Annotated in this window: 100 protein-coding genes and 3 pseudogenes (1 of these 103 running past the window's edge); 52 read left to right on the top strand and 51 right to left on the bottom strand. The window is 72.3% G+C overall.

Annotated features, from left to right (window positions below; all coding sequences use genetic code 11):
* A protein-coding gene (locus ABZ464_RS13335; protein ID WP_359275290.1) for an AMP-binding protein crosses the window boundary here: on the top strand, positions 1–1,401 show its 3' portion. The gene continues 183 nt to the left of window position 1, outside the view; the window shows 1,401 of its 1,584 coding nt (coding positions 184–1,584); its start codon lies beyond the left edge, outside the window; the stop codon is at positions 1,399–1,401.
* 31 nt (positions 1,402–1,432) lie between these two features.
* Entirely contained in the window at positions 1,433–1,732 is a 300-nt protein-coding gene (locus tag ABZ464_RS13330; RefSeq protein ID WP_359275288.1) for a hypothetical protein, read from the top strand.
* Positions 1,733–2,260: 528 nt separating this feature from the next.
* Here ABZ464_RS13330 and ABZ464_RS13325 read toward each other — a convergent pair.
* Positions 2,261–3,439 carry an acyl-CoA dehydrogenase family protein gene (locus ABZ464_RS13325; RefSeq protein WP_359275607.1) on the bottom strand — a complete coding sequence of 393 codons (1,179 nt, stop codon included), beginning with the start codon at positions 3,437–3,439 and terminating at the stop codon, positions 2,261–2,263.
* A gap of 114 nt (positions 3,440–3,553) precedes the next feature.
* Here ABZ464_RS13325 and ABZ464_RS13320 point away from each other — a divergent pair, with 114 nt between their 5' ends.
* On the top strand, positions 3,554–5,524 hold the full coding sequence (locus tag ABZ464_RS13320) for a PE-PGRS family protein (RefSeq protein ID WP_359275285.1): 1,971 nt from the start codon (positions 3,554–3,556) through the stop codon (positions 5,522–5,524).
* A 6-nt stretch (positions 5,525–5,530) separates the two neighbouring features.
* On the opposite strand, the gene ABZ464_RS13315 is transcribed toward ABZ464_RS13320, so the two are convergent.
* Entirely contained in the window at positions 5,531–5,920 is a 390-nt protein-coding gene (locus ABZ464_RS13315; RefSeq protein ID WP_359275282.1) for a ferredoxin, read from the bottom strand.
* 141 nt (positions 5,921–6,061) lie between these two features.
* On the opposite strand from ABZ464_RS13315, the gene ABZ464_RS13310 reads away from it, so the two are divergent.
* Complete coding sequence (locus ABZ464_RS13310) at positions 6,062–6,427, top strand: DUF6479 family protein (RefSeq protein WP_359275279.1); 366 nt, start codon at positions 6,062–6,064, stop codon at positions 6,425–6,427.
* A gap of 15 nt (positions 6,428–6,442) precedes the next feature.
* Here the strand turns inward: ABZ464_RS13310 and ABZ464_RS13305 are convergent, their stop codons facing one another.
* Positions 6,443–7,312 (bottom strand): fructosamine kinase family protein, encoded by an 870-nt coding sequence (locus ABZ464_RS13305; protein ID WP_359275276.1) that lies wholly within the window; start codon positions 7,310–7,312, stop codon positions 6,443–6,445.
* A gap of 178 nt (positions 7,313–7,490) precedes the next feature.
* Between ABZ464_RS13305 and ABZ464_RS13300 the strand changes: the two genes are divergently transcribed.
* Positions 7,491–9,446: a PAS domain S-box protein gene (locus ABZ464_RS13300; RefSeq protein ID WP_359275273.1), complete on the top strand. Its 1,956-nt coding sequence runs from the start codon at positions 7,491–7,493 to the stop codon at positions 9,444–9,446.
* Here the strand turns inward: ABZ464_RS13300 and ABZ464_RS13295 are convergent.
* From ABZ464_RS13295 to ABZ464_RS13275, 5 genes are all read right to left on the bottom strand, one after another.
* On the bottom strand, positions 9,430–10,407 hold the full coding sequence (locus tag ABZ464_RS13295; RefSeq protein WP_359275270.1) for an alpha-L-glutamate ligase: 978 nt from the start codon (positions 10,405–10,407) through the stop codon (positions 9,430–9,432). The two genes, ABZ464_RS13300 and ABZ464_RS13295, sit on opposite strands and share 17 nt — an antisense overlap.
* 338 nt (positions 10,408–10,745) lie before the next feature.
* A complete protein-coding gene (locus ABZ464_RS13290) occupies positions 10,746–13,130 on the bottom strand; it encodes a phosphoketolase family protein (protein WP_359275267.1) in 2,385 nt (794 codons plus the stop codon).
* 146 nt (positions 13,131–13,276) lie between these two features.
* Entirely contained in the window at positions 13,277–13,732 is a 456-nt protein-coding gene (locus ABZ464_RS13285) for an RpiB/LacA/LacB family sugar-phosphate isomerase (RefSeq protein WP_359275264.1), read from the bottom strand.
* A 10-nt stretch (positions 13,733–13,742) separates the two neighbouring features.
* Positions 13,743–14,057: a hypothetical protein gene (locus ABZ464_RS13280; RefSeq protein WP_359275262.1), complete on the bottom strand. Its 315-nt coding sequence runs from the start codon at positions 14,055–14,057 to the stop codon at positions 13,743–13,745.
* 344 nt (positions 14,058–14,401) lie between these two features.
* Positions 14,402–15,283 (bottom strand): hypothetical protein, encoded by an 882-nt coding sequence (locus ABZ464_RS13275; protein WP_359275259.1) that lies wholly within the window; start codon positions 15,281–15,283, stop codon positions 14,402–14,404.
* A gap of 112 nt (positions 15,284–15,395) precedes the next feature.
* On the opposite strand from ABZ464_RS13275, the gene ABZ464_RS13270 reads away from it, so the two are divergent.
* Positions 15,396–15,923, top strand: coding sequence for an SMI1/KNR4 family protein (locus ABZ464_RS13270; RefSeq protein WP_359275256.1), 528 nt, complete (start codon positions 15,396–15,398; stop codon positions 15,921–15,923).
* Here ABZ464_RS13270 and ABZ464_RS13265 read toward each other — a convergent pair.
* Positions 15,859–16,761, bottom strand: a complete 903-nt coding sequence (locus tag ABZ464_RS13265; protein ID WP_359275254.1) for an alpha/beta hydrolase — start codon at positions 16,759–16,761, stop codon at positions 15,859–15,861. The two genes, ABZ464_RS13270 and ABZ464_RS13265, sit on opposite strands and share 65 nt — an antisense overlap.
* A gap of 85 nt (positions 16,762–16,846) precedes the next feature.
* Between ABZ464_RS13265 and ABZ464_RS13260 the strand changes: the two genes are divergently transcribed.
* Positions 16,847–17,446 (top strand): sigma-70 family RNA polymerase sigma factor, encoded by a 600-nt coding sequence (locus tag ABZ464_RS13260; RefSeq protein ID WP_359275252.1) that lies wholly within the window; start codon positions 16,847–16,849, stop codon positions 17,444–17,446.
* Positions 17,447–17,696: 250 nt separating this feature from the next.
* Positions 17,697–20,615 (top strand): glycosyl hydrolase 115 family protein, encoded by a 2,919-nt coding sequence (locus ABZ464_RS13255; RefSeq protein WP_359275604.1) that lies wholly within the window; start codon positions 17,697–17,699, stop codon positions 20,613–20,615.
* Positions 20,616–20,703: 88 nt separating this feature from the next.
* Here the strand turns inward: ABZ464_RS13255 and ABZ464_RS13250 are convergent, their stop codons facing one another.
* Entirely contained in the window at positions 20,704–21,738 is a 1,035-nt protein-coding gene (locus ABZ464_RS13250) for a LuxR C-terminal-related transcriptional regulator (protein WP_359275250.1), read from the bottom strand.
* Positions 21,739–21,958: 220 nt separating this feature from the next.
* Here ABZ464_RS13250 and ABZ464_RS13245 point away from each other — a divergent pair, with 220 nt between their 5' ends.
* From ABZ464_RS13245 to ABZ464_RS13230, 4 genes are read left to right on the top strand one after another with little or no spacing between them, the layout of a single operon-like run.
* Positions 21,959–22,999: a substrate-binding domain-containing protein gene (locus ABZ464_RS13245; protein ID WP_359275248.1), complete on the top strand. Its 1,041-nt coding sequence runs from the start codon at positions 21,959–21,961 to the stop codon at positions 22,997–22,999.
* A gap of 9 nt (positions 23,000–23,008) precedes the next feature.
* The gene (locus tag ABZ464_RS13240) at positions 23,009–24,520 is read left to right on the top strand and encodes a sugar ABC transporter ATP-binding protein (RefSeq protein WP_359275246.1); all 1,512 of its coding nucleotides are present in this window, start codon (positions 23,009–23,011) and stop codon (positions 24,518–24,520) included.
* Positions 24,517–25,488: an ABC transporter permease gene (locus ABZ464_RS13235; protein WP_359275243.1), complete on the top strand. Its 972-nt coding sequence runs from the start codon at positions 24,517–24,519 to the stop codon at positions 25,486–25,488. The genes ABZ464_RS13240 and ABZ464_RS13235 overlap by 4 nt, the downstream gene beginning before the upstream one ends.
* Positions 25,489–25,526: 38 nt before the next feature.
* Entirely contained in the window at positions 25,527–27,224 is a 1,698-nt protein-coding gene (locus ABZ464_RS13230) for an amidohydrolase (RefSeq protein WP_359275240.1), read from the top strand.
* Positions 27,225–27,237: 13 nt separating this feature from the next.
* On the opposite strand, the gene ABZ464_RS13225 is transcribed toward ABZ464_RS13230, so the two are convergent.
* The gene (locus ABZ464_RS13225) at positions 27,238–28,218 is read right to left on the bottom strand and encodes a hypothetical protein (protein WP_359275237.1); all 981 of its coding nucleotides are present in this window, start codon (positions 28,216–28,218) and stop codon (positions 27,238–27,240) included.
* Positions 28,219–28,421: 203 nt separating this feature from the next.
* On the opposite strand from ABZ464_RS13225, the gene ABZ464_RS13220 reads away from it, so the two are divergent.
* Positions 28,422–28,667 carry a zinc-ribbon domain-containing protein gene (locus ABZ464_RS13220; RefSeq protein ID WP_359275234.1) on the top strand — a complete coding sequence of 82 codons (246 nt, stop codon included), beginning with the start codon at positions 28,422–28,424 and terminating at the stop codon, positions 28,665–28,667.
* Here ABZ464_RS13220 and ABZ464_RS13215 read toward each other — a convergent pair.
* Both ABZ464_RS13215 and ABZ464_RS13210 read right to left on the bottom strand, forming a co-directional pair.
* On the bottom strand, positions 28,657–29,739 hold the full coding sequence (locus tag ABZ464_RS13215; RefSeq protein WP_359275231.1) for a substrate-binding domain-containing protein: 1,083 nt from the start codon (positions 29,737–29,739) through the stop codon (positions 28,657–28,659). The two genes, ABZ464_RS13220 and ABZ464_RS13215, sit on opposite strands and share 11 nt — an antisense overlap.
* Entirely contained in the window at positions 29,736–32,162 is a 2,427-nt protein-coding gene (locus ABZ464_RS13210) for a SpoIIE family protein phosphatase (protein ID WP_359275228.1), read from the bottom strand. Before ABZ464_RS13210 ends, ABZ464_RS13215 begins: the two co-directional genes overlap by 4 nt.
* Before the next feature lie 142 nt (positions 32,163–32,304).
* On the opposite strand from ABZ464_RS13210, the gene ABZ464_RS13205 reads away from it, so the two are divergent.
* The 4 genes from ABZ464_RS13205 to ABZ464_RS13190 all read left to right on the top strand — a co-directional run bounded on the left by ABZ464_RS13205 (position 32,305) and on the right by ABZ464_RS13190 (position 37,158).
* Positions 32,305–33,393, top strand: coding sequence for a substrate-binding domain-containing protein (locus ABZ464_RS13205; protein WP_359275225.1), 1,089 nt, complete (start codon positions 32,305–32,307; stop codon positions 33,391–33,393).
* Positions 33,394–33,450: 57 nt separating this feature from the next.
* Entirely contained in the window at positions 33,451–34,224 is a 774-nt protein-coding gene (locus ABZ464_RS13200; RefSeq protein ID WP_359275222.1) for an ATP-binding cassette domain-containing protein, read from the top strand.
* A gap of 5 nt (positions 34,225–34,229) precedes the next feature.
* Positions 34,230–35,522, top strand: coding sequence for a sugar ABC transporter permease (locus ABZ464_RS13195; RefSeq protein ID WP_359275219.1), 1,293 nt, complete (start codon positions 34,230–34,232; stop codon positions 35,520–35,522).
* 112 nt (positions 35,523–35,634) lie between these two features.
* The gene (locus ABZ464_RS13190; RefSeq protein WP_359275217.1) at positions 35,635–37,158 is read left to right on the top strand and encodes a sigma-70 family RNA polymerase sigma factor; all 1,524 of its coding nucleotides are present in this window, start codon (positions 35,635–35,637) and stop codon (positions 37,156–37,158) included.
* A 264-nt stretch (positions 37,159–37,422) separates the two neighbouring features.
* On the opposite strand, the gene icmF is transcribed toward ABZ464_RS13190, so the two are convergent.
* On the bottom strand, positions 37,423–40,653 hold the full coding sequence (gene icmF, locus ABZ464_RS13185; protein WP_359275214.1) for a fused isobutyryl-CoA mutase/GTPase IcmF: 3,231 nt from the start codon (positions 40,651–40,653) through the stop codon (positions 37,423–37,425).
* A gap of 203 nt (positions 40,654–40,856) precedes the next feature.
* Between icmF and ABZ464_RS13180 the strand changes: the two genes are divergently transcribed.
* Positions 40,857–42,464 carry a bifunctional 3-(3-hydroxy-phenyl)propionate/3-hydroxycinnamic acid hydroxylase gene (locus ABZ464_RS13180; RefSeq protein ID WP_359275211.1) on the top strand — a complete coding sequence of 536 codons (1,608 nt, stop codon included), beginning with the start codon at positions 40,857–40,859 and terminating at the stop codon, positions 42,462–42,464.
* Between the two features lie 10 nt (positions 42,465–42,474).
* Here ABZ464_RS13180 and ABZ464_RS13175 read toward each other — a convergent pair whose 3' ends face one another.
* Positions 42,475–42,627 carry a hypothetical protein gene (locus ABZ464_RS13175; RefSeq protein ID WP_359275209.1) on the bottom strand — a complete coding sequence of 51 codons (153 nt, stop codon included), beginning with the start codon at positions 42,625–42,627 and terminating at the stop codon, positions 42,475–42,477.
* Here ABZ464_RS13175 and ABZ464_RS13170 point away from each other — a divergent pair.
* Positions 42,617–42,838: pseudogene (locus tag ABZ464_RS13170) on the top strand (helix-turn-helix domain-containing protein); the annotation flags it as partial. The gene ABZ464_RS13175 and the pseudogene ABZ464_RS13170 overlap by 11 nt on opposite strands.
* A 101-nt stretch (positions 42,839–42,939) precedes the next feature.
* Here the strand turns inward: ABZ464_RS13170 and ABZ464_RS13165 are convergent.
* Positions 42,940–44,232, bottom strand: coding sequence for an MFS transporter (locus ABZ464_RS13165; RefSeq protein WP_359275207.1), 1,293 nt, complete (start codon positions 44,230–44,232; stop codon positions 42,940–42,942).
* A 130-nt stretch (positions 44,233–44,362) separates the two neighbouring features.
* On the opposite strand from ABZ464_RS13165, the gene dhaK reads away from it, so the two are divergent.
* Genes dhaK through ABZ464_RS13150 form a run of 3 tightly spaced genes read left to right on the top strand, consistent with a single transcriptional unit; the run spans position 44,363 to position 46,428 of the window.
* Positions 44,363–45,355 (top strand): dihydroxyacetone kinase subunit DhaK, encoded by a 993-nt coding sequence (dhaK, locus tag ABZ464_RS13160; RefSeq protein WP_359275205.1) that lies wholly within the window; start codon positions 44,363–44,365, stop codon positions 45,353–45,355.
* 55 nt (positions 45,356–45,410) lie between these two features.
* Positions 45,411–46,010, top strand: coding sequence for a dihydroxyacetone kinase subunit DhaL (dhaL, locus tag ABZ464_RS13155; RefSeq protein WP_359275202.1), 600 nt, complete (start codon positions 45,411–45,413; stop codon positions 46,008–46,010).
* A 7-nt stretch (positions 46,011–46,017) separates the two neighbouring features.
* The gene (locus ABZ464_RS13150; RefSeq protein ID WP_359275200.1) at positions 46,018–46,428 is read left to right on the top strand and encodes a PTS fructose transporter subunit IIA; all 411 of its coding nucleotides are present in this window, start codon (positions 46,018–46,020) and stop codon (positions 46,426–46,428) included.
* A gap of 73 nt (positions 46,429–46,501) precedes the next feature.
* On the opposite strand, the gene ABZ464_RS13145 is transcribed toward ABZ464_RS13150, so the two are convergent.
* Positions 46,502–47,140 carry a TetR family transcriptional regulator gene (locus ABZ464_RS13145; RefSeq protein ID WP_359275197.1) on the bottom strand — a complete coding sequence of 213 codons (639 nt, stop codon included), beginning with the start codon at positions 47,138–47,140 and terminating at the stop codon, positions 46,502–46,504.
* Between the two features lie 150 nt (positions 47,141–47,290).
* On the opposite strand from ABZ464_RS13145, the gene ABZ464_RS13140 reads away from it, so the two are divergent.
* Positions 47,291–48,052 carry a glucose 1-dehydrogenase gene (locus ABZ464_RS13140; RefSeq protein WP_359275194.1) on the top strand — a complete coding sequence of 254 codons (762 nt, stop codon included), beginning with the start codon at positions 47,291–47,293 and terminating at the stop codon, positions 48,050–48,052.
* A gap of 470 nt (positions 48,053–48,522) precedes the next feature.
* Here the strand turns inward: ABZ464_RS13140 and ABZ464_RS13135 are convergent.
* Positions 48,523–49,218 (bottom strand): annotated as a pseudogene (locus tag ABZ464_RS13135) (glycoside hydrolase family 75 protein); the annotation flags it as partial.
* A gap of 407 nt (positions 49,219–49,625) precedes the next feature.
* Here ABZ464_RS13135 and ABZ464_RS13130 point away from each other — a divergent pair.
* Positions 49,626–50,573, top strand: coding sequence for a fibronectin type III domain-containing protein (locus tag ABZ464_RS13130; RefSeq protein WP_359275601.1), 948 nt, complete (start codon positions 49,626–49,628; stop codon positions 50,571–50,573).
* Positions 50,574–50,753: 180 nt separating this feature from the next.
* Complete coding sequence (locus tag ABZ464_RS13125) at positions 50,754–51,296, top strand: hypothetical protein (RefSeq protein ID WP_359275191.1); 543 nt, start codon at positions 50,754–50,756, stop codon at positions 51,294–51,296.
* 11 nt (positions 51,297–51,307) lie between these two features.
* Here the strand turns inward: ABZ464_RS13125 and ABZ464_RS13120 are convergent, their stop codons facing one another.
* From ABZ464_RS13120 to ABZ464_RS13110, 3 genes are all read right to left on the bottom strand, one after another.
* Positions 51,308–51,853, bottom strand: a complete 546-nt coding sequence (locus ABZ464_RS13120; RefSeq protein WP_359275190.1) for a PadR family transcriptional regulator — start codon at positions 51,851–51,853, stop codon at positions 51,308–51,310.
* Between the two features lie 21 nt (positions 51,854–51,874).
* The gene (locus ABZ464_RS13115; RefSeq protein ID WP_359275187.1) at positions 51,875–53,890 is read right to left on the bottom strand and encodes an NADPH-dependent 2,4-dienoyl-CoA reductase; all 2,016 of its coding nucleotides are present in this window, start codon (positions 53,888–53,890) and stop codon (positions 51,875–51,877) included.
* Between the two features lie 100 nt (positions 53,891–53,990).
* A complete protein-coding gene (locus ABZ464_RS13110; RefSeq protein ID WP_359275184.1) occupies positions 53,991–54,359 on the bottom strand; it encodes a hypothetical protein in 369 nt (122 codons plus the stop codon).
* Positions 54,360–54,642: 283 nt separating this feature from the next.
* Here ABZ464_RS13110 and ABZ464_RS13105 point away from each other — a divergent pair, with 283 nt between their 5' ends.
* Together ABZ464_RS13105 and ABZ464_RS13100 are read left to right on the top strand one after the other, a co-directional pair.
* Positions 54,643–56,706 (top strand): SpoIIE family protein phosphatase, encoded by a 2,064-nt coding sequence (locus ABZ464_RS13105; RefSeq protein ID WP_359275181.1) that lies wholly within the window; start codon positions 54,643–54,645, stop codon positions 56,704–56,706.
* Positions 56,707–56,833: 127 nt separating this feature from the next.
* A complete protein-coding gene (locus ABZ464_RS13100; RefSeq protein WP_359275178.1) occupies positions 56,834–57,535 on the top strand; it encodes a hypothetical protein in 702 nt (233 codons plus the stop codon).
* On the opposite strand, the gene ABZ464_RS13095 is transcribed toward ABZ464_RS13100, so the two are convergent.
* Positions 57,528–58,328, bottom strand: a complete 801-nt coding sequence (locus tag ABZ464_RS13095) for a putative protein N(5)-glutamine methyltransferase (RefSeq protein ID WP_359275175.1) — start codon at positions 58,326–58,328, stop codon at positions 57,528–57,530. The genes ABZ464_RS13100 and ABZ464_RS13095 overlap by 8 nt on opposite strands.
* A gap of 152 nt (positions 58,329–58,480) precedes the next feature.
* Between ABZ464_RS13095 and ABZ464_RS13090 the strand changes: the two genes are divergently transcribed.
* Together ABZ464_RS13090 and ABZ464_RS13085 are read left to right on the top strand one after the other, a co-directional pair.
* Positions 58,481–58,915 carry a MarR family winged helix-turn-helix transcriptional regulator gene (locus tag ABZ464_RS13090; protein ID WP_359275173.1) on the top strand — a complete coding sequence of 145 codons (435 nt, stop codon included), beginning with the start codon at positions 58,481–58,483 and terminating at the stop codon, positions 58,913–58,915.
* An 82-nt stretch (positions 58,916–58,997) separates the two neighbouring features.
* Entirely contained in the window at positions 58,998–59,843 is an 846-nt protein-coding gene (locus ABZ464_RS13085; protein ID WP_359275170.1) for a hypothetical protein, read from the top strand.
* Between the two features lie 95 nt (positions 59,844–59,938).
* On the opposite strand, the gene ABZ464_RS13080 is transcribed toward ABZ464_RS13085, so the two are convergent.
* Both ABZ464_RS13080 and ABZ464_RS13075 read right to left on the bottom strand, forming a co-directional pair.
* Positions 59,939–60,640: a GNAT family N-acetyltransferase gene (locus tag ABZ464_RS13080; protein ID WP_359275168.1), complete on the bottom strand. Its 702-nt coding sequence runs from the start codon at positions 60,638–60,640 to the stop codon at positions 59,939–59,941.
* On the bottom strand, positions 60,637–61,563 hold the full coding sequence (locus tag ABZ464_RS13075) for an NADP-dependent oxidoreductase (RefSeq protein WP_359275598.1): 927 nt from the start codon (positions 61,561–61,563) through the stop codon (positions 60,637–60,639). Before ABZ464_RS13075 ends, ABZ464_RS13080 begins: the two co-directional genes overlap by 4 nt.
* Positions 61,564–61,732: 169 nt before the next feature.
* Here ABZ464_RS13075 and ABZ464_RS13070 point away from each other — a divergent pair, with 169 nt between their 5' ends.
* The 5 genes from ABZ464_RS13070 to ABZ464_RS13050 all read left to right on the top strand — a co-directional run bounded on the left by ABZ464_RS13070 (position 61,733) and on the right by ABZ464_RS13050 (position 66,147).
* Positions 61,733–62,338 (top strand): sulfite oxidase-like oxidoreductase, encoded by a 606-nt coding sequence (locus ABZ464_RS13070; protein ID WP_359275166.1) that lies wholly within the window; start codon positions 61,733–61,735, stop codon positions 62,336–62,338.
* Positions 62,331–63,101, top strand: coding sequence for a ferredoxin reductase (locus ABZ464_RS13065; protein ID WP_359275163.1), 771 nt, complete (start codon positions 62,331–62,333; stop codon positions 63,099–63,101). The genes ABZ464_RS13070 and ABZ464_RS13065 overlap by 8 nt, the downstream gene beginning before the upstream one ends.
* Before the next feature lie 108 nt (positions 63,102–63,209).
* The gene (locus tag ABZ464_RS13060) at positions 63,210–63,797 is read left to right on the top strand and encodes a hypothetical protein (RefSeq protein WP_359275162.1); all 588 of its coding nucleotides are present in this window, start codon (positions 63,210–63,212) and stop codon (positions 63,795–63,797) included.
* A 112-nt stretch (positions 63,798–63,909) separates the two neighbouring features.
* Positions 63,910–64,878, top strand: a complete 969-nt coding sequence (locus ABZ464_RS13055) for an acetylxylan esterase (RefSeq protein WP_359275159.1) — start codon at positions 63,910–63,912, stop codon at positions 64,876–64,878.
* A 102-nt stretch (positions 64,879–64,980) separates the two neighbouring features.
* On the top strand, positions 64,981–66,147 hold the full coding sequence (locus ABZ464_RS13050; protein WP_359275156.1) for a serine hydrolase domain-containing protein: 1,167 nt from the start codon (positions 64,981–64,983) through the stop codon (positions 66,145–66,147).
* A 17-nt stretch (positions 66,148–66,164) separates the two neighbouring features.
* Here ABZ464_RS13050 and ABZ464_RS13045 read toward each other — a convergent pair whose 3' ends face one another.
* On the bottom strand, positions 66,165–66,890 hold the full coding sequence (locus tag ABZ464_RS13045; RefSeq protein ID WP_359275153.1) for a class I SAM-dependent methyltransferase: 726 nt from the start codon (positions 66,888–66,890) through the stop codon (positions 66,165–66,167).
* 5 nt (positions 66,891–66,895) lie between these two features.
* Complete coding sequence (locus ABZ464_RS13040) at positions 66,896–67,459, bottom strand: PadR family transcriptional regulator (RefSeq protein WP_359275150.1); 564 nt, start codon at positions 67,457–67,459, stop codon at positions 66,896–66,898.
* A gap of 76 nt (positions 67,460–67,535) precedes the next feature.
* Between ABZ464_RS13040 and ABZ464_RS13035 the strand changes: the two genes are divergently transcribed.
* Complete coding sequence (locus ABZ464_RS13035; protein ID WP_359275148.1) at positions 67,536–67,943, top strand: nuclear transport factor 2 family protein; 408 nt, start codon at positions 67,536–67,538, stop codon at positions 67,941–67,943.
* 18 nt (positions 67,944–67,961) lie between these two features.
* On the opposite strand, the gene ABZ464_RS13030 is transcribed toward ABZ464_RS13035, so the two are convergent.
* The 5 genes from ABZ464_RS13030 to ABZ464_RS13010 form a co-directional block, all read right to left on the bottom strand.
* The gene (locus tag ABZ464_RS13030; protein WP_359275145.1) at positions 67,962–69,863 is read right to left on the bottom strand and encodes a hypothetical protein; all 1,902 of its coding nucleotides are present in this window, start codon (positions 69,861–69,863) and stop codon (positions 67,962–67,964) included.
* Positions 69,864–70,129: 266 nt separating this feature from the next.
* Positions 70,130–70,900 (bottom strand): SDR family NAD(P)-dependent oxidoreductase, encoded by a 771-nt coding sequence (locus ABZ464_RS13025; RefSeq protein ID WP_359275142.1) that lies wholly within the window; start codon positions 70,898–70,900, stop codon positions 70,130–70,132.
* Entirely contained in the window at positions 70,897–72,198 is a 1,302-nt protein-coding gene (hisD, locus tag ABZ464_RS13020; protein ID WP_359275139.1) for a histidinol dehydrogenase, read from the bottom strand. The genes ABZ464_RS13025 and hisD overlap by 4 nt, the downstream gene beginning before the upstream one ends.
* A gap of 37 nt (positions 72,199–72,235) precedes the next feature.
* Complete coding sequence (locus tag ABZ464_RS13015; protein ID WP_359275137.1) at positions 72,236–73,171, bottom strand: VOC family protein; 936 nt, start codon at positions 73,169–73,171, stop codon at positions 72,236–72,238.
* Positions 73,168–74,142: a fumarylacetoacetate hydrolase family protein gene (locus tag ABZ464_RS13010; RefSeq protein WP_359275135.1), complete on the bottom strand. Its 975-nt coding sequence runs from the start codon at positions 74,140–74,142 to the stop codon at positions 73,168–73,170. Before ABZ464_RS13010 ends, ABZ464_RS13015 begins: the two co-directional genes overlap by 4 nt.
* A 229-nt stretch (positions 74,143–74,371) precedes the next feature.
* Here ABZ464_RS13010 and ABZ464_RS13005 point away from each other — a divergent pair, with 229 nt between their 5' ends.
* The 8 genes from ABZ464_RS13005 to ABZ464_RS12970 all read left to right on the top strand — a co-directional run bounded on the left by ABZ464_RS13005 (position 74,372) and on the right by ABZ464_RS12970 (position 82,111).
* Positions 74,372–74,677, top strand: a complete 306-nt coding sequence (locus tag ABZ464_RS13005; RefSeq protein ID WP_359275132.1) for an antibiotic biosynthesis monooxygenase — start codon at positions 74,372–74,374, stop codon at positions 74,675–74,677.
* 38 nt (positions 74,678–74,715) lie between these two features.
* The gene (locus tag ABZ464_RS13000; RefSeq protein ID WP_359275130.1) at positions 74,716–75,840 is read left to right on the top strand and encodes an FAD-dependent monooxygenase; all 1,125 of its coding nucleotides are present in this window, start codon (positions 74,716–74,718) and stop codon (positions 75,838–75,840) included.
* Complete coding sequence (locus ABZ464_RS12995; RefSeq protein ID WP_359275128.1) at positions 75,837–76,853, top strand: amidohydrolase family protein; 1,017 nt, start codon at positions 75,837–75,839, stop codon at positions 76,851–76,853. Before ABZ464_RS13000 ends, ABZ464_RS12995 begins: the two co-directional genes overlap by 4 nt.
* Complete coding sequence (locus ABZ464_RS12990) at positions 76,850–77,830, top strand: cyclase family protein (protein WP_359275125.1); 981 nt, start codon at positions 76,850–76,852, stop codon at positions 77,828–77,830. Before ABZ464_RS12995 ends, ABZ464_RS12990 begins: the two co-directional genes overlap by 4 nt.
* 8 nt (positions 77,831–77,838) lie before the next feature.
* Positions 77,839–79,203, top strand: coding sequence for an FAD-binding oxidoreductase (locus tag ABZ464_RS12985; protein ID WP_359275122.1), 1,365 nt, complete (start codon positions 77,839–77,841; stop codon positions 79,201–79,203).
* A gap of 3 nt (positions 79,204–79,206) precedes the next feature.
* Positions 79,207–80,163, top strand: a complete 957-nt coding sequence (locus tag ABZ464_RS12980; protein WP_359275121.1) for a fumarylacetoacetate hydrolase family protein — start codon at positions 79,207–79,209, stop codon at positions 80,161–80,163.
* 151 nt (positions 80,164–80,314) lie between these two features.
* Positions 80,315–81,289 (top strand): LysR family transcriptional regulator, encoded by a 975-nt coding sequence (locus ABZ464_RS12975; RefSeq protein ID WP_359275120.1) that lies wholly within the window; start codon positions 80,315–80,317, stop codon positions 81,287–81,289.
* 39 nt (positions 81,290–81,328) lie between these two features.
* Positions 81,329–82,111, top strand: coding sequence for an SDR family oxidoreductase (locus ABZ464_RS12970; RefSeq protein WP_359275117.1), 783 nt, complete (start codon positions 81,329–81,331; stop codon positions 82,109–82,111).
* Between the two features lie 48 nt (positions 82,112–82,159).
* On the opposite strand, the gene ABZ464_RS12965 is transcribed toward ABZ464_RS12970, so the two are convergent.
* The 5 genes from ABZ464_RS12965 to ABZ464_RS12945 form a co-directional block, all read right to left on the bottom strand.
* Positions 82,160–83,098, bottom strand: coding sequence for a hypothetical protein (locus ABZ464_RS12965; protein ID WP_359275114.1), 939 nt, complete (start codon positions 83,096–83,098; stop codon positions 82,160–82,162).
* A 136-nt stretch (positions 83,099–83,234) separates the two neighbouring features.
* Positions 83,235–84,752: an MFS transporter gene (locus tag ABZ464_RS12960; RefSeq protein WP_359275112.1), complete on the bottom strand. Its 1,518-nt coding sequence runs from the start codon at positions 84,750–84,752 to the stop codon at positions 83,235–83,237.
* Positions 84,749–85,165 carry a VOC family protein gene (locus tag ABZ464_RS12955; protein ID WP_359275109.1) on the bottom strand — a complete coding sequence of 139 codons (417 nt, stop codon included), beginning with the start codon at positions 85,163–85,165 and terminating at the stop codon, positions 84,749–84,751. Before ABZ464_RS12955 ends, ABZ464_RS12960 begins: the two co-directional genes overlap by 4 nt.
* Before the next feature lie 6 nt (positions 85,166–85,171).
* Complete coding sequence (locus tag ABZ464_RS12950; protein ID WP_359275106.1) at positions 85,172–85,942, bottom strand: SDR family oxidoreductase; 771 nt, start codon at positions 85,940–85,942, stop codon at positions 85,172–85,174.
* An 81-nt stretch (positions 85,943–86,023) separates the two neighbouring features.
* A complete protein-coding gene (locus ABZ464_RS12945; RefSeq protein WP_359275103.1) occupies positions 86,024–86,893 on the bottom strand; it encodes an alpha/beta hydrolase in 870 nt (289 codons plus the stop codon).
* Between the two features lie 116 nt (positions 86,894–87,009).
* Between ABZ464_RS12945 and ABZ464_RS12940 the strand changes: the two genes are divergently transcribed.
* From ABZ464_RS12940 to ABZ464_RS12930, 3 genes and pseudogenes are all read left to right on the top strand, one after another.
* On the top strand, positions 87,010–87,459 hold the full coding sequence (locus tag ABZ464_RS12940; RefSeq protein WP_359275100.1) for a helix-turn-helix domain-containing protein: 450 nt from the start codon (positions 87,010–87,012) through the stop codon (positions 87,457–87,459).
* A 274-nt stretch (positions 87,460–87,733) separates the two neighbouring features.
* Positions 87,734–88,876: a transcription termination factor Rho gene (rho, locus tag ABZ464_RS12935; protein WP_359275097.1), complete on the top strand. Its 1,143-nt coding sequence runs from the start codon at positions 87,734–87,736 to the stop codon at positions 88,874–88,876.
* Positions 88,877–88,958: 82 nt separating this feature from the next.
* Positions 88,959–89,816: pseudogene (locus ABZ464_RS12930) on the top strand (serine hydrolase); the annotation flags it as partial.
* A gap of 83 nt (positions 89,817–89,899) precedes the next feature.
* On the opposite strand, the gene ABZ464_RS12925 reads toward ABZ464_RS12930, so the two are convergent.
* The 15 genes from ABZ464_RS12925 to ABZ464_RS12855 all read right to left on the bottom strand — a co-directional run bounded on the left by ABZ464_RS12925 (position 89,900) and on the right by ABZ464_RS12855 (position 106,366).
* Entirely contained in the window at positions 89,900–91,285 is a 1,386-nt protein-coding gene (locus tag ABZ464_RS12925) for a glycosyltransferase 87 family protein (protein WP_359275095.1), read from the bottom strand.
* The gene (mptB, locus tag ABZ464_RS12920) at positions 91,282–92,679 is read right to left on the bottom strand and encodes a polyprenol phosphomannose-dependent alpha 1,6 mannosyltransferase MptB (RefSeq protein ID WP_359275092.1); all 1,398 of its coding nucleotides are present in this window, start codon (positions 92,677–92,679) and stop codon (positions 91,282–91,284) included. Before mptB ends, ABZ464_RS12925 begins: the two co-directional genes overlap by 4 nt.
* A gap of 172 nt (positions 92,680–92,851) precedes the next feature.
* Positions 92,852–93,790, bottom strand: coding sequence for a glutaminase (locus tag ABZ464_RS12915; RefSeq protein ID WP_359275089.1), 939 nt, complete (start codon positions 93,788–93,790; stop codon positions 92,852–92,854).
* A gap of 47 nt (positions 93,791–93,837) precedes the next feature.
* The gene (aspA, locus tag ABZ464_RS12910; RefSeq protein ID WP_359275086.1) at positions 93,838–95,250 is read right to left on the bottom strand and encodes an aspartate ammonia-lyase; all 1,413 of its coding nucleotides are present in this window, start codon (positions 95,248–95,250) and stop codon (positions 93,838–93,840) included.
* 326 nt (positions 95,251–95,576) lie between these two features.
* Positions 95,577–96,593, bottom strand: a complete 1,017-nt coding sequence (locus tag ABZ464_RS12905) for an asparaginase (protein WP_359275083.1) — start codon at positions 96,591–96,593, stop codon at positions 95,577–95,579.
* Positions 96,594–96,637: 44 nt separating this feature from the next.
* Positions 96,638–98,077 carry an amino acid permease gene (locus ABZ464_RS12900; RefSeq protein ID WP_359275080.1) on the bottom strand — a complete coding sequence of 480 codons (1,440 nt, stop codon included), beginning with the start codon at positions 98,075–98,077 and terminating at the stop codon, positions 96,638–96,640.
* On the bottom strand, positions 98,074–98,751 hold the full coding sequence (locus tag ABZ464_RS12895) for a FadR/GntR family transcriptional regulator (RefSeq protein ID WP_359275077.1): 678 nt from the start codon (positions 98,749–98,751) through the stop codon (positions 98,074–98,076). The genes ABZ464_RS12900 and ABZ464_RS12895 overlap by 4 nt, the downstream gene beginning before the upstream one ends.
* Positions 98,752–98,921: 170 nt before the next feature.
* Positions 98,922–99,758: an undecaprenyl-diphosphate phosphatase gene (locus ABZ464_RS12890; RefSeq protein WP_359275074.1), complete on the bottom strand. Its 837-nt coding sequence runs from the start codon at positions 99,756–99,758 to the stop codon at positions 98,922–98,924.
* A gap of 88 nt (positions 99,759–99,846) precedes the next feature.
* The gene (gene crcB / locus ABZ464_RS12885; protein ID WP_359275071.1) at positions 99,847–100,206 is read right to left on the bottom strand and encodes a fluoride efflux transporter CrcB; all 360 of its coding nucleotides are present in this window, start codon (positions 100,204–100,206) and stop codon (positions 99,847–99,849) included.
* Positions 100,203–100,583: a DUF190 domain-containing protein gene (locus ABZ464_RS12880; protein WP_359275068.1), complete on the bottom strand. Its 381-nt coding sequence runs from the start codon at positions 100,581–100,583 to the stop codon at positions 100,203–100,205. Before ABZ464_RS12880 ends, crcB begins: the two co-directional genes overlap by 4 nt.
* The gene (locus ABZ464_RS12875) at positions 100,580–101,035 is read right to left on the bottom strand and encodes a CrcB family protein (RefSeq protein WP_359275066.1); all 456 of its coding nucleotides are present in this window, start codon (positions 101,033–101,035) and stop codon (positions 100,580–100,582) included. Before ABZ464_RS12875 ends, ABZ464_RS12880 begins: the two co-directional genes overlap by 4 nt.
* A 44-nt stretch (positions 101,036–101,079) precedes the next feature.
* Positions 101,080–102,048: an SMP-30/gluconolactonase/LRE family protein gene (locus ABZ464_RS12870; protein ID WP_359275063.1), complete on the bottom strand. Its 969-nt coding sequence runs from the start codon at positions 102,046–102,048 to the stop codon at positions 101,080–101,082.
* A gap of 109 nt (positions 102,049–102,157) precedes the next feature.
* The gene (locus ABZ464_RS12865; protein WP_359275060.1) at positions 102,158–102,445 is read right to left on the bottom strand and encodes a helix-turn-helix domain-containing protein; all 288 of its coding nucleotides are present in this window, start codon (positions 102,443–102,445) and stop codon (positions 102,158–102,160) included.
* 228 nt (positions 102,446–102,673) lie between these two features.
* The gene (locus tag ABZ464_RS12860; protein WP_359275057.1) at positions 102,674–104,242 is read right to left on the bottom strand and encodes an arabinogalactan endo-1,4-beta-galactosidase; all 1,569 of its coding nucleotides are present in this window, start codon (positions 104,240–104,242) and stop codon (positions 102,674–102,676) included.
* A 102-nt stretch (positions 104,243–104,344) separates the two neighbouring features.
* Positions 104,345–106,366, bottom strand: coding sequence for a beta-galactosidase (locus tag ABZ464_RS12855; RefSeq protein WP_359275054.1), 2,022 nt, complete (start codon positions 106,364–106,366; stop codon positions 104,345–104,347).
* Between the two features lie 200 nt (positions 106,367–106,566).
* Here ABZ464_RS12855 and ABZ464_RS12850 point away from each other — a divergent pair, with 200 nt between their 5' ends.
* From ABZ464_RS12850 to ABZ464_RS12825, 6 genes are all read left to right on the top strand, one after another.
* Positions 106,567–107,886: an extracellular solute-binding protein gene (locus ABZ464_RS12850; RefSeq protein ID WP_359275051.1), complete on the top strand. Its 1,320-nt coding sequence runs from the start codon at positions 106,567–106,569 to the stop codon at positions 107,884–107,886.
* Positions 107,886–108,860, top strand: a complete 975-nt coding sequence (locus ABZ464_RS12845) for a sugar ABC transporter permease (RefSeq protein WP_359275049.1) — start codon at positions 107,886–107,888, stop codon at positions 108,858–108,860. The genes ABZ464_RS12850 and ABZ464_RS12845 overlap by 1 nt, the downstream gene beginning before the upstream one ends.
* On the top strand, positions 108,857–109,762 hold the full coding sequence (locus ABZ464_RS12840) for a carbohydrate ABC transporter permease (RefSeq protein ID WP_359275046.1): 906 nt from the start codon (positions 108,857–108,859) through the stop codon (positions 109,760–109,762). Before ABZ464_RS12845 ends, ABZ464_RS12840 begins: the two co-directional genes overlap by 4 nt.
* Complete coding sequence (locus tag ABZ464_RS12835) at positions 109,759–110,790, top strand: LacI family DNA-binding transcriptional regulator (protein ID WP_359275045.1); 1,032 nt, start codon at positions 109,759–109,761, stop codon at positions 110,788–110,790. Before ABZ464_RS12840 ends, ABZ464_RS12835 begins: the two co-directional genes overlap by 4 nt.
* Positions 110,791–110,940: 150 nt before the next feature.
* A complete protein-coding gene (locus ABZ464_RS12830; protein ID WP_359275042.1) occupies positions 110,941–111,291 on the top strand; it encodes a VOC family protein in 351 nt (116 codons plus the stop codon).
* 88 nt (positions 111,292–111,379) lie between these two features.
* Positions 111,380–111,772, top strand: coding sequence for a MarR family transcriptional regulator (locus tag ABZ464_RS12825; protein WP_359275038.1), 393 nt, complete (start codon positions 111,380–111,382; stop codon positions 111,770–111,772).
* The last annotated feature ends 163 nt before the right edge of the window (positions 111,773–111,935 follow it).

Below are 111,935 nucleotides of genomic sequence, written 5' to 3'. Positions count from 1 at the left end.
TGGGCGCCCAATTGTGCGGAGTGGACCCTCACGCAGTACGCCACCGCGAAAATCGGCGCCATCCTGGTCACGATCAACCCTGCCTACCGCTCCCACGAGCTGGAGTACGTACTGAACCAAGCCGGAATCCGGCTGGTCATCGCCGCGGAGACATTCAAGACCTCCCACTACGCCGCCATGATCGCCGAAGTGGAGCCGCGCTGCCCAGCTCTGGAGCACGTGATCCTGCTCGGCGACCGTGCCTGGAACTCCCTTCTGGCGGATGGACGGCGGGGCGACCCGGCAGTGCTGGCCGAGAGGCAGGCCACGCTGAGTCCGGACGACCCGATCAACGTCCAGTACACGTCGGGGACCACCGGCTTCCCCAAGGGGGCGACGCTGTCGCACCACAACATCCTCAACAACGGCTTCTTCGTGGGCGAGTTGTGCAACTACACCGAGAACGACCGCGTCTGCATCCCGGTGCCCTTCTACCACTGCTTCGGCATGGTGATGGGCAACCTCGCGTGTACCAGTCACGGCGCGGCCATGGTCATCCCGGCACCGTCGTTCGATCCCAAGTCCACCCTGGCCGCGGTCGCGGAGGAGTCGTGCACATCGCTGTACGGCGTACCGACGATGTTCATCGCGGAACTGGCCGACCTCGACTTCGACTCGTTCGACCTGTCCAGCCTGCGTACCGGCATCATGGCGGGCTCACCCTGCCCGATCGAGGTGATGAAGGAAGTCATCGAGCGGATGGGCATGGCCGAGGTGTCGATCTGCTACGGCATGACGGAGACCTCGCCGGTTTCGACCCAGACGCGCGCGGACGACTCGGTGGACCGCCGTGTCTCGACCGTCGGCACGGTCGGTCCGCACCTGGAGGTCAAGGTGGTGGACCCGTTGACGGGCCTGACCGTTCCGCGCGGCGAACCCGGAGAGCTGTGCACCCGCGGCTACTCGGTCATGCTCGGTTACTGGGGTGAGCCCGAGAAGACGGCCGAGGCCATCGACGCCGCACGATGGATGCACACCGGCGACCTCGCGGTCATGGACGACGACGGATACCTCAGCATCACCGGTCGTATCAAGGACATGGTGATCCGTGGCGGGGAGAACCTGTACCCGCGCGAAATCGAGGAATTCCTCCACACCCATCCGGACATCCTGGATGTCCAGGTTATCGGCGTCCCTGACCCGAAGTACGGCGAAGAGCTGATGGCCTGGGTCCGAATGCACGACGGCGCCGAACCGCTCACCACCGACGCCGTGCGCGAATTCTGCAGCGGCAGGCTGGCCCACTTCAAGATTCCCCGCTATGTGCACGTCGTCGAGGAATTCCCCATGACCGTCACCGGCAAGATCCGCAAAATCGAGATGCGGGAGAAGGCGGTGCGGATGCTGAACCCGCCTTCGTAGGGAATGATCGTGCCGAAGGAGGCGGTGGCTGATGCACGCAAGGCTCAGTACGTTCCAGGGCTCCGCGGAAGGAGTCGAGGACTCCGTGCGCAACGCCCACGAGACGGTACTCCCGGCGCTGCGGTCGGTCGACGGGTTCCGCGGTCTGATGGTGCTGGTGGACCGCGCGTCGGGCAGACAACTCGCCCTCACCCTGTGGGACAGCGAACAGGCCATGGAGTCCGGCGAGAGCGCGGCGAACCGGATCCGCGAGGACAGCGCCCGGCAGAGCGGGCTGTCCGTCGAGGATGTCCAGCACTACCAGGTCGCGCTCGACGCCCTCCACGGCTAAAATACGGGTGCTCCGCGAGGACAACAGATCCATGGCCGAGTACGTCGTCGCCCGGGCAGGGGTCTTCCACGGTCAGCTACACAGACCTCGTCGACTCTTGCGCCTCCGTCTCGATCGTCACGCCTCCTTGCTGTCCCAGGCTTGCGACCTGCAGAGACCTTTGGACATCGACATCGACGAGATCGCCGCCGCTCCCGCCCCATCGGTGTCTCAGGTGCCCCAGGGCCCGACGCCGCCCCCCCCTGAACCCGAACCCTCACCTCTCGTACAAGCGCGCAACAGGAAGCTCACCTCCGCCATTACCGCCCGCCTGCGACCAAGGCACGGAGCCTCCGCTCGACATGGCCGTCGCAGCCCCGGAGGCAACGGCCATCCGTGCCTCAACCACTGCAGCCTCGCCCCGACACAACAGCAGTTCAAAGCCCAGTCAGCAGCATCACTGAGGGATCTGCACGGCCACCGCCGAACGTTGAGCTCGGTGCCAACTATCCCGCTTTGGTGTCAACTAAAAAGCCTCGTCACAGCAGGCTAGCGCCGCACCCTCGGCATCCCCAGGCCGATCCAGGAGATGATCTCCCGCTGGATCTCGTTGTTGCCGCCGCCGAAGGTGAAGATCACGGCGGAGCGGTAGCCGCGTTCGAGTTCGCCGTGCAGCACGGCTCCCGCCGAGCCCTCCTGGAGGGCGCCGGGGGCCGCGACGATCTCCAGGAGCCAGGCGTAGGCGTCCCGGCGGGCCTCGGAGCCGTAGACCTTGACGGCGGAGGCGTCCTGCGGGGTGAGGGTGCCGTTCTGCAGGGCGCCCACCATCTGCCAGTTGAGGAGCTTGAGGGCGTCGAGCTTGACGTGGGTCTGGGCGAGGCGGCGGCGGACCCAGGGCAGGTCGACGACCCGGCGTCCGTCGGCGAGCTTGGTCTCGGTCGCCCAGCGCTGGACGTCGTGCAGGGCGCGGATCGCCATGGTGCCGTGCGCGGCGAGGGTGACGCGCTCGTGGTTGAGCTGGTTGGTGATGAGCCGCCAGCCCTGGTTCTCGGCGCCGACCCGGTGGGAGACGGGGACGCGGATGTTCTCGTAGTAGCTGGCGGTGGTGTCGTGCGAGGCCAGGGTGCGGATGACCGTGCAGGAGTAGCCGGGGTCGGTGGTCGGCACCAGGAGCATGGTGATGCCCTTGTGGGGTGGGGCCCCGGGGTCGGTGCGGGTCGCCAGCCAGACCCAGTCGGCGGTGTCGCCGTTGGTCGTCCAGATCTTCTGGCCGTTGACGACGTAGACGTCCCCGTCCCGGACCGCGCGCGTCTTGAGGGAGGCGAGGTCGGTGCCGGCGTCGGGCTCGCTGTAGCCGATGGCGAAGTCGATCTCGCCGGAGAGGATCTTCGGCAGGAAGTACGCCTTCTGCTCGTCGGTGCCGTACTGCATGATCGTCGGTCCGACGGTGTTCAGGGCCATCAGCGGCAGCGGCACCCCGGCCTGGGCGGCCTCGTCGAAGAACACGAACTGCTCGATCGGGGTCAGGCCGCGGCCGCCGTACTCCTTGGGCCAGCCGACGCCGAGCCAGCCGTCCGCGCCGAGGCGGCGGATGGTCTTGCGGTAGAAGCGTTTCGCGCCGACCGGGTCGGAGTGCCGGGCGTAGGCGTGGTCCGGCACCAACTCGGCGAAGTAGGCGCGCAGTTCGGTACGCAGTCGCTGCTGCTCTGGCGTGTGGTCGAGGTGCACGGCGCCTCCAGGCTTCCCCAGGCCGGTGTCCTGACGGCGCACACGGTAGAACGTGTTTCAGTAATTGGGAATGGCCGGGCGGGAAGAGGGGGCCTGCGGGGAGGATGTCGTCCCATGACGGTTGACGGAATGACGACGCGGCTGGAGCGGGCGGGACTCGAGCTGGCGGATCCCTGGTACTCCGCGGGGCCGCTGTCGTCCCGCGAGGCCTGGCGCCGGGTCACCTCCGGGGAGACGGCACCCCGGGTCACCCTGCCCGGAGACCGGCTCGCGGAGGTCGATGCGCAGTGGCACCGCCTCGCGGCGGAGAGCGGCTTCTTCGACGGGGACGACGGCCTGTTCCTCGTGGAGATCGAGGGCGCCCGCGCCGGCCGCGGGCCCCGGCACTGGGCGCGGGTGCGGCTGACGCCCGGGTGGGATCTCGCGGGCGGGCTGCGGCCGACGCCGGAAGGGCGGGCGGAGTTCGTCGCCATGGCGGTCGGCGGGGACACGGTGCTCGGGGTGACGGCCGATGCGGACGGCGTCCGGATCACGGTGGTGGACCGGATCGCGGAGCGCATCGAGGAGGAGGCGCGGGCGGCGGCCGAGGAGACCCCGCGCGTGCGGGAGGAGGCCTGGGAGTCGCTGCTCGCCGGGGCGTCGAGGAAGTTCTGGCTGCTGTGGGCGGAGAGCCTCGGCGGCAACCCCGCCGCCCCCGACGACCTGCGGATCGAGCTGCTGGCCCTGTCCGGCTACCTGCCGCACTACCGCCAGCCGGTCGCGGTGGTCGAGGCGGCGATGGCCCACGAGGACTGGGACGTCCGTTCGAGGTTCGCCGAGTACCAGCGGAACCTGACGTCGGAGCAGTACGGCCGCCTGGTCCTCGCCGAGACCGAACCCCGGCGCCGGGCGGGCCTCCTCTGGAATGCGCGGCACCAAGGGCTTTCACCCGCCGCCTACGAGCGGCTGGCCGCCGATCCCTCGGCCGCCGTCCGCGAGCAGCTGGCCCGGGCGCGGGGGCTGCCCGTCCCGGTACTGACGGCTTTGGCGGCCGACTCCCACGCCTGTGTGCGGGCCGCCGCCTGCGGGCCCGCCTGGCCGCATCTGGACGAGGGGGCGCGCGAGGGCCTCCTGACCGACGCCGACGGAAGCGTCCGCACCGCCGCCCTGCTGCGGCACCACGAGGACCACCCGATGCCCCGGTCCGTGTTCGACGCGGCCGAAGGACTCCGGGACCGGGCGGTGGAGAGCTGCCGGCTGGAGCGCGCGCTCGCCGAGGAGCTGGTCCGGGACGAGGACCCCGCCCTGCGCCGGCGCCTCGCCCGCAATCCGCGTCTCGACCCCGATCTGGTCCTCCTGCTGGGGAAGGACGGGGACGGCGACGTCCGGTTCGAGGCGTCGGTGCACCCCGGTATCGGCGAGGACGACCGCAGCCGTATCGACTTCCCGTTCGATCCGGGGACCCTGTGCCACACCCTCGGCTGGGTCACGGAGCTGCACGACGACCCCGACGCCATGCGCCGACTGGCCGCCTCCGCCCATCCCCTGCTGCGCAGGAGCGTCGCCCGGGCCCGGCGGCTTCCGGCAGACGTCGTCGAGCGGCTGGCCCGGGACGAGGACCGGGTCGTCCATCTCTTCCTCGCCGAGTCGTGCGAGGACACGCCCGCCGAGCTGCTGCTGTCGGTGTGGCGGTGGTGGACCGGCAGCTTCAGCCACCCGGACCGGCCGCACAGCCACCCGAACTTCCCGCGCCGCGATCTGCTCCGGTACGCCGACGACCCCAGCCCCCGGATGCGGCGGCTGGCGCTGGACGACCCGGACTCGACGCCCGAGCTGGTGGAGCGGTTCGGCCGGGACGCGAGCGAGGAGGTGCGGGCGCGGGCGGCGGCCGACCCCCGGCTGTCCGCCGCTTCGGCGGTACGGCTGCTCAGCGACCCGGACGACACGGTCCGCGCGACGGCGGCCCGGCACCCGGAGCTGCCCGCCCGCGCCCTGGTGGGGCTGCTGCGGGACCTCGACACCGCGGAGACGGCGGCCCTGCATCCGGCGCTGCCCGTGCCGGTCATGCGCCGGATCCTGGAGGAGGCGCGCGCGGCGCTCGCCTAGCGGCGCTCAGTGCAGCGTGGCCATGAAGTCCGTGCAGGCCCGGGCGCAGGCGCGGCAGACCTCGGCGGTCTCCGCGGCGCCCGGCGGTCCCGGTCGTTTCCGCTGCACGCCGAAGGCGTGCGCGGTCTCCAGGCAGACGGTCCGGCACCACTCCAGCTGGACGCGCAGGCCCGCCTCGTCCACGCGGGTGTCCTCGGCGAGCACCCGGCTGGTCGCGTCGCACACCTCCGCGCACATGATGGCCTTGCGGCGCAGGAGCCGCACCCGTTCCGAGCCGTCCGGATCCAGCAGGCTCGCCCGCAGCGCGCAGGCCCGCGCACAGTCGGCGGACGCCTGGGCGCAGGCGAAGCGGTCCTCCAGGAAGCGGACGAGTTCCCGCATGGTCGTCGAAGTCACGGATCGCGGGTAGCCGGTACGGGCCGCGCCAAACTCGGGCGGGCTCGCACACTCGAACGCCCTGTGTGGAGGTTTGCGAACGCCGAGTAATGGGTAGCGCGGCACGGGATTCGCACCCTGTTCCTGGGGTATTGGGGCGATATGAGTACTGCAAGCGAGCAGTTGGCCGCCGCGAGCGGTCTGATCAGCCTGGTGCTGTTCCTGGTCGCAGTCGTCGTCCTGGCGCTGCTGGCCGGGAGCTTCTGGTTGGGCGCGCGCATCAAGGCGAGCGAGTCGCCGAGGCCGCGCCCTGAGGAACAGCCGCACCTTCCGCCGGACGGAGCGGTGCACGAGATCCGCGAGAACCGTGAGTCCCAGGAGGTGCCGCACGTCGCCAAGGGCGAACGCCCCCTCACCCCCTATGAGCTGACCAACCTCCAGACCCGGTCGAGCACCGACAAGACCAGGCCCCGCTGGAGCAAGGGCAGCAGCGGCTCGTTCGGCGGGGGCGGACTGGGCGCCCACTGACATCACCGGGGGCGGTCACAGGGCGGTCCGGGCCACCGCCAGCGCCTGCTCGGCGTAGGGCCTCCCGAACAGCACGGCGTGCACCAGCAGCGGGAACAGCTGGTGCACGCCGACCCGTCCGGCCCACCCCTCGGCGAGCGGCGCGGCCTCCTCGTATCCCGCCAGGACGTGGCGCAGCCACGGGCAGCCGAACAGGGCGAGCATCGCGAGGTCGGTCTCGCGGTGTCCGCCGTGCGCGGCCGGGTCGACGATCCGGACCTCGCCGTCGGCGCCCCACAGGACGTTGCCGTTCCACAGGTCGCCGTGGAGCCGGGCGGGCGGCTCGGCGGGGCCGGCCAGCTCGGGCAGCCGCGCACAGAGGTGTTCCACATCGGCCGCCTCGGCGGGGCGCACGGTGCCGGCGTCGACGGCGGCGCGCAGATAGGGCAGCACCCGCTGCTCGGCGTACCAGCGCGGCCAGTCCTCGCCGACCGTGTTGCGCAGGGGCGCGAGCCCGATGTACGCGTCCTCGGGGCCGCCCGGCGGCGGCGCGCCGAACGCGGGGGCGCCCGAGGCGTGCAGCGCGGCGAGGTCACGGCCGAACCGCAGGGCCGCTCCGGCGCTCGGCGCCCCGGTCGCCACCCGCTCGGTCACCAGCCACCGCTCGTCCTCCCCCAGGACGTCGGGCACCCGCACGGCGCCCGCCGCGGCCAGCCAGCGCAGCCCGGCGGCCTCGGCGCGTACGGCGTCCCGCGCGTCGCCCCGTTTGACCATCACCGTGCGCCCGTCGTCGAGCCCGGCCTCCCAGAGCGTCCCGGACCGCGGGCGCACCCGGTGGACCGGCCTCCCGGTGAGCCCGGTGACGGCGGAGGCGGGGCCCGGATCGGGCCGGCGGGGCGAGGGCACGGGGACGAGCGTACGGCGGGTTGCGCCCGAGGCGCAGAATCGCGTTCGCCATCTCGCGGCCTTCCCGTGTCCTCACGTTCAGGTTCGGACAGTGAACGGACAGTAAACGACTTCCCGAAGCGGGGGCGGCCGAAAGGCGCTGTAGTGGCCTGAACCGTCGCGCAGGGTGAGGTGGAAGATGGCCGACGTGATGCAGGCAGGTCCCGTGCTGCGTTCGGGCAGGGCACAGCAGAAACGGTGCGTCTGTGGTGCGCCCATAACGGACGGGGCGCCGAGCGGGGCCGAAGAGCGGTTCCGCGGTCTACTGGAGGCCGCGCCGGACGCCATGGTCATCGTCGACGACCGGGGCGCCATCCGGCTGGTCAACGCCCAGACGGAGGCGCTGTTCGGCTACGGCCGCGAGGAACTCCTCGGCCATCCGGTCGAGTTGCTCATCCCGGACCGCTTCCGTGACCAGCACACCGGGCACCGGGGGGCCTACACGGCCAACCGTCAGGTGCGGCCGATGGGCGCCGGGCTGGAGCTGCACGGGCTGCGCAAGGACGGCACCGAGTTCCCCGTGGAGATCAGCCTCAGTCCGCTGGAGACGGCCGACGGGCTGCTGGTGTCGGCGGCCGTACGGGACGTCAGCGACCGCAAGGCAGCCGAGGCCCGCATCAACGAGCTCGCCGCACTCGTGGAGTCCTCGCAGGACGCGATCCTCGCCAAGACCCTCGACGGGTACATCACCTACTGGAACGCGGCCGCGCAACGGCTGTACGGCTACACGGCCGAGGAGGTGATAGGGCGTCATGTCTCGCTGCTGGCACCGCCGGAGCTGCGGGGCGAGGTCCGCTCGCTGCTGAAGCGGCTGCGGCACGGCGAGAAGGTCGAGCACTTCGAGACCCTGCGGCTGACCAGCGATGGCTCGCTGCTGGACGTGGACGTCACGCTGTGGCCGACGCGGGACACGCACGGCACGGTGGTCGGGGCGTGCGCGATCGTGCGGGACATCAGCGACCGCAAGCGGGCCGAGGCCGAACTCACCGCGCTGCTCGAGCAGCAGCGGCACATCGCGCTCACTCTGCAGCGCAGTCTGATGGGCACCCCGCCCGCCCTGCCGGGGCTGGACACCGCGAGCCGCTACCGGCCGGCCACCCAGGGCGCCGGGGTGGGCGGCGACTGGTTCGACCTGATCCCGCTGGGCGCCGACCGGGTGGGCGTGCTGATCGGCGACGTGATGGGCCGCGGGCTCGAAGCGGCCGCCGTGATGGGCCAGTTGCGGTCGGCCGCGCACGCGCTGGCGAAGACCGGTATGCAGCCGCGTCAGCTGATGCGGGCGCTGGACACCTGCGTCGCCGATCTCGACGTCCCCGATCAGCTCGTCACCTGCTGCTATCTCGTCATCGCCCCGGACGCGGGCACGGTCACCGTCTGCTCGGCGGGCCATCTGCCGGTGCTGGTGGCGGGGGTGGACGACGGCATCACCGCCCTGCCCTGCCCGGTGAACGCGCCGCTCGGGGTGGGCGACGTGCTCTACGAGCAGTCCAGCACCGAGATACCGCCGGGCGCCACGCTGGTGCTGTACACGGACGGTCTGGTGGAGACGCCCGGCAGCGACATCGAGTTCCGGATCGGCGAACTCACCGTGCTGCTGGACAAGTTGTTCGCCGGCACGCCGTCGCTGGAGGCCGCCGCCGACCAGGTGCTGGCCGGACTGCTGCCGGACGCCGACAGCCACAACGACGATGTGACCCTGCTGTTCGCCCGGCTGCCGGAGGCGCCGCTCGCGGCCGTCACCACGGATCTGCCGGCCGAACCGTCCTCCGTGCCGCAGGGGCGTGCCTTCCTGCGCCGGACGCTGGCCTCGTGGAACTGCGCGGCCCGCGCCGACGACGCCCTCCTGCTGCTGTCGGAGACGCTCACCAACGCCGTTCTGCACGCCGAGGGCCCGATCGGGCTGCATCTGCACCGCACGGCCACCGATCTCACCGTCGAGGTCAGCGACCGCAGCCCGCAGCTGCCCCAGCCACGGCTGGCGACCGAGGAGGAGGAGTCGGGGCGGGGGCTGATCCTGGTCCGGGCCCTCGCCGCCGGCTGGGGGGTGCGGCCGACGGACGAGGGCAAGACCACCTGGTTCACGCTGAGGCTGTGAGCCCCCGGGACGGGCCGCCGCGGGCCAGTTCGAAGGCGTCCAGATGGGCCTGGACGTACGGCACGGCCACCTTCTCCACCTCGACCCGTCCGTCGACGAACGCGGGCTGGACGTTGACCTCGAAGACGACCCCGCCGTTCTCGATCGCCAGGTCGACGCCGGCGAACGGCAGCCCGACCGAGGCCGTGGCGGCGACGGCGAGCTCGGCCAGGCGCGGCGGCAGGTCGGGCGGTTCGATGTGGACGGGGGTGGCGCCCCGGCAGGTGTTGCAGGGAGTGTCGGGTTCCGGCTGGAGGTGCTCGCGGGCGTGCACGACCTGCCCGCCGAGGACGAAGACCCGGAACTGGTGGCGCAGGCCGTCGGCGGTGACGTTGCCCGCGTCGCGGGAGAGCATCCAGTCGGTGCCGTGCTCGGCGTAGTAGGCGGTGGCGTACTCCAGCAGGTCGGGGGTGGTGACGTGGAAGGTGTCGTCGCCGCCGGTGCCGACGACGGGCCGGGCCCAGGTGTCGCCGCCGAGCCGGTCGAACACGTCGGCCGCCTCCCAGAGGGAGGGCCGGGACAGGACCACGGTCTCCATCTGGGCGACGCCGTCCCGGTGGAAGCGGGCGACGGTGAGGTTCTTCTCCGTCGCCGTCCGCCAGGCCTCGGCCCCGGTGCCCAGCGTCACCACGTCGTGGGTCTCCAGCAGTTCCTGGAACGCGGCGAGGTCCCGCCGGCGGTGCGGGGGGATCTCGTACAGCAGGACGACGTCGGGGACGAAGTCCAGCCGCTCCTCGGCGACCTGGAGCCGTAACCGGCCCCCGTCGCGGACGCCGCGGCCGGCGCCGCCGGTCGCGAAGTGCCGGGAGTCGACACGGACGGGCGGTGCGCCGGTGAGCAGTTCCACCGCGTCGGCGAGGTAGTCGCGGCAGCCTTCGGACGAGGTGGGATCGGCGATCAGGGCGATGCTCGGTCGGGACACAGCGGCCTCCAGTGATGTCGACGCGCGCTCGCGCCGCGGGTGCCCTCGGCGCGCGGTGCGAGCGGTGTCAGGGTTGGTGCCTGTCGCGCGGGTGGTCCTCGCACCCGTCGCCCTGGGAGCCGCGCCGGTGTGCGGGAGCCGAACGGGGGGCCGGGCGGGACGCCCGGCCGGGACCACGGGGATGTCGCCCCGCCGGATCCGCGTGCAGGGCTGGCCGACCACTGTAAGCACCGGGCGAGGCGCCGTGCCAGGGCGCACGCGCGCCGTCCTCCTGCCCCTCGCCCTGCGCCGTCCGCCCCCGTGTGTGCGCCCTGCCCGGCCGCCCGTGACCTGCCGTCTCAGCCGTCCCAGGACCACTCCGCGACCTCGGGAAGGTCGGTGCCGTGGACCCGGATCCAGTCATGGTGGCGCAGCCGCGCGTCCGCCATCCGCTGCCGTACGGCCGCCGCGCGCACCGCGAGCCCGGGGACGCGGTCGACGACGTCCATGACGAGGCGGTAGCGGTCGAGGTCGTTGCGGACGACCATGTCGAACGGTGTGGTGGTGGTGCCGATCTCCCGGTAGCCGCGCACATGCAGATGGCCGTGGCCGGCCCGGCTGTAGGCGAGGCGGTGGATCAGCCACGGGTAGCCGTGGTACGCGAAGATCACCGGCTTGTCGGCGGTGAACAGACCGTCGTACTCGAAGTCGCTCATGCCGTGCGGGTGTTCGTCGCTCGGCAGGAGCCGGGCGATGTCGACGACGTTGACGACACGGACCGCGAGTTCGGGCAGGTTGCGGCGGAGCAGCTGGGCGGCGGCGAGCACCTCCTGGGTCGGGACGTCCCCGGCGCAGGCGAGGACGACGTCGGGTTCGCGGCTGCCGTTCTCGGTGCCCGCCCAGTCCCAGATCCCGGCGCCGCGTGCGCAGTGGGCACGGGCGGCGTCCATGGACAGCCAGTCGAAGCAGGGCTGTTTCCCGGCCACGATCACATTGACGTAGTCGCGGCTGCGCAGGGCGTGGTCCGCGACCGACAGCAGGGTGTTGGCGTCCGGCGGCAGATACACCCGTACGGCCTCGGGGCTCTTGTTGAGGATGTGGTCGACGAAACCGGGGTCCTGGTGGGAGAAGCCGTTGTGGTCCTGGCGCCAGACGTGGGAGGTGAGCAGGTAGTTGAGGGAGGCGATGGAGGCGCGCCAGGGCAGCCGCCGGGTCACCCGCAGCCATTTGATGTGCTGGTTGACCATGGAGTCGACGATGTGCACGAACGCCTCGTAGCAGGAGAACAGTCCATGACGGCCCGTCAGGAGATACCCCTCCAGCCAGCCCTGGCAGGTGTGCTCCGACAGGATCTCCATCACCCGGCCGTGCCGGTCGAGGTGTTCGTCGATCTGGAGGGTCTGCGCCTGCCAGGCCTTGCCGCTCGCGTCGTAGACGGCCTGAAGGCGGTTGGAGGCGGTCTCGTCGGGGCCGACGAGCCGGAAGTCCCGGCGCCCGGCGGTGGACCGCATGACGTTTTCGAGCAACTGGCCCAGGACCCGGGTGGGTTCGTGCAGGGTCGTGCCGGGCTTGTCGACCGGGACGGCGTAGGAGTCGAGGCCGGGCAGGGGGAGTTCGCGCAGGAGGAGTCCGCCGTTGGCGTGCGGGTTGGCGCCGAGGCGGCGGGTGCCCTCGGGGACGCAGGCGAGGACGTCGAGGCGGGGTGCGCCGTGGGCGTCGAAGAGTTCCTCGGGCCGGTAGGAGCGCAGCCAGGCCTCCAGCTGGCGCAGGTGGTCGGGGTTGTCCCGGACGGCGGACAGCGGGACCTGGTGGGCGCGCCAGGTGCCCTCCACCGGCAGCCGGTCGACGTGGGCCGGGCCGGTCCAGCCCTTCGGGGTGCGCAGCACGATCACGGGCCAGCGCGGCCGCTCCCCGGCGCCCTCCACACGGGCGGCGCGCTGCAGGGCGGCGATGCGGTCCAGGGCGGTGTCCATGGCCTGCGCCATCGCGCGGTGGACGGCGTACGGCTCGTCGCCGGTGACGTGGATGGGGTCGTGGCCGTAGCCGCGCAGCAGCTCGTCGAGTTCCGGCTCGGGGATACGGGCCAGCACGGCCGGGTTGGCGATCTTGTAGCCATTGAGGTGGAGGATCGGCAGGACCGCGCCGTCGTGGACCGGGTCCAGGAACTTGTTGGAGTGCCAGGAGGCGGCGAGCGGTCCGGTCTCCGCCTCGCCGTCGCCGATCACACAGGCCACCAGCAGATCGGGGTTGTCGAGTGCGGCGCCGTAGGCGTGGGAGAGGGAGTAACCGAGCTCGCCGCCCTCGTGGATCGAGCCGGGCGTCTCCGGGGCGACATGGCTGGGGATGCCGCCGGGGAAGGAGAACTGCTTGAACAGCCGGGCCATGCCGGGCGCGTCCCGGGTGACGTCGGGGTAGGTCTCGGTGTACGACCCCTCCAGCCAGGAGTTGGCGACCACCGCCGGGCCGCCGTGCCCGGGCCCCCACACGCACAGGGCGTTCAGGTCGCGCCGCCGGATCACCCGGTTGAGGTGGGTGTACACGAGGTTGAGGCCCGGCGAGGTGCCCCAGTGCCCGAGCAGCCGCGGTTTGACGTGCTCGGGGCGCAGCGGCTCGGTGAGCAGCGGGTTGGCCATGAGGTGGATCTGGCCGACGGACAGGTAGTTCGCGGCGCGCCAGTGGGCGTGCAGTGTCCTGAGCTCGTCGTCGGAAAGCCGGGCGGAGGACTGCTGCGGTTCGACGGGCATCACGGGTTCCCTTCCGGATCGGGGTCGCTCGCAGGTGCGTGCCGGTCCCTACCTCCCCAATCTCCCCGGTCCACCGGGCACCCGACAGGGCCGACCGGCCCATACGGCCGAGCGGATGCGTCCTTAAGGGGCGGGGTGTCGTTTCGCTAGGGAGCGGTGCGGTCCGTGTCGAGGCCGGCCAGGTGCTCCACGTTGCGGCGGTCCTCGGCATCGGGACTGGCCTCGGCGCCGAACCAGGCGTCGAGGATCTCCTTGAGCAGCGGCTCGGAGGTCAGGCGCAGGCTGACGGCGAGGACGTTCGCGTCGTTCCAGCGGCGGGCGCCGTCGGCCGTGTAGGCGTCGGCGCACAGGGCGGCCCGCACGCCGGGCACCTTGTTGGCGGCGATCGACGCGCCGGTGCCGGTCCAGCAGCACACCACGGCCTGCTCCGAGATCCCCTCGGCCACGTCCCGCGCCGCCGCCTCCGAACACACCGCCCACTGCGGGTCGTCGCCGGGGCGCAGCGCACCGTGGGTCACGACGTCGTGGCCGCGGCCGCGCAGCTCCGAGACGAGGGCGCGGGCCACGGTTTCGTCCATGTCCGAGGAGACGGAGATCCGCATGCCCGCGAGCCTACTGAGCGGACACCGGTGCTGCCATCCCCAGGAGCCGGGTGACATGCGGGCATCCGGCGACGTCCTCGTGCCCGCACCCGAGCGCGCACTCGACGAGGGCGAGGGACGTCTGCGCGGCGGCGATCCGGGCCCGGAGTTCCCCGGCCCGGTCCCGCAGGACGTCTGCCCGCCCGACGGCGCCGCCCGGACCCGCTACCGGAGTCCGGACGACGTCCAGGGACGGACCTGCCTGCTTGGCGCGCAGCACGACGGCGGCGCGGACGACATCGCCCGCCCCGTGCCGCCGCCGACCGCCGTCATCACGGGCGGGCACGAGCAGCCCCATCGCCTTCCGGTGCCGGAGGACGTGGAGGGCCGCGGGACGTGGAGGGCCGCAGGACGTGGAGGGCCGCAGGACGTGGAGGGCCGCGGGACGTGGGGGCCAGACCGAAGCGGGCGATGCACCCTGCTCGGTCCCACAGACGCGAGTCGACGCCTGGCTCGCCGAACAGCGTGCGCGCGCCGTCGCCGACCGGCTCTTCCTGGCCCTGCCGATGTTCGTCGCCGCGGCGACCACGCCGCACCGGCCCGAGTGACCGCCCCGCGCCCCACCGGCCCCGTCGACCGCCCCCGCGGGCTCCCTCACGACGGCGTCCCACCGCGGCGCCCCGAGCGGGATCACCTCCCGGCGGTGCTCCAAGCGCCCGTGGTCAGGCCCACCGGGTTGGCGGGTGGGACGATTCCCGAGTCCAGGACGGTGCGGGCCAGGGGTTCGAGCAGATGGGCCAGGCGGTCGGCGGCCTCGGTGCCGAGCGCGTCCCAGGGCCGGGCGGCCGCGGCATCCGTGTCGGCCTCGATCTCCTCACGGGCGGCCACCCCCTCCTTGGTGAGGTGCCCTTCCTCGTCGAGCCAGCCGCGCGCGGCCAACCGCGCCCGCGCCGCCCGCCACGCTTCCACGTCCCAGTTGCGGGTCTGCCGCTGGAACTCCTCCTCCGACTCCCCCGCCGCGCACTTCAGCACCATCGCCTCGACCGGCCCCACCCCACGGCCGACGAGGACGGCGACATGGCCGTCGCCGCGGTGTTCGCGCAGGGTGGTCAGCGCCTGCCAGAGCCTGATGTGCGGCTCGGCCGGGCGGGCGAGCGCCTGGTTGGCGGCGCCGAGCACCCGCCCCGCCGTGTCCGCCGCCTCGGCCGCCGCCCAGGCCAGGTCGGCCGCCTCGGCCATCTCCGCGGAGGCGACGGCGTCCGGGCCGAAGAGGCCGGTCATGGCGGAACCGACCGCACGCGCGCGTGCCGCGAGCACGTCCGCCGGGTCGGCGTACCCCCACGCGTCCGGCAGGGCGCGAGCGACGCGGTCGGGGTGGAAGACGTAGAAGCAACTCGTGACCACCGAGGCGGGTGCGGGGCCGAGCGGGGCCGCGCGCAGGGCGAAGTAGCCCATCCAGAAGCCGCGCAGGCCCAGGCCGTCGGCGGCCCGGCGGACCTCGGGGGTGAAGTAGACCAGGCCATGGACCGGTTCGAACCGCTCCCAGAGGCTGCGTGCGACGGTGTCCCCCACGGTGTTCCTCCCCGTTCGTCGGTGGCGGTTGCCGGTGGGCAGCATCCACTATGACAGCGGTCATAACAACCCCCGCGGGGCGTTTGTCGGTGGCCGCGTCTAGCCTGCGTCCATGACCGAGACGATCAACGCCGACCGCCGCTTCCCGCCCGCCCTGGCCGAGGTGGCCACGGCGGACTTCCCCTACGACGACGGCGACGGCTTCGACTTCGAGCCGTACGACGCCTTCGACTCCGCCGAGGAGACCACCGAGTGGATCCGCGACTGGACCGGCAACCACGAACTCGACGGGGCCGCCTACCGGATCTTCGGCCAGGACGGTACGGGCGGGCTGGCCGCCCTGTGGTGCGTGCGCCCGGGGTTGCCGCTCACCGAGCAGCCGGTGGTGTTCCTCGGCTCGGAGGGCGAGGTCGGGGTGGTGGCGGGGAACCTGTCGGACTTCCTGTGGGTCCTCGCCGACGGCTATGGCCCGATGGAGGCCGCGACACAGCCGGACCGCGCCGTCCGCCCCCGGCCGGAACTCGCCGAGTTGGCCGCCCGGCACGCCACGACGCCGCGCCGGCCCGCCCGCGCCGTCATCGAGGAGGCGAAGGCCGAGTTCCCGACGTTCGAGGACGACCTGTTCGCGCTGTGCCGCTGAGCCCGGACGCGGGGGCCAGGAACGCCGAGAGCGTCTCGACGAACCGCGCGGAGTCGTCCAGCCAGGGGTAGTGCCCCGCTCCTGGCTGGACGACGAGGGCGGCGTCCGGGAACAGTTCCGCGAACTCCGCCACCGAACGGGGTGGACTGTTCACATCGAACTCACCGGCGAGCAGCAGGACGGGAGCCGGGAAGCCGGCGAGCGCCGCGCGGGTGGCCGCGGGAGTGAAGGCGCCCTCGGCCCCGAAGCGGGCGGCGATCCGCTCGTCGGCCGGGCGCGACCGCGCGTGGTGCCGCCGGGCGGCCTCGTCCCAACGGCCGTAGAAGAAGGGGGCGATCGCCTCCCGGTCCCCGCGCCCGCCGCCGGTGATCTCCTCCAGGGCGGCGTACGCCCGGGGGAACCACGGCGCGTCCTTCCTGAGCCGTGCCGGCTCGCGCCGTGTCTCGCCGGTGATCTCGACGCCGACGGCCCGGGTCCCGGGGGTGACGAGCGCGAGTCTCCCGACGTGCCGGGCGTGCCGGGCCGCGTACTGCGTCACGATGTTGGCGCCGGCGGAATGGCCGAGAAGGTCGATCCGGGACAGCCCGAGATGCGTGCGCAGCGCCTCCACGTCGTCGACGAGACGGTCGCAGCGGTAGGAGGAGGCGTCCTCGGGGATCGCGGACCGCCCGGTGCCGCGCAGGTCCAGGACGATCAGCCGGTGATCCGCGGACAGACCACCGAGATCCCCGAGGTAGGCGGAGTCCGTGGGGCCGCCGGGGACACAGACGAGTGGCGTTCCGGCGCCCGTCTCACGGTAGGCGAGCCGGGTGCCGTCAGGGGCGCTGAAGGTGGGCATGCCCTGGATCCTGGCACCCATAACCCGGTTATACAACCCGGTTATGGCGATCGAATACGCGCCGAACAGGGTGTATAACCGGGTTGTGGCAGGTGAGGAGAGCAGGGTCGGCGCCCCCGGGACGCTGACCGAGGAGCAGGCCGAGCGCATGCTGACCGAGATCAACGAGGTCATCCGCGCGGGCGAGGAGATGCGTGCGCTGCGCGCCGAGATGATCCAGGTGTTCGCCGGTCTCGGCTGGACGCAGGACACCATCGCCCGGCTCGCCGGGATGAGCCAGCCGGCCGTGTCCAAGCAGATGACGAAGCACCGGGAGGACCCGTCGGCCCCACCGGCGCTCACCCTCGACCAGCCCGACGCCCCATGGCTCGAAGGACGCCTGTGGGGCCTGGCCGAGGAGATCTCCGAACTCCTCGACGGTGCGGCCCACTGCACCCGGCACCTCGATGCCCTCGGCCGGGGCAGGAAGCGCTTCACCCCACAGACCGTCGACGCGCTGCGGCGTCTCGTCGAGGCCGACCTGAGAGCGAGCGCCACGGAGCTGCCCACCGGATTCCGGGCCGCGTACGACGTGATCAGCCGTGGACTCGATCTGCCTGCCCAGGGCGAACCTCCCGCCACCTCGGCTTCGGTGCGCCGCACCCTGGCGAGGCGGCTGCAGCGCGACCGGCTGCGGGGCGCCTGATCCACGCACGCTTGGGGCGACTGATCCACGCACGCTCGGCACGACTGATCCACGCGTGCTTATGGACGGGTCTCCGCGACTGACCTAGGGTTCCGCATGGCAAGCGCTTTCTAGGCATGCCCATGCCCACTCCCTGCACGACCCCACCGTCCGCCGCACCGCACGGAAGGGAAAGTGTCTCGTGCCGCACTCCGCCCCCAAGGACCTGCCGGATCCCCTGCCGTTGACCCGTAAGTCGTTCCTGCGCGGCATGACGGCCGCCGGGGTCGCCCCCTTGCTCCCCGCCGTGCTTCCGGCGTCCCGCGCCGTGGCCGCCTCGAGCCGCCCGGACTTCGCGCTCGTCCGGGACGGGATCGCCGTCGCCCTCCACGTGGACGCGGCCGACGACCCGGCCGTGCTCCGTGTCGCCGGCGACCTGCAGGCGGACGTGGAACGGGTGACCGGGGTCCGCCCCGAACTGCGGGACACCCTCCCGGACCGCGCCACCGCCCTCGTCCTGATCGGCACCCTCGGCGCCAGCCCGCTCATCGACCGGCTCGTGGCGCAGGGGCGGCTGGACGTCTCGCGGGTGCGGGGCCGCTGGGAGGCCTCCGTCACCCAGGTCGTCGACCGGCCGGCGCCCGGCGTGGCCCGCGCCCTGGTGATCGCGGGCAGCGACCGGCGCGGCACGGTCTACGGCGTGTACGACACCTCGGAACGCATCGGTGTGACGCCCTGGTACTGGTGGGCGGACGTCCCGATCGAGCAGCGGGAGACCGTGACCGTGCCCGCGGGGCCGATCGTGCGGTCGGAGCCGTCGGTCCGCTACCGGGGCGTCTTCATCAACGACGAGCAGAATCTGACCACGTGGTCGCACCGCACCCAGGAGCCGGACAAGAACATCGGCCCCGAGACCTACCGGCGGATCTTCGAGCTGCTGCTGCGCCTCAAGGCCAACTACCTGTGGCCGGCCATGCATCCGTACTCCGACTTCTTCAACAAGTACCGGGAGAACCCCGAACTCGCCGACCGTTACGGCATCGTGGTCGGTTCCAGCCATCCCGAGGCGCTGCTGCGCAACGGGGTCCACGAGTGGGCGCCCTGGGCGGAGGAGCACCGCGGCGCCGACGGGAGCCTGCCGGTCTACGACTACACGGTCAACCCCGCCGTGATCTCCGACTACTGGAGGGCACGGGCCCGGGAGAACGCGGCCTACGAGAGCAGTTGGACGATCGGGATGCGCGGGCTGCACGACAGCGCGCTGGAGACGAGGAACGCCACGACGATCCCGGAGAAGGTCGCGGTGATGAACGACATCCTCGCCGACCAGCGCCGGATCCTCGCGGAGGAGGTCGGCGCGGCGGCCGAGCCGCAGATCTTCATCCCGTACAAGGAGGTCCTGGACCTGTACAACGCCGGTGTCGAGGTCCCCGACGACGTGACGCTGATCTGGCCGGACGACAACCACGGCAACATGCGCCAGCTGCCGAACGACACGGAACGCGCCCGGGCCGGCGGCAACGGCATCTACTACCACCTCTCCTACTGGGGCCGGCCGCGCAGCTATCTGTGGCTGGACACCACCCAACTCGCCAAGGTCTGGCAGGAGTTGCGGCGGGTGTACGAGCACGGCGTGGACCGGATGTGGATCTTCAACGTCGGTGACCTCAAGTCGATCGAGACCGGGCTGTCGTTCTGCATGGACCTGGCCTGGGACGTGGACCGCTGGGGCGCCGGCGACGTCGAGGGCTTCCTGGTGGAGTGGTACGGACGGCAGTTCGGGCGGCGCCACGCTCGGGAGACGGCCACGATCCGCACCGAGTACTACCGGCTGGCGGCCGAGCGCAGACCGGAGTTCACCGACCGGAACGTCTTCTCGGTCGTCCATCACGGGGACGAGGCAGGACGCCGGATGGCCGCGTACGACCGGCTGCTGGAGCGGGTCCGGGCGGTCGGCGCCGAACTCCCGGACGCCTTCCTCGACGCCTACTACGAGCTGGTCGAATATCCGGTGCACGGCGCCTACTTGATGAATCTGAAGTACTACTGGGCGGACCGCAACGCGCTCGCGGTGCGCCAGGGCCGGGGCGCCGGGACCCATCGCTTCGCGGATCTCGCCGAGGCCGCGCACACGGCGGAGGCGGCACTCACCGCGCGGTACAACTCCCGGGTGGCGGGCGGGAAATGGGACGGCTACATCAATCCCTACCCCTCGCAGATCCCCAAGGCGCCGGGGCGTCCGGCGGTCACCCGGGTGCCCCGGCAGGAGACCTCAGGCCTCGGTGTGGCCAGCGAGGGGAACGAGACCGGCACGGACCGTCCGCTCTCCTTCTCCTCCGTCACCCGCGGCCGACGGTTCGTGGACGTCTTCAACACCGGTTTCCTGCCGCTGACCTGGGCCGCCGAGGCCGACCGCCCCTGGGTGAAGCTGAGTACGACCGGCGGCTCCCTCACCGAGCAGACCCGGTTGTGGGTCGAGGTCGACTGGTCGCAGGCTCCCGAGGGCACCCTCGACGCCACGGTCGTCCTCACCGGTGCCGACCGGCGGTTCGAAGTGCCGTTGCGGGTGGTCAACGCCGGGGAGCGGGCCCGGCGCAGGGCGCGTGGGTTCACGGAGGCCGACGGCTGTGTCTCGATCGACGCGGCGCACACCGACCGCCGGGTGGCCCGGGGCGGGGCCCGCTGGCGGACCGTGCGCGGTCTCGGACGTCGTACGGGCGCGGTGGAGGCGGTGCCGTCCACGGCGGCTGCGGTCACCGGGGAGTACGCCGTGCGGGCTCCGGAGCTGCGGTACCGGGTGCGCTTCACGAGCACGGGTGTTTTCCCGGTCACCGTGTTCCGGCTGCCCTCGCTGGACGAGCGGGGCGCGCGGCGGCTGGCGGTCGGCCTCGACGACCAGCCGGTGACCGTGCTGACGGGGCAGAACATCGCCACCGGCAACCGGGGGGACGCCTGGGCGCGCAATGTCGAGGAGGGCGTCGAGAAGCTGACCGCCACGGTGACGGTCGCCGAGCCCGGCGAGCATGTCCTGCGGATCTTCATGGTCGATCCGGGGATCGCCGTGGACCAGATCGTGATCGACACGGGCGGGGTGCCGGCCGCCGCCTATCTCGCGCCGCCGGAGAGCCACCACCCGGTGTTCAACCCCGAGCCGGACACCGGAGCCGGCCTGGCGGCGCCCGACCAGTAACGGTTCCGCGCGATCGGTCGGCGGGCAGGAGGACGTGCTCACCGACATCGCGCCGGACCTGGTGGCCCGGAACCGAGCCGGGGCCTGCTCAGTCGGCCGGCACCCGCTCGACGAAGTGGGCGAGGTGCTCGGGGGCCGGGCGCAGGACTCCGTCGCGGACCGCGAGGGCGGTGGCCTCGGCGCGGGAGGCGCAGCCGGTCTTGCGCAGCAGGTGCTCGATGTGGCTGTGCACGGTGCGCGGGGACAGATAGAGGGCCTGCGCGATCGCCTGGTTGGTCTGGCCCGTGGCGGCCCGGGTGAGCACCTCGAGCTCGCGGGGGCTGACGCCGTACGGCAGTTCGGCGGGCATCTCGGTCACCAGCACCGCCTCCCGCACGGGTCCGACGGTACGGCGGCGCAGCACGACCCGGCACCAGCCGGTGCCGACCGGCCACAGCACCCGCAGCCGCAGCCCTCCGGACGCCTCGAACGCCTCGGCGAGGCGCCGGAAGTCCGGGTCGTGCAGGACGTCGGCGCGCTCCCGGCCGGGCAGATCCACGGCCCCGTCGGCGGTGAGGAGTCCGGCCCGCACCCCGGTGGGCAGGTCGCGCAGGTCGGCCGGGTCGGCGAGGGCGCCCAGGGCCGGCAGCAGCGAGGCGAGCAGGCGGCGCGCCTCGATGTCGTAGACGTCCCGTCCCTCGGTGGACAGATGCACCAGGCCGACCAGGCGTCCGTCGTGCCGCAGCGCCCCGGTCAGCCCGTCGCGGAAGCCCGTGGGCCGGACCCGCTCGGCGTAGAACCAGCCCTGCCGGAAGCGCGGGCCGGGGGCGTCGTCGGCATCCTCGGAGATGGACATCGGCAGCTCGCGGCCCACGACGTTGCCGTACCAGGGCGTCGAGACGAACTCTGCGGCCAGGGCCTGGGAGGTCTCGGCGGTGTACCCGAGGCCCGCCACCTGGACATGGGTGCGGGAGACGGGGTCGATGCAGAGCAGGGTGACCGCGTCGAAGGGCAGGGCCCGGCCCAGTTCCGCCACGGCCTCGGCGCAGGCGCCGGCGGTGTCCCGTTCCCGGGTGAGCATGCCGATGCGGGCGGCGGCGGCAATCTGCCGGTGACCGAGCACGCGGGCCTCCGGGGGTTCCATGACGGGGAAGTGTCGACGGACAGGTGATGACAGGCAGGTGATGGCGGGCATTGTTATTTGAGCCCTAACGATAGGGGTGGCGGGCGAGGCCCACAAGGCGTTCACCCGCCCCGGCGGCGGTCGGTATTTCTACGGATGGCGGGGCGCGGCGGACGGGTCTTTCCTGTTCGGCACAGCCGGACGCCCGCCGTGCCGGGCCGCCTTCCCTGGGAGTTCCACCATGTCCAGATCCCCGTACACCCTCACTCCGACGGCTTCCCGCCGCCGCTTCCTCGCCTGGTCCGCCGGTGCCGTCGCGACCGGGGCGCTCGGCGCCACGGGCTGCTCGGCCCCCGGCGGCGCGAGCACGGCCGAGGCGGCAGGCACGCCCGCGGCGAGCGCCCGGGACCTGCGGCAGATCGGCCTCGACTACCCCTTCACCCAGCTCCCCCTCTACGCGACCCTGGTCAAGCTCTCGACCGCCGCCGCCAAGAAGCACGGCGTCTCGCTGCTGACCACGAGCGACGCGAGCAGCGCCGACACCCAGGCCGCCAATCTGACCACCTGGGTGTCCCGCAAGGTCCCGGCAATCGTGTCCTTCCCGATGGTCTTCGAGGCCACCGAGGCGCTCGCGCAGCGCGCGCTGGACGCGGGGCTGATCTGGGTGACGTACGGCGGAACGCTCGAACACCAGAGCGCGGACATCCAGTTCAGCTTCCTGGAGGGCGGCCGGCTCCTCGGCGAAGCCGCCGCGCGGTGGGCCAACGAGACCCTCGGCGGCAAGGGCAAGATCGCCTTCCTCACCGACAGCACCATCCAGTTGGGCCGTGAGCGCACCAAGGGCATGGTCGACGCGTTCACCGCGAAGGCCCCGGGCGTGGACGTCGTCGCCCAGGAGCAGGCCATCGACCCGGACACCGGGCTGTCGAAGACCCGGGCCGTCCTCGCCAAGCACCCCGACCTCAACCTCGTCCTCGGTGTCACGGACGCGGCGGCGTACGGCGGTTTCAAGGCGCTCCAGCAGACGGGCCGCAGGACGACCGACGCGAAGACGTTCGTCGGCGGACAGGACGGCGCCGCCCCCTCCCTCCTCGCGATCAAGCAGGGCACCTTCTACCGCGCCTCCGCCGCGCTCGCGCCCAAGGACATCGCCGACGCCGTCGTGGAGGTGCCGCTCGCGGTGGCCGCCGGAAAGGCGAACCCCGGCGCCCAGGTGCCGATCACCCTGGTCGGACCCGGCGACACCGCGCGCATCGACGCCCTGCTCGCCCAGAACTCCTAGGCGCAGGCGATGACCGAACCGAATCTGCGGATCCGGGGCCTGACCAAGTCCTTCGGCGGGGTCCGGGCCCTGGACGGCGTCGACCTCACCGTCCCGGGGGGCCGGGTGCACGCGCTGCTCGGCCACAACGGCGCCGGCAAGTCCACCCTGATCCGCTGCCTCGGCGGGGCCTTCCCGCCGGACGCGGGCACCATCGAGGTGGGCGGCACCTCCCACACCCGGCTGAGCCCGCGCGAGTCGATCGCCGCCGGGGTGGCGATCATCTTCCAGACGCTCAGCGTCGTCGACTCGCTGACCGTGGCCGAGAACATCTTCCTCGGCCAGGAGTGGACCCGGTACGGCCGGATCGACCGCCGGGCCCAGGAGGAGGTCGCCGCCGGTCTGCTCGAACGGGTCGCCGCCACCTGCTCCCCCCGCGACCGCGTGGGCGAACTCCCCATGGGGCAGCGCCAGTTGGTGGAGATCGCCAAGGCCCTCAGCCGCAGCGCCTCGGTCCTGGTCCTGGACGAACCGACGGCCGCCCTCTCCGGCACGGAGAGCGAGGCCCTGGCCGAACGGGTGGAGGACCTGCGCACCCAGGGCCTGGCGATCGTCTACGTCACCCATCTCCTGGGAGAGGTGGAACGCCTGGCGGACGAGGTGACGGTACTGAGAGATGGAAGAGTCGCATACCACGCCCACATGGCAGGCCACTCCCGCCGGGACTTGGTAACAGCGATCACCGGCCCAACCCAAAAGGGGCGCGGGGAACTGCGCGACCAGCCACGACGAAACCCGCACCCGCCCCCAACCCGACTCACCCTCGACGCACTGCAAGGCCCCCGCTTCGGCCCGATCGACCTCACGGTCGCCGAAGGCGAGATCGTCGCCCTCTACGGCCTGATCGGCTCCGGCCGCACCAGCCTCCTCGAAACGATCTACGGCAGACACCCCGCGACCGACGGCACCCTCCACGTCGGAACCCGCGCCGTCCGCCCCTCCTGCCCCTCCGACGCCCTGGCCGCCCGCATCGCCCTGGTCCCCGGCGACCGACGCGCCCAGGCACTCTTCCCCGTGCTCAGCGCCCAGGACAACGCGCTCCTGCCGTCCATCCGCCCACTCGCCCGGTTCGGCGTGCGCGGGCTCGCCGCCGAGCGCAGGATCTTCGGCGCCCTGTCCGCCGCGGTCGGCCTGCGCCCCCCGGCGCCAGGGCTCCCCGCCGCCTCCTTCTCCGGCGGCAACCAGCAGAAACTCGTCCTCGGCCGCTGGATCAACGAGGCACGCGAGGTCGACGTCCTGCTCCTCGACGAGCCCACCCAGGGCGTGGACATCGGCGCCCGCCAGGAGATCTACGGCGTCGTGCGCACCCTCGCCGCCGAGCGCGGCACCGCCGTGCTGTTCGCGTCCAACGACCCCGAGGAGATCGTCGCGCTCGCCCACCGCTGTCTGATCGTCTCGGCCGGCCGGGTCGTGGGCGAGCTGAGCGGACCCGAACTCACCGAGGCCGCGCTGCTGTCGGCCGTCCACGAAGGAGCAGCATGACCACCCTGACCGCCGCGCGTGCGATGTCGTACGGCAGACTCACCGCCGTACGCCGCCATCCCCTGCTCGCCGTCCTCGCCGTGATGGTGCTGGTCTTCCAGGTGACCACGGGCAGCTTCCTCGACGCGGCCAATCTGCGCGGGATCGCCACCGACGCGGCGACGCTCGCCCTCGTGGCCGTCCCGCTCGCGCTGCTGGTGATCAGCGGGTATCTCGATCTGTCGGTGGGTTCCACGCTCGCCCTGGGCGGGCTGGTGGCCGGCTGGCTCGCCGGGGAGCAGCACGCTTCGCCGGTGGTCGCGGTGCTCGGCGCGCTGGCGGTGGGCGCGGCCGTGGGCGCCGTGAACGGGGTGCTGTGCTGCTACCTGGGGCTGTCGGCGTTCATCGTGACGCTGGGCATGCTGACCGCCGTGCGCGGGCTGGCGCAGCAGCTGTTCCCGCTGCCGCTCAGCGGTTTCGGGTCGGGGTTCGCCTGGCTGGGCGGGTCGCGGATCGCCGGGGTGGACGCGCCGGTCGTGATCGCCGCGCTGGTGCTGGTGGCGGGCGCGCTGTTCCTGGCGGTCACTCCGGCGGGGCGGCATGTCTTCGCGATCGGCGTGAACCGGGAGGCGGCCCATCTGTCCGGCATCGCCGTGCGCCGGGCGCCGTTCGCGCTGTTCGTGGTGACGGGTGTGGCGGCGGCGCTGGCGGGGGCGATCAAGGCGTCGGTGCTGGACAGCGCGGTGGCGGGGACGTCCGGGGCGGGCTTCGAGCTGACCGTGCTGACGGCGGTGCTGCTCGGCGGGGTCGCGCTGAGCGGCGGCAGCGGCTCGGTCTTCGGGGTGCTCCTCGGCGTGCTCTTCCTCGGCTGTCTGCAGAACGGCCTCACCCTGTTGAACGTGCCCGCCTTCTGGCAGCAGATGGCCCAGGGCGTGGCCCTGGTGGCGGGCGCGGCCCTCGCCTTCCTCGGTCCCCGGACGAACCGGTGACCGCCTCCTCTCCCCCGAACCGCGCAGAAAGGCCTCGCGTGAACGACAGCACTCCCACCCTCGTCCTGACCGGCGGTCAGGTCCTGACTCTCGACGACGTGTTCACGGTCGCGGAAGCCGTGGCCGTGCGCGGCCGGGACATCGTGGCCGTCGGCTCGGACGCCGAGGTGCGGGCCCTGGCCGGGCCCGGTACCCGGGTCGTCGACCTCGGCGGGCGGACCGTCCTGCCCGGCATCAACGACTCCCATCTGCACGGGGCCGCGTACGGGATGACGAAGCCCCCGTTCGCCCTGGACGTCGGTCATCCGGCGGTACGGTCGATCGCCGACGTCGCCCGTGCGGTCGAGCGGGCCGTGGCCGCGGCCGGGCCCGGTGAGTGGATCGTGGGGCTGGGCTGGGACCCCGGCTATCTCGCGGAGTGCGTGAGCGATCCGCGGCGCTTCCCGCACCGCGGGGACCTGGACGCCGTGGCGCCGGACCATCCGGTGTGCCTCACGGACTTCTCCTCGCACATGGTGTGGGCGAACAGCGCTGCGCTGCGGGTGTGCGGCATCGACGCCGACAGCACGGCGCCGCCGGGCGGGGTCGTCGACCGCGACGCGGACGGCCGGCCCAGCGGCATCCTCCGGGAGGCCGCCCAGTCCCTGGTGCTGGCCGCACTGCCCTCCCCCACGGTCGACCGGCGCCGTGCGGCCATCCGGGCGGTCGTCGCGGAGCTGCACTCGCGGGGCATCACCAGTTACACCGAGCCCGGGCTCGGGCCGGGCGGCGCCACCACCTTCTTCGGTGGGCTGAGCACCGACAACCTGACCGCGTACGCCGGACTGGCGGCCGACGGCGAGCTCGACGCGCGCGTGAGCGTGCTGCTGCTGCCCGCGCCGATGGGCGGCTCGGCCGACGACCTGCGCAAGGGCCTGGCGGAGCTGGGCACGCCGGTCGCGGCCGATCCGCGCCTGCTGAACGTGCTGGGCGTGAAGATCTTCGCCGACGGGGTGCCGCCGAACCGTACGGCGTGGATGAGCGAGCCGTACGCCGGTGGCGGCCACGGCGCGCTGTGCGTGCACGGTGACACGCCCGCGCTGCGGACCGAGGAGCTGCGGGAGATGATCCGGGTCGCGCACGGGGCGGGCTTCCAGCTGGGGGTGCATGTCACCGGTGACCTGGCGATCGACGCGGTCGTGGACGCCTTCGTCGCGGCGAACGCGGACGCGCCCCGCCCGGACGCCCGGCACTACGTCATCCACGGCGACTTCGTCGGCCCCCGCAGTCTGGCGCGGCTGGCCGAGCACGGGTGGGGCGTCAACATGAACCCGGCCATCAAGTGGACCGTCTCGGACCTGATGGACGAGGTGGTGGGGCGGGAGCGGTCCGCCTACCAGTGGCCCGTGCGGTCCGCGCTGGACGCCGGGGTCGCGGTCTGCGCGAGCTCGGACGCGCCGATCACCAGGCCCGACTGGCGGCAGGGGGTGGCCGCGATGATGCTGCGGGAGTCGAAGGCGAGCGGTCGCGCCAGCGGTCCCGAGCAGTGCGTGGGCCTGGTCGACGCGCTGCGGGCGTACACCGTCCACCCCGCCCGGCAGGACTTCGCCGAGGAATGGAAGGGGACGGTGGAGGCCGGGAAGGTCGCGGACCTGTGCGTGCTGGACCGGCCGCTGCTGAGCCTGGACCCGCACGAGATCACCGAGGTGGAGGTGGACATGACGGTGTTCGACGGTCGGGTCGTGTACGAGCGCTGAGGTCGCCGGTGGGTCAGTCGCGGGCGCGCTGGTGGACCCGGGCGAGGAGGAGGTTCGGGTCGTCCTCGGTGAAGTAGGCGGCGCTGGTCACGTAGGCGCTTCTGCCGCGTACCGCCACGGCGGTCGGGTTGGACAGTCCGTCGGCGGCGGTGAGGACGACGGCGTGGCTGCCGTCCGGGCGGACCCGGACGACCTCGTCGCTGCTCAGCAGTGCGGCGAGGACGGTGTCGCCGTGGCGCTCGACGAAGCCGAAGTCGTCGACGCCGGTGAGCCCCGTCGCCCTGGTGCGGATGCGTCCGGCGGAGCCGTCCTCGCGGACGGGGATGCGCAGGAGGGTGGCGGCGTCGGTGTTGGACACCCACACGGCGTTGTGGTGGAACCTGAGCCCGTTGGAGCCGACGCCTGCGGCGTTCGCACCGGTCCCCGGGTCGAGTTCGGCTCCCGTGGCCCAGGCCGTGCGGGTGCCGTTCTCGAGGGAGACCCGCCAGACGGTGCCGAGCACGGAGTCGGCGGCGTACAGCACGCCCCGGCGCTCGTCGAGGGCGAGGCCGTTGGGGAAGCCGTCGGCGGGCAGCTCGGCGATCTGCCGCGGAGCGCCGCCGTCGCGGTCGAGACGCCAGATGCCGGTCTTGCGGGTGCCGGTGGCGTAGTTGACGTAGAGGGTGCCGTCGTAGGCGCGGGCGATGCCGGTGACGACGGCGGCTGTGACGACGGGGGTGTGGGGGTTCGGCACGGCGGGCAGGGTGGCGAGGGTCCGCGTGTCGCCGTCGCGGGTGACGTTGACGATCTTCCGGGCGAAGAAGAAGGTGAGGTCGGCGGAGCCGTCGGGTTCGAGGGCGAGGTTCTCGGGCGTCCCGCCCTGGGCGAAGTCGAAGTGGGCGACGATCCGCGGGTCGGAGACCGCCGGTTCGCCACCCATCGCGGGAGCCGTCGCGAGCAGGCCGACAGCGAGGGCCAGGGCGGTGGCGCCCGCCAGGCGGGGAAGTCGGGGCATGGGCCTCTCCTTGGGGGGAGAACGAAGTGGAGGGAGCTCGAAGGGCGCCGGTGTGCGGCGCCTGACGAACATGGCGGCGGGCCCGGGACGGCGGCGGCAGTCGCGGCCGGGGGATCCCCCGCGTGGCCCAGGGCATGAACCCGCCTGCCGCATGCAGGAGACTGGGCCGTGCACACGGGCACCGACCGGGAGGAAACAGCCGCGTGATCATCTTCGGCACCAAGGGCTATCTGTACCGGCTGGCGATCCTGACGCTGGTGTGCGGCCGGTGCGGCAACCCGGCCGCACACACGCTGACGAAGCGGGTCACCAAGTTCACGCTGTTCTTCGTGCCGTTGTTCCCGGTCTCGACGACGTACCTGACGCAGTGCACGTTCTGCGGCGCGGAGGAGAAGGTGACCGGGGAGCAGGCGGAGCGGCTGCGCACCCAGGGGTCCGTCACGGGGTGAGTCCGGCCCGCTCGCAGGCGGCGCGCAGCCGGGGGACGCAGATCTGCTCGACGGTGTAGACGCCGTCCTTGACCAGGGTCCGTTCGATGTCGGCGACCGTCACCGAGCGGGGGGTGAGCAGGACGGCCGGGATGTTCCGGGTGGTGGGGCTGTCGACCGTGGTCGGCGCGTGGTCGCGGGCGTCCTCGCCGCGGCCCAGGGCGACGGCCATGGCGGCGGCCTCGGCGGCCTCCTTGCGGAAGGGCTTGTAGACCGTCATGTACTGCTCGCCCTTGACGATACGGCGTACGGCGTCGAGGTCGGCGTCCTGACCGGTGACGGGCGGCAGCCGGGTCACGCCGGCGCTCTTGAGGGCGGAGATGACACCCGAGGCGATGTTGTCGTTGGCCGCCAGGACGCCGTCGATGCCGTAGGGGCCGAGTGCGGCGATGGCGGCGGACATGTTGGCGTGGGCGGCCTGGGTGCTCCAGTCCTGGGTCTCGTACGACCTGGCGATCCGCACCCGGTCCTGGATGACGGAGAGCGCGCCCCTGCGGTACCAGGCGGCGTTGGGGCTGGTCGGGTCGCCGTTCATCATCACGACCGTCCGGCCGTCGGCCCGCTTCTCCATGCCGTCCAGCAGGCCCTGGCCCTGCAGCCGGCCGACCTTGAGGGCGTCGAAGCCGACGAAGCCGGAGACCGGGCCCTCGGCGAGCCGGTCGTAGGCGACCACGGGGACGCCCGCCTTGCGCGCCTCCTGGATGGAGGAGCGCAGCGCACGGGTGTCGGCGGCGTCGAGGATCAGGACCCCGGCCCCCTTGGTGATCATGGAGATCATCTGTTGCTGCTGCCGGGTCGCGTCGTTCTCGGCGTTGGCGTACTCGAAGCTGCACCGGGGGCAGAGCCTCTTGATTTCGGCCTCGATCAGGGGCCGGTCGGAGTGCTCCCAGCGCGGGACGGACCGGCTGGGCAGGAGCAGGCCGACGGTGAAGGCGTCGGACCCGGTGCCGGAGTCCCCGCCGCAGCCGGCCGCGGGCAGCGCGAGGAGGACGGCGGCGAGCGCCGCGGTGACCGGCCGGCCGCGCAGCCTCATGGCACACCACCGGCTTCCGCCCCGGCGACCGGTTCACGGCCGGGCCGGCCGCCGTGTTCGCCGCCGGGATCGTCGTCCAGGTCTCCGTCCGGTACGACGATCTCGCTCCACACCTGTTTGCCGCCGGCCACCGGGACCGAGCCGGAGGACTCCGACATCGCCTCGACCAGCATCAGGCCCCGGCCGCCGGTGGACTCCCAGTCCACGATCACCGGCTTGGCGGGGGCGCGGGGCGAGGCGTCGCTGACGCCGACCCGGACCCGGTCCCCGCGCAGCACCAGGTCGAGCCGGACCGGGCCGGTGGTGTGCACCAGGGCGTTGGTGACGAGTTCGGAGACGACCAGCAGGACCGTGTCGCCGGCTTCCGCGACCTTCCACCGGCGCAGGGTGCGCGCGGTGAAGCGGCGGGCGTGCATGACGGCGTCGGGCAGCCGCCACACCATCCAGCCGGCCCGGATCGGGCGGGTCTCCATGCCGTCGTAGCGCAGGAGCAGCAGCGCCACGTCGTCCTCGCGGCGGCCCGCGTCGCCGAGCAGTTCGTCGGCCATCGCTCCGAGGTCGGTCGGGTCGGCCGCGGCGAGCGCGGTGCGGGTGCGGCGCATGCCCTCGTCGAGCGGCAGGTCGGCGGCCTCGACCAGGCCGTCGGTGACGAGGGCGAGGACGGTGCCGGGGGCCAGGGCGACCGAGGTCATGGGGAACTCCGCCTCGGCGAGGATGCCGAGCGGAGGCCCGCCCGCGACCTCGATCTCCTCGGTGCCGCCGTCGGGGTGGCGCACCAGCGGGGCGAGGTGCCCGGCGCGGACGAAGAGGGTGTTGCCCTCCTCCATGTCGAGTTCGGCGTAGCAGCAGGTGGCGAAGAGGTCGGTCTCCATTCCGACGAGGAGCCGGTTGGCGTGGGAGACGACGACGTCGGGCGGGTGGCCCTCCATGGCGTACGCCCTGACCGCGGTGCGCATCTGGCCCATGATCGTGGCGGCGCCGGCGCTGTGGCCCTGGACGTCGCCGATGACCAGGGCGACGCGGTCCTCGGACAGGGCGATGACGTCGTACCAGTCGCCGCCCACCTGAAGTCCCCGTCGGGCGGGCAGATAGCGGGCGACGGCGACCCCGCCGGGCAGTTCGGGCAGCCGGCGGGGCAGCAGGCTGCGCTGGAGCATGGTGGCGAGTTCCTGCTCCGCGTCGTGGGCGTGGGCGCGCTGCAGGGCCTGGCCGACGAGGGCCGCGGTGGCGGTGAGCAGGGAGCGTTCCTCGGGGACGAACTCGTGCGGGAGGTCCCAGCCGACCAGGCACACTCCGGCGACCCGGCCCTTGGCGGGCAGCGGCAGCACGGCGAGTCCGCCGGGGCCGATACCGGCGAGGCCGGGTTCCAGGGCGGTGCCGGCGGGCCACAGGTCCATACGGCCGTCGCTCAGGGCGGCCTGCAGGGTGGGCAGGGCGCGGACGGGCGCGTCGGGCCACTCGGTGCGCCATTCGGCCCGCCAGGCGTCCGGCCAGGCGGCGGGCTGCGGCGGGTCGAGGACGGTGACCATCAGCCGGTCGTCCTGGAGGGCGGCGAGGGCCACCCGGTCGGCGCCCAGCGGCTCGCGCAGGGCCGAGACCACCACGCGGCCGACGTCACGGACGGTCACGGCGTCGTCGAGGGCGGCGGTCAGCCACTGGATCCGGGAGACGTCGTCGGCGCTGCGGCGCAGCACCGGGGTGGCGGTCACCACGCCGACCACCTGTTCCGGGCGGTCGGCGGTGGCCGGTTCGGCCCGGCAGATCAGGCTGAGCCAGCGCATCTCGCCCGTGGGGCCGCGGACCCGGAACTCCAACTCGCGTCGGCCGGAGGCCTGGGGGGACGGCTCCAGGACCGACATCAGGGCGTGCATGTCCTCCGGGAGGGCGTGGGCGAGGAGGGTGTCGGCCTTGCCGTCGAAGTCGTCCGCGGAGATGCCGACCAGGTCGAGCAGGGTGTCGTCGGCCTCGATCAGACCGGTGTCCGGGACCAGGACGAAGGAGCCTACGCGCAGGCTGCGCATGGCGGGGTCCAGCAGCGAGGACGGCTCGGGCGGGCCGGTCACGGGCTGAAGGAGACCGGCGACGGCGTCGGCGTAACGCTCCAGGAAGCGGCGCTGGTCGGCCTCGAAGCCGTCGGCCGAGGCGCCGGTGACGACGAGACAGCCGAGCCGCCGGCCTTCCACGTCGAGGGGCAGCGCGCCGAGCGAGGAGTCCGTGGTCAGCCACAGGGGGCGGTCGGTGAGGAAGGCGCGTGCGGCGGGTGAGTCACCGGGCAGGGGGAGCCGGACCGGTGGCCCCGGCTCGGAAGGGGTGCCTCCCGCCGAATCCACCAGGCGAAGCTCTTCGTTCCCGGACCCGGGCGCGTAGACCGCCGCCTGTGTCGCTCCGGCCAAGATCAGGGCCCGGTCGAGGCATGTCCGCAACGTACCTCCCGTCCCCGCCGCGGGTGCCGACAGGTTGAGAACGGGGCACCCACCCACCAGAATCGCATATACGAACCAACCCGACACACCTGTCAGATCCTCCATCGTTCGTCACCCTTGTCGTCTACATCAGGTACCACTCATGAAGGCCTGCATACGGGACACGGCCGCCGCCGTGACCGCGGTCTCGGCGGCTGTCGCCCTCGCGGCCTGCGGGGCGGGCGCCGAAAGCGACCCCGACGGGGGGACCGCGCCGCGCATCGGTCTGCTGCTGCCGGACGCCACCACGGCGCGCTGGGAGGCGCAGGACCGGCCGCTGCTGGAGAAGAAGATCAAGGAACTGTGCGACACCTGCGTGGTCGAGCACGCCAACGCCAGGGGTGAGGTGGCCACCCAGCAGGAGCAGATGGACTCGATGATCACCAAGGGGGTGGACGCCATCGTGCTGGTGGCCGTGGACGGCAAGTCGCTCGCCTCGTCGGTCTCGGAGGCCCGCGCGGCGGGCATCCCCGTGATCGCCTACGACCGGCTCGCCCAGGGACCGATCTCCGGGTATGTCTCCTTCGACGGCAAGGAGGTCGGCCGGCTCCAGGGCCGGGCCCTGCTCAAGGCGATGGGCGAGGGCACGGCGCTACCGCAGATCGTCATGATGAACGGCGATCCCGCCGACCCGAACACCGCGCTGTTCAAGCAGGGCGCGCTGTCCGTGCTGCGCGGCAAGGTGAAGATCGGCAAGGCGTACGACACCCTGCAGTGGCGGGCGGAGACCGCGCACATGAACATGTCCGCGGCCATCGCGGCGCTCGGCGCCGAGGCCATCGACGGGGTCTACGCGGCCAACGACGGACTCGCCGGCGGAAGCGTCTCGGCGCTGAAGGCGAACAAGGTCGCCCCGCTGCCCCCGGTCACCGGCCAGGACGCCGAACTGGGCGCGCTGCGGCGGATCGTGGCCGGCGACCAGTACATGACCGTGTTCAAGCCCTTCGGCCCGGAGGCCTCCGCCGGCGGTGCGATGGCCGTGGCCGCGGCCCGCCGGGAGTCGCTGGACCGGGGCGCGACGAGCGAGGTGACGCCGCGCGGCGGCGAGCGGGTCCCGGCCGTGCTGCTCAGGCCGGTGTCCGTGACCGCCGACACCATCAAGGACACCGTGGTGAAGGAAGGCCTGCACACGGTCCAGCAGATCTGCACCCCCCAGCTCCGGGCCGCCTGCGAGGAGGCGGGGCTGATCTGACGGGACGCGTCGCGCGGACTCCGGCCCGGTCCGGGGCCAGGGAAGGAGTTGGTTGCCGTGCCCGATCCCCCCTTGCTGGCGCTGCGCGGGGTGTGCAAGCGCTTCGGCGTGGTCGACGTCCTGACGGACATCGAACTGGAGATCCACTCCGGTCAGGTCGTCGCCCTCCTGGGGGACAACGGGGCCGGCAAGTCCACCCTGGTGAAGGTGATCTCCGGGGTGGCGCCCGCCGAGAAGGGCGTCATCGAGTGGGAGGGCCGGTCGGTGCACATCAGACGCCCGCACGACGCGCGCGATCTCGGCATCGCCACCGTCTACCAGGACCTGGCGCTGTGCGGGAACCTCGACGTCGTGGGGAACCTCTTCCTGGGGCGGGAGATCCGCAGGTACGGGTTCCTCGACGAGATGGAGATGGAGCGCCGCACCCAGGAGCTGCTGGAGCGGCTGACCCGGCGGGTCCCCGATCTGCGCGGGCCCGTCGCCTCGCTCTCCAGCGGTCAGCGGCAGACGGTCGCCATCGCCCGCTCGCTCCTCGGCGAACCGCGCGTCCTGCTGCTGGACGAACCGACCGCGGCGCTCGGGTTCGAGCAGACCTCGGAGATCCTGGACCTCATCGACCGGCTGCGGGACCGGGGGCTGGGCGTCCTGCTGATCAGCCACAGCATGGGGGACGTGAAGGCCCTCGCGGACCGGGCCGCGGTGCTGCGGCTCGGCCGCAACAACGGCTTCTTCGATGTGAACACCGCCTCCCAGGAGCAGATCATCGCGTCCATCACCGGCGCCACGGAGAACGTGCCCCGCCGGCCGGCCCAACGGGATTCGGGGTGGTGAGAGGCATGCGCAAGGTGGCGGACGGCACCCCGGCCGAACCCGTCGCGGCCGGCGGCGAGGCCCGTCCTCCGCAGCGCGAGCGGCTCGCCTCCCGGGCCGTGGAGGGCGGGGTCCGTGCCCTGCGCGGCACGCTCGCGCTCCTGCAACGCAAGGTGCGGGCGGGTGAGCTGGGCTCGCTGCCCGTCGTCCTCGTGCTCGCGGTCGTCTGGATCACCTTCCAGTCCCTCAATCCGAACTATCTGTCCCCGCGCAACCTGTCCAACCTCAGCGTGGACATCGTGGGGACCGGCCTGATCGCGGTCGGCATCGTCTTCGTGCTGCTGCTCGGCGAACTCGATCTGTCCGTGGGCTCGATCAGCGGTCTGGCGGCGGCCGTGTTCGCCGTGCTGAACGTGAACAGCGGGGTCCCGGAGTGGCTCGCCCTCGTCGTCGGCGTGCTCACCGGCACGGTCACGGGCACCGTGCAGGGCTTCTCCATCGCCCGGACCCGGGTGCCGGCGTTCGTGGTCACACTCGCCGGACTGCTCACCTGGAACGGCCTGATGCTCGCCGTCCTCGGCGACAGCGGCACGGTCAATCTGGACGAGGACGGGCTCGTCTCCAAGCTGACCAGTTACTACTTCACCCAGGACGCCGTCGCCTACGGCGTGGCGGCGGCGGCCACCGGGGCGGTGTTCCTCGGGGCCGACCTGGACAGAAGGCGCCGGCGGGCCGTCGGCATGCGGCACCGCTCGTCGGCGGCCGTGGCGGTGCGCACCGTGGCCACGGCGGTGGTCGCGTTCGGGGTGGCCTACCTGCTCAACCGCTTCCAGGGGCTGCCGCTCGCCCTGCTGATCTTCCTCGTCCTGGTGGCCGGCCTGGACGTGCTGCTGCGCCGTACCCACTACGGGCGGCAGGTGTACGCCCTCGGCGGCAGCATCGAAGCGGCCCGGCGCGCCAGCCTCAGCGTGTTCCGGGTCCAGACCGCCGTGTTCGCCATCTCCGGCACGATGGCCGCGGTCGGCGGGCTGTTCCTCGCCTCGCGCATCACGTCGGTGAGCCAGAGTTCGGGCTCGGGCGTCCTGCTGGTGAACGCCATCGCGGCGGCCGTGATCGGCGGCACCAGCCTGTTCGGCGGGCGCGGTACGACGTGGTCGGCGGTGCTCGGCATGCTCGTCATCCAGTCGATCTCCTCGGGCATGGCGATCACGGACACTCCCCCGGCGGTGCAGTTCATAATCACCGGTGGGGTGCTGTTCGCGGCGGTGGTCATCGACGCGCTGTCCCGTCACTCACAGGAAGCACATGGGCGGGCCTGATGTGCGGGCGTGATGTGCGCCACATCACGCAACCATCGCAACTTTCATTGAAAGTTTTGTCATCTAGGCTGACAAACCCTTCGGCCCCCGCAGGCAACTGGAGCGTTCCTCCATGACCGACAGGTCCTCTGCCGTTCCCGCGCAAGCCTCCTCGACCGCCGCGTACGCCCGGATCTACGAGGAACAGCAACCGCGGCTCGTCGCGTACGCGCGCTCGCTCACCAGGAACGCCTGGACCGCCGAGGACCTCGTCGCCGAGGCGCACTTCCGGGTGTGGCGACGGCTGGCCGAGGGACACGAGATCGAGAACGTGCCGGCGTACCTGCGGACGACGGTGCGGCACCTCGCGATCGCCTCCGGGACCGCGGTACGCGAGACGCCCCGGGACCCTCAGGCCGACGAGCGGGCCGAGCGGGCCGAGCCGGGCGGGCACGAGGGCGACCCGGCCGAGCAGGTGTCCCAGGTCGATCTGGTGGTGCGGGTGCTGGGCCAGCTGCCCGAGCGCTGGGTCAAGGCGCTGTGGCTGGCCGAGGCGGAGGGACAGCCGCTGGCCGCGATCGGACCGCAGCTCGGCACCAAGGAGGGGGCCACGGCCGTCCTGCTGCACCGCGCCCGGGAGGGCATGCGGCAGGCGTTCCTGCGCACCCAGACCGGCGCCCCGGAGGACCCGGCGTGCCAGGTCCACTGGGCCCGGATGCCTGCCTACGTCCGGGGTGCCGCGACCCCGCGCCAGGGCGAACGGCTGCTCGGTCACGTGGACGCGTGCGACGACTGCCGCGCCCGGCTCGCCGCGTTGATGCGCGCCAACGACCGGCTGCCCGCGATCGTCGCGCCCGCGCTGCTGCTGTTCGCGCTGGGCGGCACGGGCAAGTTCCTCATGGCCTTCACCGCGGGGTCCGCCGGCGCGGCGGCCGCGGCGGGCGGGCACGGCGCCGGTCTGCTGCACGGCGTGCGCCATGCGGCGGTCGGCGGCTCGAAGGCGCAGGCCGCGGTGGCGGCGGGCGCGCTGGTGGCGGGGGCCGCCGCGTTCGTCCTGGTCATCGGCTCGGGCGAGTCCGCGCCGATACCCGCCCAGCGCACCCCCGTCGCCGACGCTCCGGTAAGCCGGATGCCCGTGGCGGAGACACCGGCGAACCCTCCCGCACAGGCCGCCGTGCCGGTGGAGGCCGCCGAGGACCGGTCGCCGTCCGTGCGGGTGGCCGACGCCGCCGGAGACATCCGCACGGACACCGTGCCCTCGACGGCCGAGGCGCCGTCGTCCTCCGGCACCGGGGTGCCGGGCCCGACCGGAGGCGGGAAGAGCACCGACGAGCCCTCGTCCACCGGAACCCCGCCGGAGGAGGAGCAGACGTCACCCCCGGCCGACGAGGGCACCGCGGACGACGGCTCGAAGGAGACCCCGCAGCCCACCACCCCCACCCCCGAGATCCCGCAGCCGGAGACCCCGCAGCCCGAGCCGCCGCAGACCTCGGACCCCGAGCCCAGACCCGGGGACGACGGCGCCGATCAGGGCACCGGGGACGACGACCCGGGCTGCCCGAGCGGCGGCGACCAGGAGGACACCGGGCACGGCAAGGCCCGGCACGGCGACCAAGGACACCACCGGGGCGGCCGCTCCGGGCACGACGCCGCCTGACAAGGCCTCGACCGCCTCTGTACCACGACGTCGTTCGCCCCGCCCGCCCGGGCCGGGTTCCAGGTGTACTTCGTGGAGCGCGAGCCGGACATGACGGCGATCGGCGGGCGCCTGCTGTCCGCACTGGCCGAGGCCTGTGGGCTGCCGGAGCCCTCCCCGGCCTGGTGGGTGAACTTCCGGGTCGTCGAGGAGGGCAGCTGGGGCTCCCGCGGCCAGGGCGATCCGCGCCGCGGTCACCGGCTGACGCGGGGTGCCCGGGGTGGATCAGACGTTGCGTCGGTACTGGCCGCCCACCTCGAAGAACGCGTCGGTGATCTGCTGGAGCGAGCAGACGCGGGCGGCGTCCATGAGGACGGCGAAGACGTTGTCGCCGCTGATGGCCGCGTCCTTGAGGGCGGCCAGGGCCTGGTGCGCCTGGTCGCGGTGTCCGGCCTGGTAGTCGCGGACCCGCTCCAGCTGGGAGTGCTTCTCCTGTTCGGTGGCGCGGGCGAGTTCGACGGTGGCGGGTTCGGCGGTGTCGGCGTGGGGGTTGCGGAAGGTGTTGACGCCGATGAGGGGCAGGGTGCCGTCGTGCTTGCGCTGTTCGTAGAGCATGGACTCGTCCTGGATGCGGCCGCGCTGGTAGCCGGTCTCCATCGCGCCGAGCACCCCGCCGCGTTCGTTGATCCGCTCGAACTCCTTCAGCACCGCCTCCTCCACCAGGTCGGTGAGCTCGTCGATGACGAACGAGCCCTGCAGCGGGTTCTCGTTCATCGCCAGGCCCCACTCACGGTTGATGATCAGCTGGATCGCCAGGGCGCGGCGGACGGAGTCCTCGGTGGGGGTGGTGACCGCCTCGTCGTAGGCGTTGGTGTGCAGGCTGTTGCAGTTGTCGTAGATCGCGATGAGCGCCTGCAGGGTGGTGCGGATGTCGTTGAAGTCCATCTCCTGGGCGTGCAGGGAGCGTCCGGAGGTCTGGACGTGGTACTTCAGCTTCTGGGAGCGCTCGGCCGCGCCGTACTTCTCCTTCATCGCCACCGCCCAGATCCGGCGGGCCACCCGGCCCAGCACCGCGTACTCGGGGTCCATGCCGTTGGAGAAGAAGAAGGACAGGTTGGGGGCGAAGTCGTCGATGTGCATGCCCCGGGCCAGATACGCCTCGACGTAGGTGAAGCCGTTGGCGAGGGTGAAGGCGAGCTGGCTGATCGGGTTCGCGCCCGCCTCGGCGATGTGGTAGCCGGAGATGGATACCGAGTAGAAGTTGCGGACCTTCTCCTGGATGAACCACTCCTGGATGTCCGCCATCATCCGCAGGGAGAACTCGGTGGAGAACAGGCAGGTGTTCTGCCCCTGGTCCTCCTTGAGGATGTCCGCCTGCACCGTACCGCGCACGTTCGCCAGGGCGCGGGCGCGCAGCTCGGCCGCCTCCTCGGCGTCCGGCTCACGGCCCTCGGCGGTTCGGAAGGCCTCCAGCTGCTGGTCGATCGCCGTGTTGAGGAAGAAGGCCAGGATGGTCGGTGCGGGGCCGTTGATCGTCATCGACACCGAGGTCGTGGGGGCGACCAGGTCGAAGCCGTTATAGAGGGCCTTCATGTCGTCGAGGGTGGCGATCGAGACGCCGGAGGTGCCGACCTTGCCGTAGATGTCGGGGCGCTCGTCGGGGTCACGGCCGTACAGGGTGACGGAGTCGAAGGCGGTGGACAGGCGGGTGGCGGGCTGGCCCTCGGAGAGCAGCTTGAAGCGCCGGTTGGTGCGGAACGGGTCGCCCTCGCCCGCGAACATCCGGGCCGGGTCCTCGCCGTCGCGCTTGAAGGGGAACACCCCCGCGGTGAAGGGGAAGGAGCCGGGCAGGTTCTCCGACCGCCAGAAGCGGACCAGCTCACCGTGGTCGGTGAACCGGGGCAGGGCCACGCGGGGGATCTTGTTGCCGGAGAGGGACTCACGGGTCAGCCTGGTCCGGAGCTCCTTGTCCCGGATCTTCACCACCTGCTCGTCGCCGGAGTACGAGGCCACCACCGCCGGCCAGTTCGCAAGCTGCTCGGTGATCTCGTGCGGGAGGTCGCGGCGGGCGCCGTCGAGCAGCGACTCGACGTTCGCGGCGTCGGAGCCGGCCCCGACGAGTTCGCCCCGTACGGCGTCGAGGCGCTGCACGCGCCGCGCGGCCTCCGCCAGTCGGCCGGTGGCGGTGTGGTAGGCGCGGACCGTTTCGGTGATCTCGGCGAGGTAGCGCACCCGCTCGGCCGGTACGACCTGGCGGATGCCGGAGGAGTGCCGTACGTCGACCGGCGCCAGCGCGCCCTGGACCAGCGGCAGCCCCTGCTCGCCCAGGCCGGCCCTGAGGTGCTGGTAGAGGGCGGTGACGCCGTCGTCGTTGAAGGTGGCCGCAGAGGTGCCGTACACCGGCATGTCCTCCGGCCGCTTGCCGAACGCCTCACGGTTGCGGACCAGCTGACGGCCCACGTCCCGCATCGCGTCCTTCGCGCCGCGCCGCTCGAACTTGTTGATCGCCACCACGTCGGCGAAGTCGAGCATGTCGATCTTCTCCAGCTGCGAGGCGGCACCGAACTCCGGCGTCATCACATACAGCGAGGTGTCGACGAACGGCACGATCGCCGCGTCCCCCTGACCGATGCCCGGTGTCTCCACGACCACCAGATCGAACCCGGCCGCCTTCACCACATCGATCACGTCCGCCAGATGCTCGGGCAGCTCACGACTGCCCCGGGTGGCCAGGCTGCGGAAGAACACCCGACTGCCGTCCAGGGAGTTCATCCGGATCCGGTCACCCAGCAGGGCGCCACCGCCCCGCCGCCGCGTCGGGTCGACCGCGATCACCGCGATCCGCAGCTTGTCCTGCTGGTCGACCCGGAACCGGCGCACCAGTTCGTCGGTCAGCGAGGACTTTCCGGAGCCGCCCGTGCCGGTGATGCCCAGCACCGGCACCGTCCGGCCCGCCGCCGCGGCCCGCACCTGGGCGAGGAAGTCCTCCGGCAGCTTGCCCAGCTCCGCGCCGGTGATCGCGCGGGCGATCGCGAACCGGTCGCCGGCCAGGACGGCCGGCACATCGGCCGGTTTGCCGTCCCACAGGTCGAAGTCGCAGTCCCTGACGACCGAGTTGACCATCCCCGCCAGGCCCATCCGCTGCCCGTCCTCCGGGGAGAAGATGGTCACCCCGCTGCCCCGCAGCCGGGCGATCTCCTCGGGCACGATGACACCGCCCCCGCCGCCCACCACGCGCACATGCTCCGCGCCCTGCGCACGCAGCGAGTCGACCAGGTACTCGAAGTACTCCACATGGCCGCCCTGGTAGGACGAGACCGCCACACCGTGCGCGTCCTCCTCCAGCGCCGCGTCCACGACCTCCTGCACCGACCGGTTGTGCCCGAGGTGGATCACTTCCGCGCCCTGGGACTGGAAGATCCGGCGCATGATGTTGATCGACGCGTCGTGCCCGTCGAACAGGGCCGAGGCGGTGATCAGTCGAATGGGGTGCACGGGCCGGTGCGCTTCGCTCATGGGGACCTTCCCGAACGGATCAGGGGTACGCCGACCCCAAGATAGTAGGACGTCCTACTAATTTACCGCAGGGTGGGGTCGATGCGCCAAGATTCGATCGACCCTTGACTGTCAAAGTTCATACAAATACGCTGCGGGCGATTCAGGACAGCGGTTCAGGACAGCGGTTCAAGACAGGCTCTGCGGTGAAGTGGGGGGCTCTCGTGACAGACGCATTCGACGCCGACCTGGCGATCGTCGGACTCGGACCGGTCGGCGCCACGGCGGCGAATCTGGCCCATGCCCACGGGCTGACCGCGGTGGCCTTCGACCGGGCCCCGGCCGTCGAGCCGCGGCCCCGCGCCATCGGGTTCGACCAGGAGGCCATGCGCACCTTCGGCGGCCTCGGCCTGGGCGACGCGCTCGCGCCCCATGTGATGCCGTATCGCCCGTCGGAGTACCGCAACCTCCACGGTCAGGTCATCAAACGGATCGACACCGCGCCACCGCCCCACCCGCTGGGCTGGGCCCCCAACTACGTCTTCCTCCAGCCGGAACTCGAGAAGGCCCTGCGCCACAATCTCACCGGGGCCGGCGGTGTCGACGTCCGGCTCGGCACCACGGTGACCGACGTGCGGGCCGACGGCGAGGGCGCGACCGTCGGGACGGTGGACGAGGCCGGCCGCCGGCGCACGGTCCGCGTACGGTATGTGCTGGCGTGCGACGGGGGCGCCAGCGGGATCCGGTCACGTGCGGGGCTGTCGCTGCGCGACCTGGAGTTCGACGAACCGTGGCTCGTGGTCGACGTCCTCCTGCACCCCGGGGCGGGCGAGGAACTGCCGCGGACCAACGTCCAGTACTGCGAGCCGGCCCGGCCCAGCACCTACGTGGTGGGGCCCGGCCGTCTCCGCCGCTGGGAAATGATGATCAACAAGGACGAGGATCCGAGCGGGATGACCGAGCCCCGGGTCGTCCGCGCGCTGCTGTCCCGCTGGCTGGATCCCGGCGACTACGACCTGTGGCGGGCGTCGGCCTACCGCTTCCACGCCCTCGTCCTCAGGCAATGGCGTGCCGGACGGCTGTTCTTCCTCGGGGATGCCGCCCATATGACACCGCCGTTCCTCGCACAGGGCATGTGCCAGGGAATCCGCGACGCCTCGAACCTCGTATGGAAGCTGGCCGCACACCGGCACGGGGGCGCCGGTGACGGGCTGCTCGACACCTATCAGCGGGAGCGCGAGCCGCATGTGCTGCAGGTGACGGCCACGGCGAAGGAGCTCGGGCGGATCATCTGCGAGCGGGACGAGGTGGCCGCGGCGGCCCGTGACGCGACCCTGCTGGCCGAACTGGCGGCCCAGCCCCGGGGCACCGTCCGCCAGTCCCTCATCCCCGGGATCCACGCGGGCTTTCTCGCGGCCGACGGCTCCCCCGCCCGGGGCGGCATCCTTCCCCAGCCGCGCGTGACCGACAGCCAGGGACGAAGCGGGCTGCTGGACGAGTTCACCGGCGACGCCTTCCGGCTGGTGCTCGGCGAGGACGCCGACCTCGCCGCCGCGGAGTCGGCGCTGCGTGCGCACGAGGCCGCGGGGGGTTTCCCGGTCCGGCTCGTACCTCTGCGACGGTTCGACGGCCCGGTGCACCGGGGCGCATACCGTGAGGAGGTGCCCGTCCTCGGCCCTTGGCTGCGGGCGCACGGGTGCGAGGCGGTGCTCGCCCGTCCCGACCACTATGTGTTCGGGGGAGCCCAACGGGCGGCGGAGATCAGCGAGTTGCTCGCCGCGGCACGGCGCCGGTGGTCGTCGCCGTCCTCGCCCGGCACGGTCGTGGAGTGACTCCGGCCGGTCAGCGGGCGGCCGCGGCGAGCAGCTCCTCCACCCTGCGCGCGGGGAGTTGAAGGCGCTGCTGTTGCACCAGCTCCGTGGAGGTGAACGCGCCCGTCTCCAGCGCGTCGAACCGGCCGTCGCGGTCCGGGTAGCAGTTCATCGTGTCGATCACCGCCTGCCGGCGAGGGCGCCCGCGGGCAGCTGCCGGTAGTCCTTCAGCGGGATCGTCGCGACCACCAGATCACCGGCCAGGGCTGCCTCCTCCGGCCCGGGGCGGCCCGGGCCAGGCCGCCCCGGGCCGTCATGCCTACGAGAACGTCACCCTGGACGATCTCGCGGCGGCGGCCGGTGTCTCCCGCAGCACGTTCCTGAGGTACTTCGTCAGCAAGCAAGCGGCCGTCCTCAGCGCCTTCGACACCCATGGGCGGCAGGTCGCCGACGCCTTGCAGCACGGCGCGTCGCTGAGGGCGCCGGCCTCGCTCCGTCAGGAGCGGGTGCGCTCCGGAGCCTCCTGGTGGGGGACGGCCGCGTCCGCGTCCCGGCGCGCGGAGGTGTCGACCGCCGGGGCCAGGAAGGCCGCGCACGCCACGCAGACCAGGACGACGAGCATGGCGGGGCGCAGACCGATGTGATCGCCGAGGAAGCCCAGGCCGGGCGGGCCGACGAGGAAGGCGACATAGCCGATGACGGCCACCAGGGCGACCCGGGCCGTCTCGTCGGGGCCGGACTCCCCGGCGGCGGAGAGCGCCAGGGGGAAGCCGAGTGAGGCGCCCAGTCCCCAGAACAGCACGGCGACGCCGGCGAGGACGGGACTGTCCGAGACGACGACGATCAGCAGGCCCAGTGCGCCGGACGCGGCACTGGCGCGGACGACGGTGATCCGGCCGTAGCGGTCGAGGACGTACGTGCCGCCGAAGCGGCCCACCGTCATCGCGGCGGCGAATCCGGCGTAGACGAGCGAGCCCGAAGCAGCGCTCATGCCGTGTCCGTCGACCATGAGCAGCGGCAGCCAGTCGTTGGCCGAGCCCTCGGCCAACGCCATGGCCAGCACGATCGCGCCGATGAGGAGGAGCCGGCCGTCCTTCCGGAGGGCAGGGTGCCGTGCAGCGCCGTCGCCCTTCCGCCGCTCCTCGCGGACGATACGGCCGGTGCCCGCCGGAAGGGCGCGCGCCGCGTGGAGGAGCAGCCCTGCGGCGAGCAGTACGACCGCCGCGAGATGCCACTGCACGGGCACCCCGGCCGCCGTCGCCGCCATGCCCGCACCGGCCCCGAACACCGTGCCCAGGCTGAAGCAGCCGTGCAACGCGGGCAGGGTGGTCGCCCCGCCGGTCCGCTCGACGTGCGTGCCGTCGACGTTCACGGCCACGTCTGCGGCGCCCATGCCGGCGCCGAAGAGACACAGGCCCGCGGTGACCCCGGCGACCGACGCCGCGAGAGCGCCCGCGCAGATCACGGCCATCCCGGCGATGAGCAGCCAGGTTCCCCAGACGATGACGGGCCGGGTCCCGAACCGGGACACCAGCCGCCCCGAACAGCTGATCCCCAGCATCGAGCCGAGGGACAGCCCGAACAGCACCAGCCCCAGCTGCGCGGTGGACACATCCAGCCGGTCCCTGATCGCGGGCGTGCGCGTCACCCACGAGGACATGGCTGTTCCGGCGAGCAGGAACACCAGGAACAGCGCCCGACGACGCCGGCGCACGGCCTTGTCCATGAGACTGCTCCTCCGGGGACGTACGGCGCCCGCTCGACCCGGAGAATGTACCTGCTTGTACACGACAACGGGGAAGCGCTTGCGGAACGGGCCCGGAACACCCCGCGCGCCGCCGCCCACGTGACCTTCGCCGCCACAAGGTCGATAATTCCCTCGGAGGAACCCAGCCTGCTCGTGTCAGTAGGAGGTACCCATGAAGATGTTGATCAACGTTCCGGAGACCGTGGTCGCGGACGCGCTGCGCGGGATGGCGGCCGCGCATCCCGAGCTGACCGTCGACGTGGAGAACCGGGTGGTCGTACGGCGCGACGCCCCGGTGGCCGGGAAGGTCGGACTGGTGTCCGGCGGCGGGTCGGGGCACGAGCCGTTGCACGGGGGGTTCGTCGGACCGGGGATGCTCTCCGCGGCCTGTCCCGGTGAGGTCTTCACCTCGCCGGTGCCCGACCAGATGCTGCGCGCGGCGGCCGCCGTGAACAGCGGCGCGGGTGTGCTGTTCATCGTCAAGAACTACACCGGTGACGTGCTCAACTTCGACATGGCGGCCGAGCTCGCCGAGGACGAGGGCATCCAGATCGCCAAGGTCCTGGTCAACGACGACGTGGCCGTCACCGACAGTCTGTACACGGCGGGGCGGCGCGGTACCGGCGCGACCCTGTTCGTGGAGAAGATCGCGGGCGCCGCCGCCGACGAGGGGCAGCCGCTGGAGCGGGTCCAGTCCATCGCCCGCCAGGTGAACGAGAACTCCCGCAGCTTCGGCATCGCGCTCAGCGCGTGCACCACGCCCGCCAAGGGCAGCCCGACCTTCGACCTGCCGGCCGGTGAGCTGGAGCTGGGCATCGGCATCCACGGCGAACCGGGCCGGGAGCGGCGGGCGATGATGACGTCCGGAGAGATCGCCGACTTCGCCGTGCAGGCCGTCCTGGACGACATGGCGCCACGCAATCCCGTCCTCGTCCTGGTCAACGGCATGGGCGCCACACCCCTGCTGGAGCTGTACGGCTTCAACGCCGAGGTCCAGCGGGTGCTGACCCAGCGCGGGGTGGCCGTCGCCCGGACGCTCGTCGGCAACTACGTGACCTCCCTCGACATGGCCGGCGCCTCGGTGACGGTCTGCCAGATCGACGAGGAACTGCTGCGGTTGTGGGACGCGCCGGTGAGCACACCGGGCCTGCGCTGGGGCATGTGAGCACAGCGGCGACAGGGCGGGCACCCGCACCGAAACGACCAGGCAAGGAGATCACGTGCTCGACGCCGACTTCTTCCGCCGTTGGATGACGGCGACCGCCGCGTCCGTCCACCGCGAGGCGGAACGGCTCACCGCCCTCGACTCCCCCATCGGGGACGCCGACCACGGCAGCAACCTCCAGCGCGGGTTCACCGCCGTGACCGCCGCGCTGGAGAAGGAGGAGACGGAGACACCGGGTGCGGTCCTCGTCCTCGCCGGGCGGCGGCTGATCTCCACCGTCGGGGGCGCCTCCGGCCCGCTGTACGGCACCCTGCTGCGCCGGACCGGCAAGGCGCTCGGGGACGCGGCCGAGGTGAGCGAGGCGGAGTTCGCCGAGGCGCTGCGGGCGGGCGTGGACGCCGTGATGCAGCTCGGGGGCGCCGCGCCGGGCGACAAGACGATGATCGACGCCCTGGTGCCGGCGGTGGCCGCGCTCGGTGACGGGTTCGGCGCCGCCGGCACCGCCGCCGAGCGCGGCGCCGAGGCGACGACACCACTGCAGGCCCGCAAGGGCCGGGCCAGCTACCTCGGGGAGCGCAGCATCGGGCACCAGGATCCGGGGGCCACCTCGTCGGCCCTGCTGATCGCCGCGCTCGTCGAGGCCGGCGGGAAGTGAGGCGAAGGTGAGCGACGAGAAGCTGGTCGGGATCGTGCTGGTCTCGCACAGCGCGGCCGTGGCGGACGCCGTGGCCGAGCTGGCGAAGGGGCTCGCGGGCGGCGGCGCGGCCGTACCGGTCGCGGCGGCCGGCGGTACCGAGGGCGGCGGGCTGGGCACGAGCGCGGAACTGGTGGCCGCCGCGGCCGCCTCCGTCGACCGGGGCGCCGGTGTCGCCCTCCTCACCGATCTGGGCAGCGCCGTCCTCACGGTCAAGGCGCTGCTCGCCGAGGGCGACGAACTCCCCGGGTCCGCCCGTCTGGTGGACGCCCCGTTCGTCGAGGGCGCGGTGGCCGCGGTGGTCACGGCGGCCACCGGAGCCGACCTCGACGCGGTGACGGCGGCGGCCTCCGAGGCGTACGCCTACCGCAAGGTGTGACGACCCGGGCTCGTCCCGGCCCGGCCCGCACCCGTTCGGAGACCGGTCCGGGGTGGGATGCCTCGACGACGGCTCACTTCAGGCCCTCCCCGACGACGGTGAGGGCCGTGCGGATGGCCCGGGCCAGCTCGGTGCGGGCCGTCGCCGGGTTCGTGACGGCGTCCGCGGCGTGCCAGGCGTGCTGCTCCACGGCGGCGCGCAGGGCCGCGTTGAACATCGCCGCCTGGATCGCCGGACGCGGATCGTCGGCGGGCAGTCCGGCGCGCTCGGCGAGGGCGCGGGCGAACGCCGGTTCGGCCTCGTCGTAGGTCTGGAGCCAGACGGCCCGCAGGCCCGGTTCGGTGCGGGTCAGCCGGACGAGCCCGCCCACGGTGGCGGGTTCGGGTCCGACGACGAGCCGCTCGTCGTCCTCCAGGATGCGGACGAGCGCGTCGCCCAGTCCGGTGCCGGGGTGCCATTCCCGCAGACAGGCCGCGAGGGAGTCGATGCCGGCCGTCAGCAGGGGCCGTACACACGCCTCCTTGCTGGGGAAGTACCGCCAGACCGTGCGCGCGGAGACGCCCACCGCCTGGGCGATCTGTTCGCCGGTGGTGGCCGCGACGCCCTGGGCCACGAAGAGGTCCACGGCGGCGTGCGCGATCTCCAGCCGGATCTCCGCCTTGCGCGCCTCGGTCAGGGGCGGCCGGCCCGTGCGTCCGCGGGATGTCGTCATCCGGTCGTCCTCCGGTCTCGGTCTGCGCCGCCATGAGCTTCCGTGCGTCCAGAATTCTCCACCACGAATTTATGTCACTCACAGACATTAAGTCGTAGGGTGTGCCCATCGGCGCGGACAGCGCGCGCACATCGCATCTAGGAGCACCACATGGCCACTGGACTGGAAGGCCGCAGCGTCGTCGTCACCGGAGCGGGCTCGGGGATCGGGCGCGCCACCGCCCTGGCCTTCGCCGCGGAGGGGGCGCGGGTCCTGGTGGCCGACCTCAACGCGGACGGGGCGCGGGCCGTCGTCAAGGAGATCGAGGCGGCGGGCGGTACGGCCGTCGCCGTCACCGGGGACCTCAGCGAGCAGTCCGTCGTCGACGAGGTGGCGAACACCGCGGTGGAGCGCTTCGGCGGGGTCGACGTGCTGGTCAACAACGCCGGGATCATGGACCGGATGTCGGCGCTGGCGGACGTCGACGACGCCGAGTGGGAGCGGGTCATCCGGGTCAATCTCACGGCGCCCTTCCTGCTCACCCGTGCGGTGCTGCCGCACATGCTGGCCGCCGGCAGGGGGGCGATCGTGAGCACCGCCTCGGAGGCGGGCCTGCGGGGCAGCGCGGCTGGCGCGGCCTACACGGCCTCTAAGCACGGCGTCGTGGGACTCACGAAGAGCCTCGCGGTGATGTACCGCGGCAAGGGCATCCGCGCCAACGCGATCGCGCCGGGCGGCACGAAGACCGCGATCACGGTCGACGCCGACCGTACGGCCCACGGTCCGGCGGCGCTCGGCCCGCACTTCGTCAACGTCGGCCGGGTCGCCGAGCCGGAGGAGCAGGCCGCCGCGATCGTGTTCCTCGCCTCGGACGCGGCGAGCAACATCAACGGCGTGGTCCTGCCGGTCGACGACGGCTGGTCGGCGGTCTGACCCCACCACCGCCCCCCGGTCGGACGGCAACTCGACCACCCACGTCGGCCGTCCGACCACGGGGGCCCTCCCGGACGGAACCTCACACACCCGCCGGACGGCAACGAACACCCTCCACCTACGCCGGCAACGCCCGACGCCCCGCAGGCCCCCGGCCTGCGGCTTCCCACCCGGCGCCCCTCAGGCGCCCCAACCCCCGGCAGCACCACCCGAGTCCTCCAGGCCCCGGGCCTCAACCCCCCGCCCGGTCACTCCTCCTCGTCCGTCGCGGCGCCGATCGACTCCTCGTCCTCCCCGACCTCCTCGACGTCCGCGGCCTCCTGCCCGTCCGGCGGCGTCTCCCCGGCGGCCGCTTCCCCGTCCTGCGGGGTCTCCTCCGGGTCGACCTCGGGCCGGTCCGGGGTCCGGGGCGGTGTGTCCGGGCCTCCGTCGGCCGCCGCCCCCGGTGCCGGTGCCGAGCGGCCGGGCGGCCGGATGAATGAGCGGGCCAGGCGTTCGCCCGTCTCCGCGGCGGACTCGTGGCTCTCGATCGGGGTGGCGCGGGAGTTCCTGAAGACGATGTAGGTGACGCCGGACGGTGCGCCGCCGCCGTGGGGGTCGGGGCGGATGCCGAGGGCCGCGGCGGTGGCGTAGGACGCCTCGCCGATGATGTCGTGCGGGCCCACGTCGCCGACGACCGCGTACTCGACCCGGTCGTGGTAGACGACCGCCGCCACCGAAGCCCCGCGCACCCCGTGGTCGCGGTGGTTCCAGAGGTCGCTCACCCCGGGCACCACGATGTACGGCAGGGTCTCGGCGCTGAGGTAGCGGCCGTCGGACTGGGTGAACGCCGTGGCGTCCGAGAACAGCGGGTCGGTCCGGCTGTTGCAGTGCGGACCGGGGCGGCCGTCGCAGTCGATGTCCATGTCGGCCGTCCAGAAGACCGCCTCGCCCGTACCGCAGACCGGGACGGTGGCGGGCATGCCGTCGTCCGTGCGGTAGCGGCCCCGCGACACGGGGACGCAGTCGCGTACCCGGGCCAGCAGGTCGGCGGCGCGGACGGTGCCCTCCTGCCGTATCCCAGGTGCCCCGGGGCTGCCGCGGTCGTGCCGGGCGGCGAGGGAGACGGTGGTCGGGGCCAGCAGGAGGAGGCCGGCCGCGGCCAGGGTCAGCGACTGGGCGCGCACGATACGGGACCCTCTCGTGGGACGGTGACGGACACTCAGCCCAATCTGGTGCGGGCGGCCTGCCGAGGCCATTCCGAGGGGGCCGTACGGTGCACGCTTCTGACGGACCGACAGGGGGCGGGGGGCCGGTGCCCGCTGGGCTCCGGCCCCCCGGCCCACTGCGCCGGCGCGGGATCAGCGACGACAGCGGTCCGCGCCACCGGCCTGAACTCGACCTCCCTCAAGGAGAGTTCGGGCCAGGAGGAGGTTCAGCATACGTAACTTTCCCGAGCAGTCACGCAACCCCCGGCCTCCCGCGGCCGTCTTTACCTGTTTGCCATCTTGCCGCGCCCGTACCGTCCGGCCATATTGGTCCGGACCAATAGGGCCGCGTGTCGGTCCGGGGAGGCGAAGCCGTGCGCCGTGTGATGCTCTGCGGGCTGGCCCTGGCCGTGTCGTGCGGGTGCTCGGCCGGTGCCGGGGACGAGGGGCGCGCGCCCGGCGCCCCGGCGGGGGTGACCGCGCGGGCCGGGAGCGCGACCAGCGTGCACGTCATGTGGAACGCGGTCGCCGCCGACCCGGCGGTCGAGGTCTACGAGGTCTACCGGGGCACGGCGAAGGTCGCCGACGTGCCCGGCTCCACGCGCATGCTGGACGTCGTCCGGCTCACGCCGGCCACCTCGTACGTCTTCACCGTGCGGGCCCGCGACGGGGCCTGCCGGCTCGGGCCGCCCAGCAGCCGGGTGCGGGCGACGACCCCGGCGGCGGCCCCGGCGGACACCACGGCGCCGACCCGCCCACGCCGGATCACCGGCCGGGCCGCCGGGAGCCGGGCGGTGCAGTTGTCCTGGTCGGCGTCGACGGACGACCGGAAGGTGATGTCGTACGACGTGTACCAGGGCGGTACCCGGATCCACAGCGTCGGCGGGGGCCAGACGGCGACGGTCGTCACGGGGCTGCGGCCGGGCACCGTGTACACGTTCACCGTCCGGGCCCGGGACGCCGCCGACCACCTCTCCCCGGCCGGCCCGGCCGTCCGCGTGACCACCCCGCCCGGCGCCGACGAGGGAGCCGACACGGCGCCCTCCGGTTTCCGTGCCACGGCCCACCGCGCGGCCGACGGTGCGTACTACCTCGACCTGTCCTGGGTGGCGCCCCGGGTGGACGGCGTGGTCACGGAGTACGGGATCCGGCTCGACGGGTCGACGGTCACCTCGCTGGTGTGGGGCGGGACGCCACCGCGCGGCAGAGCGACGTACAGCTTCTACCTGGGACGCGAGGAGGGGGCCGGCCACCGGGTGCGGTTGCGGGCGCGGCTGCCTGACGGGACGTGGGGGGCGTACTCGGCGGAGCGGACGGTGACCACCGGGACCTGACCGGCGGGGCGGCCGGGGCCCGGCGCCTGAGCCGTCCGAAGGAATCCGTCACCTGCCCGGATGCCGTCCGGGTGCGGGCCGGTCCGGCGGCACATTGGCTGCCCCTGAGGCAGCACGGGCGTACCCGACCCTCGGCGGCGCAAGGGATGTACCGCCAACCGTGCCGCCGGAGGGCATCCGATGCGCACTTACCGTCTTCTTCTCCGCTCAGGACCGGCCGTGGCAGCCGCCGCCGTGCTGCCGCTCGCCCTGACCGCACAGCCGGCGGCCGCGGTCTCCGGCATCTCCGTGAGCACGACCGGTTCCACGGTGTCGGTGGTGACCAGCGCCTGCACCCAGATCAACGGCAGCTGGGGCACCGCCGCGCTGCTGGGCAGCGGTCAGGCGAGCTTCTCCCAGGGGCGTCAGGTGGCGCTGTCGGGGACGACCGTCAGCCAGTCCGCCGCCTGGTCGGGCGTCTCCCCCGGCACGTACACCGTGGTCGTCATGTGCTCCAACGGGACCACCGCGGGCACTCAGTCCGTGATCGTGTCGGCCCCGTCCACCCCGACCATCTCCGCCACGGCGACCGCCTCGCCGTCGCGCGGTGTCATGGGCGGGCTGGGCGGCGCGGCCCGGGACGTCGGTCCGGTGACGATGGGGGTGGGCGGTGCGCTGGTGGGCGTCGGTGTGATCGCGGCGGCCTGGTTCCTGCGCCGCCGCGCGAAGCCGTATCGCCTGTAGAGCTCGCCCCTCTAGGGGGTGTCCTCCACGAGTGGCAGGCCCTCCAGTGCCTCGGTGAGCCACTGGATCCAGAAGGTCTCCAGTTCGATGCCCGCGCGCAGGACCAGGTGCTGCAGCCTGGCCTGCGCGCTGTCGTCACCGGGCGGGAAGTCGCGCTTCTCGATCTTCTCGTACTCGGCCAACTGCCGCCGGTGCAGCTCCCGATGACGGCGCAGGTCGGCCTCCAGGCCCGCGGTGCCGACGACGGCCGCGGCGCGCAGTCGGAGCAGCAGCGCGTCGCGGTGCGGCTTGGGGTCCTGGGACGCGGCCGTCCACCGCGCCAGTTCGGCGCGGCCCGCGGGCAGGACCTCGTAGGCCTTCTTCTGTCCACGGGCCGGCTGTGCGGCGGGCAGCGCGCGGATATGTCCCTCGGCCTCCAGTTTTCCCAGCTCGCGATAGATCTGCTGGTGCGTCGCCGACCAGAAGTACCCGATCGACCTGTCGAACCGGCGGGTCAGATCCAGCCCCGACGACGGCTTCTCGAGCAGGGCGGTGAGGATCGCGTGCGGGAGTGACATGGGGTCATCCTAGGGAGGGCGTCACAGGGCTGCCGCGACCTCGGTCCCCTGCTTGATCGCGCGCTTGGCGTCGAGTTCGGCGGCCACGTCGGCGCCGCCGATGAGGTGGGCCTTCGCGCCGGCGGCGAGCAGCGCCTCGTAGAGGTCGCGGCGCGGGTCCTGGCCGGTGCACAGCACGACGGTGTCGACCTCGAGGACCGTGCTCTCGTCACCGACGGTGAGGTGCAGGCCGGCGTCGTCGATACGGTCGTACCGCACGCCCGGGACCATGGTGACGCCCCGGTGCTTGAGTTCGGTGCGGTGGATCCAGCCGGTGGTCTTGCCGAGGCCCGCGCCGACCTTGGTGGTCTTGCGCTGGAGGAGGTGGACCGTGCGCGGCGGCGCGGGGCGCTCGGGGGCGGCGAGGCCGCCGGGGGCCGCGTAGTCCATGTCGACGCCCCACTGGCGGAAGTAGACCGCCGGGTCCTCGCTCGCCCCGTCGCCGCCGTCGGTGAGGAACTCGGCGACGTCGAAGCCGATGCCGCCCGCGCCGAGGATCGCCACCCGGTCGCCGACGGGCGCGCGGCCCTGCAGGACGTCGAGGTAGCCGACGACGCTCGGGTGGTCGACGCCCGGGATGTCGGGGGTGCGCGGGGTGACGCCGGTGGCGACGACGACCTCGTCGTAGCCCGCCAAGTCGTCTGCGGCGACGGGGGTGTTGAGGCGTACGTCCACGCCGTGCGCGTCGAGCTGGTGGCGGAAGTAGCGCAGCGTCTCGTCGAACTCCTGCTTGCCGGGGACCTTGCGGGCCACGTTGAGCTGGCCGCCGATCTCGCCCGCCGCGTCGAACAGCGTGACGTCATGGCCGCGTTCGGCCGCCGACACCGCGCAGGCGAGACCGGCGGGACCGGCGCCGACGACCGCGACGCGCTTGCGCAGCCGGGTCGGGGAGAGCACGAGTTCGGTCTCGTGGCAGGCGCGCGGGTTGACGAGGCAGGAGGTGATCCGGCCGCTGAACGTGTGGTCGAGGCAGGCCTGGTTGCAGCCGATGCAGGTGTTGATGGCCTCCGGCGTGCCGGCCGCGGCCTTGTTCACGAAGTCCGGGTCGGCGAGCATCGGGCGGGCCATGGAGACCATGTCGGCGCGGCCTTCGGCGAGCAACTGCTCGGCGAGTTCCGGGGTGTTGATGCGGTTGGTGGTGACGAGCGGGACGTTCACCGCGCCCATGAGCCGCTTCGTCACCCAGGTGTAGGCGCCGCGCGGCACCGAGGTCGCGATGGTGGGGATGCGGGCCTCGTGCCAGCCGATGCCGGTGTTGATGATCGTCGCGCCGGCCTCCTCGACGGCCCGGGCGAGGGTGACGACCTCGTCGAGGGTGGAGCCGCCGGGCACCAGGTCCAGCATGGACAGCCGGTAGACGACGATGAAGTCCTCGCCGACCGCCTCGCGCACGCGGCGCACGATCTCGACGGGGAAGCGCATGCGGTTCTCGTACGAGCCGCCCCAGCGATCGGTGCGCCGGTTGGTCGGGGCGGCGATGAACTCGTTGATGAGGTAGCCCTCGGAGCCCATGATCTCGACGCCGTCGTAGCCGGCCTGCCGGGCGAGGCGGGCGGTGCGGGCGTAGTCGTCGATGGTGCGCTCGACCTCGGCGTCGGTGAGTTCGCGGGGCGGGAAGGGGCTGATGGGGGCCTGGAGGGGGCTCGGGGCCACCAGGTCCCGGTGGTAGGCGTAGCGGCCGAAGTGCAGGATCTGCATCGCGATCCGGCCGCCCTCGCGGTGCACCGCCTCGGTGATCGTGCGGTGCTGCTCCGCCTCCTCCTCGGTGGTGAGCTTGGCGCCGAGCTCGTACGGGCGCCCCTCCTCGTTGGGGGCGATGCCGCCGGTGACGATCAGGCCCACTCCCCCGCGGGCCCGGGCGGCGTAGAACTCGGCCATGCGCTCGAAGCCGCGCTCGGCCTCCTCGAGGCCCACGTGCATCGAGCCCATCAGGACGCGGTTGGGCAGCGTGGTGAAGCCCAGGTCGAGCGGGCTCAGCAGATGGGGGTAACGGGTCATGGCGGCCTCCGTGCGCGGCGGTGTTCGCCTCCAGTTCTAGAGGACCGCGCACGGGTTATGCAACTAGTTGCAAAACATCTTCAGGGGTGATGTGCGGCACTCACCTGCTCTCCAGGAGGACGTGCAGTTCGCGTTCCTGGTCCCCGGAGGCCGAGGTGAGATCGCGTACCGTGAACATCGAGTCGAGCGTGGAGCGCAGCCGCTCGATCGCCCAGTAGCCACCCTGGGCATCGGCCTCGACGGAGGCGGAGAGCCGGGCGGGCGGCGGGCACTCGTGGGCCTCGGTGACCTCGAAGGTGCCCAGCCACACCATCGGGCGGGTCTCGTGGAGCTGTTGCGGCACCTCGTCGGGGCCCCGGTCGGACTCGAAGCAGGCGCAGAGGGTGTCGAAGACGATCCGCGCGTCCTCCTTGCTGCATCCGCTGATCTCGAGGGAGACGGGCTCCTCGTGCGGTCGTGCACGGTCCATCGTGATCGCTCCTCTCGTGCGGTGGCGCGGCACGCGGGTTCCCCGGGCACCACGCCACAACCCCAGAAAAGCACCACTTTCCGGGCGGGACCAGCGAGGCCCCGGGCCCTGGTGTCGGCGGCCCCGGTCCGGCCGCTTGAGGAGAACAGCGTCCGCCCACGTACTGGAGGAGCATGGAGAGGAACGTCCCGATCCGTGGGAGAAAGGGATTGAGCGTGGTGGAACAGGGGGAGTCGGCACGGGGGACAGCGTGCCGCGACGATGTGCGGAGGCGGTGCGGGGCATGAGTGCGGCAGCCGGATCGTCCGCGGCCGTGGGCGGAGCCCCGGCCCTGCCCAGTGGGCTGCTGGACGTACTGAACGTGGCCTCGGTGGTGCTCGACACCAAGGGGCGCATCGTGCTGTGGAGCCCGCAGGCCGAAGAGCTGTTCGGCTACACGGCGGACGAGGCGCTGGGGCAGTACGCGGCCCAGGTGATGATCCACGAACGCCATGTCGACCTGGTCGTCAAGCTGTTCGCCGACGTCATGGCGACCGGCCGGAGCTGGGCGGGGGCGTTCCCCGTCCGCCGCAAGGACGGCACCACCCGGATGGTGGAGTTCCGCAACATGCGGCTGGTCAACGACCAGGGCACCGTCTACGCCCTGGGACTCGCCGCGGACCAGTCGACGGTGCGCCGGCTGGAGCGGGACGTGGCGCTGTCCACACGCATGGTCGCGCAGTCCCCCATCGGCCTGGCCGTGGTCGACCCGGACCTGCGCTTCGTCTCGGTCAATCCGGCGCTGGCGCGGATGAACGGCCTGGCGCCCGAGGGCCATGTGGGCCGGCGGATCCGCGAGGTGCTGCCCTCGGTGGACGCGGACGCGCTGGAGTGGGCGGTGCGGGAGGTGCTGCGGACCGGGGAGCCGCTCGTCGACCGGTCCACGGTCGGGCGGACCCGGGCCGACCCGGACGAGGAGCTCGCGTGGTCGGTCTCGCTGTACCGGCTGGAGGACTCACGCGGCACGGTGCTGGGCGTGGCCGCCTCGGTCATCGACGTCACCGACCAGTACCGGGCGGGCCTGGAGGCGGAGGCGGCCCGGCGCAGGCTCGCCCTGATCGCCGACGCCTCGGCCCGGATCGGCACCACCCTGGATCTGGAGCGCACCGCCCGCGAACTGGCCGAGGTCGCGGTCCCGGAGCTGGCGGACATGGCCTCGGTGGACCTGCTCGACGACGTGGTGGCGGGCCGCCCCTACGGACTGCGCCCCACCGAGGCGGCCGCCATCCGCTCCCTGGCGGTCCGGGCCGTCGACGCGCCCGAGGCGCTGCGGGCCGCCGACCCGGCCGGAGAGGTGGTCCGCTACGCCCCCGACCAGCTGGTCACGGAGTGCGTCCGCTCCGGGCAGCCGGTCATGATCGCACGGGTCGGGGAGGCGGATCTGGCCCGGATCGCGCCCTCCGCCGAGGCGGCCGGGCTGCTGGCCCGGGCCGGCGTGCACTCCTGTCTGGCCGTCCCGCTCATCGCGCGCGGCGAGGTGCTCGGCGCGCTGGACCTCAAGCGGATCCACAACCCGCTGCCGTTCGGCCAGGACGATTTGCTGCTCGCCCGGGAACTGGCGGCCCGCGCGGCCGTGCAGATCGACAACGCCCGCTGGTACCAGAACGCCCGCACGACCGCGCTCACCCTCCAGCGCAGCCTGCTGCCCAGCCATCCGCCGGTCACCGGCGGCCTGGAGGTCGCCTCGCGCTACCAGCCGGCGGGCGCCACCACCGAGGTCGGCGGGGACTGGTTCGACGTCATCCCGCTCGAGGACGGGAAGACCGCGCTGGTCGTCGGCGACGTGATGGGCAGCGGCATCGACGCCGCCGCCACGATGGGCCGGCTGCGCACCGCGACGACCACCCTGGCCTCCCTGGACCTCGACCCGGCGGTGCTCCTGGAGCACCTCGACCGGATCACCCAGGGCCTGGACCACTCCATCGCCACCTGTGTGTACGCCGTCCACGACCCCCGGCTGGGCCGCTGCCGTATCGCCAACGCGGGCCATCTGCCGCCGGCCCGGGTGCGCCCGGGGGTGCCGCCGGAGCTGCTGGAGCTGCCCACGGGCGCGCCGCTGGGCGTGGGCGGGGTGGCCTTCTCGACGACCGACGTCGCGTTCACGCCCGGCGACCAGCTGGTGCTGTACACGGACGGGCTGGTGGAGACCCGGGTGCACTCCCTCGACGAGCGCCTGGACGCGCTGCTCGCGCTCCTGGGCGATCCGGGGCGTCCGCTGGAGGAGCTCTGCGACCATCTGCTGACCGAGCTGCACCACCCCGACAACCACGACGACGTGGCACTTCTCGTGGCGCGGGCCCGCGACTGAGGCCCGGCCGGACCGATTCACAGGGATTTATTACTGCTTCCTTATCGCGCTGATCCGACAATCACAGTGAGGAGTGCCAGCTGTCTCCAGCCGTGCCCGCCGGCCGGGCCGAGGAAGGTGAGCCGTGATGCAGGAGCATGAGCAGCCGGAAGAGGTCGAGGTGCTCGCGGGGCCGGGGGGCGAGGAGCGGGAGCCGGGATCCCTCGGCGCGCGCTGGCGGCGCCGGTCGGTGCGCGGGCGGGCGGTGATCGCGGCCACGACCGTCGCGGTGCTGGCCCTCGGCGGCACGGTCGCCTACGCGGCGACCTCGGGCGGCTCGTCCGACGGCTCGCCCTCGGCGTCCCCGTCGGCCTCGTCGCCGTCGCAGGGGCCCGGCGGCGGGCACGGGTGGCGCGGCGGGCCGTGGTTCGGGTTCGGCGGCGACGCGGCGCACGGCGAGGCGACCGTGAAGGACCAGGACACCGGCAAGTGGGTCGTACGGGTCTGGCAGCGCGGCACGGTCGAGAAGGTGGACGGCGACCGGGTCACGGTGAAGAGCGAGGACGGCACCTCGTGGACCTGGACGGTCGGTTCGGACGCCACCGTGCGCACCGACGGCGGTTCCGGCTCCGGGGCGTCCGCGCTGAAGAAGGGCGACACCGTGGTCGTCGTCGGCTCCCGCTCGGGCGACACATACACGGCGACCCGGGTCGTCTCCGGCGACTTCGCCGACTTCCGCGGCCGCGGCCCGGACAAGGACGGCCACCGCGGCGGCTTCCCGGGGCACGGCCCGTGGAACCGCGGGGACGAGGACTCCCCCGGCCCCACGGGCAGCGGCGCCGCTACCTGACCCTGGTGCCCACCACGACGTGGGCGTACCGCTCCTCGTCCTCTGCCGGACGGGCCGTCAGACCGGCGCGGGTGAAGGCCTCGACGGCGGCCGGGGCCTGCCGCTCACTGGTCTCGACGAGGAGGATCCCGCCGGGCGCCAGCCACTGGGGCGCCTCGGCGGCGACCCTGCGCAGCACGTCGAGGCCGTCGCCGCCGCCGTCGAGGGCGGTGCGCGGCTCGTGCTCGCGGGCCTCCGCGGGCAGCAGGGGCACCTCGTCGGTGGGGACGTACGGCACGTTGGCGGCCAGGATGTCGATCCGGCCCCGCAGTTCGCCGGGGAGCGCCTCGAACAGATCGCCCCGGTGGGCGTGTCCGCCGTGGGCGGCGACATTGGTACGGGCGCACCGCACCGCCACCGGGTCCATGTCGGCCGCGTGCAGCTCCGCCTCGCCGAGCGCCGCGGCGAGAGCGGCGCCGACCGCGCCCGAGCCACAGCACAGGTCCACGACCACGGAGGCGTGTGGGCGTTGCGCGAGGGCCTGTTCGACGAGGAACTCGGTGCGGCGCCGGGGTACGAAGACACCCGGTTCGACGGTGATCCGCAGACCGCGGAACTCGGCCCAGCCGACGACGAGTTCCAGCGGGTGACCGGCGACGCGGCGCGCCACCATGGCGTCGCGTTCGGCGGGGGTACGGGCGGTGGAGAGGATCAGCTCCGCCTCGTCCTCGGCGAAGACACAGCCGGCGGCGCGCAGCGCGGCGACGACGGCGTCACGGGAGGAGGACGGGGTGGACGGTGAGGAGACAGACATGGAAGGACGAGCACCTTTCGGGACAACGAACGGCGGTAATCGGTCTCACCTCCTCGCGTCGCACGGGCCGTGACGTCCACGGCCGGTCGATCACCCTAGCACCCCTCGATCGCCGAGTTGTACTATGCAACCAAGAACGTGAGGGAGCCCCCATGCAGGCAGCCGAGGCCGTGGAGACCATCCAGCGGGAGATGACGGTCTTCGCCCGGCGGGCCCGCGCCTCCGCCGGCCGGCTGCATCCCGAGCTGTCCCTGGTGTCGTACACCCTCCTCGGTCATCTCGAGGAGAGCGGCGGCTGCCGGGCCACGGACCTGGCCGCGCTCCACGCCCTGGACAAGTCGACGGTCAGCCGCCAGGTCGCCGCCCTGGAGCGGGCGGCCCTGATCGAGCGCCGCGTGGACCCCGAGGACCACCGCGTCCAGCTCCTCCATCTGACCGACGCCGGTCGCCGCATCCTCGCCCAGGTCACCGAGAGCCGCCGCGCGGCCTTCCGGGAGCGGCTCGCCGGGTGGCCGCAGGGGGACCTGGAGCGGTTCGCGGAGTATCTGGTCCGCTACAACACCTGGGGCACCCCGCCCGCCGGGTGACGGGCCGGGGCCGGATTGTCAGTGCCGTGCGGTTCACTTCTTCCTGTACGTCACTCTTGCACCGTATCCCGGGAGTTCGCCCATGTCCGACGCCCACCCGACCCCCGCCGAGACGTGGCGCGACACCCTCGCCCAGGCCCTCGGCGAGGTCGTCGGCCGTCCGCTCTCCTCGTTTCCCGACGTCCCCTACGGCGCCTACTACACGGGAAACTTCCTCGCCGAGAGCGAGTCGGACCGGGACCCCGCCTGGGTGGGGCGCGCGGCGCTGGCCGGTGAGGAGCCCGTGCGCCTGGACCATCTGCTGCTGACGCCGCCCGGCGACACCGACGAAACCGTCCTGGTCTTCGACGCGAGCCGGTCCCTGTTCACCGTGGACCCGGCCGTGTTCCCCGCCGGCCTCGCCGAGGAGTTGGCCGCGCTCACCCCGGTCCACGACGACGTGCTGTCCGGCGCCGAGTTGGGCCGGCTCGCCGACCGGCACCGCGTCGACCTCGCCTCCGCGGGCCTGCCCGGCAAGGCCTGGACGGTGTGGGAGGCCCGGATAGCCTCCGGCGACACCCTCCTCGACGCCCTGCGCGCCGCCACCGGACTCCACGCCGCGACCGGCCCCCACGAGGTGCCGGCCGGCCTCGGTGACGCCGCCGACGAGGTCGACGAGGAGGCGCACGAGCGGGTCGCCGCCGTCCGGGACGACGGTCTGCGCGACTACCTGGCCGCGTTCTGCGACCCGGAGTCGCACGACCTGGCCCTGTGTCTCTACGCCATGGAGGAAACCGAGGAGGAGGACGCGGAGGACGGCGGGGACGAGGGGGACGACGGGGACGAGGGGGACGACGGGGACTGGAAGGACACCGAGGGCACGATCGTCGTCCGCTGGGAGGGGGCGGTCGACCAGTACGAGGTCACCGTCCGCCCGGCTGACGGCTGACCGGCGGCGGCTTCGGCCGGGCGTAGGCCGAGCCGACCGCCTTACCGACCGAGCACAGCGCCGCCCGGCCCCCTCCCCCGACCGCCCCCGCTCCGCTACGGCACCAGCGCCCCCGGCCGCTCCGGGACCCGTGCCGCCAGGAACGCGGTTCTGCGACGCAGGCGGAAGCCCAGGGACTCGTAGAGGCGGATGGCGTTGGTGTTGCCCGCGCCGGTGTGCAGGAAGGGGGTCTCGCCGCGGGCGCGGATGCCGTGGGCGACGGCGAGGATCAGCCGGGTGGCGAGGCCCTCGCCGCGGTGGGCCGGGTCGGTGCAGACCGCGCTGATCTCGGTCCAGCCCGGCGGGTGCAGCCGCTCGCCGGCCATGGCGATCAGGGCGCCCTCGCGGCGGATGCCGAGATAGGCGCCGAGCTCGACGGTGCGCCGCTCGAACGGTCCGGGCTGGGTGCGGGCGACCAGGTCGAGCATCTCGGGGACGTCGGCGGGACCGAGGCGGACGGCCTCCGGCTCCGGGGCCGCCGCGAGGCCGTCGTCCACGAGCTGCACGCCCTCCATCCGGAAGGTGATCTCCCAGCCCTCGGGGAGCTCGCCCCGGAAGCCGAGCAGCGGCACCTCCGCGCCGGGTCCGGCGAGGGCCGCGAGATCCGCCCAGTCGTCGGCGTCCGGTTCCTCGGGCAGGGCCAGCCAGGGCGAGACGTCGACCGGGTAGCGCAGGACCCGGCCCCGGCGCTCGGCGAAGTGCGCGTGCGGTCCGGTGAGGGCGGCGAGCGCGGGGTTGTCCAGGATGTGCGCGCTCATCCGGCGACCTCGATCACTATCTTGCCCTGCGCGTGCCCGCTCTCGACCTCGCGCAACGCCTCACCGGCCCGCTCCAGCGGGAAGGTCCGGGTGATGTGCGGGTCCAGGTCGCCGTCGACGACCAGGTCCGCTACGGCCCGCAGGACGTCCGCGTCGCGGGCCCGGCGCACCCGGGCGCCGCCCAGCGCCTCGACCTCCTCGGCCGGCGCACCGGCGGTGATCAGTTTCGCGGGGTCCTTCACCAGGGTGGCCGCGGTGTGCAGCACCTCGCCGCCGACGAGGTCGTAGGCCCCGTCGACCCCGTCCGGGGCGGCGGCCCGGACGCGCTCGTCCCAGCCGGCGCCGGAGGGGACGTGGACCACGCCGAGCGATTCCAGGAGGGCCTTCTTGCCCTCGCCCGCGACACCGACGACCCGCACCCCGAGGGCGCGGGCGATCTGCACCGCCGCCACGCCCACGCCGCCGCCCGCGCCGGTGACCAGGAGCGTCGCCCCGGCGGGCAGGCCGAGCTGGTGGACGCCGTCGTAGGCGGTCGCGGCGGCCACGGGGAGGGTGGCCGCCGCGGCGAAGGACAGGCCGGCCGGGCGGTGCGCGGTGATGCCGGCCGCGAGCAGCGCGTACTCGGCGTAGCCGCCCGCGACGGCGGTGCCGAACACCTCGTCGCCGGGCGCGAACCCGGTGACGCCCTCGCCGGTCTCCTCGACCACGCCGGCCACCTCGCTGCCCAGCACGGAGGGGAACACCCGCTCGGTGCTGTCACCCGGGCGCCGGTAGCCCTGGCGGAGCTTCCAGTCGACGGGGTTCACCCCGGCGGCGCGCACCGCCACGAGCACCTCCCCGGGGCCGGGGCTCGGCCGGTCCACGTCCACGAACGCCTCGGTCTCCGGTCCGCCGTACCGCGTGAAGACGTACGCCTTGGGCATCTTCTTCCTCACTCTCCTCGCGCTGTGTCCGGAGCACCGGCCCCGGCACCGATCGCCAAGGAGCGGCGCCCGGCGACTATTCCCGGGGCCGCGCAGAGTTCATACGGCCGCAATGATGGGTGCGCTGACCTGGGGCGGAGCACCCGCGACGGCAGCGTACGGTTGACGCATGAACGTCACCCGAGGCTTCACCGGGCGTGCCCGTGTCGACAACCCCGGTCTTCCGCCGGGCCAGTACGACGCGGGCGACGACTGGCCCGTGCTCTCCGCCGAGGTCACCCCCGACCTCTCCCCCGCAGACTGGACCTTCCGGATCGACGGGCTGGTCGGGGAGCCCCGGACCTGGGACTGGGACGAGGCGCACGCGCTGCCGGAGTCGGCGTACGAGGGTGACATCCACTGTGTGACCAGCTGGTCGAAGTTCGGGGTGCGGTTCGGGGGCGTGTCCCTGGACGCCTTCCTCGACGTGGTGGGCGCGCACGCGTCGGCCACGCACGCCGTGGCCTACGCGCACACCGGGTACACCACGAACCTGCCGCTGGCCGACCTCACCGACGGGCGGGCCTGGATCGCCTGGGAGTACGACGGCAAGCCGCTCGCCGCGGAGCACGGGGGGCCGGCCCGGCTGCTGGTGCCGCATCTGTACTTCTGGAAGAGCGCCAAGTGGATCGCGGGCCTCAGGCTGCTCGACCACGACGAGCCGGGGTTCTGGGAGCAGAACGGCTATCACGAGCGGGGCAACCCCTGGGAGGAGCAGAGGTACTCCGGTGACTGAGACCATCCCCTCGCCCCCCTTCGTTCCGCCGACCCGGTTCGCGGTGCCCGGCCGCATCGCGGTGAGCAACCGGGCCGCCGCCGTCTGGCAGACGGCCACGCTCACCGAGATCCGCCGCGAGACCCCGTACGCGGCGACCTACCGGTTCGCGGTACCGGCCTGGGCGGGGCATCTGCCCGGCCAGCACCTGATGCTGCGGCTGACCGCCGGCGACGGCTACACCGCCCAGCGGCACTACTCCCTCGCCTCCCCGCCCGACGACGAGGGGCACGTCGAACTGACCCTGGACCATGTCGAGGGCGGCGAGGTCTCCGGCTGGTTCCACGCACGGGCGCGGCCGGGCGACCGGGTCGAGGTGCGCGGTCCGCTCAGCGGCTTCTTCGCCTGGCCCGGCGACCGGCCCGCGCTGCTGATCGGCGCGGGCTCCGGGGTCGTACCGCTGATGTCGATGGTCCGGCACCACCGGGCGCGCGCCCTGGACGTGCCGCTGCGGCTGCTGGTGTCCGCGCGCGGCCCGGAGGAGCTGATCTACGCGCACGAGTACGGCGCGGAGACCACGCCCGTCTTCACCCGGCGGGCGCCGGGGGGCGCGCCCGTGGGCCGGCTGGGCGCCGCGCATCTGCGGCCGGTGTTCGAGGAGCTTCCGGCCGGTGGCTGGGAGGCGTACGTGTGCGGGTCCAACGCCTTCGCCGAGCACGCCTCGCGGCTGCTGGTGGCCGCCGGGCAGCCGGTGGAGCGCATCCGGATCGAACGGTTCGGCTGAGCGGTCCACCGCCACGGGGGCACCGCGCATCCGGCTCCGGGTCGCGGATGCACTCCAATGGGGGTACCACTTTCATGTGGGCACTCGCGTGACGGCGAGGAGGTCGACATGCGAAGCCGGATGCGTGGCTGGCGGTGGCGGAAGAACCCGCTGCGGCGCCGGTCGGACGTGGTGGAGGCGTGGACGACGCTGGCCGTCGCCCTGCTGCTGCTGGTCGCCGTGCCGCTGGCCGGGGCGGTGGCCGGACTGTGGGCCCACGACAGGGCGCAGACCGTCGCGGTCCAGCAGCGGGCCGAGCGGCACCGGGTGCGGGCGGAGGTCGTCGGGCGGGTGCCCGACCATCTGCCCTCGGCGGACGGGGTGCGGGAGCGGACATACCGGGTGACCGTGCGCTGGACGCCGCCCGGCGAGCGCACCCGCACGACCGAGGCCCGGGTGCCCGAGGGCACGCACAAGGGGGACCTGGTGGACGTGTGGTTCGACGCGCGGGGCCATGCCGTCGCGCCGCCGTCGACCGGTACGGCGGTCTGGCAGCACACGCTCACCATGGGCGCCTGCGCGGCGGGCGGGACCGCCGCCCTGGTGCTGCTCGGGCACACCGTGACCCGCCGGGTGGCGATGCGGCACCGGCTCGACGAGTGGGACCGGGAGTGGGCGCGCACGGAACCGGAGTGGACACGCCGCCGGCCCGCCTGAGGCCGCCGAGGGGGTCTGGCGAGGCCTCCGGACGGGTACGTACGGTGTGATCATTCGTATGGTCTCTTAACAAATGGCCTCTCAAGGCCTCTTGACAAAAAGGCGGTCCTTCATGGCCCTGTTCGACCTGTCCGTCGAGGAACTCCACGAATACCGCAGCGAGTCCGCCGAGCCGCAGGACTTCGACGCCTTCTGGTCCAAGACGCTGCAGGAGGCCCGCGAGCACGACCTCGACGCCCGCTTCGAGCGGGTCGAGACGGGCCTGGCCACGGTCGACGTCCACGACGTGACGTTCGCGGGGTACGGCGGGCACCCGGTGAAGGGTTGGCTGAAGGTGCCGGCCGGCGCCGAGGGGCCGCTGCCGCTGGTCGTGGAGTTCATCGGCTACGGCGGCGGGCGGGGTCTGCCGCACGAGAACCTGCTGTGGGCGTCGACCGGCCGCGCCCACTTCGTGATGGACACCCGGGGCCAGGGCAGCGCCTGGGGCGGCGGCGGTGGCACCGCCGACCCGGTGGGCGGCGCGCCCTCGTACCCCGGTTTCATGACCCGGGGCATCGACGCGCCGGAGCACTACTACTACCGCCGGGTGTACACGGACGCGGTGCGCGCGGTGGAGGCGGCCCGCTCGCACCCGCTGACCGACGCGAGCCGGACCGTGGCACTGGGCTCGAGCCAGGGCGGCGGGATCACGATCGCGGTCGGCGGTCTCGTACCGGACCTGGTGGCGGTCGCGCCGGACGTGCCGTTCCTGTGCGACTTCCCGCGCGCGGCGACACTGACGGACCGTCACCCGTACCGGGAGATCGGCCTGTTCCTCAAGACGCACCGGGGGCGCAGCCAGGACGCGCTGCGCACCCTGTCCTACTTCGACGGCGTCCACTTCGCCGCCCGCGGCACCGCGCCCGCCCTGTTCTCGGCGGCGCTGGAGGACCAGACCTGCCCGCCGTCGACCGTGTTCGCCGCGTTCAACGCGTGGGCCCAGGAGGACAAGGCGATCGAGGTGTACGACTTCAACGACCACGAGGGCGGCGGCCCCTACCAGGAGGCGGCCAAGGTGCGGTGGCTGCGCTCGTACGCCTGAGGCCCCGGCACAGGCCTTCCCTCCAGTCCGACCAGTCGGTATGTTCAGGGAGCCCGGGCCGCGCTGTGGCGGTCCGGGGTTCCGGCGTACCACGGAGGGGCCATGTCCGAACACGTGCCACAGGTTCACGGCCATTGCGACGCGCGTTTCGCGGCGGTGCGCACGGCGTTCGAGGAGAACTTCCGCGACCGGGGCGAGCTGGGCGCCGCGGTGGCCGTCACGGTCGACGGGGAGCCGGTGGTGGACCTGTGGGGCGGCTGGGCCGACCCGGCGCGCACGCGCGCGTGGGAGCGGGACACGCTGGTCAACGTCTGGTCGACGACCAAGGGCCCCACCGCGCTGTGCGCACACATCCTGGCCGACCGGGGGCTGCTCGACCTGGACGCGCCGGTCGCCGCGTACTGGCCCGAGTTCGCGGCGGCGGGCAAGGAGAACGTGCTCGTACGGCATCTGCTCTCGCACCGCGCGGGGCTGTCCGGGCTGCGCGAGCCGCACACGCTGGAGCAGTTCTACGACTGGGAGACGACCACCGCCCGCCTCGCGGCGATGGAACCCTGGTGGGAGCCGGGCACCCGGTCCGGCTATCACGCGTTCACGTACGGCTTCCTGGTCGGGGAGGTCGTAGGGCGGGTGTCGGGGCTGCTGCCGGGGGCGTTCCTGGAGCGGGAGGTGACGGGGCCGCTCGGGATCGACTTCACCGTGGGGCTGCCGGAGAAGGAGGCCGGGCGGGTCGCCGAGCTGGTGCCTCCCCAGGCCGCGCCGGCCAGTGAACAGGCCGCGGTCTTCGCCCAGTTGGCGCCCGCGGCGATCGCCGCCCTGGCCAATCCGATGGTCGGCGCCGCGGAGGCCAACTCGCCCGCGTGGCGGGCCGCGGAGATCCCGGCGGCGAACGGTCACGGCACGGCCCGCGCGGTCGCCGCGCTGTACGCCGTCGTGGCCGGGCGCGGCTCCTACGCCGGTCGCCGGGTGCTCTCCCCCGAGGCGGCCGAGCGGGTGCGCGAGGGGCAGGGGGCCTGCCAGGACCTGGTGCTGGGCGTCGGCCTCGGGCACGACACGGAGATCGCGCTGGGGCTGTGGCTCAGCGGCGCGGACGGCTCCTACGGGCCCAATCCGCGCGCCGTCGGCCATGACGGCTTCGGCGGCTCCTGCGGTCTCGCCGATCCGGAGGCCGGGGTGTCGCTCGGTTACGTCATGAACCGCATGGGCCCGAGGATCGCGGACGACCCGCGCAAGATGGCCCTGGTCGACGCCCTGTACAGCGCCTTGTGACGGCCCCCGGCCCGGATTCAGTCCACCCGCCGGGCCTCGACCATACGGACCCGTGGACTTCCGTCGCCGCGCATGCCGAACTCGGGCAGCGTACGGAGGTCCACGCGGAACCCGGCGCGCTCCAGTTCCCTTCGCACCTCGCCGAGCCGGAAGGCGCGGTAGTACATCACGAACGGCGGCCGCCACACGGCGTTGCGCACCCGCATCACGGCGTCGAAGCCGAGCAGCATCCAGAACGCGGGGTCCGCGGGGCGGGGCGGGGCGAGCGCGGGGAACGCGAAGCAGCCTCCCGGTCGCAGCACCCTGTGCACCTGGGCGAACAGACCGGGCAGTTCGCGGGGCAGGAAGTGTCCGAACGCGCCGAAGCTGACGACGAGGTCGAAGGCGGCCGTGAAGGGCAGGGCGCGGACGTCCGCGCGCACCCAGGAGACCCGCGGCCCGGCCTGCGGTGTACGGGCGCGGGCCTCGGCGAGCATGCCCGCGCTGAAGTCGACACCGGTGGCGCTGCGCCCGCAGACCGTGGCGAGGACGTCCATCCCCGCGCCCGTGCCGCAGCACAGGTCGAGGCCGTCGTCGTAGGGGCCGGACGCCTTGAGGGCGGCGGTCACGGCGGACAGCACCGAGTCCGGGGTGCGGAAGGGGGTGTGGTCGAACTTGGGCGCGAGGAGGTCGTAGCCGTGCTCGACGGACGACAGGGCCTGGACGGCGAGTTCGCGCAGGCTGGGGCCTTCGGGACTGAACATCGTCCTCAGCCTACGGCGGCCCGGCGCCCGATGAGCACGGTCGCGCGCTCGCACCAGCGGATGTTCTCCTCCTCGAAACCGATCCCGGCCATCAGGGTGAGGTACGGCCCGATCCGGTCGGTCCCCGCCAGGTACTCGTCCTCGGTGCGTCCGGCGAGCAGCCGCTCCCGGACGCGCCGGTAGCGGGCCAGTTTGGCCCGGGCCCAGCCGAGGCGCTCCTCGATCAGCGCGAGACCCGCCCCGGGGTCGACGCCGTCCACCGCCTGGATCTTGATGAGGAGTTCGTCGCGGATCGCGGTGGGTCTGCGGGGCGCGGTGGCGGCGAAGGCGTCCAGATCCGTCCGGCCGGCCTCGGTGAGGGTGAACATCCGCTTGTTGGGGCGGCGCTCCTGCTGTACCACCCGCGCCTCGATCAGGCCGTCCTGCGCGAGCCGCTCCAGCTCCCGGTAGAGCTGCTGGGGGGTCGAGGACCAGAAGTTCGCGAAGGAGACGTCGAACAGCTTGGCCAGCTCGTAGCCCGAGGCCTCGCCTTCCAGGAGGGACGCCAGGACGGCGTACTTGAGGGACATCTGGACACGGTAGCAGCAGGTGATTATTCTCCTCCACACCTACTCAATAAATTGACTACCTGGATGAGGCGATCCGATGCGTGCGTTCCGCGAGGCGGTCGAGGCCGGCGATCTCGGGGCCGTCGAGGCGCTGCTGGCCGAGGACGTGGTGTTCACCAGCCCGGTCGTCTTCAAGCCGTACCCGGGCAGGGCGATCACCGCGGCGATCCTGCGCGCGGTGTCCCAGGTCTTCGAGGACTTCCGGTACGAGCGTGAGCTCGCCGGGGGCGAGGGGCGCGACCATGCGCTGGTGTTCACGGCCCGGGTGGGCGACAAACAGCTCACCGGCTGCGACTTCATCCATCTGGACGAGGACGGGCTGATCGACGAACTGACCGTCATGGTCCGGCCGTTGTCCGGTGCGCAGGCACTCGCGGCGGCGATGGGGGCGCGGTTCGACGACATCGTGAAGGAGGCGGAGGCCCGGTCGGCCTCCGCCTCCTGACGGGTCGGGCTCCGCGGGTCAGGCGACCGTGAGGGTGAGCGCGCCGGTGTAGGTGCCGCCCGGGGTGATCGCGGTGACCGTGCCGTCCACGGTCAGGGTCACCGCCTTGCCGCGCGGCGCCTTCACCGCCGCGTCGGCGGCGAGGGTGAGGGAGGTCAGGTACGAGGTGCCCGTGACCGTCCAGGTGGAGCCTCCGGCCAGGGTGACGATCGCGCCGTTGTTGACCGCGGCCTGGACGGTGTTGGTGACGATGCCGAGCTCGTAGAAGGTGGACGCGTCGATGGACGACACCCGGTGCTTGGTCCTCGTCGCCGAGATCACGCCTTCGAGGGTGGTGCCGTCGAAGGTGAGGACCATGTTCCTGCCCTTGCGCATGCCGTTGTAGAAGTCGCCCTTCAGCTTGATGTCCGTGAAGGTGGCGGCCCCGTCGGTGGAGTGCACGGCGGTGACGTCGAAGGAGGAGTCCTTCGTCGGATCGGTGGTCGGCTCGGTGTAGACGCCGACGTTCATCATCCTGCCGTTGACGTTGACCGGGCCCGGGTCGTCCAGTTCGATCATCTGCAGGATGATCCCGTCGGCCGGGTTGAGGCGGGCACCCTGGGAACCGTCGACCGTGATGGCGGTCTGCTGGCCCTTGTTGAGGAAGGTGGCGCGCTCGGAGTTGATGACCGTGCCGCCGTCGAGGGTGAGGGTTCCGGCGCCGAAGAACATGTAGCCGAAGTGGCCCGAGTTCACGACCGTGTTGCGCACCGGCAGGGCCTTCAGCTCGGCCGCGGACAGTCCGAGTGCGAGCTCGGTGTTGAGCGCGGCGACGGCGTCGCGGGTGCTGTCGCCGTAGTGCACGACGGCCGCGGGGCCCGCGATGATGGTGGCGTAGCTGCCGACGTCGAAGCGGGAGCCGAGGACGCGGACGGTGGCGTCGCCGATCGCGTAGGTGCCGTAGCCGTACGCCCCGGTGTTGCCGACATGGCTGTTGATCGCCGTCAGCTTCAGCCCGCTGCCGCCCTCCACCGACAGGGCGCCCCAGGTCTCCGAGAAGACCGTGGAGTCGAGGTAGGTGGCCCTGCTGTTCTTCCCGATGAGGTTGGTGGCGCGGACGTTGCCGTCCAGGCCCAGCATCCACGGCACGGACTGCATGTACGGGGTCTCGACGGTGGCCTGGTAGTCGGCGGGCAGGGTGCCGTTGCGGGTGCGCAGGGAGGAGTTCTTGACGACGACGTTGGCGCCGTCGTTGGAGATGACGGCGGTGCGCACCACACCCTCGGTGCTGATGCGGGCGCCCTCGACGACGAGGGTGGTGGCGGAGCCGTCGCCGACGACGGCCGCGCCGTACCCGGCGAAGTCGCACCGGCCGTTGCCCGTCAGGGAGATGGTGGGCCGCTGGAGGGTGTACGTGCCGTCCTGCACGAAGACCCCGTCGAAGCACTCGCCCGTCGAGGTGATCGACACATTGCGGGCGAGGGTGTCGGTGAGCTTCCCGCCGAGTACGGCCGCCAGCACCGACTTCTCCTTCACGACACCGTCGGCGTCGACGTACAGCGCCTGCCGGAAGGGGAAGGTGAGGGTCTCGTACGTGACGTCGTTCGCGACCGCCACGGTCAGCACGACGTCACCCCGGTAGGTGCCGGGCTCGACGACGGTGGCGGTGCCGCCGGTGGCGGTCAGCTGCTGGCCCGTCTCGACGCCGTCGACGGTCAGGGTGAGGCCGTATCCCTCGGGGGCGGTGAGCGTGCCGCCCTCGGCCAGGGTCAGCCGGTTCAGCCGGGTGGTCGCGGCGACCTCGTACGTCTCGCCGGAGCCCACCGTCAGCTGCCGCCCCGACGTCACCGGCGCGGCCTGCACGGCGCCGACGGGAACCAGCAGGGCTCCGGCCGTGGCGGTGCCGGCGATCAGGAGGGAGCGTCGGGTCATCAGCGTCATGACTTGCCTTTCCACGGATTCGAGTACACCGTCACGCGATGTGACGAACCGGCCGCCGGACAGGGGGCGGCAACGGTTCCGCGTGGGGCACCTGGGGTGCGTAGGAGGGAGTGAATCAGCCCTGGAAATAGGCGAATAGGCCTGGCGCACACACATTCCGGAACCCGATGCCTCGGATCGGGCGGATGGGTTGACAGGGATCACACAGCGTGGCGAAAGCACGAAAGGGGCGGTGCGACACCGCCCCCTTCAGCCGCTCGTCCTGTTCACGCCGGTGCGATCATCCCCGCCGACAGGTCGATGTCCGCGCCGCACAGCCCCGGCATCGCCAGCATGGCCACCAGAGCCCGGGCGACCTCGTCCTCCTCGACCAGCCGGCCGAGGGCGGCGCGGGAGGCGAAGTCGTGTTCGGCCTCCTCGACCGTGCAGCCGGTGAGCTCGGCGGTGAGGCGGAAGTTGCGGTCCATGCGCGGGCCCCGCACCGGTCCCGGGGAGAGGGAGTTGACGGCGACGCCCCGGGGGCCGACCTCGCCCGCGAGGGTGCGGGTCAGGCCGAGCAGGGCCATCTTCGAGGCCGTGTACGGGGTGCGGTTGAGCAGGGGACGTTTGCCGCTGACGGAGGCCACGTTGACGACGTCGCCGCGGCCGGCCGCCAGCATGGGCGGGAGGAAGGCCCGGCACATCAGATACACCCCGCGGACGTTGGCGGCGAACACGTCGTCCCACTCGTCGGGTTCGATGTCCGTCAACGGCTTCACCGGGCCCGCGACTCCGGCGTTGTTCACGAGCAACGACACGTCCTCGTCGGCGAGTTCGACCGCGAGCGCACGCACCGCGCCCGGGTCGGAGACGTCACAGACCGCCGTACGGGCGGTGCCGCCCTCCTTCTCCACCCGGGCCGCCGCCTCCGCGAGCGCCGGCACGCCCCGGCCGACGAGGATCAGCCGGGCCCCGGCCGCCGCCAGGGCCAGCGCGAAGGCCCGCCCCAGCGGACCCCCGCCCCCCGTGACCAGCGCCGTACGGCCGTCGAGGCTCATGCGGTGTTCCACGGCAGTTCGTCGCCGGCGGCCCTCGCGGCCCGTACGTCACCGGAGCGGGCGTGCCCCTCGAACAGCTCCACCCGGGCGGCCCGGCCGCACAGCCGGCCCAGGAGCGCCTGGGACCCGGTGTCGGTGACCTCCTGGTAGGTGACCGTCTTGAGGTACTTGCCCACCCACAGGCCGCCGGTGTAGCGGGCTGCGCCCCGGGTCGGCAGGACGTGGTTGGTGCCGATGACCTTGTCGCCGAAGGAGACGCAGGTGCCCTCGCCGAGGAACAGGGCGCCGTACTGGGTCATCCGTTCCAGGGCCAGGCGCGGCTCCCGGGTGAGGACCTCCACGTGCTCGAAGGCGAACTCGTCGGCGAGTGCGTACAGTTCGTCGATCGTGTCGACGACGTGCACCTGTCCGTGGTCGCGCCAGGCGGGTTCCGCGAAGTCCCGGGTCGGCATGCCGGGCAGCAGGCGTTCGACCTCGGCGATCGTCCTCTCGGCGATCTCCCGGGAGGTGGTGATCAGGACGGCGGGCGAGTCGGGGCCGTGCTCGGCCTGGGAGAGCAGGTCGACCGCGCAGACGAAGGGGTCCGCCGCGTCGTCGGCGAGGACGAGGATCTCGGTGGGGCCGGCGAACAGGTCGATGCCGATCTCGCCGAACAGTTGGCGCTTGGCCTCGGCGACGTAGGCGTTGCCTGGTCCGGCGATCAGGTTCACCGGGCTCATGGTGTCGGTGCCGACGGCCATCGCGGCCACCGCCTGGACCCCGCCCAGCAGCCAGATCTCGTCGGCGCCCGCGAGATGCATGGCGGCGACGGTCGCGGCCGGGATCTCCCCGCGGATGGGCGGGGTGCAGGCGACGACCCGCGGCACACCGGCGACCTTGGCGGTGACGATGGTCATGTGGGCGGAGGCGGTGAGCGGGTAGCGGCCGCCGGGGATGTAGGCGCCGGTGGCCTGCACGGGGATGTGCTTCTGGCCGAGCCGTACGCCCGGCAGCGTCTCGACCTCGAACGCGCCCAGGGAGTCGAGCTGATGGCGGGCGAAGGCGCGGACCTGGTCCTGGACGAAGCGGATGTCGTCGATGACCTGCTGCGGCACCGACGCGACGATCTTCTCGACCTCCTCCTCGCTCAGCCGGAAGGAGTCCGGGCTCCAGTCGTCGAACTTCTCGGAGTACTCGCGGACGGCTTCGTCGCCCCGTGCGCGGATGTCGGCGATGACGCCGGCGACGGTCGCCCGCACCTGCTCCAGCGAGGCGGTGACCTCGGCCTTGGGCACGGCGTTCTTCAGGATCTCTGCCACAACTGCGGCCTTTCTCGAGCTCGATGCGGGTGTCGGGTCAGACGGGCGGCGCTTCGAAGAGCACATCGGGGTCGTTGAACTGCTCCTTGGCGACCGACTCGCTCATCGGGTCGGCGGTCCCCCACTGGTCCTGGGTGATCGGGTCGTCCACGTCGTGGCGGCCGGGGTGCCACAGGTCCTCTTCGAGGACGGCGAGTTCGGTGGTGTACTCCACGGTGTTGCCGTGCGGGTCGTGGAAGTACGAGAAGGTGTTGTCGCCCGCGAGATGGCGGCCGGGGCCCCACGTCAGCCGGGTTCCGGCGCGCAGCGCCCGCCCGGTGCCGCGCATGTACTCCTCGACGCCCCGCATCTCGAACGAGGCGTGGTGCAGGGAGACATGGGGGCCGCGCGCGACGGCGAAGGAGTGGTGCAGCGGGCTGCACCGCAGGAAGTACATGAGGTCGCCCATGTGCGTGGAGTACAGGGTGTCGGTGAGCCGGAAGCCGAGGTGCTCGACGTAGAAGTCCCTGAGCCCTTCCGGGTCCCGGGAGTTGATCACGCAGTGCGACAGGCGCACCGGGATCGCCTCGCGTTCCTCGATCCTGCGGTGGGCGCGGGTGGCGACATCGGCCGACACCTCCACCACCCGGCCGTCGGGGTCGAAGAACCGGAGGCCGTACCCGCCGCCCGGGGTGTCCAACGCCCGTGGCTCGTGGACGAGTTGTATTCCTGCGCGGCCCAGCCGCAGCGCCAGTTCGTCGACGGCCGCCGCCGAGACCGCGCCGAACGCCACCAGGTCCATGCGCTTGCGCTCGTCCGCACGGATCCGGACGACGTACTGCTCGGGGCTGCCCTCGGCGGCGAAGAAGGCGAGGCCGCTGTCGTTCGCGATCTCGGTCAGGCCCCAGGTGCCGCCGTAGAAGGCGCGCTGCTTCTCGAAGTCGGGGACGGCCAGGTCGACATGGCGCAGATGGCTGATGGGGGAGAAGGTCACTTGGCGCTCCTGACGTTGTTGCGCTGGTGGCCCAGGCCCGTGATCTCCGCCTCCAGCACGTCACCGGGCTTCAGGAAGACGCCCCAGTGGGCGCCGTTCCCGGCCGGGGAGCCGGTGAGCAGCAGATCGCCGGGGTGCAGGGTGGTGGTCGTGGAGACGTATGCGATCAGGCGTGGGATGTCGAAGATCATGTCCTTCGTGGACTCGTCCTGCCGGACGACACCGTTGTGGCGGAGGGTGATCCGCAGGTCGTCGGGGTCGCCGACGAAGGCGGCCGGGACGAGGTAGGGGCCGGTCGGCAGGAACGTGTCGGCGTTCTTGGCGGTGAACCAGTCGGTGCCGATGGCCTTCAGGTCGGGTCGGTAGAGGCGGTCGCGGGTGGTGAGGTCGTTGCAGATCGTGTAAGCAGCGACGTACGTCATCGCCTCCTCGGCCGGGATGTCCTTGCCCCGCTTCCCGATGACGAGGGCGAGTTCGAGCTCCCAGTCGTGCTGGGCGCCGAGCGCGGGCAGGACGACGTCGTCGTAGGGGCCGCACATCGCGCGCGGGGAGCCCAGGAAGACGTACGGGACGCCGCTGCGGATCCGTTCGTCCATCATCTGCTCGGCGTCCGCGCGGGCCTCCTCGGGGGTGGCGCCGTGCACGCTCTCCTTCTCGGCGGCGACCAGATCGACCACGTGCTTGCGGTAGTTGGCGCCGCTCTGGAGGATCTGGCCGGGCTCGATGGGGGCGAGGACCTTCAGATCGGCCAGGTCGTGCCAGGTGCCGTCGGTGCCGTCGGTCGCGCCGGCCAGCTCCTCCAGGCGGGGCAGCCAGGTGTCCCAGTCCTCGACCAGGGCGCGTACCGACGGCGCCCGGTCGGAGAGGTCACGGACCCGAGCGCCCGTGACCAGGCCGGGGAAGGCGGCTGCGCCGCCGCTGAAGGTGCCGAGCGCGAAGGGGCCGGCTGGGGAGGGGGAAGGTTCGGGCACGGGCGGCTCTCCTCGTACGGATGGGGGCTCGCCCTCGACGCTAGGCACCTCGGGCGGACGGCGGAAATGGCCATCCGCGATGGCTGCCATCGCCCGGGCTGCCGCCCCCTCGGCCGGGGCTCCATCGCCGTCCGGGATGGATGACGTCCCCCTTGCCGATGACTCGATCCGTTGACCCTGCACGTACCGCCGATCAGGCTCGGAGCCACCCCGAACCGAGGAGTACGCCGTGATCGTCGAGCATGCCGAGCTGACCGTCGAGGAAGGCCGGGAAGCGGAGTTCGAGGAGGTCTTCGGCAAGGCCCGCGAGGTGCTCGCCGGGGCGGACGGGTTCCGCTGGGCGGAGCTGCTGCGCTGCGCGGAGCGGCCCCGGACCTTTCTGCTGCTGGTCGGCTGGGAGTCGGTCGAGGCGCACACGGTCGGGTTCCGGGAGTCGGAGCGGTTCGGCCGCTGGCGGGCGCTGGTCGGGCCGTTCTTCGCCGCCCCGCCGGCCGTCGAGCACTACCACGAGCTGGGCCCGCGCTTCACCGGCTGACCCCCACTGTCGTCTTTCTACTTTCGCAAGGATCGCCCATGCCCGTTCAGAAGGTGCTCGTCGTCGGCGGCGGCATCACCGGAAGCGTGCTGTGTCTCGCTCTCGCCCAGCGCGGGGTCGAGGTGGAGCTCGTCGAGATCTCGCCCCAGTGGTACGGGGTGGGCCATGGCATCACCGTCCAGGGCAACGCCCTGAAGGCGCTGCGCAGCGTGGGCGTGCTGGACCGGGTGCTGGCCCGGGCGGTGCCCTTCGACATCATGCGGCTGCGCCGGGCCGACGGCTCTCTGATCACCGAACTCGCCACCCCGCACACCGGCGGCCCCGACCTGCCCTCCACGGCGGGCGCGCTCCGCTCGGACCTGCAGAACGCCCTGTGCGACGCGGTGCGCGCGCACGGGGTGACCGTCCGTCTCGGTCTGGGCGTCGAGCGTCTCGACCAGGCCGCCGGCCATGTCGACGTGACCTTCGGCGACGGCACCGCCGGCCGCTACGACCTGCTCGTGGGCGCCGACGGCATCAACTCGGCCACCCGTGCCCTCATCGGTCTGCCCCAGCGGCCCCGCCCGGTCGGCATGTCGATCTTCCGGGTGGTCGCCGACCGGCCCGCCGAGATGGACTGCGCCGAGGTCTACTACGGCGGCCCCCGCTTCAAGGCCGGCTACAGCCCGATCTCGCCCGAGCAGTGCTACGCCTATCTCCTCGACGAGAACCTGGACGCCTCCCTGATCGGCCCGCGCGCCCCGCTGGCCCTGCTGCGCGAGCGCGGCGCCGGCTACGGCGGCACCTGGGGCGGCATCCTCGCCGCGCTGCCCGAGGACACGGCGGTCGACTACCGCTGGATCGAGGCGGTGCTGGTGGACGAGCCCTGGTACCGGGGCCGGGCGGCGGTCGTCGGCGACGCGGCGCACGCCTGTCCGCCGCTGATCGCCCAGGGCGCCGCGATGTGCATGGAGGACGCGGTGCTGCTGGCCGAGCTGGTCACCGGGGAGGAGCCGCTGGAGAGGGCGCTGGAGCGGTTCATGGCCCGGCGGCTGCCGCGGGTGCGGATGGTGCTGGAGAACTCCCTGCAGCTGGCCGACTGGGAGATCCACCCGGGCACGCCCGGCGCGGACCCGGCGCGGATCATGTCGGAGACGCTGCACTCGCTGACGGCGGCCGCGTGAGCGCGTCCGAGGGCGGCCCGGTCGTCGACTTCCACGGCCATCTCGCCGTCCCCGCGGCCGCCGAACTCGTCGCGGGCACCCCCGGGTTCGCCGCCGAGCTGGCCGCCGAGCAGCGCGCCCACTCCCTCGCCTCCCTGACCGTCAACCGGGCTCAACTGGAGCGTCTGCAAGCGAAGTTGACGGATGTCTCGGCGCGGCTGGCCGACCTGGACGCGATGGGCGTGGACGGGCAGGTGGTGGGGCCGATGCCGATGCACCACTACTGGACCGCCCGGGCGACGGCCGTACGTCTCACGCGTACCGTCAACGAGGCCGTCGCCGCGCACTGCGCCGAGGAGCCCCGGCGGCTGTACGGGCTCGGCACGATCCCGCTCCAGCATCCGGACCTGGCGGTGGCGGCGCTGGAGCGGGCAGTCACCGAGCTCGGTCTGCACGGCGTCAGCGTCTCCACGACCGTGCGCGGGCGGGAGCTGGCCGACCCGGTGCACGACCCGGTGTGGGAGGCGGCCGAGGAGCTGGGGGCGGTGGTGTTCGTGCACCCCTGGGGGTGCACGCTGGGCGAGCGGCTCGCCACGCGCTACCTGGGCAACACGGTCGGGCAGCCGGTGGAGACGACGGTGGCCCTGTCGCATCTGATCTTCACCGGGGTCCTGGACCGTTTCCCCCGGCTGAAGCTGGTGGCGGCGCACGGGGGCGGCTACCTGCCGACGTACATCGGGCGCTCCGATCACGCCTGGCGGGTGCGGGAAGACGCGCGCGGCTGCGCCGAACCGCCGAGCGCCTATCTGCGGCGGATGTGGTTCGACTCGCTCGTCTACACCCCGCGCGCGTTGCGCCATCTGGTGGAGGAGGTGGGTGCGGACCGGGTCGTGCTCGGTACGGATCACCCGTTCGACATGGGCGTCGACGACCCGCTGGCCCGGCTGGACGCCGCCGGTCTGCCCCCGGCCGACCGGGCCGCCGTCGCGGGCGGCAACGCTCTGGACCTGCTGCTGAAAGGACGTACCCGATGACCGTCGGCCGTATCCTCGGTCCCATCGAGGAGGAGCTCGCCAAGGCCCGTGCCGCCTACCGCAACTGGGGCCGCTGGGGCGAGGACGACGTGCTGGGCACGCTCAACTTCATCGACGACGCGATCCGCGCCCACGCGGCCGGCCTGGTCCGGCGGGGGCGTTCCTTCTCCCTCGCGCTGGAGTTCAACGAGTCGGGCCCGCAGCGCGGGTTCCGGGGCCGGATCAACCCGGTGCACTACATGAAGGACACCGGATCGGACGCGGCGGCGGGCACCCAGGGCTTCCCGCACGGGTTCGGCGGCGCCGACGACCATGTGGTGATGCCGTTGCAGGCCTCCACGCAGTGGGACGGGCTCGGCCACATCTACGACAACAAGCAGGCGTGGAACGGGCGTCCGTGCACGATCGTGGGCGGGGACGGCGACTCGGTCACCGGCATCGAGCACATGCGGGACGCGTTCACCGGGCGGGGTGTCCTGCTCGACGTGGGCCGTGCGGTCGGCGACGAGCACGGTGAGCTCCCGGACGGCTTCCCCGTCAAGGAGGAGCATCTGCGGGCCACGATCGAGGCGCAGGGCGCGACCTCGACCGTACGGCGCGGTGACCTCGTCCTCCTGCGGACCGGACAGCTGGGCCGGGTGCGGCGGCGGGGCGAGTGGGGCACGTACGCGGCGGGCGACGCGCCCGGTCTCTCCTTCACCTCGCTGGGCTGGCTGCACCGCACCGAGCTGGCCGCCATCGCCTCAGACACCTGGGGCCTGGAGGTACGACCGTACGAGTTCGCCGAGCCGGCGATGTCCCCGCTGCACCAGATCGCGATCCCCAACATGGGTCTGCCGCTGGGCGAGATGTGGGACCTGGAGGCCCTCGCGGAGGACTGCGCGGCCGACGGTGTGTACGAGTTCCTGCTGGTCGCGGCGCCGCTTCCGGTGACCGGCGCGGTCGGTGCCCCCGTCAACCCGATCGCGGTCAAGTGAGGACGCGCATGAACAGGTTCTCCGGCACTCTGCATCTGCCCGGTGACGACGGCTTCGAGGAGGCGGTCCTCGGCCGGGTCTTCAACGCGCGCCGCCCGTCGGACCGTATGCCCGCCGCCGTCCTGACGGCCGCCTCCGAGGAGGACGTCGTCGAGGGGGTACGGCTGGCCCTGGAGCGCGGCTGGCAGGTCGCCGTCCGCTCCGGCGGGCACAGCTGGGCCGCCTGGTCGGTGCGCGCGGACGCGCTGCTGATCGACCTCGGCGGTTTCCGGGAGCTGGCCTACGACCCCGCCACGGAGATCGTGACCGCCACCCCCAGCGTCAAGGGCGGCGACGAACTCAACCCGTATCTCGGGGAGTTCGGGAGGTTCTTCAACGGCGGGCACTGTCCCTCCGTCGGCATCGGCGGCTTCCTGCTGCAGGGCGGGCAGGGCTGGAACGCGCGCGGCTGGGGCTGGGCGGCGGAGAACATCGTGGCGATCGACGTCGTCACCGCCGAGGGCGAGCTGGTCCGCGCGGACGAGACGCGCAACAGTGACCTGTTCTGGGCGGCGCGCGGCGCGGGACCCGGCTTCTTCGGTGTCGTCACCCGCTTCCATCTGCGTACCCGCCCGCTCCCCCGGCACCTCGCCCACACGGTCCACGCCTACCCGCTGGACCTGTTCGACGAGGTCATGAGCTGGCTGCACGGCATGCACCACACGGTGTCCGACCTGGTGGAGATCGTCGCCCTCACCCAGACCCCGCCGGGCTCGGACACGCCCGTGCTGCTGGTCACGGGGGTGTCGATGACGGACACCCCGGCTGAGGCGGCCGAGGCGCTGGCCCCGCTGCACGCCAACCCCTTCGCGGACCGTGCCCTGTTCCGGGTGGAGGCCGAACCCACCACGCTCGCCGCGCAGTTGGAGAACCAGCGGACCGCGAACCCCGAGGGCCACCGCTATCTCGTCGACAACGCCTGGCTGACCGGCGCGGCACAGGAGGTGGTCCCCGCGATCCGCAAGGCGTTCACCGAGCACCCCACCCCGGGCACCTTCACCATCTGGTTCTCCATGGCCCCGTTGCGCCGACTGCCGGACATGGCCTTCTCGTTGCAGTCCGAGATCTACTGCGCGACCTACGTCGTCCACGACGATCCGGCGCGCGACGGCGAGCTGCGCGCGTGGCTGGACGAGGCGATGGAGGCGATGCGGCCGGTGACCGCCGGGCAGTACCTCGGCGACTCCGACTTCACCGTGCGGCAGCTCAGGTTCATGGGGGACGCGCAGTGGCGGCGGCTCCAGGGGATCCGGGCCGCCCGCGACCCCAAGGGCGTGTTCGCCGGCTACCTCAGCGCCGGGACCGTCACCAACACCAACCACTGGGAGCAGTGAGGCATGCGTTTCGCGACATACGCGTACCAGGGCGTGGAGCGCGCCGGGGTGGTGCGGGACGGCGTCGTGCACCCGCTGCCGGAGGGCGTCACGGTCCTGCGGCTCCTGGAGGACGGTGTCCTGCACGCCGCCGGGGCCGAAGCTCTCGCCTCGGAGAGTGAGTTGACGGTGGATCAGGTGCGGTTGCTGCCGCCGCTCCAGCCTCCCTCCATCCGTGACTTCGTGGGCTTCGAGGCGCACATCGAGGGGGTGTCGAAGTCGCTGGACGGCCTGGAGCACGTACCCGAGGAGTGGTACCGGGCGCCCAACTTCTACTTCACCAACCCGCACGCCGGCCATGGCGCCCACGACGACGTACGGGTCCCGGCTGGCTGCTCGGTGCTGGACTTCGAGCTGGAGGTCGGGGCGGTTATCGGGCGCGCGGGGCGGGACCTCACCCCGGAGCGGGCCCGCGAGCACATCGTCGGGTACCTGGTCTTCAACGACTGGTCGGCCCGTGATCTGCAGAAGCCGGAGAAGAACCTCGGGCTGGGCTTCTCCAAGGGCAAGGACTTCGCGAACACGCTGGGCCCCTGTCTGGTGACCGCGGACGAGGTGGAGGACCGGCGCGACCCGGACGGTTTCCTGGACCTGGAGATGACCGTCACCCTCAACGGGGAGCTGATCGGCCGCGACACCCTGGCGAACGTGTCGTGGACCTTCGAGGAGATGGTGGCCTACGCCTCCCGGGACGCCTGGGTGCGGCCCGGGGACGTCCTCGGCTCCGGCACCTGCGGCTGGGGCGCGCTGGCGGAGCACTGGGGCCGGCTCGGGGAGCGCGTCCCCCCGCCGCTCACTGCCGGTGACGTGGTGGAGCTGACCGTGGAGCGGCTGGGCACCCTGCGCAACCGGGTGGTGCCGGGCCGTACGGACGTCTATCTGCCGCGGGCCCGCAAGCGGGGCCGCACTCCTCGCCCGTAACGTTCTTGACCTGCGGGTATCCGGGGATCCGATGGCTGCTATCGGATCCCTGTGAGTTACGTCCCGGAGTCTTCCTCGCCGCCGCCCGCGCTGGCTACTCTCCGATGCAACCCGAGCTTCAAGGACGCGGCGCGGCCGGAAGGGGACATACGTGGGTCTGGGAGCGATCGACCTCAATCTTCTGGTGGCGCTGGAAGCCCTCCTGGAGGAGAAGAACGTCACGCACGCGGGGGTACGGCTGTCCACCAGCCAGTCCGCGATGAGCGGCTCGCTGGCCCGGCTGCGCCGGCACTTCAACGACGAGCTGCTGGTCCGGGTCGGCCGGGAGTACGAGCTGACGCCGCTCGCGGAACGGCTGCTGCCGGTCGTCCAGGCCTCGCTGCACAAGGCCGAGGAGGCGCTCTCGCTGACCCGGCACTTCGATCCGGCGCGCAGCCGCCAGCGGTTCTCCGTCGTCATGTCCGACTATGTGATGACGGTGTTCGTGGAGCCGCTGCTGCGGGTCATCGCGACCGAGGCGCCGGGGGTGCGGATCGACTTCCATCCGATCGTCGACGGCCAGCTGGAGACGGAGACGCATCTGCGCTGTCACGATCTGATGATCGTGCCGCTCGGCTACCAGCTGCCGGGGGTCAGCGAGGCGGTGATGCACGACCGGTTCGTGTGTCTGGTCGACCCGGGTAATCCGCGGCTCGTGGACGGGCGGCTGAGCCTGCGCGATCTCGCGGAGATGCCGCATGCCGCGTGCGCCATCGGCAAGAGTCACACTCCGGCCGAGCGGCAGCTGGAGACCCTCGGCATCACACCGAAGGTGCAGGTCAGCACGCCGGGCTTCAGTGTGCTGCCGTTCCTGGTGAGCGGCACGGACCTGGTGGCCCTGGTGCCGGAGCGGCTGGCCCGGCGCTACGAGGCGTTCGCGCGCTGTGCCGTGGCGGAGCCGCCGTTCCCGGACGTCCCGCTGGTGGAGGCCATGTACTGGCACCACAACCGGCACGCCGACCCCGCGCACCGCTGGCTGCGGGAGACCGTGCGCAGGGTCGGGGCCTCGCTGGACGAGCCGGTGATCGCCGGGGTGGATGCCAGCCATGGGGAACACGCGTTTCCGGAGCTGTCCGCGGCTTCCTAGCGTGGAGGGGAGGGATCCCGTACCCACTCTGGAGGAGCCGTGAGCCGTACCCGTCTGGCGGGACGCACCGTCGTCGTCACCGGAGCCGCGCAGGGGCAGGGGGCCGCGGAGGTCGCGGCGGCCGCCCGGGAGGGCGCGAGGGTGATCGCCACCGATGTCCTGGACGAGGCCGGCGAGAAGCTCGCGGCCGCCCTGCGCGCCGACGGTCTGGACGTGTCGTACCGGCGTCTGGACGTGTCCTCGCCGGACGACTGGGCCGCGCTCGCGGGCGGGCTCGACGTCGTGCACGGTCTGGTGAACAACGCGGGCATCCCGGTGCGGGCCCGCCTGGGCGAGGTCGAACTCGCCGACTGGGAGCGGGCGTTCGCGGTGAACACCACCGGCGCGATGCTCGGCATCCAGGCCCTCACCCCGTTGATGCCGGCCGGTTCGTCCATCGTCAACGTGGGTTCCGTGGCCGCGCTGACCGCCCATCACGCGGTGGCGTACACGGCGAGCAAATGGGCGCTGCGGGGGCTGTCGAAGGTGGCGGCGCTGGAGCTGGCGCCGCGCGGCATCCGGACGAACCTGGTGCACCCCGGCTATATCGAGACCCCGCTGATGGCCACCGCGAACCCGGTGTTCGTCGCGGCGCACCTGGCGATGACGCCCCAGGGCCGGGCGGGCTCGGTGGAGGAGGTCGCCCCGCTCGTGGTCTATCTGCTGTCGGACGAGGCGTCGTACGTCAACGGCGCGGAGATCACCGTGGACGGCGGGTACGCGGCGCACGGCGGGGTGAAGGCGATCACGAACGCGCTGGACGCGCCGGTGGCCGACCGCTGACGCGGTGCCGGCCACCGTTCCGCGGGAACACGGCGGCCCTGGCGGACCTCAGTCCTTGAGGTCCGCCAGGGTCGTCCTCGTGTCCGTCTTCAGCATGTCCGAGACCTCGTCGAGGGTCGGCGGGTCGGTGTCGGTGTCGTACGAGGAGTAGTAGGCGCTGTAACTCATCGTGTACGTCACCCAGCCGTCCCGGACCGCGAGCGTCGCGTAGAGCGAACCGCTGGAGGAGCCGGAGGTGGTGTCGTCGCTGACGAGGTAGGCCTCGTCGCCGATGCCGGTGACGGTCTCCACGTCGTAGCCGGTGTGGCTGTCGCCGTAGTTCTTCCAGGCGGCCGTGAACTCGGGCCCCGGATCGGTCTTCTTGTGCAGGTCGAGCTGGGCGTAGAGGTACGCGTCCGCGTAGGACGACGTGCTCTTCTTCAGGCTGATGCTGCACAGGCCCTCGTCGAGGGCGTCGTCCTCGAGCCGGTTGCGGGTCGGGGCGCCGTCGTTGTTCGGGTACTCCTCCTTGAAGGACGAGTAGTCGATGGAGTTGCACAGGTTCGACGGCGCCGTGTAGCCGGCCAGGTCCGCCTTGTCGCCGCGGGCGATCAGGAAGACGCCGGCCGCCCAGGCGGCGGAGGCCACCAGCGCGCCGACGGCGGCCCACAGGACGGCTCTCCCGGCTCCCCCGCCACCGGTGGGGGGCGGCGGGCCGACCACGGGGTAGGCGCCCTGCTGCACGTAGGGGTTCCCCGGCTGGGGCTGCGGCGGCTGACCGGGATGGCCGGGCTGGGCGGGCTGACCGGGCTGGGCGGGCACGCCGACCAGGGTCGGCTGGGCGTAGACGCTCTGCGGGACGCCCTGGCCCGCGGGCGCGGCGGGCGGGAATCCCAGCGGGCCGCCGGGCCCCGGCGTCTGCGGGCTCGGATAGGGGTACGCGCTCGGCTGGGCCGGAGCGTCGGACGGCTGATGGGGCTGCTGCGGAGGCTCAGGCGGCGTGGACATGACGTGAAGATAAGGGGTTGATGGCGGTCAAGTCCCTTGACGTCACGGATCGTTACGTTCTAGGGACATCTGCCGTAAACCTCGGAGAGGCCGGGTTTTCCCCGGCCTCTCGTGTGCGGTGCGGTGTCGTGACGGATCAGGCGGAGGCGGTCTGGACCGGCGCCGTCACCTCCGCGCGAGCGGTGTTCCGGCGCACCAGCAGCAGGGTGACCAGCGCGCCCAGCAGGGAGGCGCAGCCGCAGATCACCACGCCGAGGGACATGCCGTGGGCGAGGGCGCTCTGGGCGGCGGCCCTGGCGCTGTCGCTGCCGGCGTTGACGACGGCGAGCGGACCGGCCGCGGCCTCCATGCCGGCGTCGGCGCCGCTGAGCTTGCCGACCAGCGCGGAGGACGCGGCGCTCATCGCGACCGTGCTGATGACGGCGGGGCCGAGGCCCTGGCCGAACTCGCGGACCAGGCTGGTCGCCCCGCTCGCCATGCCGGTCATGTGGAGCGGTACGGCGTTCACGGCGGCGGAGGTGAGGGAGGAGACGACACAGATGAAGCCGATGCCGAGCAGCAGCACCGGGCCGATGAAGGCGGCGAGGGAGGTGGTGGTGATGGGCAGGGCGGCGATCCAGAACTGGCCGGCGGCCATGGGCAGCAGACCGCCCATGAGGAGCCAGCGGGGCTCGACCCGGGTGAGCATCCGGCTCAGGACCGGGGCGAGGAGCAGCGGGACGAGCTGGAGGATCACGAAGGGCATGCCGGCCCGCAGGGGGCTGAGGTGCATGACGGCGCCGAGGCGGATGGAGACGCAGTAGGCGGTGCCGATGAAGCCGAACATGCCGGCCAGCGCGACGACGGCGGCCGCGGCGAACGAGGGGATCTTCAGCAGGTCGAGGTTGAACATGGGCGACTCGGCGCGCTTCTCGGCGATCACGAAGGCGACCAGGGCCACGGCGGCGAGGCTGAGGGCGCCGACGATGGCCGGGCTGCTCCAGCCCCGCTCGCCGCCCTCGATGACACCCCAGAGCAGTGCGGTGAGACCGACGGCGACGGTGATCTGTCCGGGCCAGTCCAGGGCGCGGCCCTCGGGGGCCTTGGAGTCGGTGACGAGGAACTGGCTGGAGACGGCGACCACGAGGCCGAGGACGACCGGCGGCACGAACGCCCAGCGGAAGTCGGCGACCGTGGCGAGCAGACCGGAGGAGAGCGGACCGGCGGCCGAGGCGAGGGAGATGCTCAGCGCCCAGGTGGACACGGCCTTGGCCCGGTCCTTCTCGTCGGGCGTGGCGGCCGCGATCACGGCGAGGGAGCTGGGGAAGAGCGCCGCGGCGCCGACACCGGCCAGGGCCTGGCCGACCCAGAGCATGGTGACGTTCTGCGAGAGGGCGTTGAGGAGTTCGCCGAGCGCGAGGACGAGTCCGCCGAGCACCAGCAGCCGCTTGCGGCCGAACAGGTCGCCCACCACACCGAAATTCAGCTCGAGAATCGCGGTGGGAAGAATGAACGCCGAGGTGACCCAGGCGACCTGGGAACCGGAGGCGCCGAATGCGGCCTGGATTTCTCCGTTGATGGGAGAGGGGACGGTAATGCACAACTGTGCGGCGGCAACGGCCAGACAGCAGGCTATGAGAGTTCCCCTGTCGAGTCTTTTCAGCACGCTTGTCATTCCGTACTCCGTCGCTCTATGAGTTCGATGAGATTTCCCTCGGGGTCCGTGACCCAGGCCATGCGCACTCCGGGCTCGGGGGACGGTCCGGGGGCGAGTGCCTCGCCCGCCCCGTACGCCCGCAGGGCGTCGTAGACGGGGTCGAGTTCGGGGGTGGTGACCGCGAAGTGGCCGTATCCCTCGGTGAGGGCGGCGGTCACCGGATCGGGAGCCCTGAGGCCCGGTGCGGAACCGGTCCTGGCCAGCAGTTCGAGGCGCCAGCCGTGCGGATGTTCCAGGACGACGCCGCTGAGGCCGGGTCCGTCGAGCCGGAACTCGAAGACGGTGTCCAGCCCGAACGCGGCCTTGTACCAGTCGGTCTGGGCGGCGAGGTCGCGGACGTTGACGCCCACGTGGTCGAGGCGGGTGTCCATCCCGGCTCAGCCGGCCATGGCGCTGTCGCCGCCGTCGACCATCAGGTTGGCGCCGTTGACGAAGGCCGCCTCGTCGGAGCAGAGGAACGCCGCGGCCCGCGCGATGTCCTCGGGCTCGCCGACCCGCCCGACGGGGATCCGCGCCTCCAGCTGTGCCTTCGGCCCGTTCGGATCGTCGAGGAAGGGGGCGGTGGCGGAGGTGCGGGTCATGCCGGGGGCGACGGTGTTGACCCGGATGCGGTGCGGGGCGCCGGCCGCGCACAGGTGCTTGCTCATCGCGAGCACCCCGCCCTTGGCGGCACCGTGCGGCACCATCGGCATGAACGGGGCACCGCGTACGGCGGCCACGGAGGCGACGTTGAGGACTGCGCCGCCGCCCCGCGCGATCAGGTGCGGCCAGGCCGCCTGGGTGCAGAAGTACGGGATGTCCAGCTCGTTCCTGAGGGTGAAGTACCAGTCCTCGGCGGGCATGGACGCGAACGGGCCGTTGCGCAGTGCGGAGGCGTTGTTGTAGAGGATGTCGATCGCGCCGAAGGCCCCGATTCCGGCCTCGATCCACTCCCGTGCCCCGTCCTGGGTGGACAGATCGACGGGGGCGAGGGAGCGCATGACGCCTCCGGCCTTCTCGACGAGTTCCACGGTCTCGGCCGCGCTGTCCTCGTCGATGTCACAGCCGAATACCAGCGCGCCCTCAGCCGCGAATACCTGTGCCGCGGCCCGGCCGATTCCGGCTCCTGTTCCACTGATGAAGGCGATTTTCCCGGCCAGTCGACCCATGATGGCGAAGTCCCTTGTTCATGCCGCCCGAGTGCGGTGGTGGCAGCGTAGGGAGGGGATTTCGCCGGAACAAGAAATGTGTCAGCGCGGGGGCATCGGGGGTTCGTATGGCTGGTATGCGGCGGGCGCCCCCAGCGTCGCGCGGAGGGTCTGCGCGAAGCCCTTCGGGTGGGTGAGGTTGCCGTTGTGGCCGCCGGGGAAGTGGGTCAGGCCGGTGCCGAGTCCGGCGGCCAGCTCCTCGGCGCAGCGGTAGTCGAAGACGGTACGCGGGGTGGTGTGCCCGGCGGCGGGGACGATTCGGACGGGGCCCGCCTTGAGCGCGTCGAGCTCGGCGGGGGTCAGCTCGGCGTGGCGCATGGTGAGGGCGTCGTGGCGGACGAAGAAGGCGAAGTTGGCCTCGCGGGAGGCGTCGAGCGGGGCGAGCCGGGCGCCGGGCTCGGTCTCCTGCCGGGCGGGGTCGATGCCCAGCAGCTCGCCGATCCGCCGCACCCCGGCGATCCAGCCGTCCCGCTCGAACACGGCCCGCATGTCGTCCAGTTCGGCCCGGGTGCGCAGCCGTTCCGGCTCGGGCAGCAGGCCGGGGACGGCGGGCTCGTGCGCGACGAGGGTGCTCAGCCGCCCCGGATGCCGGGCGGCGAGCCGCAGTCCGATGACGGCGCCCATGCTGCAGCCGAGCATGAGCGCGGGCCGGTCGGTCAGTGCGGCGAGCAGCCGGTGCACGTCGTCGACATGCTCGTCGAGACTCGCGCCGGAGCCGGGCTCGTCCAGGACGCTGCGGGAGAGTCCGCGGCGGTCGTACGTCACCACGGTGTACGCGTCGACCAGGTGGTCGACCATCGCGTCGCTGCGGTTGGCGTCGCCCTCGCCACTCTGCGAGACGAGCAACAGGGGCCCGTCGCCGCGGACTTCGTAGTGCAGGGTGGCGCCGGGCACGGTCAGGGTGGACTGCATGGGGGCTCCTCGGTGGGTGTGCTGTGGGGCGACACCCTCAAGCTAATCCATCAGTTCTGATGCATCAAGGGTGATGAATCAAAACTGATGCATCTGATCGGATGTAATCTGTGCCCATGAACGGAGTCGAGCTGTTCCTGCTGGGCCGCACGCTGATGAAGATCGGCGAGGAGGCCATCCCCACGGAGGGGATCGGCCGTCAGTCCACCAGCACCCGCTCCATGCTGATCGCGCTGCTCGATGTGTACGCGCATCCCGACACCACGGTCGGCGAGATCGCCGCCCGCACGGGGCTCCCGCAGAGCGCGGTGTCCGGGTGCGTGGCCCGGCTGAAGGAGGTCGGTTCGGTGGTGACCGCCCCGGACCCCGCCGACCGCCGCCGCACCCTGCTCCGCCGCAGCCCCGAGGTCTCGGGCCGCCGCGCCGAGGTGGCCGCCACCCCCGTCGACTCCGCCCTCGCGGCCGCCCTCGGCACGGACGACCCCGACCGGATCGCCGGCACGATCACCCTGCTCGAACAGCTCGCCGAGCGCCTCTCCCCCGATGTGCTGGGACGACTGCGCTAGCCCGTCCGGGAACATCCTGTGCTACAGTGCGTTCAGTACCTTTGTAAGTCCCGATCCGGGCGCGGTACTGATTCTCCTTCAGTTCGCTGATCCGCCCGCCGTTTCGTCGGCCGGCGCAGTGGCTTTCCCGCATCACCTCGGCAGCGCGGATCTCCTCCGCCGTACCCGAGGTGCCGCTTCCCGCCGCCCGAGGTGCGCAGTGCGCCCTCCCCTCGCGGCCCACCCCCTTCCTTCGCATGCCTCATGCCTTCCGTCCGTGAAAGGACAGACCACCATGACCACCACACTCGAACACCTCCCGGTGCAGCAGCCCCCGACCCGGGTCGCCGCCGGTGTCCTCGACATCGACGCGAGCGGGAAGGGGCACCTGCGCGGCGCCGACTGCCTGCCCACGCCCGCCGACCTCCAGGTCCCGGCCGCCCTGATCCGCCGTCATGGACTGCGCAAGGGCGACCTCGTCGAAGGGGTGCGCGGCAGCCAGCGCGTCCTCACCGAGGTGGCGCACGTCAACGGCCGTACGCCCGAGGCCCTGAGCGGCCGCCGGCACTTCCGTGACCTGACGCCCCTCCACCCCCACCGGCGACTGCGCCTCGAACACCCGGCCGCCGGACTGGCCGGCCGGGTCACCGATCTGATCGCGCCCGTCGGCAAGGGCCAGCGCGGGCTGATCGTCGCGCCGCCCAAGACGGGCAAGACCGTGCTGCTCCAGCAGCTCGCCGCCGCCGTCACCGGCAATCACCCCGAGGTCCGGCTGATGGTGCTGCTGCTCGACGAACGCCCCGAGGAAGTCACCGACATGCGGCGCTCGGTGCGCGGCGAGGTGTACGCCTCCACCTTCGACCGGGCGCCCCGTCAGCACATCGCCCTCGCCGAACTCGTCGTCGAACGGGCCAAGCGGCTCGTCGAGGCGGGCGAGGACGTCGTGATCCTCCTCGACTCGCTGACCCGGCTGTGCCGGGCCCACAACAACGCGGCCGCCGCCGGGGGCCGTACCCTCAGCGGAGGCGTCGACGCCACCGCGCTGATCGGCCCCAAGCGGTTCTTCGGCGCCGCCCGGGCCTCCGAGGAGGGCGGCTCGCTCACCATCCTCGCCACCGCCCTGGTCGAAACGGGCTCCCGCGCGGACGACTTCTTCTTCGAGGAGCTGAAGAGCACCGGCAACATGGAGCTGCGCCTCGACCGCGAACCGGCCTCGCGCCGTGTCTTCCCGGCCGTCGACATCAACGGCTCCGGCACCCGCCGCGAGGAACTCCTCCTCTCCCCCGCCGAGTTGACGACGGCCCGCGGACTGCGCCGGGCGCTGCAGACCCGCGACGGCCAGGCGAACCTGGAGACCCTCCTGGAGCGGCTGCGGGAGACCCCCGACAACGCGACATTCCTGCGCCGGATCCAGCCGACGCTGCCCGCGGACCGCTGAACGTGCGGCATCCGGGTGCTCACGGACCCGCGTACGGCACGGGCAGCACGGGGAACGCCTCCCCCATTCCTACGTTGATCATATGAAGATCGGATTCCCTTCTCGGGTCGGACTGTCGGCCTGTGTCTTCTGTGCGGCAGGTGCCCTGGCCCTCGGGCCCACCGCGGCCGCCGCCCCTGCCGGACCCGGCCCCGGCGACGGCCCCGCGACGGTGCGGGCGCAGGCCCCCGCACGGACGCACACCCCGAAGCCGTCGCTCCTGTTCCGTCCCGGTACACAGGTCAGACCCCGGCGCGGGGCCCCCGAGGTCCCGGACCTCTCGGCGCTGTCGTGGCTGGTGGCCGACGCCGGGAGCGGCGAGGTGCTCGCCGCGTCGAACGCGCACCGCAGACTGCCGCCCGCCAGCACCCTGAAGACCCTGTTCGCCCTCACCGTGCTGCCGGTCCTGCCCGCGGGCGTCCGGCACGAGGTGTCCGAGGAGGAGCTCGCGGACATCGGGCCGGGCAGCAGTCTCGTCGGGGTCGCCGAGGGGCAGACGTACTCGGTCGCCGACCTGTGGCGCGGGGTGTTCCTGAACTCCGGCAACGACGCCGTGCACGTCCTGGCCGCCCTCAGCGGCGGCTGGCGGACGGCGGCGGCGCGGATGCAGGAGAAGGCGCGGGCGCTGGGCGCGCTGGACACGCACGTCCGCTCGCCCGACGGGTACGACACACCGGGGCAGGTGTCCTCGGCGTACGACCTGGCGGTGTTCGGCCGGGCGGGGCTCCGCCGGGCGGACTTCTCGCGGTACTGCGGCCTGGCGGAGGCGACCTTCCCGGGCCGGGCGGGAGGGTCGTACGGCATCGCCAACACCAACCGGCTGCTGACCGGGCACGACGGCGTCGAGCCGTATCCGGGGCTGATCGGCGTCAAGAACGGCTACACGAGCAACGCCGGCAACACCCTGGTCGCCGCCGCCCGGCGGGGCGGGCGCACCCTCCTCGTGACGGTGATGAACCCGCGGCAGGGCGGCGGGTACGCCGTCTACGAGGAGGCGCGCGAACTGCTCGACTGGGGGTTCGCGGCCGGCGGGCGGGTCGAGCCGGTGGGGTCGCTGGACGCGCTGCGCGCCCGGCCCAGACCCGCTGCCGGGCCCGTCGCGGACGCCGGGGCACGGTCGGTGGCGCACTCGGCGGCCGTGCCCGTCGCCGCCGTCGACGGACGTCCGGGCTGGTCGCAGGCGGCGGCGATCGCGGGGGCGGCCGTGCTGGGCGGGTCCGTCGTCGCGCTGGTGCTGTGGCTCGTGGGGCGGCGCTCGGCGCGCAGATGACCGACCGGCAGGAACAGCAGCAGGCCGAGCGTGACCCAGGTGTAGGTGTTGCTGCCGAGGAAGCCGTCGATGCCGGACGCGTCGTCGAACCAGAGCCACACCACGCTGGTGCACAGCACCGCGTACAGGGCACCCGCCACGCGCGCGTGCCCCGCGCGGACCAGGACGGCGAACGACGGCAGCAGCCACACCAGGTGGTGCACCCAGGTGACGGGGCTGACCAGACAGGCGGTGACGCCCGTGAGGGCGAACGCCGCCTGCCAGTCCCCCGCGCCCACCGCCTGCCGGGCCCGCCGCGCCCACACGCCGAGCACCACCACGACCAGCACCGCCCACACGGCCTTGCCGTCCACGCCCAGCCGGGCCAGGACGCCCTGGAGCGACTGGTTGGACACATAGCCGAGCCGGCCCACGCGGCTGGTGTCCCACAGCGCCTGCGTCCAGTAGAAGCGGGACGCGTCCGGGGCGACCAGGGCGGCGAACGCCGTCGCGGCGAGCGCGACGGCCGTCGCGACGGCGGCCGCGCGCCAGCGGCGGGCGACCAGCAGCAGACCGATGAAGACCGCGGGCGTGAGCTTCACGGCCGCCGCGAGCCCGATCCCGACCCCGGCCCGGCGGCCCCGGCCGCTCGCCAGCAACCAGCCGTCGGTCAGGACCAGCGCCAGCAGGAGCAGATTGACCTGGCCGAAGCTGAAGGTGTCCCGCAGCGGTTCGAACAGGGCGAGCACACAGGCCGCGAGGACGGCGCCGTACCAGCCGTGCCGCCGCCAGCCCGGCCCCGCCAGCACCCGTACGACGACGGCGAGCGCCGCCAGGTTGAGCAGCAGCGCGGTCGCGATCGCGGTCCGCAGCCCGACCAGCGCCATCGGCAGCATGGTGACGGCCGCGAACGGCGGATAGGTGAAGCCGTACGGCGTCCCCGGCACCCGGTAGTCGTAGACGCGGCCGCCGTGGTGGATCCAGGTGTTGACGGTGCCGTAGTAGACGCGCAGGTCGAACCAGTCGCGCAGCAGCGGGACCGTGGCGGTGAAGAGGGTGACGGCCGCGACGAGACAGCCCAGCAGCAGCAGACGGCCACGGTCGGTGGCGGGTGCTCTCATGCCGTACGTCCCAGCGCGGCGGGCGCCTGGGCCGCGAGGTGGGCCTGCCACAGGACGACCACGGCGAGCGCGCCGCCGCAGACGGCGAGGAGCAGTCGGCCGCCGTCGGCGGGCCCGCCGTCCGGCAGTACGGCGAGGGCGAGGACGCCGGCCACGGCCGCCATGCGGTGCCGCACCGAGGTGCTGGGGGCCGCGGCGGCTATGAGGAACAGGCCCCACAGCGCGTACCAGGGGCGGATCGCCGGGCCGAACGCGGCCACCGTGGCGAGGCTGAGCCCGAGCGCGTACACCGGTCGGGGGCGCAGCCGCCACCATATGGCGACCAGGGCGACGGCGGTGACCGCGAGGCCGAACGCGTGCCAGGCGGGGACGGCCAGCGGGGCGAGGTCGCTGCCGAGGTGTTCGAGGAGGGCACCGGTGGCGCGGCCGAGGAGGCTGGTGAGGGCCCAGTTCTGCGAGGAGACCGGAGTGTTGAGAGCGGCTATCCAGCCGTATCCGGTGCCCGCGAGGGCGGTCGCGGCGACCGTGGTGCCGGCGCAGGCGGCCAGGGTGGTCAGGACGGCCCGCACAGGATGCCGGCCCGCGCGCACGGCCAGCAGCACGACCGCGGCGAGACCGAGGATCGCGGGGGCCTTGACCAGGGCGGCGAGCGTGACGAGGACGGCCGCCGGAACCGGCCGCCGGGCGAGCGCGGCGACCAGTCCGATCCCTAGCAGGCCCAGCATGATGGCGTCGTTGTGGGCGCCCGCCACCAGATGCAGCAGCACCAGCGGATTGAGGACGCCCAGCCACAGTGCGGCGGCCGGGTCGGCGCCGCTGTGCCGGGCGATCCGGGGCAGCGCGACCGCCATCAGCGCCACGCCGCACAGCGCGACCAGACGCATGCCGATCAGCCCGGCGGGCAGTTCCCCGTGGGTCAGCCCGTACAGCGCGGCGGCGACGGCCATGAAGACCGGGCCGTACGGGGCTCCGGTGTGCTGCCACAACGGGGCGACCTCGGCCGCGAGCGGGCCGCCGAGCTGAGCCGGGCCGTGGGTGTACACGTCGATGTGCGCGTCCACCATCGCCCCTTGGGCGAGATAGCTGTAGACGTCCCGGCTGAACAGCGGCGGCCCGACCACCAGCGGCGCCGCCCAGACCGCGAGGACGAGCACGAGGGCGCGCGGCGTCGGCGGGTCCGCGCTGCGGACGAGCCGGCCGAGGAGCACCCAGGCGGCGGTGAGCAGCACCAGCCCGAAGTACACGCCGACCAGCCCGAGGACGGCGTGCACGGAGGACGGGGCCAGAAGTTCCCGCGCGGGCAGCGCGCCGGCGCTCTCGCCGCCCAGCGCGAGACAGGCCGTACCGGCCAGGCCGATGACCTGGCAGCGACGGAGATCGACGGGGAAACCCATGGCCAACACTCGGTCAGGGTGTCAACGCGGGGTGGCCGGAAGCTGACATGCCGCCCTCTGCCCGGGGACCTGCGCGTGACCGGTGCGTTTCCCGGCCGGGCGCACGGCCACCGTCCCGGGTACCTGGACCGGTGCGGACCGGCGTCGGCCCCGCCCCCGTAACCGCCCGGGCTCAGAACACCGACAGCCCCGTCAGGGTCGTGAAGCGGTCCAGGGCCGCCACGCCCGCCACCGAGTTGCCGCGTTCGTCGAGACCGGGGCTCCATACGCACAGGGTGCAGCGGCCGGGGACGACCGCGATGATGCCGCCGCCGACCCCGCTCTTGCCGGGCAGACCGACGCGGTAGGCGAAGTCCCCGGCCGCGTCGTAGGTGCCGCAGGTCAGCATCACCGCGTTGACCTGCTTGGCCTGGCTGCGCGTCAGCAGCCGGGTGCCGTCGGCGCGGATGCCGTGCCGGGCGAGGAAGGTGGTGGCGAGGGCCAGGTCGGCACAGGACGCGGTGAGCGAGCACTGGCGGAAGTACTGGTCGAGGAGGGCCGGCACCGGGTTGTCGATGTTGCCGTAGGACGCCATGAAATGGGCGAGGGCGGCGTTGCGGTCGCCGTGCGCGGACTCGGAGGCGGCGACCTCCTCGTCGAAGTCGAGCGCCGGGTTGCCGCTCTCGGCGCGCAGGAAGGCGAGGAGTTCCCCGGACGCGTCCGCGGTACGGGTCTGGAGGCGGTCGGTGACGACGAGGGCGCCCGCGTTGATGAACGGGTTGCGCGGGATGCCCTGCTCGTACTCCAGCTGGACCAGGGAGTTGAAGGGGTTGCCGGAGGGTTCGCGGCCCACGTGTTCCCAGAGCTCGTCGCCCTCGCGGGCCAGGTCGAGGGCGAGGGTGAAGACCTTGGTGATGGACTGAGTGGAGAACGGCTCGCGCCAGTCCCCCACGCCGTACACCGTGCCGTCGAGCTCGGCGACGGCCATGCCGAAGCTGCGGGGATCGCGGGCCGCGAGCGCCGGGATGTAGTCGGCGGGCCGGCCGCGGCCCGGGGTGTGCTCCATCTCCTCGGCGATGCGCTCCAGGACCGGCTGGAAGGCGAGGGACGACGTCGTTGTCATGATCACCATTGTGCCTCCGGGCCGGTCCTGGTGCGTCACCGCAGGTCAGGAAGGGGTCACAGCTGGGGTGCTCCGCTGCCGGCCAGGACCTCGGGGCGCAGCAGGCCGGCGAGCCGCTCGGCGGGCAGCAGGCCCTTCTCCAGGACGAGTTCGGCGACGCCCCGGCCGGTGACGAGGGCCTCCTTGGCGATGTCGGTGGCCGCGGTGTACCCGATGTGCGGGTTGAGGGCGGTGACCAGGCCGATGGAGTTCTCTACGGTCGCGCGCAGGGTCTCGGTGTTGGCGGTGATGCCGTCGACGCAGCGCTCGGCCAGGGTGAGGCAGGCGGCCCGCAGATGCGTGATGCTCTCCGACAGGGAGTGCAGGATGATCGGCTCGAAGGCGTTGAGCTGGAGCTGTCCGGCCTCGGCGGCCATCGTGATGGTGACGTCGTTGCCGATCACCTCGAAGGCGACCTGGTTGACGACCTCGGGGATCACCGGGTTGACCTTGCCGGGCATGATGGACGATCCGGCCTGTACGGGCGGGAGGTTGATCTCGCCGAGGCCCGCGCGCGGACCGGAGGACAGCAGGCGCAGGTCGTTGCAGCTCTTGCTCAGCTTGACCGCGATCCGCTTCAGCACGCCGGACATCTGGACGAACGCGCCGCAGTCCTGGGTGGCCTCGACCAGGTTGGCGGCGGTGACCAGGGGCAGGCCGGTGATCTCGGCGAGGTGGCGGCGGGCGGACTCGGCGTAGCCGGCGGGGGCGTTGAGGCCGGTGCCGATGGCCGTGGCGCCGAGGTTGATCTCATGGATCAGCTGGACGGCCTCGTCAAGACGGTTGCGGTCCTCGTCGATCATGACGGCATACGCGGAGAACTCTTGACCGAGCGTCATGGGGACCGCGTCCTGCAACTGTGTACGGCCCATCTTGAGCACATTGCGGAACTCGACGGCCTTGCGGCCGAAGGAGTCCTGCAGTACAGCCATCGCCTTGAGCAGTCCACGCACCGCGAAGACCGTCGCGATCTTGACGGCGGTCGGGTAGACGTCATTGGTGGACTGGCCGAGGTTGACGTCCTCGTTGGGGTGCAGGTACTGGTACTGCCCCTTCTCGTGGCCCATGAGCTCCAGGGCCCGGTTCGCCACGACCTCGTTGGCGTTCATGTTGGTGGACGTGCCGGCGCCGCCCTGGATGACGTCCACGACGAACTGGTCGTGCAGCCTGCCCTCGCGGATCTCGCGGCAGGCGGCGACGATCGCGGCGGCCTTCTCGGGCGCCAGCAGGCCGAGTTCCTCGTTGGCGAGGGCGGCGGCCTCCTTGACGGCGGCGAGCGCGTTCACGAGGTGCGGGTAGGCGGAGATGGTGGCGCCGGTGATGGGGAAGTTCTCGGTGGCGCGCAGGGTGTGGACGCCCCAGTACGCGTCTGCGGGGACGTCCCGGTCTCCGAGCAGGTCGTGTTCGCTGCGGGTGGCTGCGGCGGTCATCGGGTGCGGGTCCTCTTTCTGAGGGTGGTGAGGGTGAGGGGGGAGCCTGCGACGGCGGGTGGGGCGGGGGCCGGCTCGGACGGAACGGGGTGGGTCCGCCCGAGCCGGCCGGAACACCGGCCCGGTGGTGACCGGACCGGCGGTTCGGGGGCCGGCGGCATGGATGCGTCCGCCGGAGCGACGACCGGCCTCGCGGGGCCGTCCGTCGCGCGGGTCGGCGGCCGGCCGCGTGGACCCGGCGTCGCACGACCGCGGCAGGCTGTCGCAGGACCGGGTCCGGCCGTCCGCCGGTGGCCACCGCGCACACTCGGTGGCCACCGGAGTCGTCAGGCGCAGGCGCGGGCGGTCACCGGGTCCAGCGCCCGTACCGGGCGGACCGCGCCGACCGGTTCGCCGCCGCCGAGCAGTGCCTCGCCCGCGAACTCCGTGAGGAGGGCGGGGTCGACGCCCGCGCGGGCGAGGGCGGCCGCGGCGACCGGGATCCGGGCCCGGTTCGCGCCGTCGGAGATCTTGACGGCGACGGCCCGGCCGTCCGGGAGGGCGGCGACCTCGACGCCTTCGAAGCCGTCCTTGGCGAGCAGGCCGGGGACGGCCCGCATGAGGGCGGCCACGTCCCGGCCGGTGCCGGAGGCCATCTCGGCGTGGTCGCGCATGGCGTCCGCGACCCGGGCCTCGGGGGTGCCGGGCACCGCGGTGGTGATGCGGGCGGCGGCCCGGGCGAGGCCGTGCAGGGAGACGGAGAAGAGCGGGGCGCCGCACCCGTCGACGGTGACCCGTGCGATCCGCTGTCCGGTGAGGTCCTCGACGATCTCCGCGATCGCCTGCTGGAGCGGGTGCTCCGGATCGAGGTATCCGTCGAGGGACCAGCCGTTGAGCTTGCAGGTGTACAGCATGGCCGCGTGCTTGCCGGAACAGTTCTGCGCGAGACGGGAGGGCGCGCGGCCCTCGCGTATCCAGGTGTCGCGGACCGCCGGGTCGTACGGCATGTCCGTGACGTTGCGCAGGTCGTCCTCCGTGACGCCGGCCAGCTCGAGGATCCGCCGGGTCCCGGCGAGGTGGCGTTCCTCGCCGGAGTGACTGGCGGCGGCGAGCGAGAGCAGCTCGCCGTCGAGCGGCAGTCCGGCCCGCAGCATCGCGACCGCCTGGACGGGCTTGAGCGAGGAGCGCGGGTAGAAGGCGGCCTCGATGTCGCCGAGCTGGAAGTCGACGTCACCGTTCGCGCCGAGGACGACGACCGAGCCGTAGTGGACGCCCTCGGTCATTCCGCCTCTGACGAGGTGGGCGACGGGCGCGTGGAGGGGTTCGCGGATCACGGGGGCGTCCGCGAGGGAACTGCTGTTCATCACTGCCTGGATCACTTGGGGGTTGTCGTGGGCCGGCGCCGGGTTCATGCGTCGGCCTTGGCCGAGGTGCGCGCGAGGTTGCGGCGGATGGCGTACCAGCCGGCGACGAGCGCTCCGACGATCAGCGGCAGGCACAGCACGGTGGTGCGTCCGGCGCCGCCGTCGGCGTACATGAGGACCAGGACCGAGGCGAGGAAGAACAGGGTCACGAGTTCGGTCCAGGGGGAGCCCGGGAGCTGGTAGTCCGGGCGGGTCAGCTCGCCCTTCTGGGTCTTCTGCCAGAAGAGGAGGTGACAGATCATGATCATGCCCCAGGTGGAGAGGATGCCGATCGCCGCGAAGTTCAGGACGATCTCGAAGGCGTCCGCCGGGACCACGAAGTTGAGGCCGACGCCCAGGACACAGATACCGCTGGTGAGCAGGATGCCGCCGTACGGGACCTGGGTGCGGCTCATCTTCGCGGTGAACTTCGGGGCGGAGCCGTTGACGGCCATGGAGCGCAGGATGCGGCCGGTGGAGTAGAGACCGGAGTTCAGGGAGGACATGGCCGCCGTGAGGACGACCAGGTTCATCACACCGCCGGCCGCGGGGACGCCGATGTTGGACAGCACGGTGACGAAGGGGCTCTCGCCGGCCGTGTACTTGTTCCACGGGAGCAGCATCGACAGCAGGACGACAGAGCCGACGTAGAACAGGCCCACGCGCCACATGATCGAGTTGATCGCCTTGGGCATGATCTTCTCGGGGTTCTCGGTCTCACCGGCGGCGACGCCGACCAGCTCGACGGAGGCGTAGGCGAAGACGACGCCCTGGATGATCAGCAGCATGGGCAGCAGGCCGTTGGGGAAGACGCCGCCGTTGTCCGTGATCAGGGAGGGTCCGGGGGTGGTGCCGTCCACCGGGTGCTGGGTGACCAGCAGGAAGATGCCGATGCACATGAAGATCACCAGGGCGCTGACCTTGACGATGGCGAACCAGAACTCCAGTTCGCCGAAGATCTTCACCGAGATGAGGTTCACGGCGAGGACCACGGCCAGGGCGATCAGGGCGATCACCCACTGGGGGATGTCGGAGAACATGCCCCAGTAGTGGGTGTAGGTGGCCACCGCGGTGATGTCGGCGATGCCGGTGGTGGCCCAGTTCAGGAAGTACATCCAGCCGGCCGTGTACGCGCCCTTCTCGCCGAGGAACTCCCGGGCGTACGACACGAAGGCGCCGGAGGACGGGCGGTACAGGACGAGTTCGCCGAGCGCGCGCACGACGAGGAACGCGAAGACGCCGCAGACGGCGTACGCGACGAAGAGGGAGGGCCCGGCGTCGGCGAGCCGGCCGCCCGCGCCGAGGAAGAGTCCGGTGCCGATGGCACCGCCGATGGCGATCATGTTGACGTGCCGGTGCTTCAGCGACTTGCTGTAGCCGTGGTCTCCGGCGTCGATGTGACCGGACGAGGGGCGCGTCTCGTCTTTGAGGTGCTGTTCGCTCACGCCTCGGGTCCGCCTTCCAGGGGAGTGCTCGTGCCAGGGGAGCGCACGATGTCGGTGAGGGTCGTCTCGACGCGGTCGAGGTGATGGCTCATGGCCTGAACCGCGTCGTGCTCGGAACCGTCGATCAGCGCCTCGACGATGGCCCGGTGCTCGCGGTTGGACTGCTCGCGCCGGCCGCCCAGCTCGTTGAGGAAGGCCGACTGACGCGCCAGTGCGTCCCGGATCTCCTCGATGACCCGGCGGAAGACCGGGTTCTGGGCGGCCTCGGCGACGGCCAGGTGGAAGAGGGTGTCCATCGCGACCCACGCGGTGGTGTCCGTCTCCCGTTCCATGCGGTCGAGCAGATGGGCCAGGTGGTCCAGGTTCTCCGGGGTGCGGCGCTGTGCCGCGTACCCGGCGACCGGGATCTCGACGTGGCGGCGCACCTCCAGCAGGTCGCTGGCCGCGTAGTCGCCGAAGGTGGGGTCCTCGACGGTGTTCGCGATCACGAAGGTGCCCTTGCCGGTCTTGGCGACCGTCAGGCCCATCGTCTGCAGGGCGCGCAGCGCCTCCCGCAGTACGGGCCGGGACACCTCGAGGGTGCGGCAGAGCTCCGCCTCGGAGGGGAGCTTGTCGCCGATGGCGTACTCGCCGCGCTCGATGGCGCCACGGAGGTGGCCGAGAACCGCTTCCATGGCGCTGACGCGCCGCGGTGCCGAACCACCTGTCTGGCTGTCTGACAGGTTCACGGGAGAGATGTTCCGGTTTACGTACGGGTGATGTCAAGGGCCCTGAAATGAAAAATGCAGCGGGCGGGGAGTCTGAATTGAGACTTCCCGCCCGCCGGTGATCGACCGCCCGGAGATCAACTGCTGAGTACGCCGGTGCCCAGCAGGCCGAACAGCAGGACGCCGACGACGATCCGGTAGATCACGAAGGCGTTGAAGGAGTGCTTGGCGACGAACTTCAGCAGCCAGGCGATGGAGGCGTACGCCACCACGAAGGAGACGGCCGTGCCGACGGCCAGCGGGGCGGCGCCCGCGCCGGTGCCGAGCGCGTCCTTCAGCTCGTACAGGCCCGCGCCGGTCAGGGCGGGGATGCCGAGGAAGAAGGAGAGCCGGGTGGCGGCGACGCGGTCCAGGTCGAGCATGAGCGCGGTGGACATGGTGGCGCCGGAGCGGGAGAAGCCGGGGAAGAGCAGCGCGAGGATCTGGGAGCTGCCGACCAGCATCGCGTCCTTGAACGAGGTGTCGTCCTCGCCCCGCTTGTGCCGGCCCATCTGGTCGGCCGCCCACATCACACCACTGCCGGCGATCAGCGAACCCGCGACGACCCAGAGGGAGGCCAGCGGGCCCTCGATGAGCGGCTTGGCGGCGAGGCCGACGACGACGATCGGGATCGTCGCGTAGATCACCCACCAGGCGAACCTGTAGTCGTGGTGGACGCGCTCCTCACGGTGGCGCAGCCCCCGGAACCAGGCCGACACGATCCGCACGATGTCCTTGCGGAAGTACACCAGCACGGCGGCGATCGCCCCGACCTGGATCACCGCGGAGAACCCGACGACCGCGTCGTCGTCGACCGGGATGTGCATCAGGCCCTCGGTGATCTTCAGATGACCGGTGGAGGAGACGGGGAGGAACTCGGTCACTCCCTCGACGGCTCCGAGGACGACGGCTTGGCCGATGGAGATGGCGCTCATGGAATCCAGTTCTGGGTGGGTCGACAACGGCGAGGGACAGTCCTACCAGGGGATCACTGGCAGCCGGGGCACGGCGGACCGGCCGGGGTCACACCGCCTGGCCTATCGCGACCCCGGCGAACGCGGCCCCGAGGCCCGCCACCAGACTCCCGAGGATGTTGGCGGCAGCGTAGAGTCCCGCGCCGCTCTCCGTCAGCCGCAGCGTCTCGTACGAGAACGTCGAGTACGTCGTCAGCGCCCCGCAGAAGCCCGTGCCCAGGAACAACCGCAGGTCGGGGCCGAGGGAGGCGGCGCCGGTCAGGGTGCCGAGGATCAGACAGCCGGTCACGTTGACGACGAAGGTGCCCCAGGGGAACACCGAGTCGTGCCGGGACTGCACCGCGCGGTCGGTGAGATAGCGCGCGGGCGCGCCGATCATGCCGCCCACGACGACCACCAGCCAGTTCACAACGAGTTCTTACCCTTCGCGTCCGGTTCGTCCTGCTTCCGGTCGCGGTCCGCGAACCGGACGACATGGCACTCGTCCAGGACGACCAGTCCGTCCGTGACCAGCTCTTCGAGGTGCGGCAGGAAGGCGTGGACGCGCTCCTCGGTGTCCACGATCACGACCGCGACCGGGAGGTCCTCGCTGAGCGAGAGCAGCCGGGAGGTGTGGATCATGGAGGAGGCGCCGAAGCCCTCGATGCCGTGGAAGACGCTGGCGCCGGCGAGACCGGCCGTGTGGGCGCGGTGGACGATCTCCGTGTAGAGCGGTCTGCGGTGCCAGGTGTCGTTCTCGCCGACGAGGACGGTCAGGCGCAGGGCGTTGCCGGTGAGACGGGTCATCGCGGCCTCCGGCCGAGGAGACGACGTGTCGTGGTGGCCGCGGCCCACACCGCGCCGAGCGCGGCGGCCAGGGTCGCGGCGAGGTAGGCGAACGCGGCGCCGGGGCGGCCCGCGTCGACCAGCCGCTGGATGTCGACGGCGTAGGTGGAGAAGGTGGTGAAGCCGCCGAGGACGCCGGTGCCGAAGAAGGGGCGCACCAGCCGGTGCACGGTCAGCACCTCGGTGACCAGCACCAGGAAGACGCCGATCACCGCGCAGCCGACGACGTTCACCCAGAAGGTGGTCCAGGGGAAACCGCCGGTGGCCGTGGGCCACCACAGCGCGGCCGCGTAACGGACGGTGGCGCCGATGCCGCCGCCGACCGCGACCACGGCGACCACCGGGAGCTGACCGGTCCCGGTGGTCCCGCGCGGGGTGCTGGTGCGGAGGCTCTCGGCCTCGGGGGCTGACATGTCGCACCAGCGTATCGCCGTCCCCCTGGCTCGAGGACGCCGTCCTACTTCGTCGGCGGCGCCTCGCAGACGGCGATGCCGGGCTCCCGGAGGCTGCCGAGGACCAGTCGGCCGCCCGTCTCGCAGACGCTGGTGACCATGCGGTAGCCGGAGCGGCGGCGGCTGAGGTGTTCGAGGATGCGGCCGTCGTCGTCCACCGCGAGGACGCCGACCGTGCCCGAGGGGCGGTACGGCGCGCGCAGGGCCGCGCGGGCGGCGCGGCGGCGTACGGCGGGGCGGGCGCGGTGGAGGAGGTCGAGCGGGGGGACGCGCGGACCGGCCAGGGCGACCCGGATCGGGCCGTCGGGGGCGCCGCGCCACAGGTTGTCGGGGTAGCCGGGCAGGTTCTCGACGAAGGGTTCGGCCTGTCCGGCGCGGGGGCCGGTGAGGTGGAAGCGGGTGAGGCGGCGGGCGCCGGTCTCGGCGACGACGAGGAACGAGTCGTCGGCACTGCGGGCGATCCCGTTGGCGAACTGCAGCCCCTCCAGGACGATCTCGGCGTCGTCGGCGCCCGGTTCGAGGCGCAGCAGCCGTCCGGTGCCGGTGTGTTCGACGAGGTCGCCCATCCAGTCGCGCAGCGGGTGGACGCGGTTGGAGACGGTGAAGTAGACCGTGCCGTCGGGCAGGGCGACCACGTTGCTGCAGAAGCGCAGCCGCTCCCCCGCAGCCGTCTCGGTGAGGACGCGGACGTTGCCGGGGCCGCGCTCGGGGTCGACGCGCAGCAGGGCGCCCTCGGCGTCGCACACCAGCAGGTCGCCGTCGGGGAGGAGTTCGAGGCCGAGCGGGCGGCCGCCGATCTCGGCGACGCATTCGACGCGGGCCGTGGACGGGTCGTCCAGCCCGTCGATCCGCAGGATCCGTCCGTCGGCCACCCCGGTCAGCACCCGTCCTCGGGGGTCGGCCACGACGTCTTCGGGGCCGTGCCCGGGGAGCGTGACGTACCTGATCGGAACGAGGGCCGTCCGACGGTCCATGGGGGTCCGCCCTTCCTGGAGGAGGCGGCCATCCTCGCAGGCGGGGAGGGCGTCGGCAGGCCGCAGCCGGGTACCTTTGCCGGGGTTTTCCGGAAACGGTTCTCCGCCCTCACCATCCCTTCTCGAACATGCGCGCCACCTCGGCGATGCGCATCTCGTCGCGCCGGTAGTAGAGGCGCCGCCTGATGCGTGTGGCGCGCAGCAGGCCGATGCGGGTGAGCAGGGCGAGGTGGGTTTCGGCGGTCTGGCGGGGCACGCCGAGTCTCGCCGCGATCGCGTCCGCGGTGACGCCGTCCTCGACGAGGTCGCCGTGTCGCTGGGGCGGGAAGTGCCGGGCCGGCTCCTTCAGCCATTCCAGGATGTCCAGTCGCCGCTCGCCGACGGAAGTCCTCAGCATCGTCGTCCCCCTCCGTCCGGGCCTCCTCGTGCCGTGTCGTCCACTCTTCCGCAGTCGGGGCTGCCGTGTCCCGGACTCGGCGAGCCTTGGCCGGGATCGAACAGCCTTGCTCTGCAGGGGCGTTCGGACGGGGAGGGCCGTCGGCGACGCGCGAGGGCCCGGCCGCGGGGTGCGGCCGGGCCCCTGCCCCTGGTTCACCGGGTCATGGGGTCGCGCGAGTCACGGGGGTCAGCGGTGGCTGAACCACGCCGTCGAGGACAGCGCCTTGTCGTCGTAGCCGAACAGGGCCTGGTTCTCCCAGCCGTTGCCGGAGGTGGCGTCGGTCGGGTCCCAGCCGTTGCCGGTGACGGCGGTCCAGGTCGCCTCCCAGTAGAAGACGCCGAGTCCGCGTCCGTTCGGGACGGCCTCCACGATGTTCGCGACGGCGTTCATCCAGGCGAGCTGGCCGGCCGCGGTGGCCGGGTAGCCGGTGACCAGCTCACCGGTGGTGTCGATCTGGTTGGTGAGCGAGTCGTCGCTGTCGAGACGGAAGGGGTAGGCCGTCTCGGCGATGAACACCGGCTTGGAGTAGCGCGAGGCCACGTCGTCCAGAGTGGTCTGGGCGGCGGCGAGGGAGCCGTGCCAGTAGCCGTAGTACGACAGACCGATCACGTCGTAGTTGATGCCGTACGTCTTGGCGTTGTCGAACCACCAGCGGACGGTGGCGTCGTCACCGGCGTTGGCGAGGTGCAGGGCGACCTGGGTGCCGGAGGAGACCGCCTTGACCGCGCTGTAGCCGGAGTTGATCAGCCCGGCGAGCTGCGACCAGTTGTCCGTGGAACCCTCGGACCACAGCATGCCGCCGTTGATCTCGTTGCCGACCTGGACCATGTCGGCCGTGGTGCCCTGGGCCTTCAGCGCGTTGAGCACGTCGTACGTGTGGTTGTAGACGTCCGTCTTCAGCTGGCTGTAGGAGTGGCCGGACCAGGCGGCGGGCTTGGTCTGCTTGCCGGGGTCGGCCCAGGTGTCCGAGTAGTGGAAGTCGACCAGCAGCTTCATGCCGGCGGCCTTGATCCGCTTGGCCATGGCCAGGACGCGCGTCTTGTTGTTGTAGCCGTCGGCGGGGTTCACCCAGACCTTCAGGCGCGCGTAGTTCATGCCGGCGTTCTTCAGGATGGTGACCGCGTCGCCGGTGGTGCCGGAGCTGGTCTTGTAGACACCGCCGAGGGCCTCGCTCTTGGCGAGGGAGGAGATGTCCGAACCCTTGATGGACAGTCCGGTCGATCCCGACGTGAAGGTCAGGTCGTCAACATTGATCCAGTTGCCCGCGTTCGCGTCACTGTTGACGCTGATGGTGCACTGGCTGTTCGTCACATTGATCGACGTGACGATCCGCACCCAGCTGCTCGTCGACACCGGCAGATCGGTGCGCTGTTCCGAACTGCCGCAGTTCTTCAGCGCGATGTAGGCGGAGTTCTGGCCGCCGCCGGAGCGGACCCAGGCGGTGAGGGTGTAGTTCCCGTTGGTCAGCCCGGACAGGTATTGGTACGTCTCCACCTTGTAGGCGGTGGACGCCCAGTGGGTGAGGCGGTAGCTGCCGGCGTGGCCGCCGGACTCGGTGAAGGAGGCGGCGCTCTGCCCCGCCGCCGAATAGGTGGACCAGCCCGTGGGGGTGGCGGTGCCGGTGCCGTCGGACTCGAAGCCGCCGTTGGTGAGCGTGCTCGCGGCCTGGGCGGTCTGCGCGGGCAGGGCGGTGAGGGCGAGCCCCGCGACCAGCGGCAGGAGCAGGGCTCTGAGGGTGCGTCTGGGATGGAACATCGTCGTCCGTCGTCCCTTCGACGTTGGGGTGGGATCCCTCGGATGAGGGAGAGACCCCCTCCGCCCGCGGCTCGCGGCTCCACGGGCGGAGGGGGAGTCGGCTCAGCCGTCGAGTCGGACGACCCGTACGGCCCCCGCCGGGACCGCGAGGCGGCCGGCGGCGCGTTCGCCCGTGAGCAGCTCGGTGCCGGACGTCTCCAGCGGCACCTTGGCGTCGGTGGCGGTGTGGTTGATCGCGAAGAGGTAGCTGCCGGTCTCCCCGGAGCGGCGCACGACCTCGACGTCGTGGGGCAGGTCGGCGCGCGGGGCGAGGCGCGCGTCCTCGGCGGCCCAGCCGAGCAGGGCGTCGAGTCCCTCGTGGCCGAGGCGGGTGGAGACGTACCAGGCGGTGCCCTCGCCGAGGCCGTGCCGGGTGACGGCCGGGTGGCCGGCGGTGAGGCCGTCGGCGTACGTCCAGACGGTCTCGGCGCCGCGCGGGACGACGAACTCGGTCCACACGTCCCCGCCGAGCTCGGAGCCGTCGGGACCGGTCAGCCGTACGCTCTGGTCCGCGAGCAGCGGGGAGAACTCCTCGACGGTCAGGCCGAGGACGTCGCGCAGCACGCCCGGGTAGGCGCCCTCGTGGACGGAGTCGTGCTCGTCGACGATGCCGGAGAAGTACGACACGACGAGGGTGCCGCCGTTCTCGACGTACTCCTTGAGGTTGTTCCCGGCCGCCTGAGTCATCAGGTAGAGCGCGGGCACCACGACCAGGGGGTATGGCGACAGGTCGGCCTCGGGGTGGGCGAAGTCGACGGTGAGGTGGCGGTCGTAGAGCGCCTCGTAGAAGGCGTCGGCGCGCTCCCGGGCGTCGTGGTCCTCGCTGGGGCGCCAGGCGAGGTTCTGCGCCCACCAGGAGTGCCAGTCCCACAGCACCGCCACGTCGGCCTCGGTGCGGGTGCCCCGGATCGTGGCCAGGGAGTCGAGCGAGGCGCCGAGCTCGACCACCTCGCGCCACACGCGCGTGTCGGTGCCGCCGTGCGGGACCATCGACGAGTGGAACTTCTCGGCGCCGCGCCGGGACTGCCGCCACTGGAAGAACATCGCGCCCTCGGAGCCGCGGGCGACATGGCCGAGGGAGTTGCGGGCCATCTGGCCGGGGGCCTTGGCGGGGTTGCGGGGCTGCCAGTTGATGCCCGAGGTGGAGTGTTCGAGCAGGATCCAGGGGGCGCCGCCCGCGACGGAGCGGGTGAGGTCGGCGGCCATCGCCAGGTTGACGTGGGTGCGGCGGCCGTCGGTGATGAGGTAGTGGTCGTTGGTGACGATGTCGACCTCGCGGCCCCAGGCCCAGTAGTCGACGGAGTCGCACTGGCTGAGGGCCGTCATGAAGTTGGTGGTGACCGGGACGCCGGGTGCCAGACGGTGCAGGATGTCCCGCTCCGCCACGAAGTTCTCACGCATGGTGGCGTCGGCGAACCGCTTGTAGTCGAGGGCCTGGCCCGGGTTGCCGACCGTGGGGGTGGCGCGCGGCGGGTTGATGTCCTCGAGGCTCGCGTAGCGCTGGCCCCAGAAGGCGGTGCCCCAGGCCGCGTTCACCGCCTCGACGGTGCCGTACGTGGTCGCGAGCCAGCGGCGGAAGTGGGCGGCGCAGGAGTCGCAGTAGCAGGCCGAGACGGGGACGCCGTACTCGTTGTGCACGTGCCACATCTCGAGGGCCGGGTGGTCGCCGTAGCGCTCGGCCAGCTTGGTGGTGATGCTCGCGGCGGCCGCGCGGTAGTCGGCGTTGCTGTGACAGATGGCGCCGCGGGACCCGAACTCCAGGCGTACGCCCTCGGGCGTCACGGGCAGGGCGTCGGGGTGGGCGCGGTAGAACCACACGGGCGGCACGACGGTGGGGGTGCCCAGGTCGACGCGGATGCCGTTGTCGTGGAGCAGGCCGATGATCCGGTCCAGCCAGCCGAAGTCGTACTCCCCGGGTGAGGGCTCGAGCAGGGCCCAGGAGAAGATCCCGACGCTCACCATGGTGACGCCGGCCTCGCGCATCAGGCGGACGTCCTCCTGCCAGACGCTTTCCGGCCACTGCTCGGGGTTGTAGTCCCCACCGAAGGCGAGCCTGGTGAGGCCCTTGGGGGTGGTCTCCGGCATGGATGTCTCCCGTTTAATCGATCATTTGGGAACGTGCACACACGGTGGCGCCGTTCGGAGCCCAACATAACCGCACAGCAACAACCATTGACAAGTGTCCAGGATGTTTCTCTACTGTGAACGCTCACAGAGCACACAGCACACCGCGCATGGCCGGTTTGCTTCCAATGCCTTCAGGCCCTTGTCAGGGGAGAACACCCATGCAGTTCACGATGCGCCGCCGCCTCGTGGCCACGTCCGTCGCCGTCGCCCTCGGTGCCACCACTCTCGCCGCCTGCAGCTCCGACTCCGACGGCAAGGACTCGGCCGACTCCGGCCCGGTCTCCCTCACCTACTGGGCCTGGGCGCCGGGCATGGACAAGGTGGCCGCGATCTGGAACAAGGAGCACCCCGAGATCCAGGTCACCGTGAAGAAGCAGGCCTCCGGCGATGAACTGGTCACCAAGATCATCACGGCTGCCAAGGCCAAGAAGGCCCCCGACCTGGTGCAGGCGGAGTACCAGGCGCTCCCCACCCTGGTCAGCAATGACGTCCTCGCCGACATCTCGGACGAGGCGAAGGACGCCAAGGACAAGTTCGCCTCCGGCGTGTGGCAGATGGTCACCCTCGGCACCGACAGCGCCTACGCGATCCCCCAGGACTCCGGGCCGCTGATGTTCTACTACCGCGAGGACCTCTTCAAGAAGTACAAGCTGACCGTCCCCACCACCTGGGACGAGTTCGCGGAGACCGCCCGCAAGCTCAGGAAGGCGGACTCCTCCAAGGCCCTGACCACGTTCTCCGCCAACGACTCCGGTCTCTTCGCGGGCCTCGCCCAGCAGGCCGGCGCGAAGTGGTGGACCACCGAGGGCCAGAAGTGGAAGGTCGCCATCGACGACAGCGCCACCAAGAAGGTCGCCGACTTCTGGGGCGGTCTGGTCGAGGAGGGCGCCATCGACAACCAGCCGATGTACACCCCGGCCTGGAACAAGGCGCTCAACACCGGCCGGCAGATCGCCTGGGTCAGCGCCGTCTGGGCCCCCGGCGTGCTGACCACCGCCGCCCCCGACACCGCGGGCAAGTGGGCGATGGCGCCGCTGCCGCAGTGGAGCGCGGGCGAGAGCGCCACCGGCAGCTGGGGCGGCTCGTCCACCGGCATCACCAACGACTCGAAGCACAAGGAAGCCGCGGCCAAGTTCGCCACCTGGCTGAACACCGACGAGGAGGCCCTCGCCGCGATGGTGAAGGAGGGCGGCATCTACCCGGCCGCCACCGCCGCCCAGACCGGTGGCGCGCTGGCCGAGGCCCCCGCCTTCTTCTCGAACCAGCCGGACTTCTACACCAAGGCCGCCGAGATCGCGAAGACCACCGCGCCGTCCGCCTGGGGCCCCAACGTCAACGTGGCCTACACCACCTTCAAGGACGCCTTCGGCAAGGCCGCCAAGGCCAAGAGCAAGGCCGACTTCGAGTCGGCGCTGACCGCCATGCAGGACGACACCGTCGCCGACATGAAGAAGCAGGGCTTCGAGGTCTCCCAGTGATGTCCGGTACCACCCAGAACACCGGCAAGGCGGCGCACGGCTCCGGCCGTGCGCCCCGCGCCCGCGCCACCAGCGGCCGCGTACGGCGTGCCCCGTACGCCTTCCTCTTCCCCGCCGTCGTCCTGTTCCTGCTGTTCTTCGTCGCGCCCATCGGCTACGCGGTCTACCTCAGCCTCCGCAAGGTCGAGGTCAAGGGCCTGGGCCTCGGGTCAGGCGCCCGCCACGAGGCGTGGACGGGCCTGTCCAACTACACGGCGGCGCTCTCCGACTCGGAGCTTCTCCACGGTGCCCTGCGCGTCCTCGGCTACGGCGCGATCGTCGTCCCCGTGATGCTCGGCTCCGCGCTGCTCTTCGCGCTGATGCTGGACACCGACCGGGTGCGGCTCACCCCCTTCACCCGGCTGGCGATCTTCCTGCCGTACGCCATCCCCGGCGTGATCGCGGCCCTGCTCTGGGGCTTCCTGTACCTGCCGAGCGTCAGTCCGTTCTACTTCCTGCTCGACAAGGCGGGCCTGCCCGAGCCGAACCTGCTGGACGGCGGACCGCTGTTCATCGCCCTGTCGAACATCGCGATCTGGGGCGGCACCGGCTTCAACATGATCGTCATCTACACCTCGCTCCGGGCGATCCCGGCCGAGGTGTACGAGGCGGCGAAGCTGGACGGCTGCTCCCAGCTGCAGATCGCGCTGCGGATCAAGATCCCGATGGTGGCGCCCTCCCTGGTGCTCACCTTCTTCTTCTCGATCATCGCCACCCTGCAGGTGTTCGCCGAGCCGACCACCCTCAGGCCGCTGACCAACTCCGTCTCCAGCACCTGGAGTCCGCTGATGAAGGTGTACCAGGACGCCTTCGGCAACAACGACATCTACTCGGCCTCCGCCCAGGCCGTGATCATCGCCGTCGCCACCCTGGCCCTGTCCTTCGGATTCCTGCGCATCGCGAACGCCCGCTCCAAGCAGGAGGAAGCCCGATGAGTTCTCTTGCCGTCCGGAAGGCCGCCCCGGCGGCCGGCACCACCCCCGGCACCGCCCAGGGCCCGCCGCTGCGCCGCCGTATCGCCTTCGTCCCCACCCTCGTCCTGCTGCTCGGGGCCCTGTACTGCCTGCTGCCGGTCGCCTGGGTGGTGATGGCCGCCACCAAGTCGGGGAAGGAACTGTTCTCCACCTTCACCTTCCTGCCGGGCACGGGTTTCGCCGACAACGTCGCGGACCTGACCGCCTACCGCGACGGCATCTACTGGCAGTGGATGGGCAACTCGGCCCTCTACGCGGGCCTGGGCGCGCTGCTGTCGACCGCGGTCTCCGCCGTCTCCGGCTACGCCCTCGCCATCTACCGCTTCCGCGGACGCGAGACCGTCTTCAACATCCTGCTGGCGGGTGTGCTGATGCCGCCGGTCATCCTCGCCATCCCGCAGTACCTGCTGATGGCCAAGGCCGACCTGACGGACTCGTACGCCTCCGTGTTGCTGCCGCTGATCCTCTCTCCGTACGGGGTCTACCTCGGCAGGATCTACGCCGCCGCGGCCGTACCGGCCGACGTGGTGGAGGCGGGCCGGATGGACGGCGCCGGGGAGTGGCGGATCTTCGCGCGGATCGGGCTGCCGATGATGGTGCCCGGACTGGTGACGATCTTCCTGTTCCAGTTCGTGGCGATCTGGAACAACTTCCTGCTCCCGTACATCATGCTGAGCGACGACGAGAAGTTCCCCATGACGCTCGGCCTGTTCACGCTGCTCGCCCAGGGCAACAGCCAGCCGGCGCTGTACACCCTGGTCATCACGGGCTCACTGCTGGCGATCATCCCGCTCATCGCCTTGTTCCTGGTCATTCAGCGGTTCTGGAGCCTGGATCTGCTGTCCGGGGCCGTAAAGTCATGACCATGAGCAATGCGGGCGGCCGGCGCAGGCCGCCGACGATCCACGACGTGGCGCGGGAGGCAGGAGTCTCACGCGGCACCGTCTCCCGGGTGCTCAACGGCGGCCACTACGTCAGCCCCGCGGCGGCGGAGGCGGTCAACGCCGCCATCCGCAAGACGGGTTACGTCGTGAACCGGCACGCCCGCTCGCTGATCACCGGGCGTTCGGACTCGATCGGCTTCCTGCTGACCGAACCGCAGGAGAAACTCTTCGAGGACCCCAACTTCAATGTCCTGCTGCGGTGCTGCACCCAGGCCCTGGCCGCGCACGACATCCCGCTGCTGCTGATGCTGGCCGGCACGCAGGACGAGCGGCGCCGGATCATGCGCTACATCACCGCGGGCCACGTCGACGGTGTGCTGCTGGTGTCCAGCCACTCCGGGGACCCGGTCGCCGAGCAGCTGCGTGAGGCGGGCGTGCCCCTCGTCCAGTGCGGCAAGCCCATGGGGCCCGGCTCCAAGGTGAGCTACGTGGCGGCCGACGACCGGGACGGCGCCCGTGACATGGTGCGCCACCTGCTCTCGCTGGGCCGCCGCCGCATCGGGATCGTGAGCGGCCCGCTGGACACCCCCGGCGGTGTCGACCGCCTCGCCGGGTACAAGGAGGTGCTCACGGAGGCGGGCATCGAGATCGACGAGCGGCTCGTCGTCTCCGGCGACTACAGCCGGGCCAGCGGCGAGGCGGGCGCCGAACGGCTGCTGTCGCAGGCCCCGGACATGGACGCCGTGTTCGTGGCCTCCGACCTGATGGCCCAGGGCGCGCTGGCGGCGCTGCACCGGGCGGGTCGCAGGGTCCCCGAGGACGTGTCGGTGGGCGGCTTCGACGACTCCACCGCGGCGACGGAGGCCGTTCCCGCCCTCACCACGGTCCGCCAGCCCTACGACCGCATCAGCAACGAGATGGTCCGGGTGCTGCTGGCCCAGATAGGCGGCGAGGACCCGGCGGCGGTGATCCTGCCGACGGAACTGGTGAAGCGGGAATCGACCTGATGACGAAGGGGGCCGGTCGCTGCGACCGGCCCCCTTCGTCATCGGTCGGTCATCGGTCAGGATTCGAGAAGCGGCTCACCCCTCCCCCGCCCTAGCGTGAAACCACCGACGGAATCCCGTCGGGCCACGCACCAGCGAGGAGTGACCCCCATGACCACCACCGGTCTGCAGACGATCATCTACCCCGTCAAGGACGCCGACCGGGCGAAGGCCCTGTTCAGCGCGCTGCTGGAGGTCGAGCCGTACGCCGACGAGCCCTACTACGTCGGTTTCAAGGCCGCCGGCCAGGATGTCGGCCTCAACCCGAACGGCCACGCCCAGGGTCTGACCGGACCGGTCCCCTACTGGCACGTCTCCGACATCCGGGCGCGGCTCGCGGCCCTGCTGGAGGCGGGGGCCGAGGTGCTCCAGGACATCCACGACGTGGGCAACGGCCGGCTGATCGCCGCCGTGAAGGACCCGGACGGCAACCTGGTCGGACTGCTCCAGGACCCGTCGTAGGGCCTCTCTCGAAGGAACGGCACGAACTGCTTGCACCCGCACTAGTTGCACAGTCAACAAATGCCCGGATGGGTGTTACCGTGCGGGTATGGCAGCGAAGACGGCCGGGGCGGGCCTCGAGGAGCGGTGGCGGGACATCCTGTCGGTGCACGCGCGCACGATGTGCGAGATCGACCGCGCGCTGCACCCGCACGGCCTGGGTGCGAGCGACTTCGAGGTGCTCGACATCCTCGCCGCCGAGGCGCCCCGGCAGGGCGACCAGTGCCGGGTGCAGGACCTCGTCGGCCGGGTCCACCTCAGCCAGAGCGCCCTGTCCCGGCTGATCGGCCGGCTGGAGAAGGACGGCCTGGTGGAACGGACCGTCTGTATGGAGGACCGGCGAGGGGTGTACGTGACCCTCACCGGCAAGGGCCGTGACCTGCACACGGAGGTGCTGCCGTTGCAGCGGGACGTGCTGGAGCGGATGCTCGGCACCCCCTAGGGCCTGTCGTTTGGATCATGCCGCAGGACATCGACGGGGCTGTTCGGTGCCGGTGAGCGGGGTCTGGTGCGTGCAGCTGCAAGGCGGAGGAGGGCGTCGACGCGATGGGGGTCCCCCCGCTCGAGCGCAGCCGAGAGTGGGGGAGTCGGCAACCGACGACAAC

The sequence above is a fragment of the Streptomyces sp. NPDC005820 genome (genome assembly GCF_040630255.1).
In the GTDB taxonomy this organism is placed as follows: domain Bacteria; phylum Actinomycetota; class Actinomycetes; order Streptomycetales; family Streptomycetaceae; genus Streptomyces.
Note: the sequence above shows the minus strand (reverse complement) of the source record. Positions and strands in the feature narration are given on the sequence as shown.

What these genes read in the sequence shown, in the direction of transcription:
- ABZ464_RS13075 (WP_359275598.1), bottom strand. Translation starts at nt 61,563, where the DNA reads ATGCCCAAGGCGTACGTCTTCACGCGGTACGGCGGACCGGAGACCGAG.
- ABZ464_RS13320 (WP_359275285.1), top strand. Translation starts at nt 3,554, where the DNA reads ATGACGGTTGACGGAATGACGACGCGGCTGGAGCGGGCGGGACTCGAG.
- ABZ464_RS13195 (WP_359275219.1), top strand. Translation starts at nt 34,230, where the DNA reads ATGCGCAAGGTGGCGGACGGCACCCCGGCCGAACCCGTCGCGGCCGGC.
- ABZ464_RS13050 (WP_359275156.1), top strand. Translation starts at nt 64,981, where the DNA reads ATGTCCGAACACGTGCCACAGGTTCACGGCCATTGCGACGCGCGTTTC.
- ABZ464_RS13090 (WP_359275173.1), top strand. Translation starts at nt 58,481, where the DNA reads ATGCAGGCAGCCGAGGCCGTGGAGACCATCCAGCGGGAGATGACGGTC.
- ABZ464_RS13030 (WP_359275145.1), bottom strand. Translation starts at nt 69,863, where the DNA reads ATGACGCTGATGACCCGACGCTCCCTCCTGATCGCCGGCACCGCCACG.
- ABZ464_RS13040 (WP_359275150.1), bottom strand. Translation starts at nt 67,459, where the DNA reads ATGTCCCTCAAGTACGCCGTCCTGGCGTCCCTCCTGGAAGGCGAGGCC.
- ABZ464_RS13140 (WP_359275194.1), top strand. Translation starts at nt 47,291, where the DNA reads ATGGCCACTGGACTGGAAGGCCGCAGCGTCGTCGTCACCGGAGCGGGC.
- ABZ464_RS12980 (WP_359275121.1), top strand. Translation starts at nt 79,207, where the DNA reads ATGCGTTTCGCGACATACGCGTACCAGGGCGTGGAGCGCGCCGGGGTG.
- ABZ464_RS12895 (WP_359275077.1), bottom strand. Translation starts at nt 98,751, where the DNA reads ATGGAAGCGGTTCTCGGCCACCTCCGTGGCGCCATCGAGCGCGGCGAG.
- ABZ464_RS13100 (WP_359275178.1), top strand. Translation starts at nt 56,834, where the DNA reads ATGCAGGAGCATGAGCAGCCGGAAGAGGTCGAGGTGCTCGCGGGGCCG.
- ABZ464_RS12955 (WP_359275109.1), bottom strand. Translation starts at nt 85,165, where the DNA reads ATGGACACCCGCCTCGACCACGTGGGCGTCAACGTCCGCGACCTCGCC.
- ABZ464_RS13060 (WP_359275162.1), top strand. Translation starts at nt 63,210, where the DNA reads ATGCGAAGCCGGATGCGTGGCTGGCGGTGGCGGAAGAACCCGCTGCGG.
- ABZ464_RS12950 (WP_359275106.1), bottom strand. Translation starts at nt 85,942, where the DNA reads ATGGGTCGACTGGCCGGGAAAATCGCCTTCATCAGTGGAACAGGAGCC.
- aspA (WP_359275086.1), bottom strand. Translation starts at nt 95,250, where the DNA reads ATGACCGCCGCAGCCACCCGCAGCGAACACGACCTGCTCGGAGACCGG.
- icmF (WP_359275214.1), bottom strand. Translation starts at nt 40,653, where the DNA reads ATGAGCGAAGCGCACCGGCCCGTGCACCCCATTCGACTGATCACCGCC.
- ABZ464_RS13270 (WP_359275256.1), top strand. Translation starts at nt 15,396, where the DNA reads ATGACCGAGACGATCAACGCCGACCGCCGCTTCCCGCCCGCCCTGGCC.
- ABZ464_RS12915 (WP_359275089.1), bottom strand. Translation starts at nt 93,790, where the DNA reads ATGGTGATCATGACAACGACGTCGTCCCTCGCCTTCCAGCCGGTCCTG.
- ABZ464_RS12945 (WP_359275103.1), bottom strand. Translation starts at nt 86,893, where the DNA reads ATGCAGTCCACCCTGACCGTGCCCGGCGCCACCCTGCACTACGAAGTC.
- ABZ464_RS13235 (WP_359275243.1), top strand. Translation starts at nt 24,517, where the DNA reads ATGACCACCCTGACCGCCGCGCGTGCGATGTCGTACGGCAGACTCACC.
- ABZ464_RS13000 (WP_359275130.1), top strand. Translation starts at nt 74,716, where the DNA reads ATGCCCGTTCAGAAGGTGCTCGTCGTCGGCGGCGGCATCACCGGAAGC.
- ABZ464_RS12830 (WP_359275042.1), top strand. Translation starts at nt 110,941, where the DNA reads ATGACCACCACCGGTCTGCAGACGATCATCTACCCCGTCAAGGACGCC.
- ABZ464_RS13330 (WP_359275288.1), top strand. Translation starts at nt 1,433, where the DNA reads ATGCACGCAAGGCTCAGTACGTTCCAGGGCTCCGCGGAAGGAGTCGAG.
- ABZ464_RS12845 (WP_359275049.1), top strand. Translation starts at nt 107,886, where the DNA reads ATGTCCGGTACCACCCAGAACACCGGCAAGGCGGCGCACGGCTCCGGC.
- dhaK (WP_359275205.1), top strand. Translation starts at nt 44,363, where the DNA reads ATGAAGATGTTGATCAACGTTCCGGAGACCGTGGTCGCGGACGCGCTG.
- ABZ464_RS12850 (WP_359275051.1), top strand. Translation starts at nt 106,567, where the DNA reads ATGCAGTTCACGATGCGCCGCCGCCTCGTGGCCACGTCCGTCGCCGTC.
- ABZ464_RS13255 (WP_359275604.1), top strand. Translation starts at nt 17,697, where the DNA reads ATGACGGCCGCCGGGGTCGCCCCCTTGCTCCCCGCCGTGCTTCCGGCG.
- ABZ464_RS13265 (WP_359275254.1), bottom strand. Translation starts at nt 16,761, where the DNA reads ATGCCCACCTTCAGCGCCCCTGACGGCACCCGGCTCGCCTACCGTGAG.
- ABZ464_RS12890 (WP_359275074.1), bottom strand. Translation starts at nt 99,758, where the DNA reads ATGAGCGCCATCTCCATCGGCCAAGCCGTCGTCCTCGGAGCCGTCGAG.
- ABZ464_RS12870 (WP_359275063.1), bottom strand. Translation starts at nt 102,048, where the DNA reads ATGGACCGTCGGACGGCCCTCGTTCCGATCAGGTACGTCACGCTCCCC.
- ABZ464_RS13190 (WP_359275217.1), top strand. Translation starts at nt 35,635, where the DNA reads ATGACCGACAGGTCCTCTGCCGTTCCCGCGCAAGCCTCCTCGACCGCC.
- ABZ464_RS13080 (WP_359275168.1), bottom strand. Translation starts at nt 60,640, where the DNA reads ATGAGCGCGCACATCCTGGACAACCCCGCGCTCGCCGCCCTCACCGGA.
- ABZ464_RS12840 (WP_359275046.1), top strand. Translation starts at nt 108,857, where the DNA reads ATGAGTTCTCTTGCCGTCCGGAAGGCCGCCCCGGCGGCCGGCACCACC.
- ABZ464_RS13145 (WP_359275197.1), bottom strand. Translation starts at nt 47,140, where the DNA reads ATGACGACATCCCGCGGACGCACGGGCCGGCCGCCCCTGACCGAGGCG.
- ABZ464_RS13025 (WP_359275142.1), bottom strand. Translation starts at nt 70,900, where the DNA reads ATGAGCCTCGACGGCCGTACGGCGCTGGTCACGGGGGGCGGGGGTCCG.
- ABZ464_RS13240 (WP_359275246.1), top strand. Translation starts at nt 23,009, where the DNA reads ATGACCGAACCGAATCTGCGGATCCGGGGCCTGACCAAGTCCTTCGGC.
- ABZ464_RS12855 (WP_359275054.1), bottom strand. Translation starts at nt 106,366, where the DNA reads ATGCCGGAGACCACCCCCAAGGGCCTCACCAGGCTCGCCTTCGGTGGG.
- ABZ464_RS12960 (WP_359275112.1), bottom strand. Translation starts at nt 84,752, where the DNA reads ATGACAAGCGTGCTGAAAAGACTCGACAGGGGAACTCTCATAGCCTGC.
- ABZ464_RS13290 (WP_359275267.1), bottom strand. Translation starts at nt 13,130, where the DNA reads ATGCCCGTCGAACCGCAGCAGTCCTCCGCCCGGCTTTCCGACGACGAG.
- ABZ464_RS13300 (WP_359275273.1), top strand. Translation starts at nt 7,491, where the DNA reads ATGGCCGACGTGATGCAGGCAGGTCCCGTGCTGCGTTCGGGCAGGGCA.
- ABZ464_RS12825 (WP_359275038.1), top strand. Translation starts at nt 111,380, where the DNA reads ATGGCAGCGAAGACGGCCGGGGCGGGCCTCGAGGAGCGGTGGCGGGAC.
- ABZ464_RS13125 (WP_359275191.1), top strand. Translation starts at nt 50,754, where the DNA reads ATGCGCACTTACCGTCTTCTTCTCCGCTCAGGACCGGCCGTGGCAGCC.
- ABZ464_RS12940 (WP_359275100.1), top strand. Translation starts at nt 87,010, where the DNA reads ATGAACGGAGTCGAGCTGTTCCTGCTGGGCCGCACGCTGATGAAGATC.
- ABZ464_RS13215 (WP_359275231.1), bottom strand. Translation starts at nt 29,739, where the DNA reads ATGAGGCTGCGCGGCCGGCCGGTCACCGCGGCGCTCGCCGCCGTCCTC.
- ABZ464_RS13225 (WP_359275237.1), bottom strand. Translation starts at nt 28,218, where the DNA reads ATGCCCCGACTTCCCCGCCTGGCGGGCGCCACCGCCCTGGCCCTCGCT.
- ABZ464_RS12865 (WP_359275060.1), bottom strand. Translation starts at nt 102,445, where the DNA reads ATGCTGAGGACTTCCGTCGGCGAGCGGCGACTGGACATCCTGGAATGG.
- ABZ464_RS12875 (WP_359275066.1), bottom strand. Translation starts at nt 101,035, where the DNA reads ATGTCAGCCCCCGAGGCCGAGAGCCTCCGCACCAGCACCCCGCGCGGG.
- ABZ464_RS12990 (WP_359275125.1), top strand. Translation starts at nt 76,850, where the DNA reads ATGACCGTCGGCCGTATCCTCGGTCCCATCGAGGAGGAGCTCGCCAAG.
- ABZ464_RS12985 (WP_359275122.1), top strand. Translation starts at nt 77,839, where the DNA reads ATGAACAGGTTCTCCGGCACTCTGCATCTGCCCGGTGACGACGGCTTC.
- ABZ464_RS12965 (WP_359275114.1), bottom strand. Translation starts at nt 83,098, where the DNA reads ATGTCCACGCCGCCTGAGCCTCCGCAGCAGCCCCATCAGCCGTCCGAC.
- ABZ464_RS13085 (WP_359275170.1), top strand. Translation starts at nt 58,998, where the DNA reads ATGTCCGACGCCCACCCGACCCCCGCCGAGACGTGGCGCGACACCCTC.
- ABZ464_RS13310 (WP_359275279.1), top strand. Translation starts at nt 6,062, where the DNA reads ATGAGTACTGCAAGCGAGCAGTTGGCCGCCGCGAGCGGTCTGATCAGC.
- ABZ464_RS13070 (WP_359275166.1), top strand. Translation starts at nt 61,733, where the DNA reads ATGAACGTCACCCGAGGCTTCACCGGGCGTGCCCGTGTCGACAACCCC.
- ABZ464_RS13045 (WP_359275153.1), bottom strand. Translation starts at nt 66,890, where the DNA reads ATGTTCAGTCCCGAAGGCCCCAGCCTGCGCGAACTCGCCGTCCAGGCC.
- ABZ464_RS13110 (WP_359275184.1), bottom strand. Translation starts at nt 54,359, where the DNA reads ATGGACCGTGCACGACCGCACGAGGAGCCCGTCTCCCTCGAGATCAGC.
- ABZ464_RS13055 (WP_359275159.1), top strand. Translation starts at nt 63,910, where the DNA reads ATGGCCCTGTTCGACCTGTCCGTCGAGGAACTCCACGAATACCGCAGC.
- ABZ464_RS13250 (WP_359275250.1), bottom strand. Translation starts at nt 21,738, where the DNA reads ATGGAACCCCCGGAGGCCCGCGTGCTCGGTCACCGGCAGATTGCCGCC.
- mptB (WP_359275092.1), bottom strand. Translation starts at nt 92,679, where the DNA reads ATGGGTTTCCCCGTCGATCTCCGTCGCTGCCAGGTCATCGGCCTGGCC.
- ABZ464_RS12860 (WP_359275057.1), bottom strand. Translation starts at nt 104,242, where the DNA reads ATGTTCCATCCCAGACGCACCCTCAGAGCCCTGCTCCTGCCGCTGGTC.
- ABZ464_RS12925 (WP_359275095.1), bottom strand. Translation starts at nt 91,285, where the DNA reads ATGAGAGCACCCGCCACCGACCGTGGCCGTCTGCTGCTGCTGGGCTGT.
- ABZ464_RS13285 (WP_359275264.1), bottom strand. Translation starts at nt 13,732, where the DNA reads ATGCGGATCTCCGTCTCCTCGGACATGGACGAAACCGTGGCCCGCGCC.
- ABZ464_RS13120 (WP_359275190.1), bottom strand. Translation starts at nt 51,853, where the DNA reads ATGTCACTCCCGCACGCGATCCTCACCGCCCTGCTCGAGAAGCCGTCG.
- ABZ464_RS13130 (WP_359275601.1), top strand. Translation starts at nt 49,626, where the DNA reads ATGCTCTGCGGGCTGGCCCTGGCCGTGTCGTGCGGGTGCTCGGCCGGT.
- ABZ464_RS13205 (WP_359275225.1), top strand. Translation starts at nt 32,305, where the DNA reads ATGAAGGCCTGCATACGGGACACGGCCGCCGCCGTGACCGCGGTCTCG.
- ABZ464_RS13035 (WP_359275148.1), top strand. Translation starts at nt 67,536, where the DNA reads ATGCGTGCGTTCCGCGAGGCGGTCGAGGCCGGCGATCTCGGGGCCGTC.
- ABZ464_RS13095 (WP_359275175.1), bottom strand. Translation starts at nt 58,328, where the DNA reads ATGTCTGTCTCCTCACCGTCCACCCCGTCCTCCTCCCGTGACGCCGTC.
- ABZ464_RS12905 (WP_359275083.1), bottom strand. Translation starts at nt 96,593, where the DNA reads ATGAACAGCAGTTCCCTCGCGGACGCCCCCGTGATCCGCGAACCCCTC.
- ABZ464_RS12835 (WP_359275045.1), top strand. Translation starts at nt 109,759, where the DNA reads ATGACCATGAGCAATGCGGGCGGCCGGCGCAGGCCGCCGACGATCCAC.
- ABZ464_RS13115 (WP_359275187.1), bottom strand. Translation starts at nt 53,890, where the DNA reads ATGACCCGTTACCCCCATCTGCTGAGCCCGCTCGACCTGGGCTTCACC.
- ABZ464_RS12880 (WP_359275068.1), bottom strand. Translation starts at nt 100,583, where the DNA reads ATGACCCGTCTCACCGGCAACGCCCTGCGCCTGACCGTCCTCGTCGGC.
- ABZ464_RS13105 (WP_359275181.1), top strand. Translation starts at nt 54,643, where the DNA reads ATGAGTGCGGCAGCCGGATCGTCCGCGGCCGTGGGCGGAGCCCCGGCC.
- ABZ464_RS13245 (WP_359275248.1), top strand. Translation starts at nt 21,959, where the DNA reads ATGTCCAGATCCCCGTACACCCTCACTCCGACGGCTTCCCGCCGCCGC.
- rho (WP_359275097.1), top strand. Translation starts at nt 87,734, where the DNA reads ATGACCACCACACTCGAACACCTCCCGGTGCAGCAGCCCCCGACCCGG.